General features: G+C 47.6%; 95 protein-coding genes, 4 tRNA genes and 2 rRNA genes (2 of these 101 cut by a window edge). 22 read left to right on the forward strand and 79 right to left on the reverse strand.

What is annotated here, in order from left to right; translation table 11 throughout:
• A protein-coding gene (locus C3V36_02090) for a pyridine nucleotide-disulfide oxidoreductase (protein AVM68149.1) crosses the window boundary here: on the reverse strand, positions 1-1,025 show its 5' portion. Its footprint begins 673 nt before the window's first position; only the first 1,025 of its 1,698 coding nucleotides appear in the window; the start codon lies at positions 1,023-1,025; its stop codon lies off the left edge, out of view.
• Between the two features lie 700 nt (positions 1,026-1,725).
• On the opposite strand from C3V36_02090, the gene C3V36_02095 reads away from it, so the two are divergent.
• On the forward strand, positions 1,726-2,859 hold the full coding sequence (locus C3V36_02095; protein AVM68150.1) for a hypothetical protein: 1,134 nt from the start codon (positions 1,726-1,728) through the stop codon (positions 2,857-2,859).
• A gap of 75 nt (positions 2,860-2,934) precedes the next feature.
• On the opposite strand, the gene C3V36_02100 is transcribed toward C3V36_02095, so the two are convergent.
• Genes C3V36_02100 through C3V36_02125 form a run of 6 tightly spaced genes read right to left on the reverse strand, consistent with a single transcriptional unit; the run spans position 2,935 to position 12,173 of the window.
• Positions 2,935-6,366 carry a hypothetical protein gene (locus tag C3V36_02100; GenBank protein ID AVM68151.1) on the reverse strand — a complete coding sequence of 1,144 codons (3,432 nt, stop codon included), beginning with the start codon at positions 6,364-6,366 and terminating at the stop codon, positions 2,935-2,937.
• A 27-nt stretch (positions 6,367-6,393) separates the two neighbouring features.
• On the reverse strand, positions 6,394-6,600 hold the full coding sequence (locus C3V36_02105) for a hypothetical protein (protein ID AVM68152.1): 207 nt from the start codon (positions 6,598-6,600) through the stop codon (positions 6,394-6,396).
• Positions 6,601-6,623: 23 nt separating this feature from the next.
• Positions 6,624-8,990, reverse strand: coding sequence for a hypothetical protein (locus tag C3V36_02110; GenBank protein ID AVM68153.1), 2,367 nt, complete (start codon positions 8,988-8,990; stop codon positions 6,624-6,626).
• Positions 8,987-10,087: a DNA repair exonuclease gene (locus C3V36_02115; GenBank protein ID AVM68154.1), complete on the reverse strand. Its 1,101-nt coding sequence runs from the start codon at positions 10,085-10,087 to the stop codon at positions 8,987-8,989. The genes C3V36_02110 and C3V36_02115 overlap by 4 nt, the downstream gene beginning before the upstream one ends.
• A gap of 9 nt (positions 10,088-10,096) precedes the next feature.
• Entirely contained in the window at positions 10,097-10,660 is a 564-nt protein-coding gene (locus C3V36_02120; GenBank protein AVM68155.1) for a histidine phosphatase family protein, read from the reverse strand.
• A gap of 40 nt (positions 10,661-10,700) precedes the next feature.
• Positions 10,701-12,173, reverse strand: coding sequence for a sulfatase (locus C3V36_02125; GenBank protein ID AVM68156.1), 1,473 nt, complete (start codon positions 12,171-12,173; stop codon positions 10,701-10,703).
• 370 nt (positions 12,174-12,543) lie between these two features.
• Here C3V36_02125 and C3V36_02130 point away from each other — a divergent pair, with 370 nt between their 5' ends.
• Positions 12,544-12,906, forward strand: coding sequence for a hypothetical protein (locus tag C3V36_02130; GenBank protein ID AVM68157.1), 363 nt, complete (start codon positions 12,544-12,546; stop codon positions 12,904-12,906).
• Positions 12,907-13,208: 302 nt separating this feature from the next.
• Positions 13,209-14,210, forward strand: coding sequence for an L-glyceraldehyde 3-phosphate reductase (locus C3V36_02135; GenBank protein ID AVM68158.1), 1,002 nt, complete (start codon positions 13,209-13,211; stop codon positions 14,208-14,210).
• A 327-nt stretch (positions 14,211-14,537) separates the two neighbouring features.
• Here the strand turns inward: C3V36_02135 and C3V36_02140 are convergent, their stop codons facing one another.
• The 17 genes from C3V36_02140 to hflX form a co-directional block, all read right to left on the reverse strand.
• The gene (locus tag C3V36_02140; GenBank protein AVM68159.1) at positions 14,538-15,377 is read right to left on the reverse strand and encodes a methyltransferase; all 840 of its coding nucleotides are present in this window, start codon (positions 15,375-15,377) and stop codon (positions 14,538-14,540) included.
• 539 nt (positions 15,378-15,916) lie between these two features.
• Positions 15,917-16,654 (reverse strand): MerR family transcriptional regulator, encoded by a 738-nt coding sequence (locus tag C3V36_02145; GenBank protein AVM68160.1) that lies wholly within the window; start codon positions 16,652-16,654, stop codon positions 15,917-15,919.
• Between the two features lie 247 nt (positions 16,655-16,901).
• Positions 16,902-19,085: a 1,4-alpha-glucan branching enzyme gene (locus C3V36_02150; protein AVM70407.1), complete on the reverse strand. Its 2,184-nt coding sequence runs from the start codon at positions 19,083-19,085 to the stop codon at positions 16,902-16,904.
• A 502-nt stretch (positions 19,086-19,587) separates the two neighbouring features.
• Positions 19,588-19,791, reverse strand: a complete 204-nt coding sequence (locus tag C3V36_02155; protein ID AVM68161.1) for a toxin HicA — start codon at positions 19,789-19,791, stop codon at positions 19,588-19,590.
• 228 nt (positions 19,792-20,019) lie between these two features.
• Positions 20,020-20,619, reverse strand: a complete 600-nt coding sequence (locus C3V36_02160; protein AVM68162.1) for a hypothetical protein — start codon at positions 20,617-20,619, stop codon at positions 20,020-20,022.
• A gap of 402 nt (positions 20,620-21,021) precedes the next feature.
• A tRNA-Met gene (locus tag C3V36_02165) sits at positions 21,022-21,098 on the reverse strand.
• Between the two features lie 100 nt (positions 21,099-21,198).
• Positions 21,199-21,271 (reverse strand) — tRNA-Val (locus C3V36_02170).
• 3 nt (positions 21,272-21,274) lie between these two features.
• Positions 21,275-21,348: transfer RNA gene (locus C3V36_02175), tRNA-Asp, on the reverse strand.
• 13 nt (positions 21,349-21,361) lie between these two features.
• Positions 21,362-21,434: transfer RNA gene (locus C3V36_02180), tRNA-Trp, on the reverse strand.
• A gap of 222 nt (positions 21,435-21,656) precedes the next feature.
• Positions 21,657-24,547, reverse strand: a 23S ribosomal RNA gene (locus C3V36_02185).
• A 549-nt stretch (positions 24,548-25,096) separates the two neighbouring features.
• Positions 25,097-26,634 (reverse strand): 16S ribosomal RNA (locus tag C3V36_02190).
• Together the 16S and 23S rRNA genes with 4 tRNA genes alongside form the textbook arrangement of a ribosomal RNA operon.
• Before the next feature lie 397 nt (positions 26,635-27,031).
• Positions 27,032-27,952 carry a hypothetical protein gene (locus C3V36_02195; GenBank protein AVM68163.1) on the reverse strand — a complete coding sequence of 307 codons (921 nt, stop codon included), beginning with the start codon at positions 27,950-27,952 and terminating at the stop codon, positions 27,032-27,034.
• 171 nt (positions 27,953-28,123) lie between these two features.
• Positions 28,124-29,077 carry a magnesium transporter gene (locus C3V36_02200; GenBank protein ID AVM68164.1) on the reverse strand — a complete coding sequence of 318 codons (954 nt, stop codon included), beginning with the start codon at positions 29,075-29,077 and terminating at the stop codon, positions 28,124-28,126.
• An 18-nt stretch (positions 29,078-29,095) separates the two neighbouring features.
• Positions 29,096-29,593, reverse strand: coding sequence for a diacylglycerol kinase (locus C3V36_02205; GenBank protein AVM68165.1), 498 nt, complete (start codon positions 29,591-29,593; stop codon positions 29,096-29,098).
• Between the two features lie 36 nt (positions 29,594-29,629).
• Complete coding sequence (locus C3V36_02210; GenBank protein ID AVM68166.1) at positions 29,630-29,848, reverse strand: aspartate dehydrogenase; 219 nt, start codon at positions 29,846-29,848, stop codon at positions 29,630-29,632.
• A gap of 92 nt (positions 29,849-29,940) precedes the next feature.
• A complete protein-coding gene (gene thyA, locus C3V36_02215) occupies positions 29,941-30,771 on the reverse strand; it encodes a thymidylate synthase (protein AVM68167.1) in 831 nt (276 codons plus the stop codon).
• On the reverse strand, positions 30,746-32,032 hold the full coding sequence (gene hflX, locus C3V36_02220) for a GTPase HflX (GenBank protein AVM68168.1): 1,287 nt from the start codon (positions 32,030-32,032) through the stop codon (positions 30,746-30,748). Before hflX ends, thyA begins: the two co-directional genes overlap by 26 nt.
• A gap of 192 nt (positions 32,033-32,224) precedes the next feature.
• Between hflX and C3V36_02225 the strand changes: the two genes are divergently transcribed.
• Positions 32,225-32,458 (forward strand): hypothetical protein, encoded by a 234-nt coding sequence (locus C3V36_02225; GenBank protein AVM68169.1) that lies wholly within the window; start codon positions 32,225-32,227, stop codon positions 32,456-32,458.
• A gap of 65 nt (positions 32,459-32,523) precedes the next feature.
• Here C3V36_02225 and C3V36_02230 read toward each other — a convergent pair whose 3' ends face one another.
• On the reverse strand, positions 32,524-33,849 hold the full coding sequence (locus C3V36_02230) for a replication-associated recombination protein RarA (protein AVM68170.1): 1,326 nt from the start codon (positions 33,847-33,849) through the stop codon (positions 32,524-32,526).
• A gap of 177 nt (positions 33,850-34,026) precedes the next feature.
• Positions 34,027-35,013: a hypothetical protein gene (locus C3V36_02235; protein AVM68171.1), complete on the reverse strand. Its 987-nt coding sequence runs from the start codon at positions 35,011-35,013 to the stop codon at positions 34,027-34,029.
• 379 nt (positions 35,014-35,392) lie between these two features.
• Here C3V36_02235 and C3V36_02240 point away from each other — a divergent pair, with 379 nt between their 5' ends.
• Both C3V36_02240 and C3V36_02245 read left to right on the forward strand, forming a co-directional pair.
• Positions 35,393-35,653 (forward strand): type II toxin-antitoxin system antitoxin, RelB/DinJ family, encoded by a 261-nt coding sequence (locus C3V36_02240; protein ID AVM68172.1) that lies wholly within the window; start codon positions 35,393-35,395, stop codon positions 35,651-35,653.
• A 10-nt stretch (positions 35,654-35,663) separates the two neighbouring features.
• Positions 35,664-36,743, forward strand: a complete 1,080-nt coding sequence (locus C3V36_02245) for a peptidase M24 family protein (GenBank protein ID AVM68173.1) — start codon at positions 35,664-35,666, stop codon at positions 36,741-36,743.
• A gap of 241 nt (positions 36,744-36,984) precedes the next feature.
• Here the strand turns inward: C3V36_02245 and C3V36_02250 are convergent, their stop codons facing one another.
• From C3V36_02250 to pyrH, 15 genes are all read right to left on the reverse strand, one after another.
• Positions 36,985-37,407, reverse strand: a complete 423-nt coding sequence (locus C3V36_02250; protein AVM68174.1) for an aspartate carbamoyltransferase regulatory subunit — start codon at positions 37,405-37,407, stop codon at positions 36,985-36,987.
• 168 nt (positions 37,408-37,575) lie between these two features.
• The gene (locus tag C3V36_02255; protein ID AVM68175.1) at positions 37,576-38,502 is read right to left on the reverse strand and encodes an aspartate carbamoyltransferase; all 927 of its coding nucleotides are present in this window, start codon (positions 38,500-38,502) and stop codon (positions 37,576-37,578) included.
• Between the two features lie 236 nt (positions 38,503-38,738).
• A complete protein-coding gene (locus tag C3V36_02260; GenBank protein ID AVM68176.1) occupies positions 38,739-40,751 on the reverse strand; it encodes a methyl-accepting chemotaxis protein in 2,013 nt (670 codons plus the stop codon).
• A gap of 144 nt (positions 40,752-40,895) precedes the next feature.
• The gene (locus tag C3V36_02265; GenBank protein ID AVM68177.1) at positions 40,896-41,495 is read right to left on the reverse strand and encodes a 30S ribosomal protein S4; all 600 of its coding nucleotides are present in this window, start codon (positions 41,493-41,495) and stop codon (positions 40,896-40,898) included.
• 284 nt (positions 41,496-41,779) lie between these two features.
• Positions 41,780-42,157: a 50S ribosomal protein L7/L12 gene (locus C3V36_02270; GenBank protein AVM68178.1), complete on the reverse strand. Its 378-nt coding sequence runs from the start codon at positions 42,155-42,157 to the stop codon at positions 41,780-41,782.
• Positions 42,158-42,217: 60 nt separating this feature from the next.
• Complete coding sequence (locus C3V36_02275; GenBank protein ID AVM68179.1) at positions 42,218-42,760, reverse strand: 50S ribosomal protein L10; 543 nt, start codon at positions 42,758-42,760, stop codon at positions 42,218-42,220.
• 234 nt (positions 42,761-42,994) lie between these two features.
• The gene (locus tag C3V36_02280) at positions 42,995-44,206 is read right to left on the reverse strand and encodes an ATPase (protein AVM68180.1); all 1,212 of its coding nucleotides are present in this window, start codon (positions 44,204-44,206) and stop codon (positions 42,995-42,997) included.
• Between the two features lie 385 nt (positions 44,207-44,591).
• A complete protein-coding gene (locus C3V36_02285; protein ID AVM68181.1) occupies positions 44,592-48,893 on the reverse strand; it encodes a PolC-type DNA polymerase III in 4,302 nt (1,433 codons plus the stop codon).
• Positions 48,886-49,176 (reverse strand): hypothetical protein, encoded by a 291-nt coding sequence (locus tag C3V36_02290; GenBank protein AVM68182.1) that lies wholly within the window; start codon positions 49,174-49,176, stop codon positions 48,886-48,888. Before C3V36_02290 ends, C3V36_02285 begins: the two co-directional genes overlap by 8 nt.
• Before the next feature lie 168 nt (positions 49,177-49,344).
• The gene (gene rseP, locus C3V36_02295) at positions 49,345-50,424 is read right to left on the reverse strand and encodes an RIP metalloprotease RseP (GenBank protein ID AVM68183.1); all 1,080 of its coding nucleotides are present in this window, start codon (positions 50,422-50,424) and stop codon (positions 49,345-49,347) included.
• Positions 50,425-50,620: 196 nt separating this feature from the next.
• Positions 50,621-51,529 carry a phosphatidate cytidylyltransferase gene (locus C3V36_02300; GenBank protein ID AVM68184.1) on the reverse strand — a complete coding sequence of 303 codons (909 nt, stop codon included), beginning with the start codon at positions 51,527-51,529 and terminating at the stop codon, positions 50,621-50,623.
• Positions 51,441-52,127 carry a di-trans,poly-cis-decaprenylcistransferase gene (uppS, locus tag C3V36_02305; GenBank protein ID AVM70408.1) on the reverse strand — a complete coding sequence of 229 codons (687 nt, stop codon included), beginning with the start codon at positions 52,125-52,127 and terminating at the stop codon, positions 51,441-51,443. Before uppS ends, C3V36_02300 begins: the two co-directional genes overlap by 89 nt.
• Before the next feature lie 47 nt (positions 52,128-52,174).
• The gene (locus C3V36_02310) at positions 52,175-52,729 is read right to left on the reverse strand and encodes a ribosome recycling factor (protein AVM68185.1); all 555 of its coding nucleotides are present in this window, start codon (positions 52,727-52,729) and stop codon (positions 52,175-52,177) included.
• Positions 52,722-52,913, reverse strand: a complete 192-nt coding sequence (locus tag C3V36_02315) for a hypothetical protein (GenBank protein AVM68186.1) — start codon at positions 52,911-52,913, stop codon at positions 52,722-52,724. The genes C3V36_02310 and C3V36_02315 overlap by 8 nt, the downstream gene beginning before the upstream one ends.
• The gene (pyrH, locus tag C3V36_02320) at positions 52,900-53,607 is read right to left on the reverse strand and encodes a UMP kinase (protein AVM68187.1); all 708 of its coding nucleotides are present in this window, start codon (positions 53,605-53,607) and stop codon (positions 52,900-52,902) included. The genes C3V36_02315 and pyrH overlap by 14 nt, the downstream gene beginning before the upstream one ends.
• Positions 53,608-54,165: 558 nt before the next feature.
• Between pyrH and C3V36_02325 the strand changes: the two genes are divergently transcribed.
• Positions 54,166-54,585 (forward strand): rhodanese-like domain-containing protein, encoded by a 420-nt coding sequence (locus C3V36_02325; GenBank protein ID AVM70409.1) that lies wholly within the window; start codon positions 54,166-54,168, stop codon positions 54,583-54,585.
• Positions 54,586-54,755: 170 nt separating this feature from the next.
• Here the strand turns inward: C3V36_02325 and C3V36_02330 are convergent, their stop codons facing one another.
• The 3 genes from C3V36_02330 to C3V36_02340 all read right to left on the reverse strand — a co-directional run bounded on the left by C3V36_02330 (position 54,756) and on the right by C3V36_02340 (position 58,316).
• A complete protein-coding gene (locus C3V36_02330; protein ID AVM68188.1) occupies positions 54,756-55,199 on the reverse strand; it encodes a tRNA (adenosine(37)-N6)-threonylcarbamoyltransferase complex ATPase subunit type 1 TsaE in 444 nt (147 codons plus the stop codon).
• Complete coding sequence (locus tag C3V36_02335) at positions 55,171-56,031, reverse strand: hypothetical protein (GenBank protein ID AVM68189.1); 861 nt, start codon at positions 56,029-56,031, stop codon at positions 55,171-55,173. Before C3V36_02335 ends, C3V36_02330 begins: the two co-directional genes overlap by 29 nt.
• 149 nt (positions 56,032-56,180) lie before the next feature.
• Positions 56,181-58,316 carry an RNA-binding transcriptional accessory protein gene (locus tag C3V36_02340; protein AVM68190.1) on the reverse strand — a complete coding sequence of 712 codons (2,136 nt, stop codon included), beginning with the start codon at positions 58,314-58,316 and terminating at the stop codon, positions 56,181-56,183.
• 710 nt (positions 58,317-59,026) lie between these two features.
• Here C3V36_02340 and C3V36_02345 point away from each other — a divergent pair.
• The 5 genes from C3V36_02345 (at position 59,027) to C3V36_02365 (ending at position 63,128) form a co-directional block, all read left to right on the forward strand.
• A complete protein-coding gene (locus C3V36_02345) occupies positions 59,027-59,215 on the forward strand; it encodes a hypothetical protein (protein AVM70410.1) in 189 nt (62 codons plus the stop codon).
• 878 nt (positions 59,216-60,093) lie between these two features.
• Positions 60,094-60,546, forward strand: coding sequence for a MarR family transcriptional regulator (locus C3V36_02350; protein ID AVM68191.1), 453 nt, complete (start codon positions 60,094-60,096; stop codon positions 60,544-60,546).
• 101 nt (positions 60,547-60,647) lie between these two features.
• Positions 60,648-61,001 (forward strand): type II toxin-antitoxin system RelE/ParE family toxin, encoded by a 354-nt coding sequence (locus tag C3V36_02355; GenBank protein AVM68192.1) that lies wholly within the window; start codon positions 60,648-60,650, stop codon positions 60,999-61,001.
• Positions 60,998-61,291, forward strand: a complete 294-nt coding sequence (locus C3V36_02360; GenBank protein AVM68193.1) for a transcriptional regulator — start codon at positions 60,998-61,000, stop codon at positions 61,289-61,291. The genes C3V36_02355 and C3V36_02360 overlap by 4 nt, the downstream gene beginning before the upstream one ends.
• Before the next feature lie 61 nt (positions 61,292-61,352).
• Positions 61,353-63,128 carry an oligoendopeptidase F gene (locus tag C3V36_02365; protein AVM68194.1) on the forward strand — a complete coding sequence of 592 codons (1,776 nt, stop codon included), beginning with the start codon at positions 61,353-61,355 and terminating at the stop codon, positions 63,126-63,128.
• Between the two features lie 211 nt (positions 63,129-63,339).
• On the opposite strand, the gene C3V36_02370 is transcribed toward C3V36_02365, so the two are convergent.
• The 16 genes from C3V36_02370 to C3V36_02445 form a co-directional block, all read right to left on the reverse strand.
• A complete protein-coding gene (locus C3V36_02370) occupies positions 63,340-64,902 on the reverse strand; it encodes a sulfatase YidJ (GenBank protein ID AVM68195.1) in 1,563 nt (520 codons plus the stop codon).
• 218 nt (positions 64,903-65,120) lie between these two features.
• Positions 65,121-66,782 (reverse strand): ABC transporter permease, encoded by a 1,662-nt coding sequence (locus C3V36_02375; protein ID AVM68196.1) that lies wholly within the window; start codon positions 66,780-66,782, stop codon positions 65,121-65,123.
• 281 nt (positions 66,783-67,063) lie between these two features.
• Positions 67,064-67,897: a carbohydrate ABC transporter permease gene (locus tag C3V36_02380; protein ID AVM70411.1), complete on the reverse strand. Its 834-nt coding sequence runs from the start codon at positions 67,895-67,897 to the stop codon at positions 67,064-67,066.
• A gap of 77 nt (positions 67,898-67,974) precedes the next feature.
• The gene (locus C3V36_02385; GenBank protein ID AVM68197.1) at positions 67,975-68,925 is read right to left on the reverse strand and encodes a sugar ABC transporter permease; all 951 of its coding nucleotides are present in this window, start codon (positions 68,923-68,925) and stop codon (positions 67,975-67,977) included.
• A 175-nt stretch (positions 68,926-69,100) separates the two neighbouring features.
• On the reverse strand, positions 69,101-71,236 hold the full coding sequence (locus tag C3V36_02390) for a hypothetical protein (protein AVM68198.1): 2,136 nt from the start codon (positions 71,234-71,236) through the stop codon (positions 69,101-69,103).
• A gap of 1 nt (position 71,237) precedes the next feature.
• Positions 71,238-72,392, reverse strand: a complete 1,155-nt coding sequence (locus tag C3V36_02395; GenBank protein AVM70412.1) for a glucoronyl hydrolase — start codon at positions 72,390-72,392, stop codon at positions 71,238-71,240.
• Positions 72,393-72,434: 42 nt separating this feature from the next.
• Positions 72,435-73,844: a sulfatase gene (locus tag C3V36_02400; GenBank protein AVM68199.1), complete on the reverse strand. Its 1,410-nt coding sequence runs from the start codon at positions 73,842-73,844 to the stop codon at positions 72,435-72,437.
• Positions 73,845-74,026: 182 nt separating this feature from the next.
• Positions 74,027-74,710: a hypothetical protein gene (locus C3V36_02405; GenBank protein AVM68200.1), complete on the reverse strand. Its 684-nt coding sequence runs from the start codon at positions 74,708-74,710 to the stop codon at positions 74,027-74,029.
• Positions 74,711-74,802: 92 nt separating this feature from the next.
• The gene (locus C3V36_02410) at positions 74,803-76,317 is read right to left on the reverse strand and encodes a hypothetical protein (GenBank protein AVM68201.1); all 1,515 of its coding nucleotides are present in this window, start codon (positions 76,315-76,317) and stop codon (positions 74,803-74,805) included.
• The gene (locus C3V36_02415) at positions 76,310-76,993 is read right to left on the reverse strand and encodes a DNA-binding response regulator (GenBank protein ID AVM68202.1); all 684 of its coding nucleotides are present in this window, start codon (positions 76,991-76,993) and stop codon (positions 76,310-76,312) included. Before C3V36_02415 ends, C3V36_02410 begins: the two co-directional genes overlap by 8 nt.
• A 118-nt stretch (positions 76,994-77,111) precedes the next feature.
• On the reverse strand, positions 77,112-77,684 hold the full coding sequence (locus C3V36_02420; GenBank protein AVM68203.1) for a hypothetical protein: 573 nt from the start codon (positions 77,682-77,684) through the stop codon (positions 77,112-77,114).
• Between the two features lie 122 nt (positions 77,685-77,806).
• A complete protein-coding gene (locus tag C3V36_02425) occupies positions 77,807-78,598 on the reverse strand; it encodes a hypothetical protein (GenBank protein ID AVM68204.1) in 792 nt (263 codons plus the stop codon).
• 44 nt (positions 78,599-78,642) lie between these two features.
• On the reverse strand, positions 78,643-79,416 hold the full coding sequence (locus C3V36_02430; GenBank protein AVM68205.1) for a hypothetical protein: 774 nt from the start codon (positions 79,414-79,416) through the stop codon (positions 78,643-78,645).
• A gap of 94 nt (positions 79,417-79,510) precedes the next feature.
• Positions 79,511-80,599, reverse strand: coding sequence for a DNA helicase PriA (locus tag C3V36_02435; protein AVM68206.1), 1,089 nt, complete (start codon positions 80,597-80,599; stop codon positions 79,511-79,513).
• A 212-nt stretch (positions 80,600-80,811) separates the two neighbouring features.
• Entirely contained in the window at positions 80,812-82,356 is a 1,545-nt protein-coding gene (locus tag C3V36_02440; GenBank protein ID AVM68207.1) for a hypothetical protein, read from the reverse strand.
• A 230-nt stretch (positions 82,357-82,586) separates the two neighbouring features.
• Complete coding sequence (locus C3V36_02445) at positions 82,587-83,654, reverse strand: endonuclease (GenBank protein AVM70413.1); 1,068 nt, start codon at positions 83,652-83,654, stop codon at positions 82,587-82,589.
• Between the two features lie 402 nt (positions 83,655-84,056).
• Between C3V36_02445 and C3V36_02450 the strand changes: the two genes are divergently transcribed.
• A complete protein-coding gene (locus C3V36_02450) occupies positions 84,057-85,250 on the forward strand; it encodes a hypothetical protein (GenBank protein ID AVM68208.1) in 1,194 nt (397 codons plus the stop codon).
• Between the two features lie 250 nt (positions 85,251-85,500).
• On the opposite strand, the gene C3V36_02455 is transcribed toward C3V36_02450, so the two are convergent.
• Both C3V36_02455 and C3V36_02460 read right to left on the reverse strand, forming a co-directional pair.
• Positions 85,501-86,418, reverse strand: a complete 918-nt coding sequence (locus C3V36_02455) for a hypothetical protein (GenBank protein AVM68209.1) — start codon at positions 86,416-86,418, stop codon at positions 85,501-85,503.
• 48 nt (positions 86,419-86,466) lie between these two features.
• Positions 86,467-87,120, reverse strand: coding sequence for a hypothetical protein (locus tag C3V36_02460; protein ID AVM68210.1), 654 nt, complete (start codon positions 87,118-87,120; stop codon positions 86,467-86,469).
• Positions 87,121-87,722: 602 nt separating this feature from the next.
• Between C3V36_02460 and pflB the strand changes: the two genes are divergently transcribed.
• From pflB to C3V36_02485, 5 genes are all read left to right on the forward strand, one after another.
• Complete coding sequence (gene pflB, locus C3V36_02465) at positions 87,723-89,786, forward strand: formate C-acetyltransferase (protein ID AVM68211.1); 2,064 nt, start codon at positions 87,723-87,725, stop codon at positions 89,784-89,786.
• A 2-nt stretch (positions 89,787-89,788) separates the two neighbouring features.
• The gene (locus tag C3V36_02470) at positions 89,789-90,007 is read left to right on the forward strand and encodes a hypothetical protein (protein ID AVM68212.1); all 219 of its coding nucleotides are present in this window, start codon (positions 89,789-89,791) and stop codon (positions 90,005-90,007) included.
• 255 nt (positions 90,008-90,262) lie between these two features.
• Positions 90,263-90,508 (forward strand): autonomous glycyl radical cofactor GrcA, encoded by a 246-nt coding sequence (locus C3V36_02475; GenBank protein ID AVM68213.1) that lies wholly within the window; start codon positions 90,263-90,265, stop codon positions 90,506-90,508.
• Positions 90,509-90,676: 168 nt separating this feature from the next.
• Positions 90,677-91,444 (forward strand): pyruvate formate lyase-activating protein, encoded by a 768-nt coding sequence (gene pflA, locus C3V36_02480; protein ID AVM68214.1) that lies wholly within the window; start codon positions 90,677-90,679, stop codon positions 91,442-91,444.
• Between the two features lie 315 nt (positions 91,445-91,759).
• Positions 91,760-91,930: a ferredoxin gene (locus C3V36_02485; protein AVM68215.1), complete on the forward strand. Its 171-nt coding sequence runs from the start codon at positions 91,760-91,762 to the stop codon at positions 91,928-91,930.
• A 184-nt stretch (positions 91,931-92,114) separates the two neighbouring features.
• Here C3V36_02485 and C3V36_02490 read toward each other — a convergent pair whose 3' ends face one another.
• The 17 genes from C3V36_02490 to C3V36_02570 form a co-directional block, all read right to left on the reverse strand.
• Complete coding sequence (locus tag C3V36_02490; GenBank protein AVM68216.1) at positions 92,115-94,985, reverse strand: hypothetical protein; 2,871 nt, start codon at positions 94,983-94,985, stop codon at positions 92,115-92,117.
• 247 nt (positions 94,986-95,232) lie between these two features.
• The gene (locus C3V36_02495; protein AVM68217.1) at positions 95,233-95,907 is read right to left on the reverse strand and encodes an ABC transporter; all 675 of its coding nucleotides are present in this window, start codon (positions 95,905-95,907) and stop codon (positions 95,233-95,235) included.
• 14 nt (positions 95,908-95,921) lie between these two features.
• Positions 95,922-97,127: an ABC transporter permease gene (locus tag C3V36_02500; protein AVM68218.1), complete on the reverse strand. Its 1,206-nt coding sequence runs from the start codon at positions 97,125-97,127 to the stop codon at positions 95,922-95,924.
• Positions 97,127-97,534 carry a DUF4418 domain-containing protein gene (locus C3V36_02505; protein ID AVM68219.1) on the reverse strand — a complete coding sequence of 136 codons (408 nt, stop codon included), beginning with the start codon at positions 97,532-97,534 and terminating at the stop codon, positions 97,127-97,129. Before C3V36_02505 ends, C3V36_02500 begins: the two co-directional genes overlap by 1 nt.
• A gap of 134 nt (positions 97,535-97,668) precedes the next feature.
• Positions 97,669-98,370: a succinate dehydrogenase gene (locus tag C3V36_02510; GenBank protein AVM68220.1), complete on the reverse strand. Its 702-nt coding sequence runs from the start codon at positions 98,368-98,370 to the stop codon at positions 97,669-97,671.
• A 91-nt stretch (positions 98,371-98,461) separates the two neighbouring features.
• On the reverse strand, positions 98,462-99,637 hold the full coding sequence (locus C3V36_02515; protein AVM68221.1) for a TlpA family protein disulfide reductase: 1,176 nt from the start codon (positions 99,635-99,637) through the stop codon (positions 98,462-98,464).
• A gap of 251 nt (positions 99,638-99,888) precedes the next feature.
• Positions 99,889-101,523, reverse strand: a complete 1,635-nt coding sequence (locus tag C3V36_02520) for an FAD-binding protein (GenBank protein ID AVM68222.1) — start codon at positions 101,521-101,523, stop codon at positions 99,889-99,891.
• Between the two features lie 70 nt (positions 101,524-101,593).
• A complete protein-coding gene (locus tag C3V36_02525) occupies positions 101,594-102,133 on the reverse strand; it encodes a pilus assembly protein PilX (GenBank protein AVM68223.1) in 540 nt (179 codons plus the stop codon).
• Positions 102,130-102,636, reverse strand: a complete 507-nt coding sequence (locus C3V36_02530; protein ID AVM68224.1) for a hypothetical protein — start codon at positions 102,634-102,636, stop codon at positions 102,130-102,132. Before C3V36_02530 ends, C3V36_02525 begins: the two co-directional genes overlap by 4 nt.
• Positions 102,637-102,855: 219 nt before the next feature.
• A complete protein-coding gene (locus C3V36_02535; GenBank protein AVM68225.1) occupies positions 102,856-103,302 on the reverse strand; it encodes an FMN-binding domain-containing protein in 447 nt (148 codons plus the stop codon).
• A 271-nt stretch (positions 103,303-103,573) separates the two neighbouring features.
• Positions 103,574-104,251: an ABC transporter ATP-binding protein gene (locus C3V36_02540; protein AVM68226.1), complete on the reverse strand. Its 678-nt coding sequence runs from the start codon at positions 104,249-104,251 to the stop codon at positions 103,574-103,576.
• A 101-nt stretch (positions 104,252-104,352) separates the two neighbouring features.
• Positions 104,353-105,510, reverse strand: a complete 1,158-nt coding sequence (locus C3V36_02545; GenBank protein AVM68227.1) for an ABC transporter permease — start codon at positions 105,508-105,510, stop codon at positions 104,353-104,355.
• Between the two features lie 53 nt (positions 105,511-105,563).
• A complete protein-coding gene (locus C3V36_02550) occupies positions 105,564-106,856 on the reverse strand; it encodes an ABC transporter permease (protein AVM68228.1) in 1,293 nt (430 codons plus the stop codon).
• Between the two features lie 9 nt (positions 106,857-106,865).
• The gene (locus C3V36_02555; protein AVM68229.1) at positions 106,866-108,173 is read right to left on the reverse strand and encodes a DUF2318 domain-containing protein; all 1,308 of its coding nucleotides are present in this window, start codon (positions 108,171-108,173) and stop codon (positions 106,866-106,868) included.
• A 362-nt stretch (positions 108,174-108,535) separates the two neighbouring features.
• Positions 108,536-109,225, reverse strand: a complete 690-nt coding sequence (locus tag C3V36_02560; protein ID AVM68230.1) for a hypothetical protein — start codon at positions 109,223-109,225, stop codon at positions 108,536-108,538.
• 159 nt (positions 109,226-109,384) lie between these two features.
• Positions 109,385-110,824, reverse strand: coding sequence for an iron permease (locus C3V36_02565; GenBank protein ID AVM68231.1), 1,440 nt, complete (start codon positions 110,822-110,824; stop codon positions 109,385-109,387).
• Positions 110,815-111,744 (reverse strand): hypothetical protein, encoded by a 930-nt coding sequence (locus C3V36_02570; GenBank protein AVM68232.1) that lies wholly within the window; start codon positions 111,742-111,744, stop codon positions 110,815-110,817. The genes C3V36_02565 and C3V36_02570 overlap by 10 nt, the downstream gene beginning before the upstream one ends.
• A gap of 551 nt (positions 111,745-112,295) precedes the next feature.
• Here C3V36_02570 and C3V36_02575 point away from each other — a divergent pair.
• From C3V36_02575 to C3V36_02590, 4 genes are all read left to right on the forward strand, one after another.
• Positions 112,296-113,291 carry a hypothetical protein gene (locus C3V36_02575; GenBank protein ID AVM68233.1) on the forward strand — a complete coding sequence of 332 codons (996 nt, stop codon included), beginning with the start codon at positions 112,296-112,298 and terminating at the stop codon, positions 113,289-113,291.
• A gap of 196 nt (positions 113,292-113,487) precedes the next feature.
• Positions 113,488-114,141: a fructose-6-phosphate aldolase gene (gene fsa, locus C3V36_02580; GenBank protein AVM68234.1), complete on the forward strand. Its 654-nt coding sequence runs from the start codon at positions 113,488-113,490 to the stop codon at positions 114,139-114,141.
• A gap of 230 nt (positions 114,142-114,371) precedes the next feature.
• Positions 114,372-114,851, forward strand: a complete 480-nt coding sequence (locus tag C3V36_02585) for a hypothetical protein (protein ID AVM68235.1) — start codon at positions 114,372-114,374, stop codon at positions 114,849-114,851.
• A 238-nt stretch (positions 114,852-115,089) separates the two neighbouring features.
• Positions 115,090-115,343, forward strand: the start of a protein-coding gene (locus tag C3V36_02590) for a threonine-phosphate decarboxylase (GenBank protein ID AVM68236.1). The gene runs 829 nt beyond the window's last position; 254 of the gene's 1,083 nt are visible here — the first part of the coding sequence; it begins with the start codon at positions 115,090-115,092; its stop codon lies beyond the right edge, outside the window.

Consider the following 115,343-nt stretch of genomic DNA (forward strand, 5'->3'; position numbering starts at 1 on the left):
AAGCCCGTGTTGGCTGCGTTCAGGCCAAACACCCGGATACAGGAAGAGCCAATCACGCCCTTGTTTTGGAAAGGCTTGCCAAACAAGCTGTCAGCAGCATTCCGAGCCTGCCTTTGCGCGGGGCCAGCCAGCGGCAGCCGAGTCTTTTGCTTGGTAATGGAGTTAAAGGTTTCAATCGCATCTCCCACCGCATAAACATCTTTTAAATTGGTCTGGAAATTATGATCTACCACAATACCGCCGGTTTCGCCGATCTTCACGCCTGATTCTCTGGCAAAGGCTACATCCGGCGTAACGCCGATAGCCATGATGACAACCTGCGCTTTTACCCGCCTGCCGCTCTTTAAAACAACCTCTTCCGGCGTAATCTCGGTCACCGAATCGGATAAAATCAATTCTACCTGATTGTCATACAGTTCCTTATGCAGCATCTGTACCATATCATAGTCAAACGGCGCCATAATTTGGTTCGCCGCTTCCACCAAAGTTACATTCTTGCCGGAATGCTTCAAACATTCGGCTGCTTCCACGCCGATAAAGCCGCCGCCAACCACGCAGATATCCTTTACTTCATTGGCTTCTAAGAAAGCATCCAAGTCGCGGATATCCTGCACATTCTTAATGACAAAAACATTCTTGGCATCAATGTTCTTAATTGATGCCGGCCGAATAGCTTCCGCACCGGGAGAAAGGATCAAATAGTCATAGGAGTCCTCAAACTCTTCGCCGGTTTTTACATTCCTGACCACTACTTTATGCTCATCCGCCAAAATCTTAACTACTTCATGATTGACCTTGGCGTCTAAATTGAAGGTCTTTTTAAAGGCCACCGGATCATACAGCACCAAGTCATCGCTGTGCTTGACTTCGCCGCTTAAATGGTTGGGCAGACAGCAGTTGGAAAACGATACATCCGGCCCCTTATCATAAATTTGAATATCGGCATTTTCATCGATCCGACGAATTCTGGCCGCTGCCGATGCTCCGCCCGCTACTCCGCCTACTACTACATATCTTTTGCTCATTTTTTCCTCCATTCTGGAATAAGATTGATTACTGTTCCCTCACCTTATATGTATATATTATACCATCCCTTTGTTAAAATTACAACTATCAGTCCTATTTTTTGAGCAATTCCCATAAATCTCAGTGTATTTTTTATCTAATTTGCCTATGCGTTTGATAGAATTCAATATGGAAAACTTCTAAATTTCGGATTATCCCGGTATTTTTTCGTTTTTTTCAGAAAAATTTATTTTTGTTTTACATTTTTTTAACGCAAATCTGTGTACCGCCGTCCCAGATAATCGAATATATTTTTTCCCCTTTAACTTTAATCCGCCAAACATCCTGCCCGTCTTTTCCTGCTTCTACTTCCACCGATACCGGCAGGAGTTCCGCCGTTTTCGGCTTAGCCTGAAATTTTTCCAGCTGCTTCTCATCTCATAAAATCCGTTCCCGACAAAATCACTTCCTGAATAAATACGCAAATCCCAATCTGTATTGCAAAACAAAAAATAAACATTCCATTAATTATACTATATTATTTTTTAAAAATAAGCTATGCGCAAAATCTTATAAAGATAGACAAATTATTGAAAAATGGGAATTAAAACAGAAATGCAAAAAAAAGACCTCAATCTCTCGGTTGACTCACCCGAAAACTTGGTCTATAATACCCTATGGAAAAATATTAAAAACAAAATAATCCATTGGGAGGAAATCATGGAAAAACAGATGTTTAAAACTGGAAAAGCCCTAACAATTCTCAGGGTCAGCTTTCTTGTGCTGATTATGGCGGCAGCAGGCGGCTTCAGCCTGTGGCTGATCAAACTGGCCATTAGCGGAGAAAATATTATCTCCGCCGATAGCTTCGGCGATTATGTTTATATCGATGCCAAATACGCCAGCCAGCCCTTCGGTGAAGACGATGAAGGCAATCAATATTTATTTTTAAGTACTGCCGAAAAAGATAGCGATATTCTTCATGATTATATGTTCCGTATCTCCAAAGAAGGCTTTGAGAAATCCGGTTTAAAAGACTTAATCGATGCCACCTATTCCGAAGGCAAGACCGTACCGCCGGTTCACCTCAACGGCTATCTTCAGGTCCCGTCCGATGATTTTATAGCGCTGGCCGGTGAATATTACAGCGCCTATGTCGGCGATGATGCAATCACCGATCCTTTTCAGTATCTGGGCAACGCCTACCTGGAGTATTCCACCGGCGAAAAGTTCTGGCAGCATTTGGATATCAAAAGCTGGCTGCTGCTGGCCGGTTTTTTGGCTTTTTTTGGAGCCGGGCTGTTTGAAGCAATCCGCATCCTTAAGCGTCAAGTCAAAAAAGACCGCAAAATCGCAATGTGCCGTCAGTTGTACGCCAATGACCCGGAATACGCCCGGGGCCTGGAAGAAATCAATTTGCCGGAAACCCTGTTTGTTAAGCAGTGCAAATGTTATATTACCCCCAATTACGTCGTCAGCTATCAGGAAGGGCTGGAAGTTTTTCGAATTGACCAGATTCAGGAACTGTACGGCTATGACCAAAGTTCCAGCAATCTGTCTATGGGACTTTTATTCGGCTTTTTTGCCAGCCATCAGACCTATCATTATCTGGTGGCAATTACCTCAGATAATGAAGCCCACATGTTTGCCTCTTTGATGAATGCCGGCAAGATTCATAATCAAATCGTTTCCCGCCTGCTGCCGCGAAATATGAATATGCTCTTAGGCCGCAACAGCATCCCCGGTTATACACTGGAACGGGAACTGGAAGCCCTGAACATGGTGCGTGTTCCCGGCTTTTACGGCAGTTCCGATGTCTGGAAAGGACGGGTAGGAGAAAGTTTTCTGTTGTAAAAATTATTCTTAATCCCATAATTAACTATCCAAAAATGCCAAGGCAATTTTTTTCCCTGCCTTGGCATTTTTTAATTACTTCCGCTCAAATAACTCCATAAACTCCTCAACCGACAGTTTTTTCAAAGCCTTGCCGTCGCCGTCAATAAACTGCTCGGCCAAGCTCCATTTTTTATTTTGCAGTTCAAAGATTCGCTCCTCAATCGAATCCGCCACAATCATCGAATAAACGCTGACCGACTGGCGCTGGCCAATCCGGTAGGCCCGGTCGGTCGCCTGATTCATCGCTGCCTTATTCCACCACGGGTCAAAATGAATCACCGCCTGCGCTTCGGTCAGATTTAAGCCCGTGCCGCCTGCTTTCAGCGAGATTAAAAACACACCGAAGCGGCCGGCCTGAAAGTCCTGCACCGCCTGATGCCGCTCTTCTTTGGGCGTTGACCCCCATAAAATCCGATAAGACAAATGCAGCCGATCCAGTTCCGCTGCCAAAAGCTCCAAAACCTTGGTAAAGGATGAAAAAATCAAAATCTGCTGGTTTTGACTCATCAGTTCCAGTACCAGCCGAATGCAGGCCTTGACCTTGCTGCCGGTCTGCAAAACCCCCGCTTCTGCCAAACTGCGGTCGCAGCACATCAGGCGCAGCCGGGTGAGCAGCGCCAACACCTCGACTCCAATCTCGCCGCCGTTTTCGCCCAGCATACTCCGAATCGTCCGCGACACCGAAGCCTCCAGCGCAGCGTAAACCCGCCGCTCTTCGGCCGATAGCTCCACGGTAAAGACCTTTTCCACCTTTTCCGGCAAATCCGTCAGCACATCCTTTTTCAGCCGCCGCAAAATAAAGGGCGAAGTCAAAGCCTTTAGCCGCGCAGCCGCCTCACTTTGCTCTCCCCGAACAATCGGCAGTTCCAATTTTTTGCGGAAACGGGCATAGGAATAAAGATAGCCCGGCATCAAAAAGTCAAAGACCGACCACAGCTCCGCTAGATTATTTTCAATCGGCGTACCGGATAGAGCCAGCCGGTGCTCGCTGGTCAGGAGTTTAGCCGCCTTGGCCGACTTGGTCTGCATATTCTTAATCCGCTGCGACTCATCCAAAATCACATAATAAAAGCTCATCACCCGCAGCTCCGGCAAATCTCGGAGCAAATAGTCATAGCCCGTCACCAAAAGCTGATATTCCCCGGCCGCCTGCCACAGGCGCTCGCGTTCCTCTTTCGTGCCCAGCACACAGGCCACCTTCATTTCCGGAAAAAAGCGAGCCGCTTCATCGCGCCAGTTATAGATCAAAGAAGCCGGACAAATCACCAGCGACGGCTTATCCTGCTGCTCGGCTAAAATCGTCAAAGTCTGTAAGGTCTTGCCCAGTCCCATATCATCCGCTAAAATGCCGTTTAAGTTCAGACTTTCCAGCAGCTTTAAAAACCGGACGCCCTCAACTTGATACGGCTTTAACAATTTTTGGGCCGCTGCCGGCAAAACAAAATCCGTCATCCGGTGAGCCTCAAACCTTTGACGAATAGCCTGCACATCCTCGTCAAAATGAACCGGCAGCTTTTCCGCCGCCAGCGAAAACAACTGCTGCATTGGCAGCTCAACCTCGCCCCCAGCCAGCTCCTCCGGCAAAATATTTTGATTTTCGGCAAAATCCGACAACTCCTGCCAGGACGGCAAATCCAGCTTAATAGTCTCCCCGCTTTTCAGCTTATGATATTCCCTTTTGCGGCGAAAGCTTCTCAGGATGGCGGCAATTTCCTTGGCATCCATATCGTTAAACTCAATATCCAGCTTTAAAACGCTTCCCTTCTGCCGGACATGCAGCGCCGGTGCAGCCCGGCATACTTTGTGATAGGCTTTCAGCTCCTCAGATACCCATACTTCGCCGTAATTCTCCAGTTCCCTGGTCAGTTCATTCAGCCACTGCTGGTCAACCCCGGAAAAATGATACGCACCGTTTTTCAGAAAGCAGCCGCTCAGCTCCAGTGCCTCTGTCAGCTGCCCCGCCAATTCGGAATGATGGTCGCCCTCAATTTCAATCCGGATACTGTCCTTGTCCAAATCCAGCTTAAAGGCCAAGGGTTCCGTTTCCGCTTCCTGCTCGCCGTTTGCTCTGTCCACCAAGGCCTGAACAGCCGGCCGGGACGCTTCATCAAAAATAATATGCGGATGCGCGCCGGTAATCAAATACAGCACCTCTTCCAGTGCCCGCATATCCGGAAAAACAATGCGCTCCCAAACCTGTCCGGTAATCCGGTAAGCGTACCGCTCCGCTAAAAACATCGGCTTTGTCAGCCCGCTGTCATCCAGCTGATAAAAACCATAGTCCAGCGGCAGAATCCGCAGTTCCGGATTCTGCTCGCTTTCGGTCAGCGTCGCATCATACAGCAAGCCGGGATTTTCACTAAAAAAATCAAATAATTCATCCAATGGTGCTTCGGCCAAGGGCAAAAAACCGAAAGAATACTCCGACAAATACCGGCAATGCCTTAAAATGCTAATCAAGCGCCAAGCCTCTTCGGTAAAAGCACTGCGTTTATGCGCAAAAGCTAATTTTTGCCCATAGCGATAAAACTCATCTTCCTCCACCCGATTTAAAAACTGAGACAAGTTCTTTATTTTATAGGCAAAATCGGTTCCTATCTTAAAGTACAGTGCCGGCTGCGAGACAGCGGCTTCATTGCTTTCATAGAATAAATAGGCCTGTAGTTCCACGCCGCTTTCCTCCGGCGGTTCGATCTGAAACAGCGGCGGTCGGTGGGACGACTCCACCAGATTTTCACAGTAAAAGGCCGTTTGATTGGCATAGTACTGATATCTTTGCCGGGTCAGGCGAACTTCTTTTTCGGCAGCCGTTTCCGCTGACGGCACCGGCAAAAGATGGCAATCCGGCAGGGGAAAGTCGCTTTTGAGCACAGGAATGTTTTTTAACAGCATATTTTTGCCATTCACCGCCGCAATCACAGCATTTAAATGCGGACAAAACTTTTGGGCAGCAAACATTTGCTCCTCATTGCAGGTGCATGAAAAATTATTGATACTAAGATCATTGTTCAGTAAAATTTCCTGAGATTCCTCCATATATCCCCATTCATTTCGAATCCGGTACATACCGTTCGGCAACTGCCTGACTTCAAAGTGCTGGGCATAGGTAAAATATTGATTTCGCTGATAGGCGGCTTTGGTGGTGAACCGCAAAATTTCCTTTTCCGGAACTTTAAGAATCGGCAGAACCACCGCCTCCGGCTTCTCTTTCCCCGGTTCCAGCGCATACAGCACTGCCGCCATATGCTTGCAGTACATGCCGGACTGAGCGTAAGGGCAGGAACAATCGGCCTGCCCCAGCCCATCTTGATCGAGGCGGACACTGACCCGGTAAGTGCTGCCGCTACCGTCAACGTAAGCGGAATATGTCTTTCCTTTTCTGGACAGACCAATCACCCGGCCTTCTTTAAAATAGCGCTCACCCCGCTTTAAAATATGCGGTAAAAATAAATCATTCCAATTCATGCCGCTCTCCTTGTCGTACTGCTTTTTTCAAAAGTTATTTCTAATTTCAGCTTTTCCATGTTCGCCGGAACTGCCTTTCCCCTGACACGAAAACTCTGCCCTTTTCACCTGACAAATTACTTCGGGGAAGCCGGTAAACATTTCCTGCCTTTGCAGCAAAAAATGAAAACTTTGGCCGGAACCGAGCAGGTGCGTTTGCATACCGATGCCCCGGAGAAACCCGTAAACAAGCAAGTAATTTCACCACAAAAGATCGGTTATTCTCCGGCGGCAAACGCCCGGCTTGGATGGCAGGTAAAATAGAGGATTTGATAATCACTGCTGATTTCCCGCAAAAATTGCAGCCCTTTTTCGATGCTGTCCTGATCCCAGTTGGCAAAAGGGTCATCCAGCAGAATAAATGGTTTCTCCTGCCGGTACATCACCTTGACCAGCGCCAGCCGCATACAAAAGCCAATCAAGTCCTGCCGGCCAGCACTGAAAAAGCCCGGCTCTCGCTGCAAACCCGCTTCCCGCACCGTCAAATGCAAATCGGCATCCAAAAAATATTCCTCCGCCGTCTGTCCGGTCAGCGTTTGATAATACTCCTGAAAGGCCGCCAGCAACGGGGCTCTGTATTTTTGAGTAAATAAACTCCGCGCCTGCTCCAAAAACTGCTTGGTTTTTTGCAGCGTATCATATTTTTTTTGACCGGCCTCATAATCGGCCTGCACCGCTAAGAGCTTACTTTCGGCCGATAATACCTCTTCTCTTTGTACCTGAAGCGCCAGCAGCTGCCGGTCTGCCTCTGCTAAAGCCGCGTCAATGGCCTCTGCTTCCGCGGCGCAGCGACGAATCTTTTCTTCCAAACTCAAAATTTGTTCCTCCGGTGCTGTATCCGCAACCGAGGCAGCGCCCTCTATTTCCGGCACCGGCGCTTCAACCGCCAAGTCATTGCCGGTTTCTGTGCTGCCATCGCTCTGCTCGCTGCGATGCGCGGCCGCCTGCCCGCTTTTTTGCTGCAGGCGCTCATATTCTTCGCATTCAGCCAGCAGCTGACGCAAGGCTTTTTCTCCGCCTTCACCGGTTGTCAAGTTTATGTTATAAGCCGCCAAAAGCTCGGCCCGCCGCTCCAACTTTTTTGACAGCTCAGCCCGAGCCGGCGAAGCCTCCGCCGCTTGCCGTTTGGTGGATAGCACATCGTATTCCCGGCGATACTGCGCCCACTCATATAAAAGCGCCGGCATTTTCTCCGCCTGATAGGGCATCCCATATTCGGCGAAAAAGTCGGCCGCTGCTTTTTCAGCACCGGCTATTTCCCTTTGGTCGTTTTCCGTCTGCTGTTTGGTTTGAAAGTACTCCTGTTCTTTGTCTTTCAGCCGGCAGCGGCTTCTTTTATACCAGCCAAAACACATGGCCGCCGCGGCAATGACCGCGAAAACAGCCGCCGCCAAAGGCTGCCAAAAAGCCACACCAATCATCGCCAAAAAAACTGCGCCCGCCAAAAACAGGCAGGCATCCGCTATTCTCCTTTGCCGCCGGAGCCCTTCTATTTGCTGCCCTAATTCTTCTGCTTTTAACCGGTTCGTCAACTGTTTTTGTTCTTTTGCCGCTTTTTGCTGCCAGCCCTCTATTTGCTGCTCAAGTTCCGGCTCGGTTGGCCAGCCTCTGGTAAAAATCTTTTCATATTTCAAAAGACGAGCCTGCTCGGCTTCGGTCATTTGCCGCAGCGCGAGCTCGCTTTGCAGCAAGGCAATTTCTCTTTCCGCAGCCAGCGCCCGCTCAATCTCGGCCCGCTCCGGCCGGCCGTCGGCAAACCGTAGCCGCAGTCTGGCTAAGTGCGCCGCTTCTTCCTCGGTCAGCTCATACGCCGTTTGTCTGGCCCTTCTTGCTGCCGCCTTGATCAACTGTTTTTCCTTTTCCGCCCGGTCAGCTTCCATTTCCTGCCGCAGCTGCACCCGGCGTTTTTTTTGTTCTGCCTGCGTCTGCAAAAGCGCCGTTTCCCGGCGTTCAAGTGCTGCTCCGCTCTTTATTTCTTCGGCCAATGCCGTCATTTGATTTTTCAGTGCCGGCAAAAGCGCCGCCGGGCTGCGGCCGTTTAATTCCGCCAGCTTTTTGGTCAGCTTTTCAATGGCGCTGTCATAACCGCCGAGATCAGCGGTATCTTCCGATATCCTGCCAATCTTGGCCTGAATCAGCGGCGTCGTTTCCATACTTTTGGCATCATTTTGCGCAATAAAAAGGGTGCGGGCAAAGGACCGGGCGTCAATTTGAAACAGTTCCTCGCCAATCCTGTCCGTAAAGTCCCGACTGATTTGATTACTTGCCAAATCCCGCAGTTCAAATACATCTTTGCCTTGATTGATGCCAAAGCTGCGGCTAATCCGATAACTTTTTCCCCGCGCCTGAAAACTCAGCTCCCCGCCATAGCCGCCGCCCTGCCAAGGCGCATAGCGTTTGCGCTCATTCGACAGCTCATCCTGCCGCCGCTCGCCGGCAAAGCCGTAAAACATCACCCGGATAAAAGCCGCCAAAGTGCTTTTTCCCCAACCATTGGCCGCGCAATATTGCCCGCTTTCGGTAAAGGAAAAACTCTGGCGGCTAAATTTCCCAAAGCCCTCTATATAACAGTCCAGCAGTTTCATTCCATCACCTCGCCGTTTAATGCGCTCAGGCCAAATTGAATTATCTCGGCTTTTTCTGCTTCGTCAAGATTCTCCTGCCGCTGCAAAAGCCGGACAAATTCGCCTTTTAGGGTCGGCTCCGTTTCATAGCACCGGTAATCAACCTGCCAGCCGGCCTGATCATAAATCTTAAAAAAATAAAACCTGTCCCGAAACTGCTGGGTCAGCATTTCCACGTCCTTTTCTGCTCCAATCTCCTGCCGGCCGGTTAAAATCAGCTTCATCATATCGCCGGGAGCAAAGGCCTGCGCCTGCAAAAGCCCCTCAATCCTGCCGGCAATCTCGCCGCTGCTGCGGCAGGCGCTGATATCAACAAAGATCTCATGAAAACGGCGTGCCGCCGCCGGCACAAAAGTATGCCGGTACTGCCTCGTCTGCCCGTCAATTTCCAGGAGCACAAAACCATGTTCGCCGCACTCGTCAAAGCCTCTGGCTTCCAAACAGCCGCTGTAACAATAACTGGCCCGGGCATCCAGTTTTTCCATTTGATACGAATGAATATGCCCCAGTGCCAAATAATCAATGCCCTTATTTTGCAGGCCTTTTAAATGGATGCTTTCCGCTTGTCCGCCGCTGCCGATCTGGCCGTGCAGAACCACGATATTAAAACACCGGCTGTCCAAAGTTAAATCCTCATACCGCCGGTGCAGATTTTGTTCGGTTAATTCCAGCCCGCTAATCACAATATTGCCTGCGCCGCCGGTATCAGCCGTATAATATGTCCATTCCTGACCGAATAATTTCAGGTTCGGCGGAATGTCCGTCAATTCATTTAAGAAAGAGGAGGCGTCATGATTGCCCCGCAAATAATAAAAATCTATATACGGATAGGCGGTAATACCCTCATAAACCGTGTTCTTAGCCAGTGCCGAAATCCGGTCGCCGTCAAACAAATCACCGGCAATAATCACCGCCGCCACTTCATTTTGGGCGGCAAACTCGAGCATCCGGCGAAAGGTATGGAGCAGTTCGCGCCGCCGCTGCCCGGCTTTCTCCGGCGGCAAATGCGCCGTCATTTTTGAATCCAAATGCACATCGGCGCAGTGAATTATCTTCATATCGCCCTCCTAAGTCAAGTCCCATTCCTCTTGCCCTAAGTATGTCTGCTTTTCAAAGTACAGGCAGACAACCCACGGCATTTTCGGCAAAATCCGCTGAAAATCAGCATAGCCAAACTCCGGCTGATAATAGCACAGAATCGTACTCAGCGCCGTTCCATGCGTGCCGATGGCAATGTTCTTCCCTTCATACAGGGTCAACGCTTCTCCCACCGCTCTGATATTGCGCTCCTGGACCTGGCGTAGGCTCTCTCCGCCGGGCAGCTTATAATCAAAATCCTGCCATTGTCGGGCCGAAAAAGCCTCAAAATCTTCAATCCATTCATTTTCGATTTTTCTTTCCCGCCAGTCTTCACACAGCTGAAACGTCAAGCTGTTTTCCTCGGCAAAAGGCCGCAGCGTATCCATGCTCCGCCGGTAAGGGCTGGACAGCAGGACGGAAATATTTTTATCCCGCAAAAACCGAGTAACCAGCTCCCGGTCTTTTAAGCCTTGCTCGCTTAACGGGCGGCTGCGTTCATCATGATTGGTATAATCAGACTGAGCATGCCGGACAAAATAAAGTTTCGTCATATTGACACCTCCGGTTCATTTAAGAGTTCCCGCAGCCGCTTTAATTCTGCTGCGGATTTAGTCCGAAGCGTTCCCACTGGTCGCCCGGCGCTTCGCATGCGGTTAAATGCTCTATCAACTGCTGCTCCAGTTCTTGCCGCACGCTCTCATCTTCTATCTCCGCCTGTTGCTTCGGATCAGCTACTAGGTCAAACAGCCGGTCGCGCTGCAGGCACTCCGGCAACCCCACCTTGGCCGGCAGCTTCATCAGCTGGATTCCGTCCGTGAAAGCAAACTCGCCGGTAATTTGAATATTGCTCAATTCCTCTTTTTTAAAACGCCAATTCATATGATTGGGGATTAAAGTATAGTTAAATAAGGGCTGATTTTCCGAATGAACCGGCGCCTTCATATAAACATAACGGCCGTCGGTAATATTCAGCATACCACCGAACACACCAAACACCGCCGAAGTTCTATTCGCCTCACCGGTTTCGACCATTTGGCTTAAATCCTCTCCAACCGCGTATTTGGGCGGCCGGATGCCAAAATAACCAGCCAAAGTAACCGGAATATCAATCGTTTGCGCCAAAGCGCTGCAGCGTTCGCCCTGTTTACCGTTTCTGGGATCATACATAAAAAACGGTAAATGCGACAGTTCCTCGTACAGCGGCATAATATTTTTGCCGATATAGCCATGCTCGCCCAGCAAAAAGCCATGGTCGGTATTGACAATCAGCATCGTATCCCGCCACAAATCATACTGATCCATCGTATCCAAGAGTTTGCCCAAATAAGCATCGCACATACTGAGCAAAGCCGCATATTCATAGCGGATATGCCGGATCTTTTCCTTGTCCTCAATCCAGCCGTAATCCGGCCAGTCAAAATGCTTGCCCGTATATTCATGCGGGTACAGCTGCTGAAAAGCGGGCTGCGCAAAAAACGGCTCATGCGGATCAAAGCACTCGATCTGCAAAAACCAGTTATCCTGGTCATGTGAGCGATGAATAAAATCAAGACCTCTTTCCATGGTCAAATACTGCGGCATTTTTTCTTCCTTGTCTAAGTAGCCGCGGTTGACCCAATCCTGCCGCCAGCGGGGATTGCCGGTCCTTTTCGAGTCATTGGCCGGAATAGCCGGAGCAGCTACCTGTCCAATCCACGGGTCGCCCTGCTGCCCCCTGATCATTTCAAAGCTGCTGTATCTTTGCAGATAAGAATTGCCGCCATCTTCCCAATAATGAAAATGATCGGTCACAATATGGCTGTATATCCCGTTTTGTGTCATTTCCTCAAACAAAGAAAAATCTTGGGGCTGCAAACAGCTCCAATCCGAATGCAAAAAATGCGGCCGCCCGGTATGGAGTTCACGCCGCGCCGGCATACAGGGGAGGCTTCCCGCATAAAAAGTGTCAAAAGTTACTGTCTTTTGTGCCAGCCGCTCAAAATTGGGCAGTTTTGTCCAGTCGCAGCCGTAATTCGGCAGATAGTGACGGTTTAATGAGTCAAACATCAGCATAATTGCTTTCATTTTTTTCTTTTCCTTTTTTATCAGTAAATCAATTACTCAACTTCCCATCTTCCATAAAGTTTTTAGCAGAATGCCCGCCCGGGCAAAAGTGCGCAGCACTCCAATCAGGGGCAGGTCGCCCACAAATGGCTTTCCTAAACTGTAACTTTTATTTTAAGGACTTTTACCGGCTTTGTCAATTAAGATTTTCATTCAGCGAGCTGTTAAGATTTTAAAAATGCAGCCGATATTTAAGATGCAGAGCAATATGTTTGATTTCGCTTTATTATCTTTTTACTTGATTCCTAACTCAAATATATTTCTTTTGTGTTCTGTTCGGCGCGGTGTTTCGCTCCGAGTCAACCTGTTTGTTTAAGAAAGGAATCATGTCATGCGTCAAACCTTTGATCCCCCTGATTCATACACCGAAAAAGTGCCTCCCTTTTCTTCTTTCACTTTTTTGTCGATGCGGGAATCCGATCAGGACATTCCTGTTTCCGAAAAGAAAAAGTTTACTTTTCTGATTTTTGATTTTGAATTTTGCCTGCCGTTCGACATTTCTTTTTCTGCCTCCATGCTGGCTAATATTCCCGTTTCGGTTAATTCCATTGATTATATTCCTTTTCATTTTACCTGCAACAAAGCGCCCGACGGAGTCCGCTCCTATCAAAGAAAGTTTTTCGGCGCATTATGGTACAAGGTACCCCGCAGCTGGGAAGATATTCATGTGGCCGTTCCGCTGGCACAGGCATGATAACTTAAAAAAATAAAAAAGCCTATATGAACGCTGATGCGGAGAGAACTGTAACCAAATCCGTAAGGATTTTCTCGCACTCACGCCAAATCTATGTTATAATGCTGCGCAATAAAAGCGTGAGTGCAGGATGTGAGCCAAAAATACAGGCACGCTTGCGGGCATAAGCATTTTTGGCGAACAGCCTATATGAGTGCTGATGCGGAGAGAAAATCCGCAGGATTTTCTCGCACTCACGCTTGATTTATGATATAATAAATCCAATCAGCAACTAAATAAATGTACCGGAAGGAGGACTTTCTATGTATCAGGCAAATGAAAAGCGTTATGAACAAATGCCTTATCATCGCTGCGGCAACAGCGGCTTAAAGCTGTCGGCACTGGCGCTCGGCCTATGGCAGAACTTCGGCCATGAAAGCAATATTGCTCAAATGGAGCAAATCTGCCGGACTGCTTTTGACCACGGCATCACTTATTTTGATTTAGCCAATAATTACGGTTATCCCTATAACGGCACGGCCGAGCTGAACTTCGGCACCATTTTGAAAAAAGGCCTGGGACAGTACCGGAACGAGCTTTGTATTGCTACCAAAGCCGGATATGATATGTGGCCCGGCCCTTACGGTACCAAAAACGGCTGCCGCAAATATCTGATTACTTCTTTAGAGGACAGCTTAAAACGAATGGACCTTGACTATGTTGATATCTTCTATCATCATGTTTACGATCCGGAAACGCCGCTGGAAGAAACCGCGCTGGCACTGGATCAGGTCGTCCGTCAGGGCAAAGCCCTTTATGTTGGAATTTCCAATTACAATCAGGAGCAAACCAAAAAAATCTCCAAGATTTTCAAAGAACTGAAAACACCATTTATTCTTAATCAGCCTTCTTACTCCATCTTAAACCGTTGGATTGAGGACGATGGTTTGAAAAACTTTGCCGCGCAAAACGGTATCGGTTTGGCCGTTTATTCGCCGCTGTCACAGGGGCTTCTGACCAGCCGCTACTTAGACGGTGTACCGGAGGATTCGCGCTACCACAAAGCCAACACCGGGCTTAAACAAAAACTGACCCAAGAAATGAAAGTGCGCTTGATCGAGCTGAACTTCTTAGCCCAAAAGCGGGGACAAACTCTGTCGCAGATGGCAATTGCTTGGCTGTTGCAGGATAAGGCCATTACTTCCGTCATTATCGGTGCCAGCCGGCCAGAGCAGGTGGAGGAAAATGTAAAAGCCTTAGAAAACTTACAGTTCAGCGCTCAGGAATTAAAAGAAATCTATATTTTGGCTACCCAGAAGATTTAACATATTTGAGCAACCAAAGCGATAACAATTCATTTTACTTTCCCTGCCGTCTTTTATAGGCTGCCGCCGGACAAAAGGCAAAGCCCTTGGCAGAGAAAGCCATAATAAAGAAAAAGCTGCTGACAGTGATGGCATCGTCACTGCCGGCAGCTCTGTTTTTTATTTGGGATGCAAGACAAGTATTTGCCACTTTTTCTTTGCCTGTTTCCCCTCAATCTATTCTAATTCTATTCACTCAACTTTCCCCTGATCGAAATGCTGCGCACTTCTGCCCGGGTGGATGGCCTCTCTAAAAAAGACTGTTTTATCAAATATGGGAAAATCGAGTTATTCAAACTCCATTTTGTTGATGGCCATTTTCATCATCCTGTCGCCTATTCGCGCCAGAAAACGATGAGAGCAGCGAATATTAGGGCTTTTCATGTCATAATATCCTAACATATAGCCTTTTGAAGTCACTTTTATTTTTTCTGACCAGCTTAGTTCTCTTATCGGATTGTTGACATAAAAGAATCCCTCGACATCACGAATCCCCATATTCTTCAGCGCTTTTGACATCATCAGCTTCAAACCGAGCTTACCTACACTATCAAACACCAAGCAGCCGCCTTTATATCTTTGGGCAAGCTCTAATACCAATGCCTTTACTTCCGCCATCTTAAAATAATGAAATACTCCCGCCGCAAAGAAAATGGCACCCTCCGTGCTATCAATCTGATCCATCCACGAATAATCTTTCAAGTCGCAGGCAATACTCTTTTCTCTCTCCTGGTCAGCAATCAGCGCTTTACGAACTGCTATCACATCGGGAAAATCCACATTTACGATATGGCAAAGCCCATTATCGCAAGCCTTTCCCGTTTCATCTAAACCGCAGCCAAGATTTACAATCGTTGCTTTTGGATGCTTTTTCAGATACTCTTTAATCTCCCAGATAATATCCAGCTGCCTCATTGCCGCTTCAAGCGAACCGAATTCATACAAGAATGAATGATTCTTTTTTTCTAATTCTGTAAAATCATAATCTAATCTGGCACATAATTTTTCGGCAAAACTATCGGTATAGAGTTCAGGAAACTTTTCAGAACACATTTTTCTTCCATATAGCGGAACCATCAGCGTTTCTTGAACCGTATTTTTTTCTATCCTAACTTTTTCCATCGTCATCGCACCCCCTATATTTTCCGCAATTTTCCTATCCTTCCCGCCCGCCGCCGAAAGTCATAGCCTTTCCGACAGCAGTTTTTTACATTCCTGTACTGCAAACCATGTTCCGTGCGTTTCCTTTCCACTGGCGCACCAATCTTAAGTTTTATTTCCCGGCCAGCAGCCACTTCCACATCGGAACAACGTGAATCGGGATTCCATTCTGCTCCATCTCTGCTTCCTCACTATTGGTAAGCAGCAGGCATTCAGCGTCTGGAATAAAATTCTATAGTTTATCACTGTCTGTTTGCCGATCGATAACCCTGCACTTTTATATATCATTTTCGTCTTTTAGACAAGACATTTATTGATTTTTTTGTCTTATACTCAAGACAAAATTAATATTTTTTTGTTCTATAGGCAAGACAGCCTTATTTTTTTTCTCTATTTGTTTGCTTTACTATTCTAAACCAAGGCTCATAATTCGTCAACTTTAACGAATTATGAGCCCCTTGCCTGAATGGAAATCTTTTCTCTTTAGCGCTTTCCGATTCGGTCTTTTACTTTTTTTCACTTACATACCGCTGAATAGCATCGCACACATACTGCGCCGTTCCTGCGCCAAATTGATCTATGTTTTTCTTAAACTCTGGATCTTGGGCGTAACCATAACCAATGCTGGAAAATACTTTATTAGAACAGTCAAAACAATATTTGCACAGATGTTCCTGTAAGTTCTTGGCTAATTCTACATTTTCTTTGGCCACAGCTTTTAATCCGTTGCCCATATTTTCCGAAAAAGCAAAGAAAATTTGATTAAACCCATCTGTAATTTCCTGCTCTTTTCCTTTTTGCCTTTCCAGCGCTTTCTCCACAACTTCCTTGCCGTACTTATCCATTGCGGCTTGCTTATATCTCTGATTGTCCTGATAGGTAAAGCCGTTAAACTTTTCTTTGGTCGACATAGTAGTTCTCCTTTCCTCCGACTCAATTGTTTTTTCTAAAGTGGCTATCAGGATTAGAAGTCTTTGCTTTTCCGTTTGCATTAAGGTCAGCTGCTTTCTTAAATGAGGCAGCAGCTCATCATCCCCTGTTTTCAGCAATTCTTTTATCCGCTTCAAAGAAAACCCCAAATATTTATAGAATAATATCGTCTGCAAAATTGACATATCCTCTTCTGAATAATATCTGTATCCATTTTTCTGTTTGCGGGGGGATAATAATCCAATCTCATCATAATGATGTAAAGTGCGCACCGATACACCACTGATTTCACTGACCTTTTTAATCAAATACATCGAATCACCTCCTGACAATTTTAGTATAAACTATTCCGTTATGTTATAGTCAAGCCCTTTTAGGGAATTTTTTTTGAAAAAATTTCAAAATTTCCCCTACAAAAAGCCGGCAGGAACACCCCACCGGCTAAAAACTTATTTTTTATCAACGATCCGACCTAAGCAAAAATCATTTCTTGCACCGCCAAAGCGTCAATCCTCAAAAACCGCGCACTAATCCGGGATATACGGAACCGTGCTTTTGCCTTTAAAACTGGCTGTACTTAAACACAATCGTTGCCAGCGGCGAAACCTTCAGGCCAATCGAGTACTCCTTGCCGTCATACGGAATCATTTCGCTGTGAATCGGCTTTTCATTGCAGATACCGCTGCCGCCGTATTTGACATCATCGCTGTTTAAAATTTCGGTGTATACGCCTTCATACGGCACACCGATCCGGTGCAAAGTCTTAGGCACCGGCGTAAAATTACTAACCACCACGATACAGTCATTCGGATTATCGGCCTTGCGGACAAAGGAAACGATGCTTTCTTCCGAGTCCTGACAATTAATCCATTCAAAGCCCAGATAATTATAATCCATTTGCCACAGCGCCGGTTCTTTCCGGTACAATACGTTCAAATCCCGAACATACTCCTTCAACTGCCGGTGCTTATCGTATTCCAGCAGATTCCAATCCAAACTCTTATTCTCGCTCCATTCATCAAACTGTCCAAACTCACCGCCCATAAACAGCAGCTTTTTGCCGGGATGACCGTACATAAAGCCGTAAGCACAGCGGAGATTGGCAAACTTTTGCCAGTAATCGCCCGGCATTTTACCAATCATGGAACCCTTGCCATGCACTACCTCATCATGGCTCAGCACCAAAATAAAGTTTTCCGTATAAGCATAAATCATGCTGAAAGTCAAATCGTGATGATGGTATTTGCGATGAATCGGCTCTTTTTCAATATAGCGCAGGAAATCATTCATCCAGCCCATATTCCATTTAAAGCCGAAGCCCAAACCGCCCATATCCGTCGGCCGGGACACACCGTGCCAGGAGGTTGATTCCTCGGCGATCATCATAACCTGCGGGTTCCTTTGATAAATAATTGAGTTTAAATGCTTAAAAAACTCGATTGCATCCAGATTTTCCTTGCCGCCGTGCGGATTGGGAATCCACTCGCCGCTTTCCTTGCCGTAATCCAAATACAGCATCGAAGCGACCGCGTCGACCCGCAGGCCGTCAACATGATATTTCTCGACCCAGTACAGGGCATTGGCAATCAGGAAGTTTTTCACCTCATTGCGGCCATAGTTATATATCAAAGTGCCCCAGTGCGGATGCTCGCCCTGCCGGCGGTCGGCATGCTCATACAGCGCCGTTCCGTCAAAGCGGATCAAGCCATGCGCGTCTTTCGGGAAATGCGCCGGCACCCAGTCCAAAATGACGCCAATCCCATGCTGGTGCAGATAATCGACAAAATACATGAAATCCTCCGGCGTGCCAAACCGCGACGTCGGCGCGTAATAGCCCGTCACCTGATAGCCCCAGGAAGCGTCCAGCGGATGCTCGGTGATCGGCATCAACTCGACATGCGTATAATTCATGTCCTTGACATATTCGGTTAATTCCTCGGCGATCTGCCGGTAATTTAAAAAGCCGTTTTCGCCACTTCGCCGCCATGAGCCCAAATGCAGCTCATAAATCGCCAGCGGCGCATTTAAGGCATCTTTCTTTTCCTTGGCCTTGCGCCATTCCTCGTCCTGCCACTGATAGCGATTGATATCAAAGGTGATGGACGCTGTTTCCGGCCGTTTTTCGGCATAAACGCCATAGGGGTCATATTTTTCAAAAACATAGCCCTCGTGCGTCCGAATTTCATACTTATAATGCTCATTTTCTCCCAAACGCGGAATAAAGAGCTCAAAAATACCACACTCGGGGAGCCGCCGCATCGGGAAAATCCGGCCGTCCCAGCCGCAGAAATTGCCGACTACCGACACCCGAACGGCATTGGGCGCCCAAACGGCGAACAGTACGCCCTTCACCCCGTTTACTTCCATAATATGCGCGCCCAGCTTTTCATAAATCTGATAATGATTGCCCTGCGCAAACAGATATTTATCCAAATCACTAATCACCGGCGCAAAGCTGTACGGGTCTTCTCTGACCCAGGCATTATCCTGATAATCGGTATAATGCAGTTCATAATCGATTTTCTCCGACAACTCGACAGTAAAAAAGCCGTTCTCTCTTACTTTTTCCAGTGGAAACGTCTGTCCGGTCTTTTTGTCCACTGCCGAAATTGTTTTGGCAAAAGGCTGATAGGCGTTAATATAATATTTTCCCTCCCACGGATGAATACCTAAAATATGATGAGGATCGGCATGTCTGGCTCCAGTCAGCTCATTCATTTCTTCAATATTAATATACTCTTTCATAAATACATCCTCCCTAATTCCTTTCACAGCCATATAGAAACCATAGCCTTTGCCTGAATGCAGAGCAAACCAAACCCGCCATTCGGCCACCGGAAAATCCCGCATACCGTTTTCCTTTGAAACCCGAATATCCGAATGCGGAAAGCATTTTTCTCAAAACCCCAAAACAGTTTTGACGAACCGGTCTGTTTTAACAAAAATATCATTAAAATATGGCTTTTTCTCTGCAATACTTACAAGAATCATTATAACATAAATTTTTTATTTTTACTACTGTCTCTGAAAAATATTTAAACTGCGAAAGGCACATCATGCTGCACTTATGCAGACAAGCTGCTCATTCCCCGTTATCCGGCTGTTTAAATGATTTTATGCAGCAATGCTTCCTGTAAGGTCTGGGAAAAATTAATTCCCTGCTTCTCAGCCCGTTCATTCAGCCACTGGGGCAGGGTAAGTGTTTTTTTCACAGAGCGGTCTTTTTTCTTCGGGTTTACATTGGCACTTACCAGCGTAACAAAAGAATTATCATTCTCCTTTCCTCTGATGATTTTAATCCATTCCTGTCAATTATTTTTCGTGCTAAAACAGGATTCATTTCCTTGTTATGTATGGCAATCGTTTCTCTTTTTCCGTCTTTATAAAAATGATGATGACCACCCTTTATTCTTCTTAATTCCCAGCCATTTTTCAGGAATAAATCTAACAGTTCTTATCTTTCATATCCCATCCTTTTTATTTCATTCTAATATGTGCACACGTATCGGTCAAGCGTTTCTTTGCTTCATTTTAGGTAAATGGTAAGTAATTCAAATGAGCCTATCTTTTGAAAGAAAGCAAAAAGAGCCTGCAATTTCTGCAAACTCTTTTATACTGATAAAAACTAAGCATGACAATATATCAAATGTAAGCGTCGTTCTCACCGCATTACCGCTTCTTAAAATTCCAAGTTCCCTTTCACATCCTTCAGCAATTCAACATAGGCTTCGCGGCCGCCCTCGCCAAACTCAATTTCTGTAAAATCTTCTTTTTTCAAATCTTTAACCGCATATTTTCCCTGATAACAGCCGGTAATCGAAAATGCGCTTTCATAAATGCCCTCACCATTTTCTTTTAGGAATAAATAATATTTTTCCCCCACTGTCATCGGCCGATAACCCTCGGTTGTAATATAATATTCCTGTCCCTGCTTATTTTTTGTTAAAAAATAATCTTCCCACACATAAATTTTATCACCTACTGCCACTTCCTTTTCATTTTTCAGAATTTTCATTACCTTAACCATTGTTTTGGTCACGCCATAACTGGTAGTCCCATCTGACACGGCAACCGGCGTATCTTCTTTTTCATCTAAAACCAAAACCTCAGCCAATACCTGCGTTTCTCTCAATAAATCTTGATAACTGCCCGCCAAAATTTTCAGTTCCGCCTGCCCCTCAGCAAACCAGCGGGTATTCTCTTGCTTTGACCCCGCTGACTGACAGGCCGTCAGAACAACAACCGCAACCCCTAAAGCAAATAAATTTTTCTTTTTCATATCTGCTCCTCACTTCCTAATCAGCAATTCTTGTTTTCAATTTTATTTTATTACTGTTTTTATAAATAATCTATTCGCAATATAACTATATATTCTTCTATTTTTTTTTATTTTCTTATTTTTAAATAAAAGTGTTATTATTTCGTTTCATAATCGAAAATAAATATTTTTTTATTTTTGGCTATTTTTCTAAACAAAATAAAGCAAACATAATCTAAAAATATATGAATTGTTTTAATAAAAATGATTCTCTTTCAATAAATATTGGCTGTCTACTCTATTTTAAATTTAACACCCCGGCGTTAAACAAACAAAAATACTAATTTATTGACTCTATTATCCTTATCCAATTTTTTCGCCATCACAAAAAAGCTTACCAGTTTTAATCCCGATAAGCTTTTTTCGTAGCGATGAGAGGACTTGAACCTCCGACACTGCGGGTATGAACCGCATGCTCTAGCCAGCTGAGCTACATCGCCGTATTAAATTGATTCCGGTTCAGACAAACCGATATTTAAGCTTGATTCCAAACCTTTTTTCTAAAAAATACCCGCGCCGCAAGACAACGAATATTTTGAATGGGCGCTACAGGGCTCGAACCTGTGACCCCCTGCTTGTAAGGCAGGTGCTCTCCCAGCTGAGCTAAGCGCCCATACGACCCAAAGGGGACTCGAACCCCTGACCTCCGCCGTGACAGGGCGGCGTTCTAACCGACTGAACCATTGGGCCAAAAAGTCACTAACAGGGGTAGTAGGACTCGAACCCACGACATCCGGTTTTGGAGACCGACGTTCTACCAACTGAACTATACCCCTAAAACGTTCAATGTGTTTAAAACGATAATACCGGATTGCTCCTGCAATCCTGACAAAATCACTCGTAATTCGCTCGTTTTTACCAAAACGACTTCTTACTCATGCTTTTATCTCTTGACACTTGTTATTATCAAATAAGAAAAACTGATGCTCAGACTTCAAATGTCAGGCGCTTTGCATTCATATACAATCTTGATTCCCAGGAAAGTCCGCTCGGACTTTCTTAGTTCAAGGCCTCGACCGATTAGTACTCCTCAGCTGAGTGCATTACTGCACTTACACCCAGAGCCTATCAACCTGGTCGTCTTCCAGGGGTCTTACTTCTTTCGAATGGGATATCTTATCTTGAGGGGGGCTTCACGCTTAGATGCCTTCAGCGTTTATCCCTTCCCAACTTGGCTACTCTGCTATGCTCTTGGTAAAACAACAGATTCACCAGAGGTCAGTCCATCCCGGTCCTCTCGTACTAAGGACAGCTCCTCTCAAATATCCTGCGCCCACGACGGATAGGGACCGAACTGTCTCACGACGTTCTGAACCCAGCTCGCGTACCGCTTTAATGGGCGAACAGCCCAACCCTTGGGACCGAATTCAGCCCCAGGATGCGATGAGCCGACATCGAGGTGCCAAACCACTCCGTCGATGTGAACTCTTGGGAGTGATTAGCCTGTTATCCCCAGGGTAGCTTTTATCCGTTGAGCGATGGCAATCCCACTTTCTTACCACCGGATCACTAAGTCCTACTTTCGTACCTGCTCCACTTGTTGGTGTCACAGTCAAGCCATCTTCTGCCTTTACACTCTGCGAATGATTCCTAACCATTCTGAGATGACCTTTGAGCGCCTCCGATACCCTTTCGGAGGCGACCGCCCCAGTCAAACTCCCCACCTGACACTGTCCCTGTACCGGTTTACGGCACGAGGTTAGAAACCTAATACTACAAGGGAGGTATCCCAACAGCGACTCCACCAACCCTGACGGGCTAGTTTCTCAGTCTCCCTCCTATCCTGTACATGCAGTATCAAGTCCCAATATCAAGCTAGAGTAAAGCTCCATGGGGTCTTTCCGTCCTGTCGCGGGTAACTGGCATCTTTACCAGTACTTCAACTTCACCGGGCGCGTTGTTGAGACAGTGCCCAAATCGTTACGCCTTTCGTGCGGGTCGGAACTTACCCGACAAGGAATTTCGCTACCTTAGGACCGTTATAGTTACGGCCGCCGTTTACTGGGGCTTAAGTTCCTAGCTTCGACTCGCGTCTAACCATTCCCCTTAACCTTCCAGCACCGGGCAGGCGTCAGCCCCTATACTTCACCTTTCGGTTTCGCAGAGACCTGTGTTTTTGCTAAACAGTCGCTTGGGCCTTTTTTCTGTGGCCGGTTTCTCTCCGGCACCCCTTTTCCCGAAGTTACGGGGTCATTTTGCCGAGTTCCTTAACAACGCTTCTCCCGTCGGCCTTAGGATTCTCTCCTCATCCACCTGTGTCGGTTTGCGGTACGGGCTTGTAACAATCTATAGTGGCTTTTCTTGGCAGTTTAGATTCAGAAGCTTCGCTACTTCCCTTCGCTCCTTATCACGCTTCAGCTTTCTCGCGGTATCTCCCCCGCTCCGCCTTTGCGCTTATACCGGTCTTTCCTTTCCCGGCTCTTCTTATCTTCCTGCGTCCCCACAGTTCTGTTCCTACAAGGTACTGGAATTATCACCAGTTCTCCATCGACTACGGCTTTCGCCCTCGCCTTAGGCCCCGACTTACCCAGAGCAGATCAGCTTTACTCTGGAAACCTTGGATATTCGGCCTGAAAGATTCTCACTTCCATCTCGCTACTCATTCCGGCATTCTCTCTTGTGCATCCTCCACGGTGCCTTCCGATCCCGCTTCTTCATCTGCACAATGCTCCTCTACCGATGTATTTCTACATCCCACAGCTTCGGTGTCATGTTTTAGCCCCGGACATTTTCGGCGCAAAATCTCTCGACTAGTGAGCTATTACGCACTCTTTGAATGTATGGCTGCTTCTAAGCCAACATCCTAGTTGTCTTTGAAATCTCACATCCTTTTCCACTTAACATGTACTTTGGGACCTTAGCTGGTGGTCTGGGCTCTTTCCCTTTCGACAATCGAACTTATCTCCGACTGTCTGACTCCTGTACATCCTTCCTATGGCATTCGTAGTTTGATATCTTTTGGTAAGCGGTGAGGCCCCCTCCAGAAGTCAGTGCTCTACCTCCATGGAAGTAATACAAGGCTAGCCCTAAAGCTATTTCGAGGAGAACCAGCTATCTCCGGGTTCGATTGAAATTTCTCCGCTATCCACAAGTCATCCCCGCCTTTTTCAACAGACGTGGGTCCGGTCCTCCATTCCCTGTTACGGAAACTTCAACCTGCTCATGGATAGGTCACCCGGTTTCGGGTCTACTGCATCAGACTCTTTCGCCCTATTAAGACTTGGTTTCCCTTCGGCTCCGTGCCTTTCGCACTTAACCTCGCCTGATACACGTAACTCGCCGGACCGTTCTACAAAAAGTACGACGTCGCTCGCGCTTCGTCTGCTTGTAAACATAGGGTTTCAGGTTCTTTTTCACTCCCCTCCCGGGGTTCTTTTCACCTTTCCTTCACAGTACTGCTTCTCTATCGGTCACTAGGTAGTATTTAGGCTTACGGGGTGGTCCCCGCTCGTTCACGCAAGGTTTCTCGTGTCTTACGCTACTCTGGATCCTGCCGGCTATCTTTCGCTTTCCCCTACAAGACTTTCACTTTCTTTGGTAGGCTTTCCCAAAACCTTTCGGGTAGCTATCTTTCGCTTCCTGCAGTCCGAACCCCATCAGGCTTTCGCCCCATGGTTTGGCCTCTTTCCCTTTCGCTCGCCACTACTCAGGAAATCGATGTTTCTTTCTCTTCCTCCGGGTACTTAGATGTTTCAGTTCCCCGGGTTCCCTTACTGACGCTATTTGATTTACGTCAGCATGACATGTCTTCCACATGCCGGGTTTCCCCATTCGGTAATCCGTGGATCTCGGGATATTTGCTCCTCCCCACAGCTTTTCGCAGCTTATCACGACCTTCTTCGGCTCCTAGTGCCAAGGCATTCCCCCTATGCTCTTACTTCCTTGAACTTTGTCCTTTCGTTTCACTGATTAAGTAAAACGTTGTAGCTTGACTTTCCTGAGAATCAACATTGTATATGTTGTTCTTTCAAGTTTAATTTAGTAAAATTTGAAGTTGCTTTTCTTTATTGCCTTCCAAAATCCAGCTGCTATCGCAGCTGCCACGCTTCGTGTTCATTGATTTTGTCAGTATTGCATCGGTAAATGCAAATGTCTGCTTCGCAGTCGCTTTCATTTCCCTTGCATGCAATAAATTAAAGTTTTTTACCCTGACATTTTCTTAGATTGGAAACTTCAAAGTTCTTCTTCTCCGTTTCCAGGATAACAAAAACATTTTCATGTTTTTCTCTCTTGTCTAATCATCAGTTTATTTTTCTTATTTAATTGTTAAGTTTACAGATTTCTCTGTCCGCGCGTTCACGCTTAAAACTTCCAACTTCAAGAAGAAACCAAGCAACACCCTCGATAATTGCTTCGGTCTTTGCGACTATTTTGGTTCCCCAAGGCCATCGCTTCGCCTATTCTTTCAGGTTCATGAGTACCCTCACTCCCCCTACTCTTCCTTAGAAAGGAGGTGATCCAGCCGCACCTTCCGATACGGCTACCTTGTTACGACTTCACCCCAGTCATCGGTCTTGCCTTAGACAGCTTCCTCCTTGCGGTTGGACCACTGCTTTTGGGCACTCCCAACTCCCATGGTGTGACGGGCGGTGTGTACAAGGCCCGGGAACGTATTCACCGCAGCATGCTGATCTGCGATTACTAGCGATTCCAACTTCATGTAGTCGAGTTGCAGACTACAATCCGAACTGGGACGGACTTTCTCGGATTCGCTCCAGGTCTCCCCTTCGCTTCCCTTTGTATCCGCCATTGTAGCACGTGTGTAGCCCAGATCATAAGGGGCATGATGATTTGACGTCATCCCCGCCTTCCTCCGTGTTCTCCACGGCAGTCTGTTCAGAGTGCCCGGCCTAACCCGCTGGCTACTAAACATAAGGGTTGCGCTCGTTACAGGACTTAACCTAACATCTCACGACACGAGCTGACGACAACCATGCACCACCTGTCATTCCTGTCCCGAAGGACATATCCATTTTATAGAATACTTCAGGAAGATGTCAAGATCTGGTAAGGTTCTTCGCGTTGCTTCGAATTAAACCACATGCTCCACCGCTTGTGCGGGCCCCCGTCAATTCCTTTGAGTTTCAGCCTTGCGGCCGTACTCCCCAGGTGGAGTGCTTATTGCGTTAACTTCGGCACCGACCCTCTATAGGCCAGCACCTAGCACTCATCGTTTACAGCGTGGACTACCAGGGTATCTAATCCTGTTTGCTCCCCACGCTTTCGTGCCTCAGCGTCAGTTTCAGTCCAGAAAGCCGCCTTCGCCACCGGTGTTCCTCCTAATATCTACGCATTTCACCGCTACACTAGGAATTCCGCTTTCCTCTCCTGTACTCTAGTAACATAGTTTCCAATGCACCCCTGGAGTTGAGCCCCAGTCTTTCACATCAGACTTACCTTACCGCCTACGCACCCTTTACACCCAGTCATTCCGGATAACGCTTGCCCCCTATGTATTACCGCGGCTGCTGGCACATAGTTAGCCGGGGCTTCTTAGTCAGGTACCGTCATTTTCTTCCCTGCTGATAGAAGTTTACAATCCGAAAACCTTCTTCCTTCACGCGGCATTGCTGCATCAGAGTTCCCTCCATTGTGCAATATCCCCCACTGCTGCCTCCCGTAGGAGTTTGGGCCGTGTCTCAGTCCCAATGTGGCCGATCACCCTCTCAGGTCGGCTACTGATCGTCGCCTTGGTGAGCCTTTACCTCACCAACTAGCTAATCAGACGCGGGCCCGTCTTACACCACCGGAGTTTTTCACACCGTACCATGCGGTACTGTGCGCTTATGCGGTATTAGCACAAATTTCTCTGTGTTATCCCCCTGTGTAAGGTTGGTTGCCCACGCGTTACTCACCCGTTCGCTACTTTCTGTTCCTTCCCTTGTCCGAAGACTTGTTCCAGAACTTCTCGTTCAACTTGCATGTGTTAGGCATGCCGCCAGCGTTCATCCTGAGCCAGGATCAAACTCTTAAAAATAATTTTCTCCTTCGCTCTTATCTGCCTGCTTCTTTATTAAAAAGCTGCTGGCTTGACTGTTACTCATCGCCTCGCTTGCGCTCGGCGTTTGAATTAACTTGGTATTACTTGGTTTTTCTTCTTTTGAAATTGTTAAGTTTTAGGCTTTTCAAAAGCCCTGCGGCGTTTGCCGCTTCATTGCTTCCTTGCGGAGCAACGAAAGTTATTATAGCAAAGATATCATGGTCTGTCAACACCTTTTTCAAAGTTTTTTCAAAAAGTTGTAATCAGTTCTCATAATTCATTGAAACCCTAATGAATCAAGGGTATGGCCGATAAGTAAATAGATATTTATACTTCTTTTGCCGCTAAAGTCTCCCTTTTCTGCCATGTTTTGAAGGCTGAACCAGTGTATTGTTACTTCTTTCTGCTTGCCGGATATTGCAAAATCCGCTCCAATTCCCAATTACTTGTTTTGTCACTGATGGAAAAGCGTTTTAATTTGCGCAGGCTTTCAGGCGAGCCTTTTTTAATGATATTCATACCCCGCTCTACGATTAAGGTTACTTTGATGCCATCTTCCGTCAACAGCCGCTCCGTCAAATCATCATGCTGTCCCAGCGGATAGGAATAAGCCAGCCATTCCTCGCCGAAGTCTTCCGTAATCTGCTTTCTCGACTGCTGGGTATCTTGATGAAAATGCTGAATATATTCGGTTTCCGTGTCGAAGTCTTTCATTACGGCAGATGTTCTGATTTTCTGATTGTTCAGATATTCTTCATATGCCGCAACCTGGTGCATATCCATACTATGACTTTGAATTGAAATCAGTCCGGAAGCAATCATTTCCTTTGCCTGCTCCAAAGTAATATAGGGCGGCACTATCGCACCGGTATTCTTATAACTCTTTGCCCCCAGCGCATGCCCAATCATAAATATGGTCGCCTTGAGGTCATATTCTTTCAGCACTTCATAAGCAATGGTGTAATTGCTTTCATAGCCGTCGTCTATTGTAATCAGGACCGGTTTTTCCGGCAGAGCCGCTCCCTTTTCTACAAAATCCACCAATTCCCGAAAGGAAATGGTATGATAGCCATTGTCCTTCAAACATTTCATTTGCCTTTTAAAGTTCTCTCTCCCGACTACCAACGGGCTGTCATTTTTCTTCTCTTCCGAAAAGTGATGGTAAATTAAAACCGGCAATTTAATTTCATCCGCTTCCAGTTTTGTATCCGGAATGAGATAAGATAAAATAATTCTATAATGATATCTTCCAAAAATGAGTGCTCCCACCGCTAAAATAAAGGCAAGAGCAATCATAACATATTTCTTTTTCATACTTTCTTCCTTATTAAATACACTCCTGATAAAAAAACTCCATGCTTAAATACCATCTTGCAATTCCTTTCATTTCCGCATCGCCGGCATGACATGGCCGGCCGCCGCTTTCTGAAGATCGGGAAAGTCTGCTCGATCCTTTGGAGATTCTTCTCATCAATCAAACCGCTTTTAAAACATATCCTTCCTATATAAATACCACGCCACCGCGCCGGTCACGCCGACAGTAACCGCCCCGACTATCCAAAAACCGACAGCATTTTCCTGAAACGGCACCGGCACATTCATCCCCCACAGCCCCGACATAATCGTCGGCACCGAAAAAACAATGGTAATCGCCGCCAGCCATTTCATGACGATATTTAAGTTATTGGAAATAACCGAAGAAAAGGCGCCAATCGTTCCCTCTAAAATATTGTTGTAGAGATTGGCCATTTCCATCGCCTGCCGGTTTTCAATAATTACGTCCTCCAGCAGTTCTTCATCCTCAGGATAGGTTTTCAGCGGCTTTTGCCGGAGCAGCTTTTCCAGCACCAACTCATTGCTTTTTAAAGAAGTGGAAAAATACACTAGCGATTTGCTGATACCCAGCAGTTGAACCAGCTCGCTGTTGCGATAGCTCCGGTGCAGCTCTTTCTCGACCTGCGTAGTAATCCGGTCAATCTGGCGGAGATAGCGCAAATACAGAGCCGATGTCCGATAAAGGATTTGATACAAAAAACGGGTTCTTTTATTGGTAGTAAAATCCTTAATCCGCCCGGAAATAAAATCCTGCACGATTAGATTTTCCCGCAGGCAAACCGTGACAATATGATCCGGGCTGATAATAATACCCATCGGCAGCGTTGAGTGGGTGCCCCGGTATTTTTCATTCCGGTCAAAGTTTTCATAGGGAATATCAATCACCAAAAGTGCCGTCCCGTTCTCCGCATCCAGCCGCACACTTTCTTCCTCATCCAGCGCCGCCCGCAGATAGTCATCGGGAATCATCAGCTTTTCTTCCAGTTCCGCAATTTCCTCCCGTGTCGGGGCAACAACATTGACCCAAACATTTTTTTCCAAAGTATTTAATTGTTTTAAGCTGCGGCTGGCGCCCTCGCCATGAGTTCGATAGACCTGATACATGTTTACGCTCCTTTTTCCTTATTCCTTGCGCCGATAGGTAATCCATTCATAGGCATAGCCGTTTTCTTCCTGCCGCGGGCTGCGGTAGGTTTCCTGCCAGTGGGCATCCTGCTCCATATTTTCAATATGCCGGTCGGCACCAAATCGATGATAAATTTTCGTCAAATAACCGACTTGGCAATACTCCATAAACAGCCGGTAAATCTCGGCGCCGCCGGAGACAAAAACCTGTTCCTCCGGGATTTGCCGCTCCTTTAGCCAGGTCAGCACTTCCCCAGCCGAATGAAGCACGACTGCATTTTCACAAGTATACTCCGGCGAGCGGCTAAGTATCAGCGTTGTCCGCCCCGGCAAAGGCTTTTTCCCTGGCAGGCTTTCCAGCGTCTTGCGCCCCATAATGACCACATTGCCCAGTGTCTTTTCTTTAAAAAATTGTAAATCCTTCGGCAGTCTGGCCAGTAAATCACCGTTTTTAGCGATACCGTAATCCAAATCAGCTGCTACGATAAAGTTCATTGCTCCCTCCGTGACCGTCGGCGTTTGGTTATTAACTCAATATATCTTGTCTATGTCTCCTGTAATCCCGTACTGGTTTTTAAAGTCTTCCAAGTCCTCCCGGCCACGGATCAGCCGCACATCTTCAAAACTGCCGGTATGAATATTTTGAAATCCTGCTACCTGCTCACCCGTACAGATACTGCATTTAATCACCGGCTTCTGATTGGCCTGATCATAAGACTTTTTCTCCTGCTTTTTTCCGAACAGTCCCATTGTTTCCTCCCTGCCTGTCATCCCGGCCGGTGCTTCTGGTCAAACTTTCATTCCCGTATATTACCGAAACGGCTTCTCCCGGCTTACTGCCGCTATACCGCCACCGGAATTCCTTTAATTTGCTCGTTTTTCTGATAATTTTCCAGTTCAAAATCCTCGACCCGAAAATCATAAAAGTTTTTAACCGCCGGGTTCATCTTAAAGACCGGCGCCGGAAAACTCGGTCGCAGTAACATTTCCTCAACCAGCGGAATATGCCGGTCATAAATATGGGCATCGGCGATAACATGAACCAGCTCGCCCGCTTCCAAATCCGACACCTGCGCCAGCATATGCAAAAGAACCGCATACTGCACCACATTCCAGTTATTGGCAACTAAGACGTCATTGGAACGCTGGTTTAAAATCGCATTCAGCTTGCGGCCGGTCACATTAAAGGTCATACCGTAGGCGCAAGGGTACAGATTCATTTCCGCCAAATCCTGATGAACATACAGATTGGTCATAATCCTCCGGGAATAGGGATTGTTTTTTAAGTCAAACAGCACCCGGTCAACCTGATCAAACATACCTTCCCTGTAACGATGCTTTATTCCCAGCTGATAACCATAAGCCTTGCCGATGCTGCCGCTTTCATCCGCCCAACTGTCCCAAATCCGACTGTTTAAGTCATGAATATTATTTGATTTTTTCTGCCAAATCCACAAAATCTCATCAATTGCACTTTTAAAGGCGGTCGGCCGCAAAGTCAAAATCGGAAACTCCTCCGCTAAATCATAGCGGTTGACCACAGCAAAACACTTGACGGTATGTGCCGGCGTACCGTCCGCCCAATGCGGCCGGACTTTTTCGCCTTCCGAAGAATAGCCGTGATCTATAATATCCCGGCACATTTGTTTAAAAATCCGATCCGCTTTGCTCATACTTTTCCTCCTTTAAGCCCAGTTTGCGAATATAGGCTTCTTCCAAATACGCTTCCAAATAAGTTCCGTTTTCGGTGTATTCCTCTTTGACCACCTGCCCGTAACGCCGGATAAAGTCAACCTTTTGTCCGTCCGCATACGGGATGGTCGTGCGGATATAAGGCTTCAGGCGCCGGATCATTTCCTCGATTTCAGCCAGCAGTTCCTCCAGTCCGTCGCCGGTCCGGACAGATACCGAAGCTGTCATTTCCGCCCTCTCGTCCCTAAGTACAATCTCCTCCGGCCAAATGTCTTTTTTATTAAAAACAGTAATCACCGGAATCTGATCGGCTCCGATTTGCGCCAGCGTTTCATACACTACCTGCCGGTGCTTTTCCTCAAAGGGATTGGCCCCGTCAACCACATGCAGAATCAGGTCGGCCACCGCCGCTTCTTCCAAAGTGGAACGAAACGCTTCCACCAAATGATGCGGCAGTTTGCGAATAAATCCAACCGTATCGGTCAACATCACCGTTTGCTTGCTGCTTAAGGCCAGCGCCCGGGTAGTGGTGTCTAAGGTCGCAAATAATTTATCCTCCGCCAGCACGTCCGCCTCCGTCAGTTTGTTTAAGAGCGAGGATTTGCCGGCATTGGTATAACCGACAATCGCAATCAAAGGATACCCCTGCTTGCGGCGTACCTCGCGGTTCATCTCCCGCTGGGCTTCCAGCTCTTTTAATTCTTTGCGCAAAATCCCCAGCCGCAGGCGGATGTGCCGCCGGTCGGTTTCCAGCTTCTTCTCGCCGGCCCCGCGTGTGCCGATGCCGCCGCCCTGCCGGGAAAGTGCATGACCTTCACCAATCAGCCGGGTCAGGCTGTCCGCTAGCTGCGCCGCTTCCACCTGTAAAATTCCCTCTCTGGTCGCTGCCCGCTGGGCAAAAATATCCAAAATCAACAGCGCCCGGTCCAGCACCTTAACGCCCAGCGCCTCCTCCAGATTGCGAATTTGACTGGGCGCCAGTTCATCATCAGCAATCACCGCCTGCGCGCCGACTGCCTCAACCAGCGCCTTTAATTCTTCCACCTTGCCTTTGCCCAGATAAGTCCTCTTATTAACCGCCTCCAGCGGCTGAATCATTTGACCAACCACCTCGCCGCCGGCCGTCTGCGTCAGTTCCGCCAGTTCAATCAGCGAATCCTCGGCCTTTTTGACTTCTCCCTTTTCCGTTACGGCAAACAATACCACTTTTTCCGGCTTTTGCCACTGTTTTTGTTCTTGCATTCGATATCTGCTCCTATCCCTTGCTTTTTTTCATCGTATCCATTAAAATAATAATAAACTTTCCCATGTTCCGCAAAAAATATTTCCCATTCGCATAACCGCTCATAACCCGTAAATCTGCCGAAGTGGTAACCACTTTTAAGGAAGCCCATTTGGACAAAACACTGCTCTCATTGATTATAAGGAGAATTTATGAATAAAAAGCAAATTTTATATTTCATTCTCACCGTCATTTTTATTTTACTGAACGTTTCCGTTCTGTTTTTGGCAGTCAGCGGCGCACCGCCGCTTTTCACCATTTTAACACTGGCCCTTAGCTTTGTCCTGGGCGTGTTTCTTTATTTTATCCTGCGCTTTCACAAAAAAGAAGTCGAGCGGCGCAGGCTGCTGGAAGAAATGTCCGAAAAGGACGAAACCGGCAAATAAGTTCCCGTTCCGGCAATATTCACAATCCGCCCGGACACGAAATCAGTCCGCACCGCCATCAGGCCTCAGTTCTGCTGTTCCTCTTTTTTTAAATATTCCAGCCATTCGCTGATTTTTCTTTCGTAGCCCTGCTGCGTCGGCTGATAATACCGGCGGCCGGCCAGCTCATCCGGCAAATACTGCTGCCGGACATAGTGATGCGGATAGTCATGCGCATAAAGGTAGCCGCTATGCCCCAAATCCTTAGCACCGGCGTAATGCGCATCCTTCAAATAAATGGGAATTGACGATATCGTTACATTTTTCACATCCTGTAAAGCCTGATCCACCGCCAAATAAGCGGCGTTGCTTTTGGGTGCGGCCGCCACATAGCAAACGGCTTGGCTCAAAATGATCCTTGCTTCCGGCATACCGACAAACTCGACCGCCCGAGCGGCAGCCACTGCCACCTCCAGCGCTCTGGGGTCGGCATTGCCCACATCCTCGGCCGCACAGATAATCACCCGCCGGACAATAAACTTCGGATCTTCTCCGGCATAGAGCATTCTGGCCAAATAATAAACCGCCGCGTCGGCATCTGAACCGCGCATCGACTTAATAAAGGCCGAAATAATATCATAATGCTCGTCGCCGTCCTTGTCATAGCGAATTGCCCGTCTTTGAATGCATTCCTCGGCCACCGCCAAATCAATTATAATCCGACCGTGGTCATCGGCCGCCGTCGTCATTGCTCCCAGTTCCAGTGCATTTAAAGCCGTTCGGGCATCGCCGTCCGCCATTTCCGCCAAAAACCTGGCCGCTTCGTCCGTCAGCATCACCTTCTGCTCCGCCAGCCTTGCATCCTCTGACACCGCCCGGCACAGGAGTTTTTCAATATCCGGTGCTTTCAGCTTTTCCAGCAAAAAAATCTGCGACCGGGAAACCAATGCTTTATTCACTTCAAAATAAGGGTTTTCCGTAGTCGCACCAATTAAAATAACCGTTCCGTCCTCAACATAGGGTAAAAGCGCATCCTGCTGCGCTTTGTTAAAGCGATGAATTTCATCAATAAACAAAATCGTTCGCCGACCGGAAAAGGACAGCTCATGCTTGGCCTGATCAACGACTTCCATAATATCCTTTTTCCCGGCAACCGTCGCATTCATCTGCAAAAAACCGGAACGAGTCGTCCCGGCAATTACCATGGCAAGAGTTGTCTTGCCTGTTCCCGGCGGCCCGTAAAAAATAATCGAGCGGATCCGGTCGGCTTTAATCGCCCTGTAAAGCAGCTTATCCTTAGCCAAAATATGCTCCTGCCCGACCACATCCTCAAGAGTTTTCGGCCGCATCCGGACAGCCAAGGGCGCTTCTTTTTCCAGGGCTGCCGCTTTCATATAATCGAATAAGTCCATATTGCTTCCTTTCCCGGTCAACTGCTTTCTTGCTTTTGCTGCCTTACTTCTCTCCGCTTGTTATTCTCAATCTCCCCGCGTCGCGCCGAAACCAAAGCTTTCCATCTTTGCCATGCAAAAGTTCTATCTTTTCGCTTGGTTTTCTGCGGATACATCAAATGACTGCCCGCCAAAAGTTTATTTTATCACAATCTCTTCCGGCTGCTTGCCTTGCTGCAAGGCCAAAAACTCCTCATAACAAAGCCCGGTCTGATACAGATATGTTGCCAGCGGCACGCCCAAATAGCGGATATGCCACGGCTCATAACTATAGCCGGTAATATTGTCCTTACCCTCGGGGTAACGAATGACAAAACCGTAGAGATGCGAGTTTTCCGCCAGCCATTTGCCCTCTTTGGTCTGTCCGTATTTCTCCACCAAATCAAAGCCGACGCTGGCCGAACTGACGTCCATGCACAATCCGGTGTGATGCTCGCTGTGTCCGGGCTTGGAGCTGTAACGATTGGCCAGTTCCAGTCCCTGCCGCTCGACATTGCTCTTATATAAGATTTTCTGATAAGCAATCGTCCGGTAGCCGGAAACGGTTTGAATATCCAGACCCTCGTTTTTAGCGGCCGCAATCAATTCGTCAATCGCATCCGCCGCCACTTTCCGGAGCTTTCTGCGGGTTTGGTTGCCGGCATGCTTAGACTGCGGGTCAATCAGCTCAATCGGTTCAAAATCTTCCGGGAAATAATTTGCTTTATTGGCCAGCACAAACAAGCTGTTCACGTCTTCAATCTGCTTGGGCTCATTGACATCAAAATGAAATGCCGAAAAGTCAACCTCTTTCAAGGCTTCTTCCAATTCCTCCGGCCAAGCCGCTTTGGTATATTCCAGCATTTCCTTGGACTGGCGGCTGAGTGCTGCCGGCGGCTCGTTCTGTCCTTCTTTCGGTGCAGGTTCCGGTTGTTCTTCTTTTCCCTGCCCATTTGGCTGCCCGTTTTTTTCCGATCCCGCTTCGGTATTCGGGTTCGGCTCGGTCACTTGCTTTTCCTCCGGCTGATTGCTTTCCGCCGTTACATTGCTTTCCGCTTTTTTCTCGGAATCCCCCAGCTGGCAGGCTGTCAGCAAAAGACAAGCTGCCAAGGCCAAAATATATGTTTTTCTTCCTGCTTTTTTCATTTGATCCCTCTTTTCCGGTATTAATTTTTCCGCTTTGTTGCAATCTGCAGTGCTCAAAGATGATACGCCGTTTGCAAGCTGCTCGGGTTTTCATGTGTTTGGCACTTGTATTATTCTCAACTTCCCCCTTCCCCCTGATCGAAAGCTTTGCTTTCTGCCCGGGCGGGCATTCTGCCTAAAAAAGACTGTTTTAGTTTTGCAGAACACAGGAAAGTCGAGTATTATTATAATGTTTTTGGAGGAGAAAGTCAACGCAACAGTTGATATAGCTACTCGTAATTCGTCGAAATGTCAACAACTGTCCAAATAAAATTGCAAACAAATTTGTTGACAATGTATTTAAATTTGTTTATAATCTTGTTGGAAAGGAGTTGATATTATGGCACAGACCAGCATAAATATCCGCATGGATGAGGAACTAAAGAAGCAGTTTGACGCATTTTGTACCGAAATCGGAATGAACATGACCACTGCATTTTGTATATTTGCAAAAAAAGCAGTAAGGGAAAGAAGAATACCGTTTGAAATCTCTGCCGACCCTTTTTATTCCGAAACAAATATGGCAAGATTAAAAGAGTCTATCAGACAAGTTGAAGCCGGTGAAAAATCTTTAACCGAACATGAATTGATTGATGTATAAGGAGCATAATATGTATAAACAACGAATGAATCATGTATTAACCAAAATGCAGGAGCAAGGGCTGACTCAGCTGTTAATCAGCGAACCGTCCTCGGTCTTTTATTTAACCGGTGTTCGGATTGAACCGGGCGAACGCTTTATGGGGCTTTTGCTGCGCAGTGAAAAAGCGCCTGTCTTTTTTATCCACCGCCTGTTTCCAGTTACGCCGCAGGGGATTGCTGTTGTCGGCTTTGCCGATGCCGATGATTACTTATCCTTAGTTGCTGCGGAAACCGACCGGCAAAAGCCGCTGGGAATTGATAAGCATTTGTTTGCCGGATTTTTAATCGGTCTGATGGAACGAAAAGCCGCTTCCGCTTATGTCAACGGCTCGCCCTGCGTTGACCTGGTTCGGGCGGTAAAAACAGCCGATGAACTGCAAAAGCTGCGGATCGCCTCGGAGCTGAACGATAAAACCATCGAAATCGCCAAAAACTCGCTGCGCATCGGCATGACCGAAAAGGAATTGGAGCAGATTATCCTGCAAACCTACAAGGACTTAGGTGCGGACGACATCAGTTTTCCGCCGATTGTGGCTTTCCATGAAAATGCCGCCGACCCGCACCACGAAAACAGTAATCGCCGCCTGAAAGCCGGCGATATGGTGCTGCTGGATATCGGCTGCAAAAAAGATGAATACTGTTCGGATATGACCCGAACTTTCTTTACCCAAGAACCAACCGCTGACGAAAGGCGGGTCTATGAACTGGTGCGGCAGGCTAACGCCGCGGCTGAAAATTATATCCGGCCGGGTATGCGGCTGTGCGATATTGACGAAGCAGCGCGCTCGGTTATCCGCGCCGGCGGACATGACCGGGAGTTTACTCACCGGCTCGGCCATTTTATCGGCATGGATACGCATGAATACGGTGATGTTTCCGCCGCTTATGATTGGCCGGTTCAGCCCGGCATGGTCTTTTCGATCGAGCCCGGTATTTACCTAGCCGGTCAATTCGGTGTGCGGATTGAAGATTTGATTATTGTAACCGAAACCGGCTGCGAAGTCATCAACCATGTACCCAAAGAAATTACGGTAGTCAGCTTAAATTAAATTATAAAAACGCGACCTCCTATCATTTTGCCCGCCGATTGAGTATTGGTAACAGGCCGCCTTTGGAAGTGAAACTGCCGCCAGATGAAGCCAAGCGAAAAGTCGCCGCCGGCATCAAAGTCTTTTTCTCTTTGATGCCGGCGGCGCTGTTTTTTTCTCCGGCGGGAATCGGCTTGCAGACAAACAGCTTTGAGCCGCTTGAAGTTCAATCGAACTAAATCCCTTTTCCTACCGCACCGCCTTACCGTCCGGTATACTCGGCGTCACAATAAGCGCAGCGATAAACTTTTTTCTCCCGATCGGCCAGCCAAAAGGTCTGGACAATCTCCTGCTCAACCGAAGTAATGCAGCGCGGGTTTTTACAGGAAATCACATTTTTCAGCTGCGCCGGCAAGGACAAATGCACCTTGCTCTCAAGCTGCCCGTTTTTAATCCGGTTAACAGTAATATTGCTGTCGATATAACCGAGGATATCAAAATCCAAGGGAATATCCTCATCAATCTTAATAATATCCTTCTTTCCGTATTTGGTGCTGCTGACATGCTGAATGACCGCCACTGTGCAGGTCAGCTTATCCAGTCCCAAGAGTTTATAAATCCGCATACTTAATCCCGCTTTGATATGATCGAGCACAATCCCGTTATTTACGCCATCTACGTTCATCATTTCCTCCTAATCTTTTGTTTTTCTATTTACTCAACTTTCCCATATTCGTCAAAACAGTCTTTTTTAGGTAGACCGCCCACCCGGGCAGACAGTCTGCCCCAGTCAAAAGCTTCGCTTTTTACCCGGGCGGTCTGCTCCCCTACTCTTTTGGTTTTGGCAAATTGCTTATTCTGCTTTTATCCCCAAAAGCAGCAATATCAGTGCCATTCGGATGTGTTTGCCACATAATGCCTGGAAGAAATAGCAGGCCCGTTCATCGTCGTCCACTTCTACCGAAATCTCATTAACCCTTGGCAGCGGGTGCATAATCGTCAAATCCTGTTTAGCCGTTTCCAGCTTGGCTAAGTCTAAAATATAGCTGTCTTTTAACCGGATGTAGTCCGCTTCATTGAAAAATCTTTCCCGCTGTACCCTTGTCATATACAGCACATCTAGCTGCGGCATGGCCTCCTCTAATTTTTCCACTTCCTGCCATGAAACGCCGGCTTTATTCATGGCGTCCTTGATATAATCCGGCACCTGCAGCTCGACCGGCGAAATCAGCACAAAACGAATATTCTCATAGCGGAGCATGGCCTCAATCAGCGAATGAACTGTCCGGCCAAACTTAAGGTCACCGCAGACACCGATTGTCATATCGCTTAATCTTCCCTTTTTCCGCTTAATTGTCAAAAGATCAGTCAGGGTTTGAGTCGGGTGAAAATGCCCGCCGTCGCCGGCATTGATAATCGGCACCGTTGTCCTTTGCGCCCCCACAATCGGCGCGCCTTCTTTGGGATGGCGCATGGCAATGATATCGGCGTAACAGCCCACGGTTCGAATCGTATCACTGACACTCTCGCCCTTGGCCGCCGAGCTCGAATTGGCAGAAGAAAAGCCAATCACATTACCGCCAAGCTCAAGCATTGCTGCTTCAAAGCTGAGGCGAGTTCTGGTACTGGCTTCGAAAAAAAGAGTCGCTAATTTTTTGTGTGCACATAAATTTTGATATTTTTGGGGATTTTGGACGATGTCATCAGCGGTGACAATAAGATCATCGATTTCTTGCGTTGACAGGTCGGTGATATTGATGAGGTTCCTGACTTTTTCCATTCTTTTTCTCCTCTTAGTCGGTTATCTTACCGTAAATTTATCTTTTTAAGCCTTGATGGCCCTAGGTCGATAGCTGCGAAAGCGCATAAGAAGGAAACGCTGCCGCACCGGCCATGTGCCGGGCTTCAAAAGTCAAATGAAGTGACTGGCAAAAAATTGAGATAATACCTAAAGGCATTATCTCAATTATAAGGATATCTTTTTAATTGTCAATAAAAATTTTTTCAAATTTTTACTTACAGCTTAAACTCGCTGCTAATCCGCTCTAAATCTTCACCCAACTCCAACAAGGCTTCGCTTTCGGTTGCAATCATCAGGAAGGTATCGTTTTGTTCCTGCATGGACGCCGAAATTTCTTGGGTACTGGCCGCATTTTCTTCGGTCAGCGCAGCAATATTACTCATCGAGCTGGACACCTTTTCTCTGGCCTCATTGATCCTTTCGTTGGCAGTAAAGATTTTTTCAATCGTATTCCTTAAATGCTCCAGCGCGTCAGAAATTCCTTCAAACTTCTCCGACATGCCGGCAACATTGACCGATTGTTCTTCCACCACCCGGTTTGACTCAATAATCTGGGAAACCGCATACTGAGTTCTCTCGGCCAGCGTCACCACTGACTTACGAATCTGCTCGGTCGATAAATTAGAGCTTTCCGCCAATTTTCGAATTTCCTCAGCTACCACCGCGAAACCGCGACCGCTTTCGCCGGCCCGGGCAGCCTCAATGGCTGCATTTAAAGCCAGCAAATTAATCTGATCGGAAATCGACTTAATCGTATCACCCGCCAAATTGATTTCATCAACACTCTGCTCCGTATTTTTAATGGCTTCCTGAATTTTCGCCGAAATTTCAGTATTTTGTTTGGTTGAATCAATCAGCGACTGAAGCTGGCTCTTACCCTCGACCTGTAAGAGATCGACCCGGTCAGAGGCACCAATCATTTCTTTCATCTGCACGGTATTGTTTTCCATTTGCTCGCCCATATGGCTAAGCTCAGCTACACCGTCCTGAACGTCGCTGGCCTGAGCAGTTGCACCCTGCGCAATTTCATCCACCGTCCGGGTAATATCCGTTGCCATTGCACTGGCGGAATTGCAGCTCTGGCTGAAGTCCTTGGACGAAGATGTCAGCTTATCAATCGAGGAATGAATCTGCTGCACCAAGCCGGTAATATTCTGACGGAGCGACTGAATCGCCCGATAAATATCACCAAACTCATTTTGCCGGTTCGAATAATCATGCGGCAGTTCTTTGCCGATTTCCAGCCGAGCCAACTGCTCAATATTTGCTCTGGCATCATTCAGCGCTTTTATCAGCGGCCGGGTCAAAACGAAATGCAGCAGAATGCTCAACAGTACGATAACAACTAAAGCAAACAAAGCCATAAGCAAGGCCAAATCAGTTTGCGGCTTCATAATTTCAGAACTATTGACTGAAATCAGCACTGTCCAGTCTTTAACTTTCATATTGTAAAAACCGGCCAGCTTATTATTACCTAAAAAAGAGTATTCTCCGGCCCCTGTTGTTTGGGTTAGGATTTTTGTTGTATAAAAATCCGCCAATTTCTGATAGCTGGAGTCTTGCGCCGCTTTTTCCAGAATATTCAACTTTTCTTCCACTAATTTCGCATTGGTGTGCCCGATGACTTGACCGCTCTTATCATAAATGGAAGCAATTCCGCTCTCGCCCCAGGAAAACTCCGCACAGATATTGCTGATAAAATCAGCGCTTTTTACTGCCCCAAAGATGCCGACCATTTTATCATTTTGATAAATCGGAGTAGATATAACAATAATGTTTCTCCCGGTCATCTTATCAACCAAAATATCCGACATAAAAGTTTTACCGGTCATGCTTTCTTTAAAATACTCCCTGTCCGAAGCGTCAAAATCTTCCTGACCCTTGGTAAATTTTTTGCCCTCACCTTTAAGCGTTGAGATAAAAAACTCAACATAGCCTAAACGACTGGCCTGTTTTTGCATATACTCCGATTTCTCCGTAAAAGAATAGTTTGATTGCGTCAGAATCGGGTTAGCCGCCAATGTCTCCACAATTTTTCCTTCGGCTGTCAGTTTATCATCAACTGCCCGGGCAACTTCCTTCGTTAGACTTAAAACTTCATCTTCAACCATTTTTTTCAAGATTCGGGACCCAAAAATACTACTTAATGCCACCAGCAAGCCGCAAGCGATCACAATCCCTGCAACCATTCCAAACGCTACCCGTATGCCTATTGATTTGTTTTTCATTTTTTCCCTTTCCGATGACTCCTGTCATTCTTATTTGGTTGAACCGGTTTCTTCTTTGTTTATAAAAAGCTACCTTACCGCCGGTAAAATGAACAGAAAAAGGCATTCCCCATCTTTGGTGAGAATGCCTTAGCCTTTGCTGTCTTATACGAACTTGGAATAATACTCGACGATCAGGTGATCGGCAATCTCAATCGGAATCTCTTCTCTTTCCGGATTGCGAATCAGCGTCGTTGCATAATTTTCCTCATCCTTAGATAAGTACGGATACGATCCAGCCGTGCCTAAGAAATTATCCTTAAACAACTGGATGCTTTGCGACTTTTCCGTTAAAGCAATGACATCACCCGGCAGTACCGCATAAGACGGAATATTAATTCTCTTGCCATTAACCAGAATATGGCCATGTCCGACCATTTGTCTGGCCTGACGAATACTGGTTGCATAACCGCTCCGATATACTAAGTTATCGAGGCGTGTTTCCAGCATCCGAACCAGTGCCGTACCGGTGATTTGTTCATCCTTCATCGCTCTTAAAAAGTAACGATAGAACTGTTTTTCCATAACTTCGTAATAACCGCGAAGTCTTTGCTTTTCCAATAATTGAATCCCGTATTCGGAGAGCTTCTTGCGATCTCTCGCCTGACCGGCTTTTTCTGCACGCTTCATCGCTTTCGGATGACCACATACATTTAAGTTCAGTCTACGACATTTCTTAAATCTTGGTTCTCTCATTCTTGCCATCTTTATTTTCTCCTCACATAAATTGCGTAACAGTCCAGGTAAGCGGATATTTATAATTGATATACTTTTGGAGAGTTCGCTCTTCAGATGTATATCAATTATAAATATCCATTTACTTAACGCCCACACTCATAATTCGTTGGTATTTCAACGAATTATGAGTGACTTACCTGAACTGGAACTAAATTGTAGCCATTTCGGCGTATCTATCGAAACAAAAGACAGTGCCGAAACGCTCCTTCTGTGCCGCGATAATTTATGCCTAATAGTCCTTAGCAGGCTGATTATTTCAAAGTTACCTTCGCGCCGACTGCTTCCAGCTTCGTCTTGATCTCTTCCGCTTCTTCCTTGGTAGCGCCTTCCTTAACCATCTTCGGAGCACCGTCAACTAATTCTTTTGCTTCCTTAAGGCCCAAACCGGTGATACCGCGAACTTCTTTGATAACCTTAATCTTTTCTGCGCCGGCATCGGTCAATTCAACGTCAAACTCGGTCTTTTCTTCAGCGGCCGGAGCAGCTGCGCCAGCACCGGCTGCTACTACAACACCAGCTGCTGCCGATACGCCGAACTCTTTCTCGGCTGCTTCTACCAATTCATTCAATTCCAATACAGACAATTCCTTTACTGCCTCTAAAATCTCTGCTACTGTTAATTTAGCCATTCTTATTTCCTCCGATTAAACTTTTACTTTCTGATTTCTTTGGTTTCTTTGTTTTTGTTCTTATTCCGCTTCTGCCGGTGCTGCCACAGCTAATTCGCCGGCCGTAGCCACTCCCTGCTCCGCTGCCTTGTCGGCAACTGCTTTGACCACCCGGGCAAAGCTTGCCATCGGTGACTGGAAGCTACCCAAGAGTTTGGACAGTAATTCGTTCTTGCCCGGAATCGATGCAATCTTAGTAATTCCGGCTGCATCATAATAGGTTCCGTCGACAACGCCCGCTTTAAATTCGAGTTTCGGCATGGTCTTGGTTGCTTCTTTCAGAATACGCGCTCCCGCGGTTGCATCCTCATAGCTGATAGCAACAGCGCTCGGACCTTCCAAATGAGAGTCCAGTTGAGCGAAATCGGTTCCTTCAAAGGCAAAACGCATCATTGTATTTTTAAATACCCGGTACGTTACATTTGCTTCTCTCAGGTTTTTCCGAAGCTGCGTATCCTGTGCAACGGTCAAGCCGCGATAATCAACCAGAACGACCGAAGACGCACCCTGCAGATGCTCTTTAATGCCATTGATCACTGCTTGCTTTTGTTCTACTTTTGGCACAGTACTACCTCCTTATAATAAAAAACTCTTTGCCAAAAACAAAGAGATTACACGTCTTAACAAGAGAGAGCTTACTCTCCCGCCTTTCTATGTAGCCTCGGCAGGTTGATTTACGTTGTGCTCACGCACCTGCTGTCTTTGGTCAATTTTTTCACGGCTATTATCATAACAAAGGATTGATGGTTTGTCAAGGGGAGAATAAAAATTTGTAGAAATTGTTTGGCGCGGGTTATTTTACCCCTCCAGCAAAAACTCCATAATATTCTGCTGGCGGATGCCGCTTCGATTGACGCGCAGGAGCGTATCAGCCGAGAGCACCAGCTTTTCATAATTATCCGCAATCGCCTCCAGCGGCGCAAACTCCCGATCGATATTCTCCGGCGTCAGGATATAGCAAACCTGAATATAAAGGCGTTCGTCCGACCGGTCAGCTACAAAGTCCACTTCCGCCGCATCCTGTTTTCCGATTTTGACCGAAAAGCCCCGGCGCAGAAGCTCCATAAAGACGATATTTTCCAGCACACCCGCTATATCATTATCCCGATAGCCCATGACGGCATGGCGCAGCCCAATGTCAGCCAGATAATATTTTTCCTGCGTTTCTAATATCCGCTTGCCCTTAATGTCAAAGCGTGCTGCCTTATGGATCAAAAAGGCACTTTCCAAAGCCTTCAAATAATTATAAACCGTTTCCGTACTGAGCTTTCGCCCCTGGCTTTTCAAAAAATCAGAAATTGTCTTGGCCGAAAAAGTATTGCCGATATTGTCCATCAGATAAAATACAATTCTTTCCAGCAGCTCCGTATCCCTGATTTTATGGCGAGCAACCACATCTTTAAGCAGCACCGAATTGTAAATATCGTTGAGATACTGCATAATCCGGCTTTCTTCCCATTTAATCTGATGAATCCCGGGCAGCCCGCCAAAGTGCACGAAATGAGAAAATTGCTCCTGCCGTGTCAGTTTGGCCTCGACCTCGTTCCCAGCGGCAAAATCCAAATATTCTTTAAAGTCCAGCGGATAGACTCGAATTTCCACATAACGCCCCGCCAGCAAAGTAGCCAGCTCCCCGGAAAGCAACCGGGCATTGGAACCAGTCACATAAATATCACAGTCAAAATCAACCCGCAAGGAGTTCACTACCCGTTCCCAGCCATCTACTTCCTGTATTTCATCGAGCAAAATATAAAGCCGGCCTTGGGCCTGCTCCGCTCTATCCGCAATTTCCGCATACAGTGCCTGATAGTTTCTCAGCGCTTCATAGCGCAAAGATTCAAAGTTGATAAAAATTATGTTTTGGTCATTTACGCTGCGTGCCAAAAGTTCCTGCCGTGTCAGTTCCAACAGACTGCTCTTGCCGCTGCGCCGCATACCCGTAATAATTTTGACCACCGGTTTATCCATAAAATCTCGAACCGGCTGCATATATCGTTCCCGTACAATCATAAGCATTTCCTCCCTTTGTTTTAAAAAATTTGCTATGTCAATATTCCGGTCTTTTCCGACTTGCTTCCTTCTCCCTGTTCTTGAACGTTTTTATCTCCTGATTTTCCAAAGCTTCGCTTACAGACCCATTCCGCCTTATAGAAAACACGCCATATTCACACTTTTTCTCAGTAATAGTATAACACAAAAATAAAAAAACAACAAATAGTTTCTCTTATAAAAGAAACTATTTGTTGTTTAGGGTTTTGTTTCCTGTATAAAAGAAACTATTTTGATGCCATCGCTTTTATTCTTCTATAAAAGAAACTTTTTTATTTACGGCTTTCTTTTCTGCTGAAAACTTTAACGGTGCAAATATCGATTCCGATATCCACACCGTTATCCGCTAAAATAAGCTAATTTGGTTGGTTTCCGACAAGCCTTCCAGTATGCCGTTGACTCTTAGGATTTCCACCAGCGTCTTGGACAGCTTCGTCCGACTGATTAAATCCTCAATCGACAAAAACGGCGCGTCCTTGCGGGCTTCAACAATTGACAGCGCCGCTTTTTCGCCCATGCCGTTAATGCTGCAAAAGCTGGGCATTATCTTGCCGTCAATAATCTTAAACCGAGTTGCCTCCGCCTGATACAGGTCAATCCGGTGAAAACCGAAGCCGCGGGCGTACATCTCGCGAACAGTCTGCATTTCCTTTTCCATGTCCTGCTCTTTTTTGGTCAGCTTATCCGCCCGGTTTTTCAAATCCTGCGCCGCTTCCTCCAGCACCTCCCGCCCCTTGCCCATGACCACATAATCAAAAGTACTGGCTCTGACGCTGAAATACGCCGCATAATACTCCAAGGGATAATAAACCTTAAAATACGCAATCCGAAAGGCCATCATCACATAGGCCGCCGCATGCGCCTTAGGGAACATATACTTAATCCGGCGGCAGGACTCAATGTACCATTCCGGCACGTCCGAAGCTGTCATCGCTGTAACCCATTCGTCCTTTAAACCCTTGCCCTTACGGACAGATTCCATGATAGTAAAGGCCAGCCCCTTTTCCATGCCTTTGTTGATCAAATACGACATGATACCGTCGCGGGTGGAAATGACGGTAGTAATTGTCGCTAAACCATTGCGAATCATTTCCTGACCGTTATTAATCCAAACATCGGTGCCATGCGACAAGCCGGAAATACGAATTAAATCGGAAAAAGCCTTTGGCTTCGTGTCTTTCAACATTTGGATAACAAAGTCCGTACCGAACTCGGGAATTCCGAGCGAGCCCATTTCCACGCCGCCGATATCGGCCGGCTGAATCCCGAGCGCTTCGGTTGACTGAAACAGCGACATTACTTTCGGGTCATCGAGCGGAATTTTCTGGGCATTGACTCCGGTCAAATCCTCCAGGAAACGAATCATGGTCGGGTCATCATGCCCTAAAATATCAAGTTTGAGCAAATTGTGGTCAATACTGTGATAATCAAAGTGAGTGGTGATGATATTGCTCTCCCGGTCATTGGCCGGCCGCTGAATCGGTGTAAACTTATAAATTTCCTGATCTCTGGGTACGACCACAATGCCGCCGGGGTGCTGACCTGTCGTCCGGCGCACGCCGACGCAGCCCTGCACATAGCGATTGATATCGCCCTCGGACATCGCAATTTGTCTTTCCTCAAAATAATTTTTCACAAAGCCGTAAGCCGTCTTGTCGGCCAGCGTACCGATCGTTCCCGCCCGGAAAACATGACCCTTGCCGAAGATTTCCTCGGTGTATTCATGCGCCCGGCTTTGATATTCGCCCGAAAAGTTCAGGTCGATATCCGGCTCTTTATCACCGTAAAACCCAAGGAAAGTTTCAAACGGAATATCATGCCCGTCTTTACTCAGCGGTGCACCACACTTAGGGCAGCTTCTGTCCGGCAAGTCGGCACCCGACATTTCCGGGTCATCTTTTAACTCCGGCGGCGCAAAATCAGAATATTGACAATTCGGGCAAACATAGTGAGCCGACAGCGGATTAACCTCGGTAATCCCGGACATGGTGGCCACAAAGGACGAACCGACCGAGCCCCGTGAGCCGACCAAATAGCCGTCCTCATTGGACTTTTTAACTAACTTTTGGGCAATCATATACATAACGGCAAAACCATTGCTGATAATGGAATGGAGCTCTCTTTCCAGCCGCTCGGACACAATCTCCGGCAGAGGATCGCCGTAAATCTGATGTGCCCGGCCATAGCACAGGCTTTTCAATTCCTCATCGGAATTGGGAATCTCCGGCGGATATTTATCCCGCTCCACCGGCTCAATCTCATCCAGCGAATCAACAATCTCGCGCGGTGCGGTAATTACCATTTCTCTGGCTTCGGCCTGTCCGAAATAGGCAAAGTCACGAAGCATTTCACCGGTCGTCCGAAAATAGCAATAATCCGGCACATCGGCGTTGCGCACCGTTTTTTTGCCGACCAGCAAAATCCGGCGCAAAATCTCGTCCTCCGGATTTAAAATCTTGACATTGGCGCTGGCAATTACTTTCTTGCCAAGGCTTTTCACAAAGCGGTACAGCTCTACCTGCAAAGCGCCCAGTGCCTGATCTTCGGCAATCATATCCGTCCCGACATAGGTTCTGGCTACCGGAATCGGATAGAGTTCAAAATAATCATAAAACTCCGCCGTCCGGTCGATTAATTCCTGACAGCGCCCCTCGATAAAGGCCTGATAAAAATCATTATCGCCCCCGGTCGCGCCGTATAAAAGTCCCTCCCGCATCCGGTGCAGATACGACTTTTTCAGCCGAGGCACGCCGGCAAAGGTATTGATATGCGACTCCGACACCATTTTATAAAGGTTTAGGAGGCCGGCTCTGGTTTTGGTTAAAATCATAATCTGGGTCGGTCTTTGCTTTTCCCAGTTGATTGGATTTTGCTGCGCCCAAGTTAATACATCGTTCAAATCATGAACGCCGATTTCTTCCAGGCGCTGAAACATCTTCAGCAGCACGCCAGCCGTTGCTTCCGCATCATAAACCGCCCGGTGGTGCTGACTGAGCGATACTTCCAATTCCTTACTTAAATAATCCAGTCCATACCGCTTAAACTCAGGAAATAAGTGGCGCGCCAGCTCTAAAGTATCCATATAGGTAAAATCAACCGGCAAATCCAGTTTCTGGCACTCTTTTTTTATAAAGCTGATATCAAAATCCGAGTTATGCGCCACCAGCACCGCTCCAGCAGAAAAGTCCATAAAGCGCGGCAACACCTCCTCAATTCGCGGTGCGTCCCGAACAATATCATCGGTGATATGGGTCAGCTCCTGAATCCTTCGGGGAATCGGCCGGCCGGGATTGATAAACTCACTGAAGCGCTCAATAATCTTACCGTCTTTGATTTTAACCGCACCGATTTCGGTCAGGCTGTCACAGCTGGTAATCAAACCCGTGGTTTCAATATCAAAGACCACATAGGTATCGCGCAGGCTTTGTCCCCGCCCGAACCAGAGCACCGGCCGCTCATCGTCCACCATAAAGGCGGTCATGCCATAAATCAATTTTAAGCTGCCGGCAAAGGCCTTACCAGCGGAAAAAGCATCGGGAAAAGCCTGAACCACGGCAGTATCGGTAATTGCCAGCGCCGGATGTCCCCATTTGGCGGCCTGCTTAACCGCCGTCTTGACCGGAATAATGCCATCCATATCACTCATTTGCGTATGGCAGTGCAGTTCAATCCGTTTTTCTTCAGCTTCGTCCACCCGCTCCTGCTTAATGCTGCCGCTCAGCGGCTGAATGGTTTGAATCATAAATGCCGGCTGCATATCAAAGCTGTCAAAGCTGTATTTGCCGCTGACTCTGAGGGCTTTGGCTTCTTTCAATCCCTTAACCAACTCCTCGGTCGTTTCTTTATCATCCGCAAAGAGCTTGCCGCTGACGGTTTTTTGATAATCGGTCAGGAACATCTTAACCATTCGCTTGCCGGAGCGGAGCTCGCGCACATCAATCTCGCCGACGATTTCGACATCAATATTATAAAATGATCGGCTTTCCTCCAAATCCGCCACCGGCGTAATCTCGCCTTTAATTTCCTTCTTGCCGTAAAGAATGCCTTCCGGTTTTTCCATCACTTTTTTCACCGGCGCAGCCATCTCCTGACCGACCGGAACCGTTGCCAGCATCCGGCTCTCCATATCGCGGTTTTGAATAAACTCCTGCAGGATTTGATTTTTTTCATCCTTTTTATAAAAGGAAATCACCACTTCTCTTTGCAGTTTCTCGGCAAACAGGCGCTCAATTTTTTTTCCCGGTTCCAAGGGCATAATATATTCATACCCGACCGCCGGTACTTGATACTGGATTTGGTCCCCGCTGATTTTGGCCTGCGACAAACGCAGCGTATTGGCCAAAAACGGGTCGCCTTTTTCCAGATAATAAAATAAGCTGTCCGCCCACTGCGGATAAATCCGGCTCAAATCCCCGTCCAGCCGGTATGTTTCCCACAGCCGAACCGAATAGCCCAAGTGCGCGGTCAGGCTTTTCGCCAGCTGCTCAATGTATGAGGGGCGAATCACCCGGCTTAACTCCAAATAAATATCCAGTCTCAATTTCTGCCGGTCAAAAACAATGCGAGAAACCTCTGCTTCCGCAAAAATCTCTCGCAAATCAGCCGGAAAAGTAAATTGCACAAATGTTTCCGTCAATTTCTTAGTCATACCGACTCCCTTTCTCTCTTATTTTCCACTCAGGTATCATCATACCGATCGTCTGTTTCTCCTGCTGTTTCGCACTCCGCCGGCTATTTGCTTTCTGCCGGAGCAGGCATTTGCCTAAACCCGGAAGCTCTGCCCGCCGGAGCAACCTACTCGCCCGCCAAGCAAAACGCCTTATGCCGGAGTATGTGTCAATAACATAACTTTCCCCTAATCGAAGTGCTACCTGCTTTCTTCCCGGGCGGGCAGTCTGCATCGAATCCTCTTTCCGCGATTTGCCTATCATTCCCGCCCATCGCCGAAAGGCGCAGCCTTTCTGGAAGCAACGAGCCCTGGTCGAAACGCTATGCGTTTCTGCCCGGGTGGGCGACCTACCTGATCGAAAGCTTCGCTTTCTGCCCGGGCGGACAGTCTGCCTAAAAAGACTGTTCTAGTTTTGCAGAACATGGGAAAGTTAAGTCAATAACTTAACAATATCGGAATAAAAGATGACCGCCATCAAGAGCATCAACAAAACAAAGCCAGCCATATGAATATAGCCCTCTTTTTTCTGATCAATCGGCTTGCCGCGAAGTCCCTCCAAGAACAGAAAGACCAGCCGGCCGCCGTCCAGCGCCGGAATCGGCAAAAGGTTCATCACACCAAGGTTGGCGCTGAGCAGAACCACCTGGCTGCTGAAAATAGCAATATACTGGCGAATTGCCATACCGCCGTCATAGCTCTTACTCAAAGAATTAACAATTCCGACCGGCCCGGACAGCATATTTAAGGATACCTTACCGGTAATTAGAGCAAACAAGCTGAAAGCCGTAATTTTAATCATACTCAGCAGCTTAATCAAAGCATAATAAAACACTTCCAAAAAATTAGGCTGGATATAAGCATAGCCGATGCCAATCATATAAACCGTCTGTCCGCCCCGGTCAACCGGCTTGGGCGTAAGGGTAAACCTCAGCTTCTCCGCCCCCCGCAAAACATCGACCTCAACCGGCTGGCCGCCCTCGACGACAAGATAGGTCGAAGCTTCCATCGGATCTAAAATCCGATGGCCGTTAATCGCCAGCAACTTATCGCCAACCTGAATTCCCGCCTGATAAGCCGGATACTCCGGATCAACCTTGCTGATTTCGGTGGTCGTCACCGCCCCGGCGGCGAGCAGTAAAATCACGGCAAAAATAAAGGCCAAAATAAAATTAAAGACCGGACCGGCTAAAACCGCCAAAATCCTGGCTTTTAGCGGCCGATTATTAAACGCTCTGGGGTCGCTTGCAATAGTAGCCGCTGCTGTTCCGCTTAATCCGCTGCCAGCCGAATCCTCACCCAGCATAGCACAAAAGCCACCAATCGGCAGCAGCCGGATACTATACAGCGTATCACCCTTTTTTTTGCCCCACAATTTCGGCCCCATGCCGATGGCAAACTCCTCCACGCCGATTCCGCCCCGGCGAGCCAAGAGAAAATGCCCCCATTCATGAAAAAATACAATAAAACTAAATACCAAAAAGGCAATCACAATGCCCACTGCCTGATTCATAAAATTCCTTCTTTCTCTTTACAAAATTTCTTTTTAAAAACTTAACTTTCTGCGCTAAGTAATTTTCCGCAAGCCATTTTCTTCGCATATCGCGCAGCAAGCCGAAAATATCACCAATCAAATCTTACCGCACCGAAGATAATACTGTGCTTATGCCCGCAGCCCTGTTTTACCAAGACTTTCACCGGCAGGCCATTTAATTCCAACGGTGCAAAAGCAGCATAAAATAATAGACAAAGGGCGCGACAAACAAAATGCTGTCGAGCCGATCGAGTATCCCGCCATGCCCCGGAATCAGCCGGCCAAAGTCCTTGATGCCCGTTTCCCGCTTAATCGCCGAGCCAACCAAATCGCCGATTTGAGAAAAAACCGAACCCAGCACGCCCAACAGCGCCAGGCTGGCATAGGCCGCAAGTGGCAGAGTAAAATAACCGCGCCATTCCAAAAAAAGACCATAGGAAAGGCAAATCAGCGTACTGCCTAAAATACCGCCCAGTGCTCCCTCTATTGTTTTTTTCGGACTTAAAATCGGTGCCAGTTTATGCCGTCCCAGCGTCACCCCGGTAAAGTAAGCAAAGGTGTCGCTGCCAAAGGCAATTAAAATAACCAGCCAAACCACAACCTTACCATGCACCAGACTTTGACGCATCAGCAAGACATGGGTCAGCATATAGGGAATATACAAAAAACCGACAATATTAATAAACACCTGCCGCAGCTGTAACTTCGGATACAACAGGACATACGCCGCCAGTTCCGTCATCAGCATAAAGCCGAAAACCGTCTGCGCCATCCCAATCTTATTAATATAGAACAAAAAAATATAAACTGCCGCCGCCAGCATGGTCATGCTCAGCAGCAGCTTTTTATCCTCATAGCCAAAGGCCCGATTAAACTCAAAAATACCGACCATCACCGCTGCGCCCAGCAATAAAAATAAAGAAAGCCCCCCGAAATAAATCGCCGCCACCACCAGCGGCAGCGCTACCACAGACGACAGCACTCTCTGTTTCATTTTATTCTCCTCCGAACCGGCGGTTTCTGGTCTGATAATAACCAATTGCCTGATCCAGCTCTGTTTCTCCGAAGTCCGGCCAAAAAACATCGGTCACATAAATTTCACTATAAGCGGCCTGCCACAGTAAATAATTACTGAGCCGGCTTTCCCCGCCCGTCCGGATCAGCAATTCCGGATCCGGAATCCCGGCCGTGTCTAAATAACCGGCAAAGGCTTCTTCTGTCAGATTTTCCGCTGTCCCGCCGGCCTGCCAGAACTTCTCCGCGGCCCGGATGATCTCATCCCGGCCGCCGTAGTTTAAAGCAATCTGCAAATTCAAACCGGTAAAACCGGCCGTCGCCTGTTCCAATTCCTCAATTTGTGCCTGAATATCCTCGGCCAAACCTTTTTTATTGCCGATTACCCTGACCCGCATATTGTTTTGAGTCGCATCGCGAATGCTGGTCTTTAAAAACTTCCGGGCCAAGTCCATGATATACTCCACTTCCTTGGCCGAGCGCTTCCAGTTTTCGGTGGAAAAAGCATAAACCGTCAGATAGCGAATTCCCTTGTCCCACACCAGCCGGCTGACTTTTTCCAAGGTTTCCGCTCCCTTTTGATGACCAAGTGTCTGCGGCATGAGCCTTTTCCTTGCCCAGCGCCGGTTTCCGTCCATAATAATTGCAATATGCTGCAGGTCTTCCATTTTTATACCCTTCATTGACTGAATCATTTTATTCTTATTGACTGCGCTTAAACTGTCATGATCTCCTTGGTTTTTTCTTCCACCGCTTTGTCAATCTCTTTCACAAACTTATCCGTCAACTCCTGAATCTCGGTTTCCAAATCTTTCAGGTCATCCTCAGTCAAAAGCTTGTCCTGTTCCTGCTTTTTAAAATCCTGCACCGCATCACGGCGGATATTGCGAACGGCGACCTTCGCCTCCTCGCCTAAATGCTTCACCTTTTTGGTCAGTTCCTTTCTCTTTTCTTCGGTCAGTTCCGGAAATACCAAGCGAATAACTTTGCCGTCGCTGGAGGGCGTAATGCCGATATCTGACATATTGAGCGCCTTTTCAATCGCTTTGATGACGCTGGCATCCCACGGCTGGATTTGAATCATTCTTGCCTCCGGCACGGTAATATTGCCGACCTGCTGGAGCGGAGTTGCCTGTCCGTAATAATCAACCGTAATCTTATCCAAAATATGCGGATTGGCTCTCCCGGCCCGAACCGCATTAAATTCATCTTTTAAAACACTCACTGTCTTGGTCATCTTTTCCTGATAAACTTTTACTGAACTATCCATTTTTCTCCTCCGTTATTATTATCTTGTCGTTGGCTCTGTTTCCTTTAAAGGATTCGGCTTCTGACTGCCAGTCAAACCCGCAGCCGAAAATTATTGTCTGCCGCCGTTTTTCATCATTTGGATTTTGCCTGCCGCTCATAATTGGCTGCTTCGGCTCAATCACAAGCTCGCTACTCAGCCGCAATAAAAGTTCCGTCTCCGCTGCCACTGACCGCCTTTAAAATCGCGTTCTCCCCGCCGAAGAAAAAGACCGACATCGGCATTTTATTTTCCAGACAAAGCTGCGCCGCTGTGATATCCATTACTTTTAAGCCTTTTTTTACTACCTCCGAAACCGTCAGCCGGTCATAGCGAACCGCATCCGGGTACTGATTGGGGTCTTTGTCATACACACCGTCAATATTTTTAGCCAGTAAAATCATATCCGCATTCATTTGAATTGCCCGCAGAGCCGCTGCCGTATCGGTCGAAAAATAGGAATGACCGGTGCCGCCGGCAAAGAAAATGATTTTTCCTTTATTTAAATAATCCAGCATCGCATCCTTCGAGTAAACTTCCGTAAACGTGCCGACCGGAAATGGCGTCATGACTACGCTCTCTAAGCCTGCCATCTGAAATACCGCCGCTGCGTACAGGCAATTCATCACCGTTGCCATCATCCCGATCGCATCCGCCTTGCACCGATCCATGTTTTCACTGCTGCGTCCCCGCCAAAAATTGCCGCCGCCAATGACAATCCCTATCTGCAGGCCCTCATCGGCCGCCTTTTTGACCTGCTCAGCCACCTTTAAAGCCGCCGCCTCGTCAAACTTACCGGTATTTCCGCCGGACAGGGTTTCGCCGCTCAGCTTGAGCAGCACTCTTTTATATTTTGACATAAGCCCTCCTTATGATGTTATCAAGGTCCCGTTATTTTGCATTTCAGCGAATTACAAATAATCCGCCGGAATCGTAACACTTTCTCCCTTATGATACCAGATTCCAACCGATTTATCAACTTAAAGAATTCTTATATATTTTTCCTTCCGCAAATTTTATATAAAAATTTTGATATAATCACTCAACTTTCCCATAGTCTTTTTTGGCTCTATCCCGCTCAGAGAGCGGGTGCATGGACTCCACTTTCGGCAATTTGCTCCGCAATTTGCCTATCGTTCCCGCCATGCAACGAGCCTAAAAGAGACTGTTCTGACGAACATGGGAAAGTTGAGTAATCATTAAACTTGCATAAAAAGATTGCTTTTTCTTCCCATCCTGGTATACTATAGACTCAGCTTTCTTCGACTGAGGAAGGTTAAAGTTTCCATGTTTTCCTGTGAAAAATCATAGGCTGACACGAATAAATCACCCCTATCGCAGACCGTGCCTTTTCATGAAAAATATGCTCTGTCTGTGGAAAGAAAGGAATCATCATGAAAAAAAATATTTTACTGCTGATGGCCGTGTTGCTGTTCAGCGCCTGCCAGTCCGCTCAGGATAGTAACTCCGGCAACAATTCCGCGGCAAATGAGTCCGCCCCGGCAAGCAGCGATCAGACTGCCAAAACCGCCGAATACCATAAAATTTCGGCTGAGGAAGCCAAAAAAATGATGGATGAACAGGATGTCGTAATCGTCGATGTCCGCACTGCGGCGGAATACGCTGAAGGCCATATTGCTGATGCCGTTTTAGTTCCGAATGAAACTATCGGCGACGAAGCACCGGCCGAACTGCCGAATAAAGATGCCGTTTTGCTGATTTACTGCCGCAGCGGCAACAGAAGCAGAACCGCCGCTAATAAGCTGCTCAAGCTGGGCTATCAAAACATTTATGATTTTGGCGGTATTAACACCTGGCCTTATGAAATTGTTAAATAACAGACGATTCATTTTTCCATTTTCCGCTAAAAGTAAACTTTCAGCCGGCAGTTAATGGAAAAATCAAACATTCTTTCCGGCGTAAGATTGATTTACGCCGGATTTTTTATCCCGATTTTCCAGCCGGAAAGGCCCTTTAGCCGCACCTGTTTCCAAACTTTTCCTCCCAATCACGCGCGATCCGGCACCGTCTGGTCAATCGTTATCCGGCGATAGTCCTCGCCCTGGGCGTAGTCCTTTTCTATCCTGATCCATACCGTCTGCGCCGGCAGCAATTCGGGAAAACGATCCGCCCATTCAATCAGGGTTACGCCCTGGCCATAAACATATTCCTCAAAACCAATTGCCTCCAGCTCCTCCGGTTCTTCCAGCCGGTAGACATCAAAATGAAAAAACGGCAGCCGCCCCTGATGATATTCATTGACCAGCGTAAAGGTCGGCGACGACACCGGCTCCTCAATCCCCAAGCCTTCGGCAAAACCCTGGCTGAAAACCGTTTTGCCCACACCCAAATCTCCGGCCAAGGCAAATACCGCCCCTTTAGGGGCGCTTTCCGCCAGCCTGCGGCCTAAATCCCGCGTTTCTTTACTTGTTTTTGTTTCGATTATTTGCATTTTTCTTTTTCGGCTCGCTTTTCTTTTTAATATCGACCGGACGACCGGCTTCTTTGCTGCTTTCCGGCGGCAGGGTCTTGGCTTTCTCACTTGCTTCGGCCGCTGCACTGTCCTCTTCCTGATTTGTGCTTTGACCGGTTCGAATCAATATTTCTTTTATTTCCGGCAGTTCCCGGCCGGTCACCGGTTTCTCCGCTTCCTGTTTTGTCTGCTTTTGCGCTTCGGCTTTCTCCGTCTTTTTATCTTTTTGATCTTGTTGAACTTGCTGGGCTTTTTTGTCTTTTGGTTCCGGCTTAATCTTTTGCCGGTCGCCGCCGGTTTCCTCCGGTCGGCGCGTTCCCATCTCTACCTGTTTTTCTTTTAATAATTGCTCCAGATCAGCCGCATCTTCTTCTGCGATACAGCGTTTCGGCAAAATAAAGGCTTGCTTGCTGTTAACATACAGCAAATAGGATTTGCCGTTTAAATCCATCGCTTCCAGCTGATGCCAAAACAACTTGGCTTCGCCGGTATATTGCTTGATTTGCAGCATTTCCGAATCAATGGTAAAAATAATTTTATTCTTAAACACCGAGTTGGAAATCATCTGCCGCTTGGCATTGGTGTACAGCGACAGCGGTGATATCACCAAATAAATAAGCGCCACCAGCAAAAAAATGATTGCCGTAAAAGCATCTTTCCATACGGCTGCCACTACCGGCGCGCCAATCAGCGCGGCCACTCCCAGCCCCCAGGTCAGCTTGCCCTGCCAGGTCGAAAAGCTGTGACGCAGCAAAAAAAAGAAAATATCTTCGACCGTCAGTTTTACTTCTATTTTCCATTCCTGATTCATTTTTCTAATCGCCTTTCTGCCAAAAGGCAACAACCCTGTTGCTGCCTTTCGTGCTTTTTCTCAATCCCTGCCTGCCCGTGGCCGCCGAAAACCGTACTTGCACGGGCAGCCGCTTTTCAGCCGCAACCAGCGCAGGATTGATAAACTCTTTAGTTAATCAGCATACTCAGCCCGATGCGTTTGGTTTTCGGATCAGCCGACAAAACCTTAACTTCAACCACATCGCCGACCGCTACTACCTCCAAAGGATGTTTTATAAACTTCTTTGACATCTGCGAAATATGCACCAAACCGTCCTGATGGACACCGATATCGACAAAGGCTCCAAAATCAATGACATTGCGCACCGTTCCCTTTAAGACCATGCCCTCCTGCAAGTCTGAAATTTCCAGTACATCCTGCCTTAAAACCGGTGCCGGCATATCTTCACGCGGGTCGCGCCCCGGCTTTTCCAGTTCCTTGCAAATATCCTCCAGCGTCATCTCACCCACGCCCAATTCGCCGGCCAAGGCCTTCATATCCTTAATCTTTTTCCGTTTTTCCCGAAAGGCCTGAAATTCCTGACGGATATCGCCAATTTGCAAATGTTCAAGCAAACGGCGGGCCGCCTGATAACTTTCCGGGTGAACACCGGTATTATCCAGCGCTTCCGTGCCGTCCGGCACCCGTAAAAAACCGGCCGCCTGTTCAAAGCTTTTATTCCCCAGACCACTGACTTTTAAGAGTTCTTTCCGATTTTGATATTTACCGTTTTCTTCGCGGTAAGCCACAATATTTTTGGCCACCTTGCCGGAAATCCCGGCAATATAGGAAAGAAGCGGAGCAGAGGCGGTATTGACATTCACTCCCACCCGGTTGACAGTATCTTCCACCACACCAAACAAGGCTTCACCCAAGGTTTTTTGATTCATATCATGTTGATATTGACCGACGCCAATTGCTTTCGGCTCAATCTTCACCAGCTCCGCCAGCGGGTCTTGCAGTCTCCGGCCAATTGATACCGCACTGCGCAGCGCCACATCGTATTCGGGAAATTCTTCACTCCCTAACTTCGAAGCGGAATACACCGAAGCACCGGCCTCATTAACAATCACATACTGTAATTTTTGCGGCATTTCGCCAATCAACTCCACCACGAAGCTTTCCGTTTCCCGGGAAGCCGTGCCGTTGCCGATGGCAATTAAATCGGCACCATGCTTTTCAATCAGCTTTTTCAGCACGGCCTTAGCTTCTTTGACTTTGGACTGCGGCGGTGTCGGATAAATGACGGCCGTATCAAGAACCTTGCCAAACTCATCAATCACCGCTGTTTTGACACCGGTACGAAAGGCCGGGTCAAGCGCTACAACGGCATGTCCGGCAATCGGCGCCTGCATCAGAAGCTGCTGCAAGTTCTTTGCAAAAACTTTAATTGCCCCTTCTTCGGCTTTCTCGGTAAAACTCGTCCGAATTTCCCGCTCAATCGAGGGGAAGAGCAGCCGTTTATAACTGTCCTCAATTGCCGCCTGCAGCTCGGCTGCACAACTCGGTTCCTCAGTTTTAATCCACAGCTTGGCCAAATATTTAATCATCTGCTCATGCTCGCCGTCAATTTTAACACTTAATATTTTTTCCTTTTCCCCTCGGTTAATGGCTAAAATCCGGTGTCCGGCCACTCCTGATAAATACTCGCTGTAATCGGCATAATTTTGATATACGCCCGCATCCTCGACTTTGGCTTTCGATACCACCTTGCCGAAGCGGCTGAAATACCCGCGAATATATTTGCGGGCAGCCGAATCTTCCGAAACCATTTCAGCAATGATATCTCTGGCGCCCTGTAATGCTTCCGCCGCCGTTTCTACTCCCGCCTCGGCATTGATATAGGCCTCGGCCAATACTTCGGCTCTGCCGGTGCCTGCCATAATTGCCTGTGCCAGCGGCTCCAAACCTTTTTCTCTGGCAATAGTCGCCTTGGTTCGGCGTTTTTGTTTATAAGGCAAATAAAGGTCTTCCACTTCAACCAAGGTTTCCGCTTTTAAAATCTCCGCTTTTAATTCCTCGGTCAGCTTCCCCTGCTCCTCAATCAAGCCCAGCACCTGCTCTTTTCTTTCTTCCAAACCCTGCAAATAGGTCAGCCGCTGATGCAAATCCCGCAGCACGTCATCCGACAAGGCTCCTGTCAGCTCTTTCCGATAGCGGGCAATAAACGGAATCGTATTGCCTTCTTCGATTAATTTCAAGGTGTTCTCCACCTGCCAGGCCTTTAATTGAAATTCGGCAACTAATTTTTCCTGGATATTCATATCTTCCTCTTTCTTCCTTTATTTTCGGCGACATTCCGCCGTTTCTGATATTTTCCGGCTCTGATATTTCCCATTTCTAATATTTTCTCGTTCTGATATTTTCCGGCTCTGATATCTTCCGGCTCTGATATTTTCCTGTTTATTATATCTTTGCGCCACTTATTTCGTCAAGGATTATTTTGCCAACAGTTCAGGCAAATGGATAGTTATATATGATACTGCCGGGGAAAGCTTGCTTTCACAAGCAGTAGCATATATAACTATCCATTTGCGGAACGCATTCACCCAGAATTCGCGCCAGCGAATTCTGGGTGGCTTGCCTGAACTGTTAAATTTAGAGCAAACTGATATTTATACCCGATATGCCGGGGCGCTTGCTCACCAAAGGCATATCAAGTGTAACTATCCATTTGCGGAACATGCTGATAATTTCCTTACGGCGAATTATCGGTGGCTTGCCTGAACGAAAATTTATTTCGCTGAATTGCAAATGGCTTGCCTGAACTTTGTAAAATTTAGTCCTTTTAATTTTCCATATTTGTATTTTGACATAAAATTATCTCTTCTCATTTCCCTTTTCCAAAATGTTTTTTAGAAAATATTGTTTTTCCTGCGAAGTATAGTATAATAGGAAAAAAGAAGTTAGCTCAATGGACAAGACAAAGCAAGAAAATACATTCAATCTTTACAATCAAAGTGAGGTGCTTATCATGAGCAGACAACAACTGCATACCTTGATTGATACTATTGACGAAAAAGACATTGATTTACTGCAGGCATTACTTTTAAAATTTATTCCTTCCGATATTCCACTTCCCGACGAAATCGAAGCAATCAAACAAGGGGAAACAGACTTTAAAAATAAGGATATCTATACTCACGATGAAGTATGGGGCTAAAAAGCGCATACACAAGGGCTGCTGCAAAATACAGATGTTTCACAAGATATTGCGATAAATCGCAAAGATTTTTCCTAAATCTTGCGCAGCAATCTTAAAATGCAACAGCCCTCTTTTCTTAGCACTTCAAAGGGAGTTTCCCATTATCGAAAAGCGCCGGGACTGCGATGATACCTCTCCCTTTTACAATTTTCTTTTACAGTTCCTTTGGCAGCCTCTTTTACAGCTTCTCATACAGGTGATACAACATTTCCGCCGCCTGCCTGCGGGTGATGGCCTGCCCGCCGTCATACAGACCATTTGCCGTCTTGAGCATTTTGCCACATCTAAAAACGTACTGTTGGCACTGCCGTCATACGTATACGACATCCTGACCAAAATCGTTAAAATCTCGCTTCTTTGAATGGGAGCATCCGGGCTGAACTGACCGGACACATTGCCCTGCAAAATTTCCTAACTCAACTTCCCCTGATCGAAGTGCTGCGCACTTCTGCCCGCGTGGGCGACCTACCTAAAAAAGACTGTTCTGACAAACATAGGAAAGTTGAGTAATGATATTTTAATACTGCTTGAAAAGCTATATAGTGTACAACTTATTTCCGCTTCTATACAAGCGGAAATGTGGGAAAGACTAAAATCCACTTCTACCCTTTCCGTGTGGAAATTACTTTTACACTTTACCCCCCTAATCTTTTTCCGGAAAATTGGAAGTTAAGACTTTTAAAGTTTATATAAATATGGTATATTAAGTACTGGGAATTGGCCCTTTATGGGCAGAAAGCAATTCCAAACCCACACCCGGAACTTGCGCCCCTTGCTTTTTTCTGTGCGGCCAGGGAAAACAGGTTCAAATCCCGCATTATCGAAAGGAGATTGCCATGTTAGAACCGCTTTTTGTCGATGTTTATGATAAATTCAAGCTCAATTTTTATAAAAATATCTTTAAGGGTTTTGACCGGCAAAAGAATCCTCTGACCATCACCGAATCCTTTTGTTTGGAAGTGATTTATTCTTTAAAAACTCCCACTATTTCTGAGCTCTCCCGGTATCTTGGCATTTCCCAGCCCAATACCACCTATAAGGTCAATGAGCTGATTCAAAAGGGTTATATTGAAAAGAAAAAAGATCCCCTTGATAAGCGGCGGGTTTTGCTTTATCCGACCGAAAAGTTCACTAAGTATTATTCCCTCAAAAATCAATATGTCAGCACCGTCTGCGATCGGATGCGGGCTACTTTTTCGGCTAAGGATTTGCAAAAGCTGGAATCCATGCTGGCGACTATATCCAATGAATTGATGCCGGAAGTCAGCATCAAAAAAGAGGTTGAATGATAATCCTATATTGTAATTCTGAAAAACTTGTGAAAGAGCATTAAAGAGTTGACAAATGTTCTTTCAAGATATATGCTATATATAGCATAGAGGAGGGTGAATTGTTCAGTGTAAATTTTTACCGTGAAGAAGACGGCAGTAAACCAGTTGGAGAGTTTATCCGAAGTCTGGATGTAAAAATGAAGGCAAAAGTAGTATCTGATCTGCATCGATTAGAAATGCTGGGAAATGAAGCGAGAGCTCCATTGAGCAAGTACCTTGGTGAAGATATTTTTGAACTTCGCACTATTCTGGGAACTAATATAGTCCGGATTTTATACTTCTTTGATGAAGATGAAATCATTATTGCAACAAATGGATTTGTCAAAAAACAACAGAAAACTCCACAGAGCGAGATACTGCTTGCCAAACAGAGAAGAACGATTTACCTGAAAAGAAAGGAGTGTGAGCGATGAGTGATTTACAAGAACTGACGAATGAACTCATGCAGGATACTGCGTTCAAAAAAGAATATGAAGCACTTCAGCCGGAGCGGGACATTACCATGTCTATTATTCGTGCAAGGAAAGCAGCAGGCCTGACACAGGCCGAGTTGTCTCAAAAGACGGGGATAAGCCAAGCAGATATCAGCCGATTGGAAAATGGATCAAGAAATCCAAGTCTTGCATTGTTGAATCGTATTGCAGAAGCAATGAACTCAACGCTAAAAATCGAATTTGTTCCCAATAAGCATTTAGCAAAATAAGATGTTAAGTTAGAATACAATATTTTATTTTCGAAAAAATCAGAAAGGAAATGAAACAATTATGGACAAAACAAAAGAAACGAAACCGGAAGTTTTTTGGGATTTAACCCCGCTTTATACTTCGTTTGCCGACCCGAAGCTGGAAGCCGACAAAAAAACCTTAGTCGAGTTCTGCGATCACCTTTTGGCGCAGGCTTCCGCTCTGGCTGCGGCCGATTCGCCGGTCGATGCCTGCAACCGGTATTTAACCACCTATAATCAAGCCCTGCTGCTGTTGGATAAACTCTATAATTACGGTAGTTTGACCTATGCGGTCAATACCGCTGACAGTGCGGCTTTAAATCTGGTAGAAGTGCTGGAGGGCTATTTCCCCAAACTGTCATTAGCCGAAGCGCATTTTAAAATGTGGCTGAAAGAGCTCCCTGACTTTAATGCTTTGCTGACAGCTAAAGAACTTCAGGCTTTTCACTTTTATCTGAACTCCGCCCGGCAAAGCGCCGCTCATACGCTCAGCACCGCCGAGGAGGAACTCTTTGCCCTGCTGCAAAACACCGGCGGAAATGCTTGGAGTAAGCTGCAGGATCAAACCGTTGCCAGCTTAACCGGCCATTTTCGCGGGGAAGACTTGGTTTTATCGGCTCTCCGGGCAAAAGCTTATGATCAGGATCCGGCTGTTCGGCGCGAGGCCTATGAGGCGGAACTGGCCTGCTATCCAAAAATGGATACCGTTTCGGCGGCCTGTCTGAACGCAATTAAGGGCGAAGCCATTACCGCCGCCGCCAAGCGCGGTTATGATTCGGTGCTGGATATGACCCTGCAAAAATCGCATATGGATAAAGAAACCCTGCAAGCCATGCTGACCGCCATGGAAGAAAGCCTGCCGGCTTTCCGCAAATATTTCCGCAAAAAAGCCGAACTGCTCGGCCATAAAAACGGGCTGCCTTTTTATGATTTGTTTGCTCCGGTCGGTGAAGTGTCGATGGAATACAGCTACGAGCAGGCCAAGCAATATGTGATTGACAATTTCAGTCAATTTTCACCGGAACTGGGCGAGTTCGCCGCTCATGCTTTCGCTCATGACTGGATTGACGTTTACCCGCGCAAAGGCAAGGTTTCCGGTGCTTTTTGCAGTGAAATCAAGTCATTGGAAGAAAGCCGGATTATGACCAATTTTGACGGCAGTTTAAGTGATGTTTACACCTTGGCTCATGAGCTGGGACATGGTTTTCACAATTACTGCATGAAGGGTGTGGCACCGGTTAATTCCGATTCGCCGATGCAGTTGGCGGAAACGGCTTCCATTTTCTGCGAAACCATTGTCGCCAATGCCAGTTTAAAGGAAGCTTCCCCGCAGGAAAAGGTTGTGATTTTGGAAAATGACATCATGTCTACCGCCCAGGTGATTGTTGATATTTTAAGCCGCTATTATTTTGAAAGCGAATTGATTGAAAAGCGGCAAAACGGTTCACTGTCGGTTGACGAACTGAAAGCTGCCATGATTCGTGCCCAAAAAAGAACCTATGGCGACGGTTTGGATGAAAATTACCTGCATCCCTATATGTGGATGTGTAAGCCGCATTATTATTCGTCTAATCTTAATTTTTACAACTTCCCCTATGCCTTCGGCGAGCTGTTCGCCAAAGGTCTGTATGCCTTATACGCCAAAGAAGGGGCTGGCTTTGTGCCGAAATACAAAGAACTGCTGCGCTCAACCGGCAGCCGCAGTACGCATGATGTGTTGGCGATTGTCGGCATGGACTCGCACAGCCCCGAATTTTTCCGCGGTTCTCTGGCACTGACGATTGCTAAAATCGAGGAATGGCTGAAGCTGGTTTAAAACTCGCAAAAAGCCTGCGGCTTTTCGCTCTTCTTGTCCGCAAAAAGCCTGCGGCTTTTCGCTCTAAAGTAACGTTTTATAATATGAAACCCGCATTGGTTTGCGCGAGGCTGACCAATGCGGGTTTTTGTATTTTGCGATAAAAACATCAAGTTTCTTTATCGATTTTCTTTATTGAATTAATTTATCAGATTTCTTGATTGGTTTTCGACTAAACCTGAGCTTGGGCAGCTTGTTTAGCTTGATTTACCCGCTGTTGATACTCCAGCACCGCATTCGGCCCGCTGTGTCTGCCAACCGGATGCTGACGGTACTTGTCCGAATAATCGGCTTTCAGCTGAAAGAAAGGATCGCCGCTAACCACGCAGTATGACTGTAAATCCTGCCGGTAATGATCCAGCAGTAAGCGATATTCCGGCAGAGCGGCCAGATTTTTCTGCTCCAGCCGGTCAGTGGACATATCATAAAGTTCCTCCTCCAGACCGTTTTTATCCTGATAAGCCAGATATTTATAGCTTTCGGTCAGGTACATTCTGGCCGGCACAAAATAGCCCTCAAACTCATCATGCCATTGACTGACAACATAACTTTCCGTTGGATAGTCCGGCCAGCTGCCTTCTGCTCCTTCCGGTTTCCGGTCGCATCCAACGGCTGGCTGCCCCTGCTTTTCCGGTGATTGCCCGTTATCAAACTCTGCCGCTTTTCGATCCGTCTGCCCTGACTTCAACTCTGCCAGCAGCGTCGGCCAATGCGATACTCCGGCGGCGCTTGCCGGTATCGGCAAACCGGCATAATCAGCCAAAGTCGGCAAAAGATCTATCAGCGAAAACAAGCAGTCATAGCGCTGCGGCTGCCGCCCCGGCACTTGCAGAACGAACGGTACCCTGACCGTTTCCTCATAAAAGGTGCCGGACTTGGTTACAATCTGATGTGCAGCCATGCCTTCGCCGTGATCGGCCATGAAAACAATCAGAGTATCCTCGGCTTTACCTGACTGTTTCAGCGCCGACAATACCCCGCCGATCTGGCGGTCAACCTTCTGCAAATAATAATAGTAGGCATGCAGATAATGCTGAAAATCCTGCTCTGACCAATCCGCTGTTTGGCTCTGCCGCCGGTGCCCGCAGCAAAGATATTGCAAGAAAGAAGCACGGGAATGGGTATCACTGTCACGGAAATTGTCCGGAAGCGGCGGCAGCTCCTCCGGCGGCACATGATTTGCCCCGCTCTCCGCGTGGGCGCCAATATAGGCACAAATATTGTGGGGATTTTGCAAGTCAACCGCCATAAGGAGAGGCTTATCTATATTTGGCGCAGTCTGCTGCAAATAACGAACGGCTTTTTCGGTGGTATCAATATCAAAATAAGTTTCATAGTCATAAGGCAGCGCCGGATTTTCCGGCTCTGTTTTTTTCTGCTCGTTTACCACCTTGGTAAAGCCCCGCAGTGCCCCATAATCATGCTCTTTGCCAAAATGAATACACTCGTAGCCGCCCTTTTGAAAGACTTCTCCCAAAGTTGTAATACTATCTGGAAAATCTGCCTGCTTTTGCTTGGGCAGATTACTGATCACGCCGTTTTGATGCGGATAACTGCTGCTCCAAAAGGAGGCTCTGGCCGGTTGGCACAGCGGGCAGGGCGTATACGCCCGTTCAAATACAATGCCGCGGTCTGCCAACGCATCGATTGCCCGTGTTTCCGAATCAGTATTGCCATAGGCTTTTAAGGCCTTGGCGCTTAATTGATCACAAATCAAAATTAAAATATTTTTCATGTCTGCTCCTTTAAAAACTTCTCTTTTCTTTTTCAGTATGCCCTTTGTATTCCCTTTTCGATTGTCAGAACATTTTCTGTTGCTGGCAAGGGTTAAGAAATGAAGAATAAAAAAGTTTCGCAAAAAGTTATGAAAAATGCAACCCCGTTTTTAATAGGATTGCATTTTTCATTTTTCTTATCGCTTTTTGAATATCCCTGAAACGGACAGGCCATCCACTATCTCTTCAAGAAAGTTTCATAAGCGGCCTGGTTGATTTCGGTTGCCCGCTCAATCTTACGATTTTTCAGTTCTTTGACAAACTCATCGTAGGTAGCTTCCACGTCCTTGGTACCCAAAATCCATTCCTGCAGCATCTGATTGACATACGGTTTCACATTGGACATAATGTTCTGGTACTCGGTTTCATCTTCCGGTGTATATTTTAAGTTCAATGCTCCGTCAAAATACGGCGGCAACTTTTCCGGGAACCATTCCGGATGCGATTCATAATACGCTGCTGCTTCCTTAGCGGCCGGTTGAGCAAAGGCGGCCTCATATGCCGGATTTTGCACCATACCGATCCGGTATTGAATGCCCTGCGAGCGCAGATAGTTCAGCGGCGTAAAGTCCGGATTTTCCATAACCAGCGGCGTAAATGCCTTGGTACCGTCTGCTTCTTTGGTGTAGGTGACACCCTCGATACCGAAGTTCATCATATCCGAACCCTTTTCGGTAAAGAAGAAGTTAAAGAACTTAATCAAAGTCACCGGATCCTGGCACTGGGCAGAAATTCCCCAGCCGGCTACCGGATAACGGGTTGTTCTTTCAATGATCTGACCGTTTTGATTTTTCATCGGAGCGATTGCTACGTTGTTAAAGCCCGGTACACTGTCTGCCAGCTTAACATTGTAGTCGCCGGTGCTCGGCCAGTCATGCGTAAAACCAGCCTGATTGGCTGCATACAAAGTATCTCGGCTCTTTGCACCGCGGGTGAAGATTTCCGGATCAATCAAGCCTTCCTTGTACCATTTAGCCAAGGTCTTAACACCCAATACAAAATTATCTTTCATCAGCGGTTCATATACTATTTTGCCGTCATGCGGATAAAATTCCGTACTGGTATCAAACATGTACAAATACTCATCCTGCATCTTGGGAGCTGCCCGGTCAAACAGCGGAATTTCGTCCTTCTCGCCATTGCCGTTCGGGTCATTGTTGCGGAACGCAGTCAATACTTCATATAATTCATCAATCGTGGTCGGCGCCTGCAAGTTCAGCTTATCCAACCAGTCCTGACGAATCCACCAGAACTCAGCTGATTTTAAAGTCAAATTCTTGGGAATGAAATAAATATTTCCATCTAAAGAAGTAGCAAAGGAACGGAACTTCGCATCATTGTCCAAAACCTTCTGTAAATCCGGTGCATGTTCCTTAATCAAATCGTTCAGCGGAATCAAACCACCGTCACGACCCAATTTTTCCAAATCGGCCGGGTTCTTGTAACCGATAATATCGGCTAACTTACCGCTGGCCAGCATCATGCTGAAAGCCTCTTCTTCATTAGCGTTGGACTGAGAAATTACGCCTTCCAGGCTGACATTGGTTTCTTTGGCAATTTCTTTCCAAATCATCCAGTCAGAGTTAAACGGCATATTGTTAAAGTTTAAGAAAATAGAGAAAGTTTTCGGGGTATCAGAAACCAGGCTGCTGGCTGCTTCTTCCTGCTTGCTGTCTTCTTTTCCGCTTTCCGTTTTCGCATCCTCTTTTGCATCCGTTTTGTTTTCAGCAGTCGTTTCCTGCTTTTTGTCATCGGTCTTGGGTGCTTCTGTCTTGCCGCAGCCGGCAAACAGAGAAACTACCAACACCAGCGCCAACATTAGGCTCAGTTTTTTCTTCATCATCTGTCTCCTTCTTTTTGTTACAGCTTAGGCAAACGCCAGATTAGGCGCGGCTTGCTTAAGCTATAAACCATTTTGATAAATTATTATGTTTCTAAGTAAGACCGGATCTTACCCCTATAATAGAAAATTCTCCAAACTCGGCAGTGGCTGCCCTTCTCTTGCATTTCAAGCGCAGCCGGCCTTTAGGAACATCTCTATTTTTCACGGCAAAACCGTTCTCTTTATATCAAATGAATCCTCATTTTGATATCTGTTTTTAGCATACGGTCACGCCAGAATCAGCCCTTAACCGCACCGATGGTCGCGCCGCTCTTAAAATATTTCTGCACGAACGGATAGACAATCAACATCGGAATAATAGAAATTACAATTGTCGCATAAATCACCGTGGTCGGCGAAGATAGGGATGCCGCCGTTAAAATGGCCGAATCCGTTTCATTCGATACCTTATCGACAATCATTTTCTTCAAAAATACCTGCAGCGGTACTTTGGTATCGCTGGTCAGCAGGCTCATTGCCCAGAAATAACCGTTCCAGCGGGTAACCGCATAAAACATGCCCACAGTCGCCAGCGCCGGCTTAGACAGCGGCAAATAGATTCGCCAAAAAATACTTAAGTTTCTGGCACCGTCAATAATGGCCGCTTCTTCAATCGACTCCGGAAGCTGTTCAAAAAAGCTTTTTAAAATGATTAAATTATAAGTGTTAATGGCAAAGCCGAATAAAATTGCCGCTCTGGTATCAATCAGATTGAAATCGACAAAATTGACATAGGTCGGAATGATACCGGCGTTAAACCACAGGGTAAAGACTGTCAGCAGTGTGAAGAACTTTTTAAAAATCAGCTGCTTCTTTGACAAAGCGTAAGCCATGGTCGCCGTAAAGAACATATTGACCAGTACCCCGGCCGCCGTATAAAAAATAGTATTGGCATATGCCGTCCAAATTCCCGGTTTTTTTGCTGCCGCCACATAACTGGCAATGGTCGGCGATTTCAGCCAAAACATCACCTCGCCGCCGTCAACATAAAGCGGCCGGCTGAGGGAAGCAATCACAACATAGTAAATCGGATAAAGCGATAAAATCGTAATGATAATACCGACTGCAACCATTACCATGTTAAATATTTTTTCATTCCTTGTCATAAAGGCAGTTTCGGATATTCTTTTTTTCTCGTCCATAATCCCTCCTACCAGATTGAAGTCTGTGATACTTTTTTGCTGAGTTTATTGGCAATCACTACCAAAACAAGGGCAACTATCGCTTCAAATAAGCCGGCCGCCGTCGCCAGCCCGTAATTGCGGTTGCTCAGACCCGTCCGGTAAACATAGGTCGCAATAACATCGGCGGTAGAGAATGTTGACGGCAGGTAAAGCAAAATGATCGCCTCAAATCCAACCTTAACCATTTTACCGATATTTAAGACCAGCATAACCAAAACAATCGGACTAATCCCCGGCAGAGTGACATTCCAAATCTGCTGGAGCTTAGTTGCGCCGTCTACCTTGGCAGCTTCATACAGTGCCGGGTCAATCCCCATAATTGCGGCAATATAAACAATCGAGCTAAAGCCCGCTGTCTGCCACAAAGTCATCAGCGTATAAATCGGCCGAAAATACTCGGGCTTCGTCATAAAATAAGTTGCCTCGCCGCCTAATTTTTTAATGAAGAAATTAATAATACCGGTACTCGGCGACAGGAAATTGATAACCATACCGCAAACGACCACTACCGAAATAAAATACGGCAGAAAAGTCGCCGTCTGGGTCAGGCGGCTGACCCATTTGTTTTTCATTTCCGTGATGGCAATTGCCAGCAAAATCGGCAGCGGAAAAACAATCACTAACTGCCACAGGGCAATCATCAGTGTATTGACCACGGTTCGCGAAAAATCCGGACCGCTCAAAAATTGAACAAAGTTAGCCAGGCCGACAAAACGACTGCCGCCTATGCCCCGAAAAATATTATACTCATAAAACGCAATCCGTAGCCCCGCCATCGGCCGATAAGCAAACAATAGGTACCAAAGCAAACCTGGCAACAGCAAAATCAGGAGATCGCCATCTCTTTTAAACTGCTTCCACAGAGAAAGCTCTCTTTTCCTGATTTTTTTTACTTTTTGATTTTTCTGCTTTTCCATGTACTCCTCTTACTCCGTTTCTTCGGTGGTTTTGTGTTTCCGTTGATTTTATACTATCATAAGTTTTGCCAAAAAGATATCGCCATTTTTCCAACGATTGTCATTTTTCCATAAACAAAATCGGAAGTCGCCCATTTTCAAGGGAAAAAGTCACAGTCAAGGCAATAGCATAATCCTACTCCCTCTCCGCAAATGCCTTCGGGGTCAAACCGACATGCTTGGAAAACACCCGAATAAAAGTATTGGCACTGTTAAAGCCAACTCGCTCGGCCACCTCACTGATTTTGGCATCCGGCTGTGCCCGCAGGATTTCCTTGGCTCTTTCAATCCGGAAATTATTCAGGTAAGTTTTGAAGTTTTCCCCAACCGACTGCTTAAACAGCATGGAGCAATATTTTTCCGAAGCGTTGATCTTTTCTGCCAAATCCACCAGCATAATATCTTCATGATAATGCTCCTCAATATAGGTTAAAAGTGTCTTGGCCAAATCGTCGTCCTCCTGCTTTTCCTTGGAGGCGACAAAGTTTAAAATATCACTGATATCCTGGCGGATTCTGGCAAAAATCTCCGGATTCTGCCATTCCTCGTCCAATTCGTGCAAATCGTACTTCAGCGGAATCTCCATATAAAACTCGCGCAAAATCCGGTGCAGCGTGCCGGTCAGCATCAGAACAAAACGACGCTGAGTCTGGGGAGCGGAAGCCATAATTTTTTCGTTCTGGCTGATAATCCGGTCAAACAGTTTCAAACTTTCCGGATTGCCTCTCAGTACCGCCTGAATCAGACTGTTTTCCGCCGCCAAAGGATACGAGTAATTCTCATCCGCCTTCAGCGGAATCAGGTCGGCGCTTAAAAATCTCTGCTGCCGGTACAAATATTTATATTGCAGCAGTAAAGAGCATTGCAAATATAAGGTTTTAATACTCTCCATGCCAAAACCCGGGTCGCTCAGGGCAATCTGCACCTCAGCGTCAGCCGGACTGTCCTCTAATTTTTCACTGATAAAGCGTCTGGCCGCCTCCAGTGATTCCGCTTCTAAAATCAAAGTGCAGGAGATATCCTCGGTATTGATATACCGAACTCCGGCGCTGCTTTCTAATTTTTCCTGTAAATACTGTTTAAATAAATAGCATTTTTCTTCACTTGCCAGATTATGCAGACTAAAAACCGCCACCACATAGAGCTGCCCCTCTTTTCGGTCAGCTTCCGGCGGCAGGATGCCAAACAGCAAATCCCGGTTTTGTTTGTAATGTAACAGTCTTTCCTTTTCCGACAGCGTTTCCCTCAAATCCTTTGATAACTGGTGCGCCTGCGCCGCCCCCTGCTTTAAAAGCTTAATCTCGTCGTGCTCATTATCCGCCGGAACAATACTTTTCGTTTCCGTCACCAGCTCCTTAATCGGCCGGTACAGGCTTCGGGTAATCAATGAACTGACCGCCGCAATCAGCGCCGCCAGCGCCAAAAAAGGCAGTAAAAAATAAAAGAAGAAGAACGCCATATCCGGTTTTTTCTTCTCATAGGAGGCTGTCAGAATCCAGTCCAGTCCATCCAGCCAGCGGGCAAACACAACTTCTTTCCGCGATTCGATTAACTCCCGGCCATCACTTACTATCGCCTGCATTTGTTCATAGCTGATATTTTTTCGACCGGCAAAAATCGTCTGATGATCCGCTAAGTTCCACGATACCGCCGGAGCAAAATCAATCAGTTCGGCCAGCGGAACCTGCAAAAAGATGAGGTACGGCCGATCCTGCAGCCGGTCATATTTCATATAATGCAGCACTCTCTCCCGCTCAAAAGAAAAGCTGGCACCGTTTCCTCGTGCCGTCAGTTTCTCCGACTGCTCCGCCAGTGCTCCGGCATCGCCGAAAAACTCCTCCGCAAAGCTCTCCTTACCGGTCGTGCCATAAGGAGTAATCACCGATGCGCTTTTTTCCGGAATGGTAATCGACAGCACGAACGCTGCGTTTAAATAGCGGGAAGATACCCTCGTCAGTCGGTCTTTGAGCCGGGAACTATACAAATAGTACTCGCCGCGGGTGGACGCGCTCAAAAAGCTTTGCAGTTCCTGACTTTTTTCAATTGTGTGCAAAGCCTCGGCAATGATCTCGCTCTTGAGCGAGGCATTGCCGAGCGTTTTTTCAACCGATTCGTCCATCGCCGTCCGGTAATCGCGGGCATTCATCTGAAATACCAGCCCGAAAATGACCGGTACCAAAATGGATGTCAGAATCAGGGAAAGCATCAAATTCATAATGTACATTTTCTTTTGATATTTCCCATAGCGTTGAAAAATGACTTTGCTTTTCATTTTACCAATATAACTCCCAATCTTTGCTGCATCTTACCAATGCTTCCAAGTAAAAATAATCTCCCCAGGTGTTGCATTCGTCGACATTGCGGTTGACGCCGGCGTTAAACGGGCTTTTTCTGACATATACGCCATGCAGCAGGAGGCCGTTGGATTCCGCCGGGCTCTTAACAGCATAATTCTCAATCAGCGATCTTAAAATCCGCATCGCAATATTGGTATAGTATTCTGCCTTATCCGCCGGTAAATATTTGGCCATTTCCAGCATACCGCAAACTGCAATCGCCGCTGCCGAACTGTCCCGCGGCTCATCGGAACCGTCGGTAAACTCAAAGTCCCAATACGGCACCAGATCTTTCGGCAAATGCTCAATAAAGAAATCCGTCATCTTATAAAAAGTATCCAGGTATTCCGGACGTTTCACATAGCGGTAACTGAGCGCCGTACCGTAAATCCCCCAAGCCTGTCCCCGCGACCAGGCCGAGGTATTGCTGTAACCCTGATGCGTTACACCGTACATCGGCTCGCCGGTTTCTTTATTGAAATAATAAGTATGATGAGTGGAGTTGTCTTCCCGCAATACTACTTTTAAAGCGGTATGGATATGCTTGGTCGCAATCTCTTCATATTTCTTATCACCGGTCACCTCGCTCGCCCAGTACAGCAGCGGCAAGTTCAGCAGACAGTCAATGATCAGCCGATAATTATCATCCGCTCCCATTTGTCCCCAAGCCTGAATAAAATCACCCTTGGGCTGATAGCGGGAAATCAAATTGTCCGCTGCTAACACAGCCGCCTGCTTGCCTTCTTCGCTGCCGGTCAGCTTATAAGCCGCAACGCAGGAAAGGCTGTATAAAAAGCCCATATCATGATGATCCACATCAATCCGCTCCTTGATTCGATTTAAAAAGCTGTGAACATGCTTTTGGCCAATCTCCTTAAACCGTTCATCGCCGGTCATTTCATAGGCCAGCCACAACTGTCCCGTCCAAAAGCCGGAGGTCCAGGTCGTGTTATCCGATGGTGCATAAAAATTATCAGTCGTTCCATCCACCTTAAAATTGTCCGTAAACTTATCCAAATCGGCGCGAATCACGGTTACTGCGGTATCCACCGCCTGTTTGATTTCTTCTTTGTTTGCTGCTTGATAGTCCATGTAGTTCATGCTTCTTTCCCTTTCTTATATAGGTTGAAAATCTTAAAAAATTGACTGCATTAAAAACGGATCCTGAATTAGCTGCAAATGCTCTTCCAGAACCGGATCCCATTTCCGGCAAAACTCATCGTGCGGTGACAACACGACCGGTGAAAGCTGATAGGGGTCTTTTGTCAGGTCGTAATAATAGCGCTTCTGCTTTTTCCCCGGCTCGATACCGTTGTCAATCACATAGGTAAAATCTTTCCCCCTAAGCCCCCGCCAGCCGAAGGCTTTGTTATTTAGGCCCAGCTGCCGGTAAGGTGCAATCAGCTCCGGCATTCCCGGAATCATAGATAAAAATACGGCTTCCGTTTCCGTCTGTCTCCGGTAGGCCTGATTCGTCAAATCCTGCGCCGCTCCGGCCGGGTCAATCAGCGGGAGAAAGCTTTTGCCCTGCACCGTATCCGGAATCGGCAGCCCCGCCAGATCCAATAAAGTCGGCATATGATCCATGCTGGCAAAAAGCGTATCCGTCCGTCCCGGCGCAATCCCCTTGCCCCTGACCATGAAGGGAATCCGAATCGACTCCTCGTACCAGATATTTTTGCCCATCAAACCCTGCGAACCCATCATATCGCCGTGGTCAGCACTTAAAATAACAATCGTGTCCTCCTTTAATCCGGCTGCTTCCAAATAATCCAACAACCGGCCGAAGTTCTCATCCAGCCCCCGAATGGCTGCGTAGTATTCCCGGTATTTTTTCAAATATGCCGGATCCTCTCGCCACTCGGCCGGGACATTCGGTGAAAAATCGGCGGCTTCCGGCTGAGCTGCCAAATATTTGTCCGGCACCTGCTCATACGGCGGATGCGGCGGATTCCACGAGATAACCATGCAAAACGGCTTCGTCTGATCGCGGTTCTGCAAAAAGCCAAGTGCTCGATTCGTTTCCACCTCCACCGACCAGCTGCCCGGATAAATCGGCTGCTGTGAAGACTGCCAATAGTGCGGGTTTAAATGCTCGTCCATTGCTCCATAGGAAAACCAGTAGTCAAAACCATGCCGCCGTTCCCCATCCGGAGTATACGCATCCCATTCCTTGGCGGTCGAGGCCGGCTCCTTAAAAAAGTTCTTTTCACTGGCATCCAAATGCCACTTGCCGATATAGGCCGTTTGATAGCCATGCTCTTTAAATACCTCACCAAAGGTTACTTCCTGCGGTTTCAGGCAAACCACTTCATCTAAGCCAATCTTACAGTTTGTCCACATACCGCAGGCATAGGGATATTTCCCGGTTAACAGCGCCGCCCGGTGCGGCGAACACAAAGGGTAACTGCTGATCGCCTGATCAAAGACCAAGCTTTCGGCCGCAAACTCATCCATCCGCGGTGTCTGCACCGGCTCGCCCTCAAATCCCAGCGCCGTTTTTCGCCATTGATCGGCAAAGACATATAAAATATTTTTCATCATAACCTCATTTCTATCTTTTGATTGTGTACCAACAGTTTAGGTAAGCAGATACTTATGCCTAACGCCCACACTCGTAATTCGTTGAAATATGAGCGAATTACGACCAGCTTACCTGAACTGAACCATTGCAACATACGAAAAAATCCTGCTTCTCTCTTTGCGCAGCCTCTTTATTTCCCCGGCTATAACACTTGCACACACAGCCATAACAACAACAAATGCGCCGGATAAAAAGCATAAAAAAAGTATTTCAGGGCCGGGCCTTTTTTCCCGTTAAACAGCAGCAAGGCCGGAAAGCTTAATGCCGCAAGACATTCAATGTATTGCCCCCAGAAAAACCGACCGGAAAGAAACGTATACATCATGCCATAACCTATCAGCAGCAAAACAGCCATAGCATACTTTCGTACTGGCTGATTTCGGTAATAATAAAAACTCATCACCCAAATCACGCCCCAGGCGCCGTAATCCGTCTGTAAATAAGAAGCCGCACAGGCAAACAGCAGCGTAAGTCCCCAGAAAACAAACAAATTCTGCCGCTCCGCCGGAAGCTTCCTGTAAAAGTAAAGCACCGCCAGCGCCAGGCTGAATGTCCACATCACATTTTGATGCGCCAAGTGCACTGTTTCGCCCCAAAACGCCAAATCAAACGGCAGTTCCGATATCACGGCAAAAAGCAGCATCCGGCCCAGATATTTCTCCAAACTCTTTGTCCGGGTCATTCCTTCCACTAAAAGAAAAGCAAAGATCGGAAAAGCAATCCGGCCAATCATCCGCAAAATTATATACTGCGGGAAAAAAATCGCTCCGATATGATCAATTGCCATTGTTATAATCGCAATCATTTTCAGCCAAAATGTTGACATTGGCCGCTCCTTTCTGCTGCCGCCTTAGCGGCAATATACTGCCATCGATAGTTCTGCCCGAATGCCTTTTCGGCCTGACTTGCCTGCATCCGTCAAACTCCGGGATGCTCGCCGCCCTCAGCCGCACCGGACGGAATCAAACACTGCTCCTTGGAAAAGCACATGGCAAACTCACTACCACTGCCCTTTTTCGAGCGCGCTCTGATTTGGCCGCCCTGGCCCGTGACCAGCGCCTTGGCAATCGCCAGTCCCAGTCCATGTCCGCCCGTTTCTCTGGCTCTGGACTCATCCAGGCGATAAAAGCGCTCAAACAAACGCGGCAGTTCTCCGGGCTCAACTCCAATTCCCTGGTCGCGCACCCCGGCGTAAACAAAGCGGTCATCGGCATAGCAAAAAGCCGTAATCTGTTTGCCCGAATCCGTGTATTTAATGGCATTATCCATAAAAATCCGCAGTACCTGCTTGACTTTGACCATATCCAAATTACACCACAACTCCGAAGCAGCCTCGGCCTGAATGATCTGCTTTTTCGCATCGACCAGCTTCGCCTGCTCGGCTATCTGCCGGGTCAGCGCCGACAAATCAAAAATCTCATATTCAAACGACAGCGTTTGATTGTCCGACCGAGCTAAGGTCAGCAAGTTTTCAACCAATCCCTGCATATTCTGCGCCTCGTCCAAAATAGCGTCCAGTGCCTCATGCAAAATTTTTTCATCCGTCTTGCCCCAACGGCTGACCATCTTGCCGTAGCCGCCGATAATGGCAATCGGCGTCCGCAACTCATGCGATACATCCGATACGAATTGCTTCTGCCGAATATAGTCCTGACTCAGCCGGTCAAGCATATCGTTGATGGTAACTGCCAAATCCCGCAGTTCATACTTGGTCACCGAAACATCCAGCCGCTCCTCCATATTTTTACCGGAAATCTGACCCGCTGTCCGGGTCATTTTATCAATCGGGCTTAATACCGCTTTCACCCGGCCGCCGCCAATCACGCTCAAAAAGAAAAAGCTGATACTGCCGGCCAAAGCCATCAAAATCACTAAAATCGCCGTATGCCGGGAATGTCTGCTGAAGCTGTGGAGTTGATAAATCACATAATCGTTCTTACCGACGCCATCCGAATACAAATTAAAATAATAGGGCTTTTTCACAATATAATTATATTTCAGCAGATAATACAGCCGCCGGTACAGAGAAGTCGGGACCGAACCCGCCACGAAATGCTCTGTTCGGATTTGCTCCTGTGACTGACTGCCGATAATATCAATCGCCAGTTCAATCGCGCTGCCTTCGCTTAAACTATCCAGTCTTTTTTTCAGCGCCTGCTGATTATAGGTGCCCCGGTCATAAGCAAGCAAAGCCTTGTTTACATTGACATTGATCTCTACTCCCAGATTATCGACGCTGTAATAGGTAAACAGGAGCGATACCACCACAATCGACAGCAGCGTCAGTACCACATATAAGGTTAAAAAGTCAAAGGTAATTTTGCGCCGGATTGAAAAATGAATCCCCCAAAAGGCCGAGCGAAAAAAATCGGCAATCCCTCCGAAAAAACGCCCGATCAATCGGACGCTCTCCCTGCCTGTTCTTCTAATCATAAATAATATATCCCACTCCCCGAACCGTTCTGATCATCTCAATCCCATACTTCTGATCAATCTTGGAGCGCAAATAACGGACATAAACATCTATCACATTAGTATCGCCGTAATAGTCATAGCCCCAGACCCGCTCCAGTATCTTTTCCCGCTCAAGGGCAATGTTCTTGTTGGAAATCAGATATTTGAGCAGTTCATACTCTTTCTTGGTCAGGGCAACCATTTCTTCCTTATATTTGACCTGACGCTTCATATCGTCCAGCACCAGGTCACCGTAATGGTAAATACTGCCGTTTTCCTTAATGTCATCTGATTTTTCCCGTTTCAGGGCAACCCGAATTCTGGCCAAAAGCTCCTCAATGGCAAAAGGCTTGGTCATATAATCGTTCGCTCCCATATCCAGCCCCATAACCTTATCCGACACGTCATCTTTGGCCGTCAACATAATGATGGCAATATTGCGGTCTGTTTGCCGGATCCGGCGGCACACCTCAATTCCGCTCATCACCGGCAGCATCAGATCCAAAATAATCAAATCGACCGCTTCCGACAGCGCCCGCGTCAGCCCCGTTCGGCCATCCGCCGCCGTAATCACCTCATAACCCTCATACGTCAACTCCAGCTCTAAAAAACGGGAAATCTTGGCCTCATCTTCAATAATCAATATCTTGCTCAATTGCTTCACTCCTAAATCATTTTTACTTCACTGCCCGCATTTTTCGGGCATTGTTTTCTTTCGCTTAGACCAATCCTCTGTCCGGCAGCAATCAGCCGAACATCTATCGCCGATTTTTTTATTTAATCACAATCTCCGAATATTCCTGCCAGCCCTGCTCCGCCGCAGTTCCCGATGTTTCCTCCGCCGGCTGTGCATTTATCTCTGCCTTAGCCGGTGCGGAAAATCCGGTTTCCGCCGGAAAAACACTCCGGCCGGCCGGGGGCACAGCCTCTGCCGCCTTTTTCCGCTCCGCCTCCAGATAACGGCTGACCGGCATTGTCATTTTATCCGCTTCCGGTCTGGTTAAGCTCATTTCCGAACCGGACAGCATCACCAAACCAACCATAATCAACAAAAGCAGCAAAAACGTAATTCCAGTCATGCTGACTGTCAATATCAAGAAAAAGAAAATATAAAAAGGAATATTGATAAACATTCGATCCGCCCGGCAAATTACAATCCGGTACTGCCAAAAAGCCGTGATTCTGTCTTTCAGCACCCGGCCAAACTTATAACACCAGGAATTCTTCCGTTTGTAAACCAAATAAATCGCCCGGTCAAGGTCGCCTCCGGCTTTTTTCAGATAATACTGAGCCTCTTCAAAAGAAAGCTCCTCCCGTTCCTGCAAATCTCTAATCAATTCATCCATGCCTTAAACTTCCTTATCTCATCCCGGAACTGATCCGGCTCTTTTAAAAAACGAGCGCTGTTTTACTCCGGCTTTGCTATCCCCGCTGAAACTGTGTTCAGGTGTATCGCCCGCTGCCGGCGCTAAAAACTTCTGGTGCCGCCGCTGCTTCGGCTGGTGCTGCCGCTGGCGTGACTGCTGCCGCCGCCCGAACCGCTGGAACGCTCAATTTTCCGGCTGGTAACATGTTTATGCGAAAAAGTATCCGCTCTCTGCTGAAGCCTAAAACTGCCGCCGACCTCAAACTCCGACGATCTCGGTTTGCCGTTTTGATTATGCCCGGCCCGGATCCCCAGCGTGATCAGAGCCGCACCGATTAAGGCTACTGCCAGCGCCTTAAAGGAAAACAGCATACTTATAACTTTTTCTAAAAAAGTCTGATTGTACCGCTGGTACAAGCGGTAGGATTCGCGTACAAAAACATCGACCGCACCGGCATAATCCTCATCTCTAAGTTTTTCCCCGACTTTTTCCGATACCCTGTCAATATTGGCATCACTGTCAAACACCGGATACATCGCATCGCCAAAGGCTCTGAGCGAAATCTTGCGGTTGGCCATATCAACCAGCATCACTGCGCCAAGCCGGCCATCCCCCAGGCCATAGTTATTTTCATCATAAAAGTTTTCAATATACCTAGTATAAACCGACTCTTCCGGCTCGGAAAAGGGTTCTGAAAAAATAATCAAATAATCAATCTGCTTTTCTGCACTGAACTCCGCTAACTTGGCATTGACTTCAGCTGCTTCTTCATCCGAAAAAACACCGTAATCATCAATTAAGTTCGGTCTTTCCGCTGCCACCGGCCGCCATACTAAAAACAGAAACGCAAAAAAGAACAACAATCCCAACTTTCTTTTATTTATCTTGGCCATACTCCCTTCCTCCCAAAAATTCTATCTTTTTTTGTCATCAAAGACTAAAAGCTTCTGGTGCCGCCGCTGCTGCTGCCGCCGCTGCTGCCGCCTGAACTGTCGGAACTCTCAATCTTCCGACTGGTAACGGTATTATGCGTAAAAGCATCCTGTTTCGTATAAAGATTAAAACTGCCCCTAACCTCAAACTCCGATGATTTCGGTTTGCCGTTTTGATTGTGATCGCCCCAAACTATCAGCATAACCAATCCCCCGCCAATTAACGCCGCCGCCAGACCCCTAAGGGAAAACATCATGTCAAACACGCTTTCCATAAAAGTCCGGTTATAGCGCCGGTATAGGCGATAAGATTCGCTCATAAAAACATCAACCGCACCGGCATAATTCTCATCCCGAAGTTCTTCCCCGACTTTTTCGGCTACAGTATCAATATTGGCATCACTGGCAAACACCGGGTACATCGCACTTCCAAGACCCCTGACCGAAATCTTGCGGTTCGCCATATCGACCAGCATCACCGCGCCAATCCGATCCTTCCCCCAGCCATAGCCATTTTTATAATAAAAGTTTTCGATATAATCGGTATAAACTGACTCTTTCGGATTAGAAAAAGGTTCCGAAAAAATAATCAAATAATCAATCTGCTTTTCTGCGCTGAACTCCGCCAGCTTGGCACTGACTTCGACCGCTTCTTCATCCGAAAAAACACCATAATCATCAATTAAGTTGGGTTTTTCCGCCGTTATCGGCTGCCCCGCCGACAACAGGAAAATGAAAAAAAGCAGCCCGAGCAAGCGCAATTTATATATTTTTTTCATGCTCTTCCCTCTGAGAAATACTATCCTTCCCGCCGACAGTTTGGACGTGAAGTTGAATTTCCTAATATTTACGCCGTCAGACTAAAGTTCGTCTCTACCAACCCAAGATGCCGCCGCCGATGAATCCCGCCAGCAACCAGACTATCATAAATGCCGTGCCGAATACCGCTGCCAGCTTGGCCTTACTGACCGGCACCTCGCCGTATATCTTGCCGGTCTGGCCATTAACCACATACTGCATGGCTTTCCCCTGATAAATATTTGTCAGCAAATAAACCGGAAACAGGGTATAATCTGCACTTATATTTTGAAAATCAATTTGCTCCGCCTGCGAGTTATAGCTGGAATAGCTGATCGTTCCGCGCACCTTGCTTCTGGCGTAGTCACGCATCCGGCCTTTGGCTCGCTCCTGCAATTCCTCTTTGCCCTGATCAAAACGTTCGGCAAAAAAGCCGGTCATATAATCCATCGAAAAATCAGTCATTTCTTCAAACCGGAACGGTTCAATCGCATTCATGGCCGTATCGTCCATCTTGGTGGAAGCGTCAACCGGTACATTCTTATAAGAAATCGTTCCATCCCGAACTACATTGTAATAAGATGTTTCCGTGTACTCCATATTACCGCTCTGCCATGTTCTGGTAGTTGTACCGACGCCCGCCATATAAACCCGGACATTATCCGAGCCATACAGCCAAAACGGCGCGTATACACCCCGGATTTTTTCAATCTCCTCATCCTGCTTAAATGCTCCGGGCGCCAGAAAATGGCTTTTAATCCATTTGGCGTAAAGTGCTTTCGCCTGCTTTTGGTCAAATTTAAACGGTATGACATAACGCGGCGAAAACTCGCCCTGCATTCTGGCTCTGATAATCGTCGGCGACTTACAGTACAAACAGAAAGTGGCAATCGTGCCGGCATCGCCGACAATTTCGGCGCCGCAGTTCTTGCAGTGATACGAATCCAGTTCCACCGTTGGGGCGTTCTGGGGAACCGGCCGACCGGCCGCCGCTGCCCGCTGCTGTTCTCTGGCTTCTCTTTGAGCAAAAAACTGATCCAACTGCTGCTTGGTAAAAATGCTCTGGCAATAATCACATTTCCAGTTCTGTATCACCGGATCAAAGCGCAGCCCGGCTCCGCAAGATAAACATTTATAATCCCTGACGTTTTCCATGCTTTCCATCTCTCCCTTTTTCCTGTTTTTCTTTTGTCGTTTTTAATTCAGCTCTCCTCCCTCCGGCGTAACTTCCGGTCTCATCACGAGAGGCTTTTACAGTTTCCCGGTATCGGCGAGCCAATCCTGTATTTTTAACTCTATCCTGTTCTAAGAGCAGAGCAAACTTTTTCGTCTGCTCTGCTCCTATTCTCTCCTTAACTTTACTTAATTGTTTTTCTCTATTGCTGTTCCGGCTGTTGCGGATAACCTGCGCCTTGCTGCGGATAGCCTTGCTGCCCGTTCTGCTGTGGGTAACCCTGACCACCCTGCGGGTAGCCTTGTTGGCCCTGCTGCGGGTAACCTTGTTGACCGTTCTGCTGCGGATAACCCTGCGGCTGACCTTGCTGCGGATAGCCCTGTTGACCGTTCTGCTGCGGGTAACCTTGCGGCTGACCTTGCTGCGGATAGCCTTGTTGACCGTTCTGCTGCGGATAGCCCTGCTGCGGATACCCTTGCGGCTGACCACCCTGCGGGTAACCTTGCTGCGGATAGCCCTGTTGCGGATAGCCTCCTTGCGGCGGGTAATAACCACCCTGCGGCGGATAGCCTCCTTGCGGCGGATAATAACCACCCTGCGGCGGATAGCCTCCTTGTGGCGGGTAATAACCACCCTGCGGCGGATAACCACCTTGTTGCGGATTCATCACCTGACCCATGCCCGCGCCCATACCGGTTGCATTCATGCCCATACCGATTCCGGCAAAGCCCATCATCGCTCCGCCCTCATTGCTGCCGGCCGCTTCAATTCCGGCTGCTACGCCGCGCGTCATCCGGGCAGCCCGGCGGTTCGGATCCATCAGGATCGAATCGGCATTCATGCTCTCAAGTACTTCATTGGTCTTATCATCCAGACCGATGGAAGCAATACCGACCGAAGCAATGTAGAACCCACGCTTAGCCTGCCATTCATCATCGAGGACATCCGCCATTTCGTTGCCGATCCGGCTGGTGCTGATCTGAATCTCAACAACGCTCATGCCTTCTTTAGCCAGAGAAGCCAAAGCAGTTTGCAGCGCCATCAAATATTCATTGGTATACTGTTCGGCCATATCCTCGGTCGTCAGCGTTTCCTTACCGGTCTTGCTGCATACTTCCCGATAAAACAGCATCGGGTCGCTGACCTTAATCGAATAGGTACCAAAAGATGTTACCTTAGCCGTCAAAAGTGTTCCGTTTAAAGTCGCCCGGTCGGCAAACAAAATCGGCTGCTTGGTGCCAAAGCGAAAATCCGGAATCTCCTGTTGGTTGATGTAAACAACTGTTTGCTTCAGCGGTGTAGTTCCGCCAAACTTAAAACGCTCCCAGGAATCGAGCAGCGTATTTTTCAGTCCGCCCGGTCTTTGAATCGCGTTCCGGTTAGTATTGTTGTACCCCGGAATCACGGTCTCCTGCGCCGAACGGAAGAAAATCGACGGCGCTCTGGAATTATCCACCTGATAGTAACCTGCCTCATCAGTCGCCGACACGATTTTACCGCCGTCAACCAGAAGCATATATGTGTTTTCAGGCACATGAATTATCGAACCATTGGTAATAACATCTGCCGTTCCTTTTGTGTTCACGCTCCGTCTGTCGTTTGCTCTGAGTCTGACACCATAAGTTGCAATCACCTGATTGTTCATTTCCGCCGGTTCAATGGTCTCCGCCCACTGATCCGCCAGCGATCCGCCGATTGCTCCGCCCGCAGCGCCTACTACGCCGCCTACAAGTTGAATCAAGCCCATACTCTTACCTCCATCATTGGTCAACCATATCTGTATAATGTTTGAGTATTTAACTCATTCCGTTTCCCCCTCCGCCTACGCGCGACGAATACAGAAAAGTTATATCTCGGAAGTCATAAAACTCCTCAGTTAATTATAGCACAGATTTTATACAAGTGCCAGAAAAAAATAGGGTAAATTCATTACTAAAGTGAAAAAGTAATTTAAAAATACAAAAAATCTAAACCTTCTTATTTTAATCGAAAAATTAGTTCGACTGGCTCATGATCCGAATAAAGAAAACCGGTTGTAAGCACCGTCAGTTTTTCGACTTCAATATTATCCGACACGATAAAGCCGTCCACCATAAAAGTTTGTGATACCCCCGGCGTATAGGCGATATCGGCATTTCGGGCGCTGTCAACCAGTTCCGCCTGCTCTTTGGGGCTAAGCGCATCAACTGCCAGCTGAAAGTTTTGGGGCAAAAGTTCGCGCGGAAAAGGCTGTGTCCACGAAAAGTCCGCTCCCTTTGGCTCCGGTTTTAACTCATGATTAAAGTCACCTGCCACAATCACATAATTGCCCTGCGCATATTCCGCCTCTAAATCTTGTGTCAAAACTTCCATCTGGCGGGTTCGGATGGCTTCATCAGCGCCATAAGCCGATAGATGTGCATTGATAAACACCAAATATTTGCCGTTGGCCGTTTTCATCCGAGCCACCGTATAAGCTCTGTCCAAATCCAAAAACTTAGAAAAGGAATCCGCAATCGGCAGACTCCGGCGCACGGCTTTCTCCACCGGCACCCGCGAATAGCTGGCAATCCCACTCTTATTTTTGCCATGCGGCTGATGAAACGGATAAATCAAAAACACCGAATCATAGGTCAAACCGAAAATATGAGAAAAGTTCGGCAGCGTTTCCGATAACAATTGATACTGGTTGACATGATAACTTCTGGTACCGTCAATATCCACTTCCTGAAAAGCAACCAAATCCGGCTGCCGGCCGGCAATCAAGGCAGCCGCTCCCGCAACCGTTTTTTTCACACTTTCCTTACTTTCAGCCCACGAGGATGTACCTCCGTCCATAAAGAAGCTAAAATCCGGGGTATATGCTCCAAAACCAATATTGTAGGTAATCGCCTTATAGGAAACACCAGTTTCATAAGGTGCTGCCGCCTCCGGTGCGGCTGTCGCTTTTAGTTCCAGATAATCCGGCAGCCGGGCGTAAGACAAAATGGCATAGCCCGCATATCCCCCAGCCAGTAACAAAATAATTCCAATGAAAAGCGCCAGCTTTTTTAAAATTTTTTTCATATCTTGCCTTTCCGTCAGCAAAAGATTCCTCTCCGGCAAATGGACAAATACAGCCCACCTGTCTGCACCGGATTCGCACCGCGGCGGAGTATCGGCTCTACGTTTCTCAAATTTAGCCCGGCGCATATATAATTACTCAAAGAAATATCTAACGCCCATACTCGCAATTCCGCTTTCGGCAAATTACGAGCGGGCCATCTGAATTGTAACCTAATTGGCAGGAGTTTGTCAAATTTCAAAGATGAAGTTCCTTGACATCGTTTTATCTTTTGCGTATAATTTTATATAAGCTAGTTAAACCGTCTGTTTACAGAGAAATTTGCTCTGTCGCCAAGGAGATTGTTGTGCCAAACATTTCTTTGCCGGCAAAACTTCAAGGAAAATCGACCTTAAGGAGTTTTTATGATCCAAATTGATTTTTACAGTCAGGATATGATCAGTCTGCTGACGCCGATTTATTCCCTGCGGCCGAAGACGGTTTATTTGTTAATGGATCCGACCGAAGCATCCGCTCCCGGCATCGCATCAATCAGAGAAACCATCCTGTCCTGGGGTTTTGTCCGCCGGCTGTATTTTCAACCGGTTAATCGGCATGATATTCATGCTATTCTCCATTGCCTGCAAGAAATCATCACCGCCAATTCCGGTCAAATTTATCTTGACCTGACCGGCGGCGGGGAGCTGTTTGCGGCTGCCGGCTATCATGTTTGTCAAGAGACTGCCGTTACACCGGTTTATATGGATTTGGACAGAGAAATCATTTATCAGATCGACAGCGGTGCCGTCGTTGCCAAAGTCCGCCATATCGGTGCGGGCGATTTTATCTCGGCTATCGGTGCCAAACGCCTGGAAGATTCACACTTTCTGCCGGCCAAAGCGGATTATCCTTCTATTTTGGCCATGGCAGAAGCTATCTTTACTCATTTGCCGGAGTGGCACGCCCTGCACACTTACATTTCCGACCGGCTCAAGTTCACCAAGGGCAAGCACAGCGATGCCGCGCCGGAACAGGAAAAGCGAATCAGCATCGCCATTCCGCCTTATATCCGACATCACGGCATTTCCTATCCAACCGGCTTCTTAGTCCGCCGTTTTGTCCGGCACGGCTTTTTAACGGTCAAAGAAAATCGCCGCTATCGCTTTGCCTCCGCCGAAGCCATGCAGTACCTCCGCACTTTCGGCATTTGGCTGGAACTTTATGTTTATATCAAAGCTCAGGCCTTTTTTGACGAAGCCGCTCTGGGTGTCGTGATTGACTGGGAAAAGGGCGATGATCTCGACACAAAAGACAATGAAATTGATGTCTTAGTCATGTATCATTCCACACCGGTTTTTATTTCCTGTAAGATGCGGGAAATAAAAGCCGGCGATATTTATGAGGTCGGCTATCTGGCTGCCCGCTTAGGCGGCAGTCAGGCCAAAAGCATCATTGCCACTACCGCCCCCGTCCGGGAGGAAAGCGCTAATCCAACCGGTATTTTCAAACGTCTGGAAAAAATGAAAATCGGCTTGATTGAAACCGGCGATTTTACCCGGCTGCCAGTCAAAGAAGTGTTTGCCCGCGCTCTAAAAATGACTGACTCAACTTTCCCATAGTCTTTTTTGGCTCTGTCCCGCTCAGAGAGCGGGTGCCCTGTCGAAACGCTTCGCGTTTCTGTGCGGGTGCACAACCTACATGGACCCACTCTCGCGATTTGCTTTGCAAATCGCATTCCGTTCCTGCCCATGCAACGAGCCTAAAAAAGACTGTTCTGTCGAACATGGGAAAGTTGAGTGACTAATTAAAAGGCGGCTGTCAACACCCGGCTGACATTCCGCCTTTACCTTTCTTTCTAATCCGCCGTTTCTACATCAACCCGCCGTGCAACCAAGCTTCGCCTTTAAAACGCATACCGACGGTCGGCAGTCCGACCAAATCTTCCCGGCCGATATAAATATTGACATGAATCCCCATGGCTTCTACATCAAGGCAATAAAAAGATTTATTGGTCAGAACATTGGTTAAAATTTTCACTTCTTTAATTTCGCCCAAAATAGAATACAAATCTTCCGTCTCACTTAAGGGATAAAAATATTCCCTCAAAACGGTCAGCATCTCTTCTTTTTGAATTCTTTCATATAAATAACGCGTCAGTTCTCTGGCATTCGTGGACAGTTCATCCGCCGCCGACTCATCCCCATTTCGGGCCCGCTCCAAGAGACCGGCATTGCCGACCGCCTCCTTCAGTGCTTTCTCCCGCCGATCCTGCTGATCCGCCACCGGAAAAATCACCATACCCTCAATCGAAAAGCCCGCCACCGACACACCGGTATAGTCCTCTTTATCCTCGTCATGCAAAGCATACCAATCGCTTAAGTTCTGTAAGTAAAAGGAAAAAAGAGTCCCGCTGTGCTGCTCTTCACACAAAGCACTGCCGGTTTCGCCTTCTTCATCAAGCATTTCGATCTCATAGCCCTCAACCATCGCGCCGCCCTGCGCATAGGGGCTCATTGAAAAAATATTCAGCCAGTTATCCTTATCCTTTTCTCCGCGGATCACCAGCCCGAAGCCTTCGCCGAATTCCTTGTAATATTCTACCTTTTTAAAATCATCTTCGTCCTCAAACTCATGATACTGCGTCGGCGCTTTAATGATATCGCGCGCTATTTTTTTGATATCCAAGTTTTCTTCGCCGAAGCCAATCGCTTTTAAATATCGAAACACCTGATTCACCCCTCTTTCCTCCTGTTGGGTTGATTGCAGCTTTCCACCAATCTTTTCCATCCGCCGCCAAACGCTGACGGAATTTCACTGTAAATGAAGCCTATCATATCATTGTTTTTGTTTTTTGTCAAATACCGCCATAATCTCGGCATAATTTTCAAACGGACGAATCCGGCCGCTCGTATCATCTTGATAATACCTGCGTAAGGCTGCTTTGGCAAAAACCACATCCGCTTCCTCAGCCGCTGAAACATCCGGCAGCGAATCACCGGCAAAATAAATCCTGTCGTATTCTGACCGCAGCCAGCGAATTACTTTCCCCTTATCAATACCGTACTGCTCGGAAAAAAACGGCGAGGCCTTGTCATGCTGCAAACGGATATAACCGTCCGCCAGCACACCTTGATTGGAAATAATCCGCTGCGGCGGCAAACCGCGCAGTGCAATCGCATCCTTAATATAAAGCTCGGTACCGGCGCTCAAAATCAAATGGTCAATCCCCTTTTCCGCCAGTAGCTTTAAAAATTCCGGAAAATTCTCATCCCAGCGAATCGCCGCCACCAGTTCCCGATATTCATCCACCGTAATCCGGTGCATCGCAAAGACATCATTTAAAAACTGATAACTGGGGTTATTCATCTGCCGGTAATCCGATAAATACCGCCGACCTTCCTCCCCTAAAAAGCGATCTATAAACAGCAAAAAGAAGTCCCTTTGCGTGATGGTTGCGTCAAAATCCGATACAAAAATTGTTTTGCCCATGATAAGTCCTTTCTATTATAGATACATTATACCACAGGTTGAGCGTGAGTGCGAGAAAATCCTGACGGATTTTCTCTCCGCATCATCGCTCATATAGTCTGGAGTCAAAAATGCTTTCGCACGCCAGCGCACTTCCCATTTTTGACTCCAGACTGCACTCACGCTTTTAGTGCGCAACATTATACCACAGGTTGAGCGTGAGTGCGAGAAAATCCTGTGATCTTTCAATCCTTAAAATTCCGTTAAAAATATATCATATTTTCGGTTTCGACTGAAAAAATATTTATTTTTTAACAATTATTTTTGTTGAAATTTTACATGCATCATTTTATGATAAAAGCACAGGATAAAAAAATATCCAAACCTACGGAATGTCATAATTTTAACTTGACTTGTATACAGTATACATGATATACTTTTCCTAACAAAAGGCGATAGCCTTTAACTCTTGCCATAGCAAAAGACACTCCGCGCAATTTGCGCTTGTCACATTCAGATGTGACAAAGCCTTTTGAAACAAGAGTTTACCAGTAAACAAGGGCTTCTTTTTCAGGCAGAAATCGAAACCATAGGAACAAGTCCCATCGAGGAACAGGAGGAAAATTATGAGTAATCAAAACGCATGGCGCGGCTTTCAAGGCGGAGCCTGGAAGAAAAATATTGATGTTCGCGACTTTATTGTTCACAATTACACACTTTACACCGGTGACGATGCTTTCTTAGCCGGACCGACCGATGCCACCAAAAAGCTGTGGGCCGAAATTATGGAATTAACCAAAAAGGAAAAAGAAGCCGGCGGCACCTTGGATATGGATACCTCAGTTGTTTCTTCCATCGTTTCGCACGGCCCGGGTTATCTGGATAAGGACTTGGAAAAGATTGTCGGCTTCCAGACCGATAAGCCTTTCAAACGGTCACTGCAGCCTTACGGCGGTATCCGCATGGCCGAAAATGCCTGCGAAGCCTATGGCTACAAGGTTGACGACGAAGTAGTCAAAATCTTCACCGATTACCGCAAGACCCATAATCAGGGCGTATTTGACGCTTATACCCCGGAAATGAGAATGGCTCGTAAGACCGGTATTATCACCGGACTTCCCGATGCTTACGGCCGCGGCCGGATTATCGGCGATTACCGCCGGGTGGCCTTATACGGTATCGACCGGTTGGTAGCCGATAAGAAAGCACAGTTTGCCAGCACTGAAGGCACAATGGAGCCGGAACGGATCCAGTTAAGAGAAGAAATCTCCGAACAGATTCGGGCTTTGGGCGAATTGAAGACCTTGGGTGAGATTTACGGCTTTGATATTTCCCAGCCGGCAAGCACCGCCCAGGAAGCAATTCAATGGCTGTATCTTGGCTATCTGGCTGCTGTTAAAGAACAAAACGGCGCTGCCATGAGCTTGGGCCGGACCTCTACTTTCCTTGATATTTATATTCAAAGAGATTTGGAAGAAGGCACATTGACCGAAGAGCAGGCGCAGGAATTGATTGACCACTTCATTATGAAGCTGCGTTTAATCAAGTTTGCCCGGACTCCGGAATACAACGAACTGTTCTCCGGCGACCCGACTTGGGTAACCGAATCCATTGCCGGTATCGGCTTAGACGGCCGGCCGATGGTCACGAAGAACTCCTTCCGTTACCTGCACACCCTGGTTAATTTAGGACCTGCACCGGAACCGAATATGACCGTCCTGTGGTCAACCAAGCTCCCGGAAAACTTCAAGCGTTTCTGCGCGAAGATGTCGATTGAAACTTCTTCCCTGCAATATGAAAATGACGACTTGATGCGGCCGGTTCACGGTGATGACTACGCCATTGCCTGCTGCGTATCCTCGATGCGCTTGGGTAAGGAAATGCAGTTCTTCGGTGCCAGAGCTAATCTGGCAAAATGTCTGCTGTATGCCATCAACGGCGGTGTCGATGAAAAAACCAAGACACAGGTTGGTCCGAAATATCGGCCGGTTGAAGGCGATGTCCTTAACTTTGACGATGTCATGGCTAAGTACGATGATATGATGGAATGGCTGGCAGAACTTTATGTCAATACCTTAAACATCATTCACTACATGCATGATAAATATTGCTACGAAAGAATCCAAATGGCGCTGCATGACCGCGATGTCAAACGTTACTTTGCAACCGGTATTGCCGGACTCTCCGTTGTAGCCGATTCTTTAAGCGCTATCAAATATGCAACGGTTAAGCCGATTCGCGATGAGAACGGCGTAGTGGTAGACTTTGAGACCACCGGCGATTTCCCGAAATACGGCAACAATGATGACCGGGTTGATGAATTGGCTGTTAATTTGGTTCATACCTTTATGGAAAAGATCCGGAAACATTACACCTACCGCCACGGCGTACCGACCATGTCAATCCTGACGATCACCTCCAATGTGGTCTATGGTAAAAAGACCGGAAATACACCGGACGGACGGCGTTTGGGCGAGCCTTTGGCTCCGGGTGCCAACCCGATGCACCGCCGCGATACGCACGGCGCTTTGGCTTCGCTGGCCTCGGTTGCTAAGCTGCCGTTTAACGATTCGCAGGATGGCATCAGCAATACTTTCTCCATCATTCCCAACGCTTTAGGTAAAGGCGAGCGGGTCTTTATGGGCGAGCTGGACTTTGATAAATTGCTGGAAGAAGCAGGAGAATAATTATGGCAGATACTAATAAAGTCGATGATTTAGTGGCCTTGCTGGATCAGTTTATGACCGGCGGCGGCGGCCATCTGAATGTCCGGACGGAAAGCGGCGCTTCCGCCGATGACACTCCGGCAGTCAGTACCAGTCGGAGCAACGACTGTCAGCCCAATATGGCCTGCAGCGTTCCGACTCTGCACCAGGGCATTGACGATGAGGATGAGCCGACCATCTGACAGTAGGGCAAATGCCAAAATAGAACAATAACTCAACTTTCTCATGTTCGTCAGAACCGTCTTTTTTAGGTAGGTCGCCCACCCGGGCAGAAAGCGGAGCTTTCGACCAGGGTAGGTCGCCCACCCGGGCAGAAGTGCGAAGCACTTCGAGCAGGGGAAAGTTGAGTCAATGATCCACACTCAGCCTGTCAAGCCAAAACAGGCTGAATAAATAAAGATACTCTCACTGACCAATATAAATAAGGAGATTTTATTATGAACGAACAAAAGAATCAACAAATAGATAACTTAGTTTCCATGCTGGACGGCTATGCCGAAAAGGGCGGCCATCACTTAAATGTCAATGTTTTCAGCAAAGAAACCCTGCTGGACGCACAGGCACATCCGGAATTATATCCGCAGCTGACCGTTCGTGTTTCCGGCTATGCCGTAAACTTTGTTAAGTTGACCAAAGAACAGCAAGATGACGTTATTTCCCGGACTTTCCACGACGGAATGTAAGACAGCAAGCTAAAAATTAGCACAAATATTGTTTCAAGGGGTATGCCCCTACCGAGAAAATACCCCGACTGGGGTATTTTTCTATTCCCTTTTTATTCATGGCCTATCTTCCGGCAAAAAGAAAAAGCTAAAATACAAGGGATTTACTTTGAGAGAGAGGAAATTAAAATGAAAGGCTATGTTCATTCTATCGAAACTTTCGGTACCGTTGACGGCCCCGGGATTCGCTATGTCGTTTTTATGCAGGGTTGTCCGATGCGCTGTTTATATTGTCATAATCCCGATACCTGGGCCCTTAAAACCGGACCGGAAAAGACGGTGACAGAAATCCTGACCGATTACGAAGCCTACCGTCCTTTTCTCAAAAATGGCGGTCTGACCGTTACCGGCGGGGAACCTTTAATGCAGCTTCCATTTATCACTGATCTTTTTCAGCGGGCCAAGCAGCGGAATATTCATACCTGTCTGGATACTTCGGGTATCACCTTCCGGCGTACTCCCGACTATCTGCCGAAGATTGACGCATTGCTGGCCAATGTCGATCTGGTTTTGCTGGACATCAAGCATATCGATCCGGACCGCCATAAAGTTCTGACCTCGATGCCGAATGAGCCGATTCTGGATTTTGCCCGTTATTTAAAGGAAAAGAAAATTCCCGTCTGGATTCGGCATGTCGTCATTCCGATGGTAACCGACAAGCCGGAGTATCTGGAACGGCTCGGCTATTTTCTGGGTGAACTGGACAATATCAAGGCACTGGACGTCCTGCCCTATCATACTATGGGAAAAGATAAATACCGGCAGCTGAATATGATGTATCCTTTAGACGGTGTTCCGCCTATGTCAACCAAAGGTGCGGTCGAGGCCAAACAAATCATTTTAAACGGTATTAAAAAACGGCTGCTTGAGCGCAAGCACGAACATGAGCTGGCGTAAAATCATGCAGCAAAGCAAAACAGAATGAATATTTATACATTTTGATGATAATGAGAATATTTTTCAATCTCACTCTAGGATTGCCTTTCTTGATTTTTTTCAAGAAAAAGTCTTGCATTTTTTATGGAAATATTGTATAATAAGCCCAGAAGTAAATATTCCGGCACTGGTTATGCTGAATATTTGCTTGATTCTATCAAGGTTACGCTTTTGAAGTTGTTCTTTCGGGGTTTGACGGAGCCGCCCTATAAAAGGAGAAATCAGAAGCAAATAAGGTTGTAAAAGGTGATAATAAGGATTTAAGGAGGTTTCATCATGGCATATGTAATTTCAAATGAATGTATTGCGTGTGGAGCTTGCGAGCCGGAGTGCCCGGCTGAAGCAATTTCGGCCGGAGATATCTATTCCATTGATGCGGACAAATGCATCGATTGCGGCGCTTGCGCAGAAGTTTGCCCGGTAGGTGCACCGGCACCGAAAGCGTAATCTTCGGTTCAAAATCAAGAATGAAAAATCAAACAAAAAGCAGATGTTAAATAGCATCTGCTTTTTGTTTTGATAAACAGTTCCACACCGCAAAGAGCTTATTTATGAAATATATTAAAAAGACTGTGAAAAAACGGAATCCCGTTTTTTCACAGTCCCTGCTTTTATTTTAGGCGTTTATTATTTAATTCTGAGGCTTCTGCTCACCCCATGCGTTTGCAGTCGGATAACCGCCGTCCGGATTCTGCGGATTGGGATTTTGTCCCGGATAGCCGCTAAATCCTTGATTCGGCTGATTATAGGCCGGATAGCCCTGACCGTAGCCCGGCTGCTGATAGCCTTGATAGCCTTGACCATATCCCTGATTATTATTGGAATAAGGCTGACCATAACCCGGCATCGGCTGCGCCTGACCAAAATCCTGCCCATAAGGTGCGGCCGAAGTCTGCGGATACGGCTGATTTTGAAGCGGAGTATCTGTCGGTGCCGCATTCCATCCTCCCGAGGCATTGCCGGAATAACCCGTATTATCCGGCCACGCCGGTGTCTGGCTATAACCCATATAGCCGCCGGTACTGGCAGCGGTTTCGTGGCTTTCGGCTTGAGCCGCTGTATTTTCGCTTACCGGCTGCTCAATATTCTTTTCAGCTATTCCGGCTGCTTCAGCCTCATTTCCGTCCATTTTTTCCGTACTGGTATCTAAGCTATCTACCTGCACCGGCCTTTCAACACCATCCGAAATACCGGTATTATCCATCGGAGCCGGTGCTCCGCCAAAGCCTACACCGTTATCCATCGGAGCCGGTGCTCCGCCAAAGCCTGCTCCGTTATCCATCGGAGCCGGTGCTCCGCCAAAGCCTGCGCCGTTATCCATCGGAGCCGGTGCTCCGCCAAAGCCTGCTCCATTATCCATCGGAGCCGGTGCTCCGCCAAAGCCTGCTCCATTATCCATCGGAGCTGGTGCTCCGCCAAAGCCTGCTCCATTATTCATTGAAGCCGGCGCTCCGATATAACCGGTATTGCCGGCCGGCGCCGAATAGTTGTTATTAGCCGGACCTGCCGGATAACCGCCGGGCTGCATCCCCGGATAACCGGCCGGACGCGGACCAGTCGGCTGAGCCGGTGCTTTCTTTTTCCGGCCAGCTACAAGCGCAATCACAATCAACAGTACCAAAAGAATAACTACTCCGGCGACAACGATAATCAGCATATTATTGCCCGTTGACTTCACCGGCTTTTTACCATCTTTTTGATCATTTTTTTCGTCTTTGGCCGACGTGTCCTTTTTATCCGGCTTGTTCTCCGAACTGCCCTCGTTTTTCATTACCGGAACTACTTTCGTTTTCAACTGGCTGAGAAATTCCTCGGCCGTAGCATCCGCCGAATTGGCTAAAAAGAAATCCATAATCTCCGGCTTCATTTTATCAAAAACCGCTGCTGCCACTTCCTTTTGTCCGAAATACATCAAATCCAGCTCTTCCGTCTCGGACTGGTACAGGAAGACAACCATGTTATCCGCCAACCCTGCCTTTTTCATCAGGTCTTTATACCATTTCAAATATGCCTTACCGTCGGCATAAGCTGATACATCGTTTTTCGAGATAAGAACTGGCGTCAGACCCGCTTTCTCCAGTTCTTGTATCTGCTTTGGCAGCTTATCACTGATAAAAGCATAGGTTGTGTCCAAAATATTTGGCTCGGTCGTTTCCCTTTGCCGTAAATAGGTCAAAAGTTCCAGCATCCCGGCCTGATAATCAAAGATTGCGTCGGCCTCATATCCGTCCCGCTCTAACTCCTTTTCCAAGGCCTTCTGCACCGGCTCAATCACCTTGGCGTTCTTTTTCCAAAAACTCTCGGTACTGCCCGCGGCATACCAGACCACCTTCTGGGTCCGGACATCAAACAAAGTCAGCATTCCATCTTCGACATCATGATATTCGAACTCATTTTGCGCCATTTCTTTCAAATCGGCTTCTTTTAAATCAGCTTCTCCATCCGGCAGGATAATAGTCTGATACAACTTTTCCGAGAATTGATCCATGTAATGGAAACTTAGGGCTTCTAAATGACCCGCTTGTTCGTCTTTTAAGATCTCCCACCTATCATTGATAAACATCGGCTGTTCTGTTCGATCTATAGCCCCTTCCGCCAGCGGAATGTCCGCCTCCGGATCAATAAAGCGCTCAATTCGGTAAACCGCTGCCAAAACATCATGTTCTAGGCTTAAAATCCCCAGCAGTTCATTTGCCAGATTGTCCATATCAGCCTGCGGATAATCCTTATAGGCTTCTCCGTAAAAATTAACCGCCAACTGGTCCAGGCTCGGGCTGTACAGGACAAAAGTACCCGACTGCTCTTCGCCGATGCCGTATCCCTGCGATAAAAAATAATCATCGGCATACTGATTAAACTCAGCAGCATTCAAACTATCATTCAGCAAGATAAGAATATCCTGGTTGGCATATTCCCGCCAGGCAACGATCTCCTTGCTCGCCTCTCCGACATCTACTATCGAGTCATCGGTTAATTCATTGATAACCGGATAATAATAAATCCTGACCAAATTGATAAACCGGTCGATCAACAGTTCCATGGATGGATTTTCCCGATAATACCCTTCCAAAACCTTAACTATATGAGCTGTTTGATAGCTGGTATAATTATACATCTCGCGACCGGTCGGAACCACCGCCGTCGTTACCACACCGCCGGAAGACCTGTTGACAAACAAAAATACAGACCCGCTTTCTTCCTCATTAATTGCTCCGTATCCGTTTTTCGCAGTTAAATCGGCAGCCATCTGCTCCAACTGTTCCGGCGCAAAAAGTGTTTCCCCAGTTAAAAATACCGTGACAATTTCTGTTTCTTCCTGCATATCGGTCAGCACTGCATCTATCGCCTGATATTCCTCATCCGTCAAAACATTGGCCGGATCAATAATAAACTTGCTGTCCCTCGCCGCCAGCACCGGTATTTTCACCAGCGAAAGCAGCAGGGCAAAAGCCAGCACCAGCCCGATACTGCCTTTAAAACTTCTTTGCTTTACTTTTAACATATTCCTCTCCTCCTTTACGTTTCACCCTTGTCCTTTGATCGACTGCCATGCGGCTGCCGTTCGTGTTTTTTCACCTGTTAATAAAAACTTTTAACAAAATTTAACGCAAACTTATTATATCATTTTTAATTTTTTTTTCAAGCAAAAACTGTAAAATAGCCGGCTCAAGCTGTAAATTTTGTTGCCGTTCAGGCAGTGAATTTCTCCACAAAAAAATCCCCTAAAGGGGATTTTTTTGAATCGTTCTTTACTTCTCTTTTGTGAGCACACCGCCGTCCATTCGGTAGAGGTGGTCGGCATAGCCGGCGGCCTCGGTTTCATGCGTCACCAGCAGCACCGCCGCCCCTTGGTCAGCCGCCTCCCGCAAAAGTCCGAGAACAATATGCGTATTTTCATCATCCAAATCACCGGTCGGTTCATCCGCCAACAGAACTGCCGGTCTGCAAATCAAAGCCCGGGCAATCGCCAGCCGGCGCATTTCGCCTCCTGACAGCTCATCGGGATAAACGCCTTGCAGATGGGCAATGCCGAGGCGCTCCGTCAGGGCAGCCGCCTCGCCGGTCTTATCCTCGTCCGCATACATGCGGCTGGGCAGCAAAATATTTTCTAGCACCGTCAAGCTCTGCAAACCCGTCTGTCCCTGCGGAATCAAACCAATCTTCTGATTGCGGAAAACCGAGCGTTTGGCATCGTCCAAGGAATAGATATCAGTCTCATCATAATGCACCTGTCCGCCGGTCGGCTGCAAAATGCCGGCCAGCATATTGAGCAAAGTGCTTTTACCGCTGCCGGAACGCCCGATAATCACCGCCAGTTCTCCGCTTGCCAGGGAGAAATCCGTTTCGGCAACCGCATAAAATACATTGCTGCCTTTTGACCGCCGAAAATATTGGCGGCTAATCTTGTCTGCTTTTACTTTCATGCTTTCCTCCCTTATCAAACACTATCCCTAAGTACCACACCCGGTTCCTGACGCAGTATTTTTCCGGCGGAAAAAAGCGCCGCCAGCCAACCGGCCAGTATCGAAAAGACAATCGCCGCCAACAGCAGCGGCAAAATCTTGCCTATTCCGGGCAAAAGATAAGGCAAACCAAGCCGGCTCCGAATTAAGCCGCTGAACGGAAATACCACTAAAGCCGCCAGTGCCGTACCGGCCACTGCACCGCTCAGGCCAATCATCACCGATTCCAGTGTCAGGAGCCAAAACAGAAAACGCTGCGAAGCGCCGATTACCCGCAGCACGGCAAACTCCTTGGTGCGCTCATTGGCAATCATGGCAAAGACAACGATTAAGACCACCATCGCCAACAGCCAAATCATGGCGACTAAGCCCCCTATCATCTGTGACACATTGGCCAGCCCGCCGGCAATACCGGAAATCATACTTTTGGCCGGCGTTGCCTTAATCCGGCGAACATGCAGATTGATGTCATTGGTGACATCCTCGATATTGTAACCGTCCTTGACCTTAATCATCAGCGAAGAAATCACCTGATCGGCTTTGATATTCTTAAAGTTTTGAAAGCCGAGCGCCTGTGCATTTGCCATCATCATGCGAATGGTATTTTGATTGGTATAAACCGCACTGTCAAGCCCGGTGCCGGTTTCTTCCAGCTGCGCAATGACCCGGCATTCGGTATTATAAAACTTCAACTTATAGTTCGTCGGTACGGCAATCCGGCCGCCGACAATCACATCGCCGTCACCGATACTGCCGGCATAGTTTTCCCGAATCCAAGGCTGAATCGAAAAATCGGTTTCCGGCTCAAAACCGATCAACTGCACCGGCACCGAACAGCAGCCGGCACTGGCCGAAGCCAGAAAGAACTGGGGTGACACCTGATCCACGCCCTCAATCGCCCGAACCTTATCAATATAAGACCGGTCCATGTAAAAATAACCCGGAATCCCCTGCAGCAGAATCGACTCCAATGACGCCTTGGTTCTGGCTTCATACGGCACGACCACAATATCGGCTCCCAGCCGCGACTGATAACTTTTCAGGCCACTTTGCAGGCTCATCACAATCACTCCCCCGCCAAATACCGAAAACGCCAAAAAGGCGGTCAGCAAAATCAATGCCGCCGTCCGAATCGGTTTCCGTTTTAGGTTTTTTCGGGCTATCTCCCGCTCCAGTTTCATCACTCACCTCGTTTGTATTGCACAAAAATATCCGCCGCATAGACTGCTGCCAGCACGATCACCGATACCGCCACCCCGGGTGCCATCACCGTATGGCAGCGCATACTCGGCATCATGCAAAGCGGATGGAGCTTACCCGGAAGTAAATAGGCCAATACCGCCACCGGAAGCGAGGCCATCGCCAGCCCCAGTTTCGTCTTAGCACTTGGCATCAGCAAATGCAGCACCGCCAGCAAAACCAGCACCGCTGCAATTCCCGTCACCGCCGTCCCGGCATGATGACATATCATCCAGCTGCCGTCCTCCTTCGGCCCGCAGGGCGTAAACACAAAAAGGCTGCCCAGCAGAAAGCAGACGCCGGCCAGCAACATAATAATATCCATTATTCCGATTTTTAATTTTTTCATTTTATTTTCCTTTCCAAGTAATATACTCTGTCATCCGTTTCCGCCTTGGAACGGCTAAAAATCGCTTTCCTGACAAAGCCGGTTCCAGACATCAACTATTCCGTAACAACTGCGTCCTTGTAACCATAGGCTTGCTACCTGAAATACTTTTTCCAGACGGCCGCATTGGAGCGAAGCAATAGCCGCTCCACCGCAATTCCGGCCGGACAAATCGTATGACAGGCCAGTGACTTGCCGCAGCCCTGATAAAAGTGTCTTTCGTATCCGGCCGCCGCTTTTTTGTACTGCTCTCCGCCGGTCTCCTCCAAAACCCGGGCAAAAGGCACCGCCGCTGCCATACCGGTAAACGTACCGCCATCGTAATTGGGGCATACTTCCAAGCAGCACCCGCATTGCAGACAGCGGGCGGCTTCATACAAGTCCTCGGACCGGCTTCCTTCTCCCCGGGCTTCGGTCTCCAGCCATGTCCGCAGCCGTTTCAGGTTTTCCTGCATAATGCTGCGGTCAACCACCAAATCCGCAATCAGCGGAAACTTTTTCAGCGGCTCCAGCCGCAGCCCTTTGCCGGCATCCGCCAGCCTGACCGCGCAGGCCAGCGCTGGCCGGCCGTTAATCACCATGGCGCAGGCGCCGCATTTTTTTTGCAGACAATTACACTCCCAGCGAATCGGCTCGACCGGATGCCCTTCGGCATCGATGAGCTGCGGCTGTTCATTCAGCCTGGTTAAAGCCGCCGCTACGGTTTCGGCCGGATTTTCCGTTTCGTACCAAAAAGACTGCCAAAAAGCCGGTGATCCTGCCTCAAGGCAACGCAGTATCTCAATTTTAATGTTCAAGCCTGCTCCCTCCTTTTGCCGGAACCGGTTTTTTCGCTAACCGCCGTATGCGCCGCAACCTTACAGAATATTGAAAAGGAAAGTCTGATGTTTAATTGCCCTTGACGTTTTTCAATTCCGTTTCTACAATCTCCCGCCAGTCCTTTAAGCTGCGGGCACCGGCATAGGTTTTACCGACAATATTGCCATTCTTATCCACGAAAAAGGTTTCCGGAAAAGCCATGATATTTTTGATTCGGCCGTTAAGACCGCTTTTATCCGGCATCAGGAACGGATAGGAAGCGCCGGTTTTTTCCATAATCGTCTTGGCCAAATCAATGGCTTCCTGATTTTCGCCGTTATCGTCTACCGTATCGGTCACAATACCGACAACATTGACGCCTTTTTCCTTCATTTCCTGATGCAGCTTTTCTAAATCCGGAATTTCCTCCACACAGGCCGTACACCATGTTGCAAACACATTGACCATGGTCAGTTCATACTTAGCCAAATCTTTCTCACTGAATTCCTTACCATCTACCGTTTTGGTGGCAAACGGCGCAATCGAGTCCGTCTGACCGGCTGCAATCTCATCCTTTTCTAAAAAAGAATACGTTCCCGCCGGCAGTTCCAGCCTTTCTCCCAACACCGTTTTAATCTGCTTGACTTCATCCGTCAGTTCCTGCCCGGCCGCCGGTTCGGTACTAAGGTAATAAAAATACTTGCCGTCACTGGTTTGGCCAATCTTTTCATGCTGGCTGCATCTGGTCAGTTCCGACAGCTTCTCCTCGGCTATATCCGCCGGATACATCCCCAGCGCGCCAATCCGGGATAAGCTTTTTTCCCATTCGACATAATCATTGCCTACTTTTTTCAGCTTGGCATTTTTTTGCTCCTCTGTCAGCGTGCTCCAGTTTAAAAGGGCATATTTCAATACGCCGTCTTTGGCCTGAAAATCCTCGCTCAGCATCGCTACCTGATAATCATTCATTTTTTGACGCAGCGTCTCAGGCAAAGTCACTTCCATTCCCAAATAAGAAAACTGATAGTTTTCCTTGGCCTTCATCACAACATCCTTGGCATCAAAAGTGCCTTCCAGCATCTTCGGATCGATCGTATTGGGATCCATTTTACCGGCGTCCGGCGCTTTTTGGTCGGATGCCATGCCGGTATCCGGTTTATTTTCAGCCTTTCCCGTCTCCGGCTTTGCGCCGCATGCGCCCAGTCCGATGCACAAAGCCAGTGCTACTCCCGCCGTTATTACTTTCCATACTTTCTTTTTCATCATTTTCTCCTATCTTTTGTTCATTTTCACTGCTCTCAGCCAAGCCGCCGCTTTTTTAAGCTACTCGCAAGCCGGCCTGATCACTGTCAATAAGTGAACTCCTCAGCCTTCCGCCCTTTTTGCGAGCCGCAGCGGCTCCGGCAAATGGAAAGCCAAGGTTTCCATCAAACAGGAAGATTATACTATGCAGCTTGTAAAGTTCTTGTTAAGATAGGAAAAAATTAGATAGAAAAATTTAGATACGGAAAATTTATTTACTCCTGCACCGGCGGAATATCTTGCCAGCCAATCGCTATCTCCGGCGACCGATAACGAGCCACAGTCATCCGCTGATAAGCCTCATCCCGGGCCGGATAATCCTCACGCCAGTGCGCTCCCCGGCTTTCCCGGCGCTCAAGCGCCGAGGCCAGCATGGCCTGTCCCAGCCGAATCCGGTCTGCTTCCGCCGCCGATAAGCCCTCTTCCGCCAGCCAGACCTCCGTCTGCCGAAGCGCTTCCAAAAGTCCGGCCTCGGTTCGAATCATGCCCAGTCCCGCGCTCAGCAGTTCGCCCAGCCGCCGGGCTGCTGCCGGTGAAACGCCAGCCGCCGCCATTTCTGCCGCGGTCATCTGCCTTGGCGGTGAAAAATCCGGCTCCGGCCAAGCGCCGTCCAAATTGCCAGTTATTCCGGGCAAATCAGCCAGCGCGCCGGCTGCCGCCTGCCGGCCGCCGTAAATCGCAGCCAGCAGTGAATTTCCTCCCAAGCGGTTAGCACCATGATACTGACAGGCACATTCCCCGGCGGCATAAAGTCCGGCCGTATCAGTGCGATGGCTTTTATCGACCCAAATACCGCCCATAAAAAAATGAATCCCCGGGCTGACCGCAATCGGCCAAGCCGCCGGGTCAAAAAATAAATATTCCTGAATCTGACTGCGCAAATCCGGCAGCTTAGACCGCCACACTTCCGGATTGAGAGCCGTTAGATCCAAATAAACCGGCCCCTCGCAGTCCTTCCGGGCGCAGACCTTAACCATTTCCCGGGAAATCACATCCCGCGCCGCCAAGTTCCCCAGCTCCGGATAAAGCTCCTCCATAAAGTGCCATGGCTGACCGCCGCGACGGATAAATAAACGCCCGCCCTCGCCCCGGGCTGCTTCACTGATTAACAGCCGCTTGCCGGCAATCGCCGCCGTCGTCGGGTGATACTGAATCATTTCCAAATTACTGAAAGTAACGCCCCGGACAAACAGCCGGGCTGCCAAATTACCGGTATTATACACCGTCCCAGTTGTCTGCCCCGGGAAAAAACCGTTTAAGCCGCCGACTGCCAAAATAACCGGCCCCGGACAAAGCCAAACCTGATTGCTATAAAGATCGCGCAGCTTTACGCCAAGACAGCGCCGCGACTCTTTTTCCTCCTGAAAAGCCAAATCCAGTGCTTCATGGTGGGAATAGCGATGAATCCGGCCGGCCGCTTCCCATTTCCGGGCCTCGTCAACCAGCGCTGACATCAGCATCTTACCGGTACTGCTCCTTGCATAAGCCGTCCGCTTTTTTTTCTGGCCGCCGAAATTGCGGAGCAGCACTCGGCCATCCTCTTTTTGCAGTGGTGCGCCTAACTTTAAAAGCCAGTTCACAATCTCCGGCGCGCCCGCCGTCATGGCACGAACCGCATTCGGGTCAGCCAGGTCGCCGCCGCCGCGCATCGTATCCTGAAAATGCTCATCCGCCGTATCGCCCTCGCCCATCGTATCCAAAGCGGCATTGATACCGCCCTCGGCCAGTACCGACTGCGCCCGCTCGGACGGCTGCCGGGAAATCAAATTGCAGACGGCACCGCGCTCCGCCAGCCAAATGGCTGCCGACAGCCCTGCCAACCCCGCTCCGACAATATTGATCTGTTTCATCGTCCACCTCTAAATAGCTGCGCTCAGGCAGCATCCATCATTCGACTTTACCCCTGACCGCTGTCCTCAGCTAAAATACATTCCAGCGCAGATAATACACCACAAAGGCAGCCGCCATAAACAGCAGCAAAACCGACAAAATAACCAGCATATCAATCAGCCAGCTGCGCAGGCCTTTGACGCCGAAAGCAATCAGCAAGGGTTTCACATTAGTGATGATATGAACTCCGACCGCTGCCAGCAAAAAAAGCTGAACCGTCAGCCGCCCCGCCGTAAACCAATGCAGCCGGTATGCTCCGTCCCTGGTATAGCTAAATGCCGTCAAATGGCAAAACAGCAAGAGCATGACAGCCAAACCGCTGATTCTTCTTGCCCAAAAAAGCTTGTTTTCCCGCCAATAGAAAACGCCGGTTTGCCTTTGGACTTTCAGCGTTTCCAAGGTTAATTTCAGTCCAATCAAAGTATGCACCGTAATCAGACCCACTGCCGCCCAGGATAATCCTTTCAGCGCCGTATTACCCACGCCCAGCATTTGCAGGCTGCCAAAAACGGCATGCAGCAAAAACAAAATAAAAATCAGTAATGTTAAAACCGCATTCCATTTTCTCATCGGGGCTCCCCCTTCACCGAAAAAAATAAAATATCCGGCTGCTCAGACAGGGTTGACACTTGATAATGGTCAGCCATTTCTTTAGACATCACAATGGCATCAAATAATCCGACCTCGGCTTTGGAAATCAGGAGCAGGCCGTTTTCAGGCTTCAGCTGCATCTGGTTTTCAGGCAAACGCAGCTGATAGCGGCGCGCTAACTGCATGGCCGCAGCATCGGCCGCCGCCACCCGGCAATCGACATCACTCATGATCACCCCGGCATCGCCGTCGCTGAAAAAAAGCTGCCATTGCGAAATGGTATCCATATGTTTTTGGCGATTGAGCAAAACCACAAACTCACCTGACGGCTGCTCCGGCAGCGGCAGAGAAGCACTGGCCACAGCATCGACCTTTTCTTCCGCCTGAAACAATGCCGGAATATCAACATACATCGCCGCCGGCAGCCCCAGGATCAGAAAGAGTGCCGTTATTATGACTGCGATATGCCTGACTGCTTTCATCTGCTCTCCTCCTTGAATGAAATCGGTTTCTCGTCATTCTCTCTGTGATTCTTTCCTGCCTACATTCGTAATTCACTTAACTTTTCCCTGATCGAAGTGCTGCGCACTTCTGCCCGGGCGGGCGGTCTGCCATAGTCTTTTTTGGCTCTGTCCCGCTCGAAGATCGGGTGCCCTGATCGAAAGCTCCGCTTTCTGTCCGGGCGGGCAGTCTGCGTGGATTTACTCTTTGGCCTGGTTTAAAGCATCCTCAACCGCTTCTTGAAACTCATTATAGGAAATCGTCGCTCCGGATATGGCGTCGACCTTCGATAAATCGCCGGTTTCCGCATACCCGGCGGCATATTTGGCGCAAGCCAGCACCGCCTTTTGCGCCTTATTGTAAAAGTCGGCATTGGCGATCTCGCCGTTTTTCTTGCCGTAGTCCTCGTCTTTAAGCGTTCCGTCGGTTTGATAGGTCAAATACTGACAGTCCGTGACCTGATTATCCTTAATCGTGACAGTGGCAACACCGTAGCCGTCGCCATTGCCGTCCTCGTCACCCTCATAGACCTGACTTTTGCCTTCATAGGTTCCGTCCTTATACTTGGCAGCCGAACCGCCGCAGGCAGTTAAACCCGCTGCCAAAACCGCCGCACAAAACAGCGCTGTATATTTCTTTTTGCTCATTTTTCTTCCTTTCTAAATATTAACTCCATTTCCCCATATTCGTCAAAACTGCTTTTTAGGCAGACGTTCATCCCAAAACCAAGAACATTCGTTCAGGCAGATTGCCCACCCGGCAGAAGTGCGAAGCACTTCGATTAGGGTAGATTGCCCGCCGGACAGAAGTGTGAAGTGCTTCAATCAAGGGAAACTCCCGGGCAGAACAGGATAAGCTGCCGATTCGTGCAGAAAGCTCTTTCCTGTCCGTAAAAAGACTCTTTATTTAACAAAAAACTTAATATTTGCCAAAGTTCTCATTTTGGACATCGCTCTTAATCTTGCCGTAATCCAGCGTAATTGTCCGCTGGGCCGATTCGGCCACTTCCAAATCATGCGTAACCACAATCAGCGTCGAACCCTGACTATGCAGCTGGCGAAAAATATCAAGGACAATATTTTCATTGGCTTCATCCAAATTACCGGTCGGCTCATCCGCTAAAATCAGCTCCGCGTGATTAATCAGCGCCCGGGCAATGCAGACCCGCTGCTGTTCGCCGCCAGATAACTGACTGGGCAGATGCTTGGCCCGGTCGGCCAGCCCGACCCGTTCCAGCGCTTCCAGCGCTTCCTTTTCATCCGGCAGGGAATGATAATACTGGGCAACCATCACATTTTCCACCGCCGTCAAATAATTAATTAAATGAAACTGCTGGAAAATCAAACCAATCTTATCGCGCCGAATCGCGGTCAGTCCCTTGGCACTTTCCTTTGAAATATCAATCCCGTCAATAAAGACCTCGCCCAGCGAAGGCTTATCCATACAGCCGATAATATTCATCAGCGTGCTTTTGCCCGAACCCGACGGCCCCATAATCGCCGTCCATTCACCTTTATTGACCGTCAGGCTGACATCGTCCAATGCTTTCAGACTGCCGTAAATCTTTGAAATATTTTTAAGCTGCAATAAACTCATAATCAAATCTCCTTTTATCGCCAATCCAGCCCTTTCTCTCCGGCAATCAGCCCGATTAGCAGATGCCCGATACAGCCGTCAAACCGGCTGATAAAATGTTTTTACTCACCCTTTAAGACCAGCGCCGGGTCAACATCAATTGCATTTCTAACCGGCAGCAGACAGGCCAGTCCCGTAATTACGACCGATACCGCCATCGTCACCGGCAGCAGCAGCGGCTGAAAGGTAATGGAACTGCTAAACACATTCATACTGACAAATTGGGCAAAGCCAAACCCGAAAAACGAACCCAGCAGGCCGCCGATTCCGCCGAGCAAGAGGCCTTCGCCCATAAAACCCCAGATAATATCGCTGTCAGCCGCGCCAAGCGCTTTGCGCAGACCGATTTCCTTGCGCCGCTCGGTCACTACCGCCGTCATGGTGGTCGCCACGCAAATCATCGTCAGCGCCAGCACCACCACCGTCACGATAAAGACCAGCGCCTGTAACTTGGTCAGAACAGCACTCTCGGATTGAGTAACCCGCTTGACCAGCTGCGGCGTAATGGCACTGACTTCGGCAGCAATTTTTTCTTTATAGCTTTCTAATTTATCGCGCGTGGCAGAAATGCTCAATTCCGCAATATCCAGCCGCTCCCCGCCGCCGGTAATTGCCTTTAAATCCGCCATCGCCATATAAATATATTCTTCCTCCGAGCCGCCGGTTTCCAAAATACCGGCAACGGTCAGCCTGACCTCCGAACCGGGAGCTGCTTTTTTTTCTTTTTTATCCTCATTGGCAAAGGCCGCTACTTCAAAGGAATCACCGATTTTCAGCCCCAGCAGATTTGCCGCTTCCTTGCCGGCCAGCACCTCAGCCGGCTTTTCCGGCCAGGCCCCTTCCACATGCCAATAGGGACTGGTAATCCGAGCCCCCGCTAAATCGGTGCCGGCAGCCACTACCGGCTGTTCATGAATCTTTAACGTTTCATAGCGGTAGGGCGTTACCCCCAAAAGTTCTTTGCCCTCAATATAGGAAATGCCCTTTTCCACTGCCGCCATGCTAAATTCGTCCGTATTTTCCGCCGCCATAAAAATCATATTAGCACCGTAGTTTCTGAATTGCGCCCCCATCTGTCGCGGCACATCATAATAAATCGTCACCAGCCCCGACAAAATCGTGGCCCCCACGGCAATCGCCAGCAGCGCTACCAGCATCCGTGACCGCCGCCTGACCAGCGAAGCGGTAATCATCTTTAAAAACATCTTTTGTTTGGTCATGTTATGCTCCCTCTAAGCCCATACCAGCTCTATCTTTCCACTTCGGCGCTTCCTTATCGGCCATGCAAAACCTCCGCCGGCCGAAGCCGGAGCAGCATTCGAATCGCCGGAATACTGCCGGCTAAAATAACGGTCAGCACCAAAACACCAATCAGCGGAATGACAAATAATTTCATTTCAATCGGCGACCCGAAAACGGTCTGACCAATGATTTGAGCAAAGCCGAAACCGATCAAATAGCCGACCGCCGCCCCGATCACACCGGTGACTGCAATCTCCGTCAAAAAGAGCGCCGAAATTGCGCCGTCCTTGGCTCCGATCGCCTTTAACAGACCAATCTCGCTGCTTCGTTCCATCACACTGGCCGTTACCAGGTTGGTAATGCCCAGCGCCGAACCGGCTAAACTAAGAATCGTAATCAGCACCATCAAAAGTTGAATCTTTTCCAAAATCGCTCCTTCCGAATCGGCTACCTGCCGCACCGGTGAAGCAACAGAATCAGTGATCACATCCTGAATCTGATAACAAATCGAACTGACATAAGCCGTACAGTACCACAGCTCATACTGCTTAATCGTCAGGGAACTCGGATCTTTGGCCGCCTTGACCGCCAACTCGTTATCCGGCGTTGTCAGCGCACTGACCTCAATACTGGTCAAATAGCCTTTTTTGTCGGCCAAGGTCTGAACCATGGCCATCGGTGCAAAAATCTGCTCCTCGGCACTGTCGCCGGAGTTAAAAATGCCCCGCACCGTCACTTCTTCCTGACCAAAGGGCGTTGACAGGCGAATGATATCGCCGCTGTGAATATTTTCCCGCTTGGCCAAAGTTTCTCCCACCATAACTGCTTTTTCGGTCTGAGCAGCGCTTTGCTCATCCAGCCACTCGCCCTCGCGCAAGTCCCACCAGGTTCTGAGATTGCGCAAACCGGTATTTAGCGTTTCACCGGTCGGTAGTTCCAAATGATGATTAAACCAAGTGCCGACTATCGTGGCTTGCTCCCCGCTCTCCAAGGTGACAGCCGTATCTAAAAACGGCGTAAAATCAACGATATTAAAGGCCCAGAAAATGGTTTTAATATTTCCCAGCTCCGATTCCAAGAGATACGCTCCCTTCGCCGAACCGCCTTCAATTTCATACAAATTGCTGACTACCGAAGCCGACTTGGGCACGACCATGATATTGGCGCCATAGGTTTTCAGCTCCTGATTCACTTTGTCGCCGACATCCATCATTACATTGAGCATGGCTGTTGCCAGAGATGCCCCCAAAGCAATGGTCATGGCAATCATCAGCATTTTTTTCCACTGGCGCCCGAATGCGCCCTTTATCATTCTGAAAAACATTCTATGTCCTCATTTCTTAAAGGTCTTTTCATGCTTAATCAAGGTTTCAATCGGCACGATAATATAGCCGTCGGAAATACTGTAGTCAATCACAATCGGATTGCAGCCGCCTTTAAAACCGATGGTATTGATGTTCATAACCACATCACACAAATTACAGACGACTTGGCCATTGCGTTCATAATAGCCGGTTTCGCCGCAAATATCACAAGCGTCCAGCCCAATGCCGTAAGCGGATGAGTTCGGCTTTTTAATTACAATAAAACGAATCGCCACCCCGTTTTCCGTCGTATAGGCAAAGCGGTGGAGCCTCCCGTCCTCCACCTGAGTCAAAGAAATATACATATTATTATCCCGCTGTTCACATTCCTCAATCGGGGAAAGCGCCACTACCTTATTATCCCACATCCGGAAAAAAGTCAGCGTCAGAATCACCAGCGCAAAGCAAAGCGTCAGCGTAGTGGACCAGCGCCGGATATTCAGCCATTTGGCTCGAATTTTGCGATGCTCGGCCGGATTGGTATAAGGCTCCTGCACGCTGAAGCTCCGCAGCCATAAAAGCAGCGGTACCACAAAAGCAACGGCCATCACCGCATAAAGGAACCAATCACTTAAATTGGCCGTATATCTGGCCAGCAGAAAAAACACCCGCCCCTTAATCAGCCTTTTCGCATGCAGCACCTGCACCGCTTTGCCGATCTGCTGAAAACCGTTGATAAACAAGGCTATATTTAAGAGCCTAGCCATCAGCCGAAACTCCAGCCGCTTGACCGTATGCCCGGCCGCCAGTGCCGCGATGAGCGACAGCACCAGTCCTAAAAAATAGCCAATCAGCCGGTAAAAAAAGGCGGTGGACAAAACAGATTCACCGTTCAGATTAAAATTAAAGGGATATGCCAAAACCTCCGGCAACGCGTAAAAGACCAGGCAAAAAGTCCAGACCGAAGCCAGCACCGGCGTCAGCCATTCACCCGCTATCCCCATTTTTTGCCGTATTTTTCGGCTGCCGAAAATATAATAAAGCAGCAACGCAACCGTAGAAACAGCAAATATACGGACATTCCACATACCGGCTCCGCCGGTGTTATCAATCACTTTTGTTGTATTTTTTAATATTGCCCGGATAATCGCTGCGAGGAGCCCTGCTCCGGCTCCGAGCGTGACAATACGCCGCCCCTTTTGCTTAAACTCGGCAAAAATATAGGCATAAAGCAGCCCCAGCAAAATCGCCGGCAGAGCGGTATTTTCTGTAACTAAGATTAAATATTTCAGCATATTGCCAACTCCCGTCTTCTGATTACAGCCCCTATTCGTCATCCGTTTTCAACAAATGGCTTGTCTGAACTGCAACATTTTTTATTAACTCAACTTTCCCCATCCCTTCAAAGCCGGCTTTTCCGGCAATGCAAACCCGAAAAGTACCGGTTCCTCTCAGGGAAAACGAAATATCCATATTCCGTACAGATATATATGACGCCTGTAATACTCAGAATCAAAAACCGCTGTCAGAGCCGTTTTCTTTCTTCCGGGCATTACACACAGCATATCATGTTTTTTAACACGACAAGCCAATGCCGCCAAACGGCACTGGCTTATCTTCTTATCGGCCGGCTTGCAGCCGACCTCCTCAACCAATTAACCTTTGCCCGCGATAGGACGATCTCGCCAAGCTCCGGTTTTTACCACTCTTGCGGAGTATATTCCCAGCCCTCATGCGTAATTTGCAGATTGCCGTCTTTGAAATAGTCGTCAAACGAACCTCCCGGGCCGGTTTCGGCATCGGTGTGCAGCAAATATCCGTTTTCTTCCGGATTGTGGAAAGTAAAGGTGACAGCATAGGTATCTGCCTTATCCAGCTTAATGTTAGCACCGTAGTGCGGGCCATCGGAAGCACTCATAACCATGAAAGTACCTTCGGCAGCAACATCACCCTTGCCGTTATCGCCGACAACCTTGTAATCAACGGTCAGATACGGCACCCAATCGCCCAAGCCGTAGCCCAGCTTATTTTCGAGCGCTTTGATATCACATTCCAAATGAATGTTAAAGCCTTCGATATTTTCGTTACCGTTAGACATCGGCACCGGTTGGAAATAAACAGCCGATACGCTCATAAAACCAACTTCTTCGTCTTCAAAAATCGGATATTCGGTAAATCCGGCTTCATTACCGGTAGCAGCCTGATCGGTTTCTACCTTGGCAGTATTTTCCTTGGTATCTTCTTTTGTCTGCTCGGTTTGTTGCCCTTTTTCCGGTTCCTTCGGCTGTTCCGTAGTCTTACCGCAGCCGGCCAGCGCCAGAACCATTGCCAGCGCTAAAAGCATTGCACCATATTTTTTCATTTTAAGTATCTCCTTCCAGAAAAACATATTTACCGGTTATTTCCTTTTCGCCAAATAATCGATAAAAGTAACTAAAGTTATCTCTTGCCCAGTCTGAATGAATCGTCCCATCATCCTCCCCTTTTGGCATTTATCATTACCCCGCGCCGGCCGAAACAGGCGCCGGAATAACTTCATCATTATTCTTTACTCAACTTTGGCAGAAGCCGCGGCACTGCCCGCCTTCGCTTCCAACTCCAGCCGCATTTTCTTATTTTTGCGAACCTGCAGGCCAAAGGTAACCACCGTAATCACCAACAGAATAAACTGCGGAATCAAAGTTTCATACAGCGGATAAATCCCTAAGATATCCAGCACTTCGGTAACCGTAAACCAATTTTGATAAGCCGCTTCAATCACGCCGCCCTCAATAAACTCTTTGATGCCGGCACCCAAAAAGCAAATCGCCATCACCGCCATCAAAATACTGGTTGCCAGGAAAAAGGGCTTGAGCGGCAGACGAATACTGAGAAAGCGAATCAGCAAAAAGACCACCACCAAAATCGCGCAGCCCGAAAGAAAACCAAGCCACACCATATTAGCATTGCTTTCCTGCATCAGCGGCTGATAAAACAAAATAACTTCCGCTCCTTCACGAAAAACTGCTAACCATGCCGTAAAACCAAGAGCAATCGCACTTCCCCGCTCCAGTGAACCGGCTACCTTGCTTTCAATATACTGCGACCACAGCGCCGATTCGGATTTTGACACCATCCAGTTGCTGACATAAAACAAAACCGCCACCGCCAAGAGCGCCGCCGCTCCTTCAATAATCTCCTGTGACATGGCGTTTTCCGGATTGATCTTTTTCAGATAATCAATAAAATAAGCCATAATAAAACTGCACACCACCGCAAAAGCCGCTCCGAAGTAAACCGGAGCAACACCGCGCTTGTTGCCGGATTTAATCAAATAAGCAATAATCGCTCCGACAATCAGAATAGCCTCTAAACCTTCCCGCAAAATAATCGCCAAACTCCCGATAAAAGCCGCTACCGCTCCGCCGGCCGGATTTTTCGGCGTTTGACTTTGATTTTCAGAAGACGGCGCTTCTGTATTTTCCGCATTTTCGGCTGCCTTTTGATCGCCCGGCCGGCCGTCCGGCTGCAAAACATCGGCGTCTTCATGCAGCATATCGCTTAACTTTTGACCTTCCGCTTTAACCGCTTCCAGACTGGCGCCGTCTTTTTTAACCGCCTTGCGGAAAGCCACAAACTGCAGTTCAACCGCACTGACCCGGCTGCCGGAAATATAAGTCATAACATTACGCTCAAAGCCGGTCGTTTCATAATAGCCCCAGTAGGTTGCTTTTGCATATTCATAGGCCTCTTTTTGATTGCCCGCTTCGTATAATTCCTCTACCCGGCCGATCAAAACATCAATCGCATCGGCGACTTCATGCCAGTTGCGGGCTTCCAGGCCATTGGCGGTCGAATACTCTTCCCAGGTTTTGTAATATTTTGCTTCTTCGGCCAACACCGCCCCCGGCAGCATGAACAAAAGACTTAGCACTAATACCGCACTAAACAAATTCCGTAATCTTTGTAGCTTCTGCTTTTTCTTCATCTTGCTCCCTCTTAATGACATCTCTGCTCCGCTGCCGGAGCATAGTCCTGTTCTGCAATTTTATATTGCCCGGCAAACTCGTCCGCTGCAAATGCTTCATTTAATATATGATCCGAAAAACCGGCCGCCCCCTTTAAAAAATAGGAATAATGTTCCTGCTGTGCATCCCAGGTTGCGTCCAAATGATAATACTTGCCGTCTAATTCCACGATATTCCAGGCATGCAGTTGTTCCGCATTTTTACCGGTCACCGAGCCGGTTACAATCCTGACGTTAATTCCCGCCTGCCGCAGCAGTCGGTACAGGGCAACGCAGTAGCCCTGGCAGGTCGCATTTTCCTGCACCAGCGCCGCATAAGCGGTGGAACGCATGAAATAATAGGGGTTCTTGCGATGCACCCGGTCATATTTGACATGCCGGCAAACATAATCATAAGCGGCTTTGACCTTGTCATAATCCGGCATCTCCCCATCCCGGGCCATCTCTGCCCAAATCTCCGCCAGCTTCCCAGCCACTTCCTCTTCCTGAAATAAATACAAATAATATTTCGGAATAATCTCAACTGTGTAAAAATACCCGCCGTCAGAAGCGCGCCGGCTGCATTTCTGCTCATAGCCGCCATACTGATAGCGAATATAATCGCCCTCATCCGGCCGCTCGGTTTCTTGCAGCGCCGCTTCCACCCAAGCATCAACCATAGCCGTCATCTCTGCCAAAACATCCCGTTCCTGCTCAAAAGAAATCACAATTCGCTGGGAATGCAGCCGCAATGCCCGGCGAATTTCAGTGATGACCTCGCTTTCATTGGCAATCACCACCGGTGGTCCTTCTCCGCCCGAACCTTTACTTTTCCCCGGCAACGCCAATGCTGCACTTAAAATCAGAAAAGCCGCAATCCCGCCGACTATCAAAAGCCTTTTCTGCCCTATCACCCTGCGCACCTTTCTTTCCGCCACTGCTGCCCGTGTCCGCTATGTTTTAGTTAGCCGGGACTAACCCTGCCCGCAAAAAAGAATGCTGAAACACATATCGTTCTCTGTTTGAAAATTTCAGCATCGCCCCGTCTTTTTCCTTCGCTGCTGTTTTTTTAATATCGCTAATGATAATCATTCTTATCAAAGCTTATTGAAAACATAAATATTATGCCATAGGAAAATCGGCTTGTCAATATATAAATTTTGTTTTTCCATACCGAAAACAGCATTCTCGGCGGTTTTCCAAGTATTTTTCCAAATTCTCGAAGCTGTTTTGATAAAAATTGAATCAACTTTTCATAAAGTCTAAAAAATATCCAACGTTATTAAATTTACTTACCGGACGCTTGTTTTTTGTTTTCGCTCAATTTTTCATAAAGCCCCAAAATATCCCAACGTTATTAAATTTACTTGCCGGATGCTTGTTTTTTGTTTTCGCTTTTGTTATACTAAACTTAGCTTCCCTCATTAAATGGAAGCAGACACTATAGATAACAAATTTTTAAGGAGGAGAGAGAATGATGAAAAAAAAGTTTTATTTGCCCCTGCTTTGCCTGCTGCTGATATTGGCGGCCGCGCTGCCGGCTGAGGCGGCAGTAAATGCAGTACCTTCGAGCGTTAAGGTAAAGGTTGACCAAAAAAAGGTCGCCGTCCGCGCCTATAATATTGACGGTGCCAATTATTTTAAGCTGCGGGATGTAGCTATGGCCTTAAAAAACAGTACCAAGTCATTTAATGTCAGCTGGAACAACACCACCAAAAGTATCGCCCTAACCAAAGGCCAAAAATACCGGCCGGTCGGCGGCGAGTTGTCTCCGGATTTGCCGGCCATTACTTCCATCGCCCCCAGCGAAGCCGGTTTAATCTTGGATGAAGTCCCGGTCGAGCTAACCGCCTATACAATTAACGGCAATAATTATTTTAAGCTCCGCGACCTGTGCGCCTTACTGGAAATCGGTGTCACTTATTCCGCCGAGGAAAACCAAATTCAGCTGCGGACCGATATGGACTACATCCGTTCGGCTTTCCTGGAGTTAGCCGATAAAGACCCTAATGAATACCAATTCGTCCAAGTCCATAATTCCAAATATTTGTACAGCGTTGAGCTGCCCGCTATTTTGGCCGGTCTGCCTTTAAATCACGCCGGTGACGGCCTGACCGTGTATGATGACAGCGATAAAGACCACACTTCTTACAGCAACTTAAGTGTTTTTGCCGGCTATAATGTGCTTGACCAAACATTGGAGGAAGCGGCGCAAGGACTGCTCAGCTACATTCCGAATATCGATAAGGAGCTGCTTTCCATAACTCCGATTTCGGTCAAAGGTGCGCAAGCCGCTTACAAATTGAACTATGTCGGTGAATATTATATTCAAGCCGTCATCGCCAAAAAAAATGATGCCTTTTACTATCTCACTTATCATTGCGGCAACTTTAATCTGATTGACAGCCGCTTTTTGCCGGTATTATCTGATTTGTACTCCCGTATGGAAGAAAGCTTGACTATCTATTAACTTCTAAACTTTCCCATGTTCGGCAGAACAGTCTTTTTTAGGCTCGTTGCATGGGCAGGAACGGAATGCGATTTGCAAAGCAAATCGCGAGAGTGAGTCCATGCACCCGCTCTCTGAGCGGGACAGAGCCAAAAAAGACTATGGGAAAGTTGAGTTAACTTTTTAACCCTATCATCACTTTTTTAGGAGGTATGCCATGAAGTTTTTCTTAGACACCGCTAATGTTGAGGATATCCGGAAAGCCGCCGCTATGGGCGTGATTTGCGGCGTAACCACCAATCCCTCACTGATTGCCCGTGAGGGTCGCGACTTTAAAGAAGTTTTACAGGAAATCAGCAGTATTGTCGACGGCCCAATCAGCGGCGAGGTTAAAGCTACGACCACTGAGGCCGAAGCAATGATTGAAGAAGCCAGAGAAATCGCCCAGCTTCACCCCAATATGGTGGTTAAAATTCCCATGACCGTCGAAGGCTTAAAAGCGGTTAAGGTACTGGCCAAAGAAAAGATTAAAACCAATGTTACCTTGATTTTCAGTGCCAATCAGGCCTTGCTGGCGGCCCGGGCCGGTGCCAATTATGTTTCGCCTTTCTTAGGGCGCCTGGATGATATTTCCACCGACGGCGTCGAACTCGTCAGAACGATTGCCGAGATTTTTGCAATTTATGATCTGCCGACCGAAATCATCGCCGCCAGTGTCCGTCACCCAATGCATGTCACCCAGTGCGCTTTGGCCGGCGCGGATATCGCGACCGTTCCCTATGCGGTGATTGAAGCCATGACCAAGCATCCCTTAACCGATGCCGGGATTGAAAAGTTTAAGCAGGATTACTTAAAGGTCTTTGGAAAATAGGATTTGACACTTGATTTTTTTGTAAATCATTGTTAAAATAGGGAATGTTGAATTTAAAATGCTTGAAAAAAGCTATCTGTTGTTTCTGATTGCTGCCGCAAAATATAATTATTGATTCGGCAGCCGGCAAATGCCGCAAAACACCGGTACTCCGGCACATAACCGGTCAGCACCCGTAAATTTTGTAAAACAAATAACAGCAGCTTGGCTTGGGTTTTAGGAGGGTATTTATGCCGCAGTGGTTACTAATTTTACTGATCGTGCTTGCCGTGACAGCCGTTGTTTTGTTTGTGCTGTATTATTTCGGCAACAAAATGCAAAAAAAGGCAAACGACAGTCAGGAGATGATTGAGCAAAGCAAAGTCGTAACGTCCGCGCTGATCATCGATAAAAAGAAGCTGAAAGCTCAGGATTCTTCTTTACCGCAGATGGTGCAGGAACAAATTCCGTTTTATCTGCGTTGGCGCAAGCTCCCGATGGTCAAGGCCAAAATCGGACCCAAAATCGCAACGCTGTTATGTGATGAAAGCGTCTATCAGCAATTACCAATCAAAAAAATGGTGAAAATTGAGTTAGCCGGTCTTTATATTGTCAGCATCAAAAGCGGCAAGTTAGAGACTCCGGCAAAACCGGGCTGGCGCCAGCGTTTGGCGCTGTGGGTCAAAAATGCCCAAGCCAAAACAAACGCGCAAAGCAGCGCTAAAAAATAACTCAGCTTTTCCTGCAAACAGGCAGCTTGCAATGTGGCGAAGCATTTCGCAACAAGTTCAGGAAATGTTTCTCGTTCCCGCAATGCCGCCCGACCCGCCTAAAAAATTACGGCTCTGACCAGCATGGAAAAGTTGAATGCAACAATAGCAAAATCTTTTAGTAAAGAGCGGCTGCACAGGGCGATTTCCGGCAGTCGCTTTCTTTATTAACCATAGCGGCACTATCCGCAAGGAGGAAATGATGTCTAATTTTCATGGCAGTGATGTTGAAAAAATTGCTGGTCTCTATCAGGTTCAGCCTCAGGATTTAATTAACTTCGGCGTAAATGCCAACCCTTTGGGTCTGCCCGCTAAAGCAAAGCAGGCCTTAGCCGAACAAATCGAGCTTTTCAGCCGCTATCCCGACCCGGAGTATGCTCAGCTGAAAAATGCACTCAGCCGCTATTTGGCGGTGGATTTTGCCCGTATCCTGCCAGCCAGCGGCACCAGCGA

This window comes from Lachnospiraceae bacterium oral taxon 500 (assembly GCA_002999035.1).
GTDB lineage: Bacteria > Bacillota > Clostridia > Lachnospirales > Vallitaleaceae > W11650.

What these genes read in the sequence shown, in the direction of transcription:
- C3V36_02095 (AVM68150.1), top strand. Translation starts at nt 1,726, where the DNA reads ATGGAAAAACAGATGTTTAAAACTGGAAAAGCCCTAACAATTCTCAGG.
- C3V36_02100 (AVM68151.1), bottom strand. Translation starts at nt 6,366, where the DNA reads ATGAATTGGAATGATTTATTTTTACCGCATATTTTAAAGCGGGGTGAG.
- C3V36_02110 (AVM68153.1), bottom strand. Translation starts at nt 8,990, where the DNA reads ATGAAACTGCTGGACTGTTATATAGAGGGCTTTGGGAAATTTAGCCGC.
- C3V36_02115 (AVM68154.1), bottom strand. Translation starts at nt 10,087, where the DNA reads ATGAAGATAATTCACTGCGCCGATGTGCATTTGGATTCAAAAATGACG.
- C3V36_02120 (AVM68155.1), bottom strand. Translation starts at nt 10,660, where the DNA reads ATGACGAAACTTTATTTTGTCCGGCATGCTCAGTCTGATTATACCAAT.
- C3V36_02125 (AVM68156.1), bottom strand. Translation starts at nt 12,173, where the DNA reads ATGAAAGCAATTATGCTGATGTTTGACTCATTAAACCGTCACTATCTG.
- C3V36_02130 (AVM68157.1), top strand. Translation starts at nt 12,544, where the DNA reads ATGCGTCAAACCTTTGATCCCCCTGATTCATACACCGAAAAAGTGCCT.
- C3V36_02135 (AVM68158.1), top strand. Translation starts at nt 13,209, where the DNA reads ATGTATCAGGCAAATGAAAAGCGTTATGAACAAATGCCTTATCATCGC.
- C3V36_02140 (AVM68159.1), bottom strand. Translation starts at nt 15,377, where the DNA reads ATGACGATGGAAAAAGTTAGGATAGAAAAAAATACGGTTCAAGAAACG.
- C3V36_02145 (AVM68160.1), bottom strand. Translation starts at nt 16,654, where the DNA reads ATGTATTTGATTAAAAAGGTCAGTGAAATCAGTGGTGTATCGGTGCGC.
- C3V36_02150 (AVM70407.1), bottom strand. Translation starts at nt 19,085, where the DNA reads ATGAAAGAGTATATTAATATTGAAGAAATGAATGAGCTGACTGGAGCC.
- C3V36_02160 (AVM68162.1), bottom strand. Translation starts at nt 20,619, where the DNA reads ATGAAAAAGAAAAATTTATTTGCTTTAGGGGTTGCGGTTGTTGTTCTG.
- C3V36_02195 (AVM68163.1), bottom strand. Translation starts at nt 27,952, where the DNA reads ATGAAAAAGAAATATGTTATGATTGCTCTTGCCTTTATTTTAGCGGTG.
- C3V36_02200 (AVM68164.1), bottom strand. Translation starts at nt 29,077, where the DNA reads ATGTATCAGGTCTATCGAACTCATGGCGAGGGCGCCAGCCGCAGCTTA.
- C3V36_02205 (AVM68165.1), bottom strand. Translation starts at nt 29,593, where the DNA reads ATGAACTTTATCGTAGCAGCTGATTTGGATTACGGTATCGCTAAAAAC.
- C3V36_02210 (AVM68166.1), bottom strand. Translation starts at nt 29,848, where the DNA reads ATGGGACTGTTCGGAAAAAAGCAGGAGAAAAAGTCTTATGATCAGGCC.
- thyA (AVM68167.1), bottom strand. Translation starts at nt 30,771, where the DNA reads ATGAGCAAAGCGGATCGGATTTTTAAACAAATGTGCCGGGATATTATA.
- hflX (AVM68168.1), bottom strand. Translation starts at nt 32,032, where the DNA reads ATGCAAGAACAAAAACAGTGGCAAAAGCCGGAAAAAGTGGTATTGTTT.
- C3V36_02225 (AVM68169.1), top strand. Translation starts at nt 32,225, where the DNA reads ATGAATAAAAAGCAAATTTTATATTTCATTCTCACCGTCATTTTTATT.
- C3V36_02230 (AVM68170.1), bottom strand. Translation starts at nt 33,849, where the DNA reads ATGGACTTATTCGATTATATGAAAGCGGCAGCCCTGGAAAAAGAAGCG.
- C3V36_02235 (AVM68171.1), bottom strand. Translation starts at nt 35,013, where the DNA reads ATGAAAAAAGCAGGAAGAAAAACATATATTTTGGCCTTGGCAGCTTGT.
- C3V36_02240 (AVM68172.1), top strand. Translation starts at nt 35,393, where the DNA reads ATGGCACAGACCAGCATAAATATCCGCATGGATGAGGAACTAAAGAAG.
- C3V36_02245 (AVM68173.1), top strand. Translation starts at nt 35,664, where the DNA reads ATGTATAAACAACGAATGAATCATGTATTAACCAAAATGCAGGAGCAA.
- C3V36_02250 (AVM68174.1), bottom strand. Translation starts at nt 37,407, where the DNA reads ATGAACGTAGATGGCGTAAATAACGGGATTGTGCTCGATCATATCAAA.
- C3V36_02255 (AVM68175.1), bottom strand. Translation starts at nt 38,502, where the DNA reads ATGGAAAAAGTCAGGAACCTCATCAATATCACCGACCTGTCAACGCAA.
- C3V36_02260 (AVM68176.1), bottom strand. Translation starts at nt 40,751, where the DNA reads ATGAAAAACAAATCAATAGGCATACGGGTAGCGTTTGGAATGGTTGCA.
- C3V36_02265 (AVM68177.1), bottom strand. Translation starts at nt 41,495, where the DNA reads ATGGCAAGAATGAGAGAACCAAGATTTAAGAAATGTCGTAGACTGAAC.
- C3V36_02270 (AVM68178.1), bottom strand. Translation starts at nt 42,157, where the DNA reads ATGGCTAAATTAACAGTAGCAGAGATTTTAGAGGCAGTAAAGGAATTG.
- C3V36_02280 (AVM68180.1), bottom strand. Translation starts at nt 44,206, where the DNA reads ATGATTGTACGGGAACGATATATGCAGCCGGTTCGAGATTTTATGGAT.
- C3V36_02285 (AVM68181.1), bottom strand. Translation starts at nt 48,893, where the DNA reads ATGACTAAGAAATTGACGGAAACATTTGTGCAATTTACTTTTCCGGCT.
- C3V36_02290 (AVM68182.1), bottom strand. Translation starts at nt 49,176, where the DNA reads ATGATAGGCAAATCGCGGAAAGAGGATTCGATGCAGACTGCCCGCCCG.
- rseP (AVM68183.1), bottom strand. Translation starts at nt 50,424, where the DNA reads ATGAATCAGGCAGTGGGCATTGTGATTGCCTTTTTGGTATTTAGTTTT.
- C3V36_02300 (AVM68184.1), bottom strand. Translation starts at nt 51,529, where the DNA reads ATGTTTTTTGGCCGGACTTCGGAGAAACAGAGCTGGATCAGGCAATTG.
- uppS (AVM70408.1), bottom strand. Translation starts at nt 52,127, where the DNA reads ATGGAAGACCTGCAGCATATTGCAATTATTATGGACGGAAACCGGCGC.
- C3V36_02310 (AVM68185.1), bottom strand. Translation starts at nt 52,729, where the DNA reads ATGGATAGTTCAGTAAAAGTTTATCAGGAAAAGATGACCAAGACAGTG.
- pyrH (AVM68187.1), bottom strand. Translation starts at nt 53,607, where the DNA reads ATGTCAAAATATAAAAGAGTGCTGCTCAAGCTGAGCGGCGAAACCCTG.
- C3V36_02325 (AVM70409.1), top strand. Translation starts at nt 54,166, where the DNA reads ATGGCCGTGTTGCTGTTCAGCGCCTGCCAGTCCGCTCAGGATAGTAAC.
- C3V36_02330 (AVM68188.1), bottom strand. Translation starts at nt 55,199, where the DNA reads ATGCAAATAATCGAAACAAAAACAAGTAAAGAAACGCGGGATTTAGGC.
- C3V36_02335 (AVM68189.1), bottom strand. Translation starts at nt 56,031, where the DNA reads ATGAATCAGGAATGGAAAATAGAAGTAAAACTGACGGTCGAAGATATT.
- C3V36_02340 (AVM68190.1), bottom strand. Translation starts at nt 58,316, where the DNA reads ATGAATATCCAGGAAAAATTAGTTGCCGAATTTCAATTAAAGGCCTGG.
- C3V36_02345 (AVM70410.1), top strand. Translation starts at nt 59,027, where the DNA reads ATGAGCAGACAACAACTGCATACCTTGATTGATACTATTGACGAAAAA.
- C3V36_02350 (AVM68191.1), top strand. Translation starts at nt 60,094, where the DNA reads ATGTTAGAACCGCTTTTTGTCGATGTTTATGATAAATTCAAGCTCAAT.
- C3V36_02360 (AVM68193.1), top strand. Translation starts at nt 60,998, where the DNA reads ATGAGTGATTTACAAGAACTGACGAATGAACTCATGCAGGATACTGCG.
- C3V36_02365 (AVM68194.1), top strand. Translation starts at nt 61,353, where the DNA reads ATGGACAAAACAAAAGAAACGAAACCGGAAGTTTTTTGGGATTTAACC.
- C3V36_02370 (AVM68195.1), bottom strand. Translation starts at nt 64,902, where the DNA reads ATGAAAAATATTTTAATTTTGATTTGTGATCAATTAAGCGCCAAGGCC.
- C3V36_02375 (AVM68196.1), bottom strand. Translation starts at nt 66,782, where the DNA reads ATGAAGAAAAAACTGAGCCTAATGTTGGCGCTGGTGTTGGTAGTTTCT.
- C3V36_02380 (AVM70411.1), bottom strand. Translation starts at nt 67,897, where the DNA reads ATGGTTGCAGTCGGTATTATCATTACGATTTTATCGCTTTATCCGATT.
- C3V36_02385 (AVM68197.1), bottom strand. Translation starts at nt 68,925, where the DNA reads ATGGAAAAGCAGAAAAATCAAAAAGTAAAAAAAATCAGGAAAAGAGAG.
- C3V36_02390 (AVM68198.1), bottom strand. Translation starts at nt 71,236, where the DNA reads ATGAAAAGCAAAGTCATTTTTCAACGCTATGGGAAATATCAAAAGAAA.
- C3V36_02395 (AVM70412.1), bottom strand. Translation starts at nt 72,392, where the DNA reads ATGGACTATCAAGCAGCAAACAAAGAAGAAATCAAACAGGCGGTGGAT.
- C3V36_02400 (AVM68199.1), bottom strand. Translation starts at nt 73,844, where the DNA reads ATGATGAAAAATATTTTATATGTCTTTGCCGATCAATGGCGAAAAACG.
- C3V36_02405 (AVM68200.1), bottom strand. Translation starts at nt 74,710, where the DNA reads ATGTCAACATTTTGGCTGAAAATGATTGCGATTATAACAATGGCAATT.
- C3V36_02410 (AVM68201.1), bottom strand. Translation starts at nt 76,317, where the DNA reads ATGATTAGAAGAACAGGCAGGGAGAGCGTCCGATTGATCGGGCGTTTT.
- C3V36_02420 (AVM68203.1), bottom strand. Translation starts at nt 77,684, where the DNA reads ATGGATGAATTGATTAGAGATTTGCAGGAACGGGAGGAGCTTTCTTTT.
- C3V36_02425 (AVM68204.1), bottom strand. Translation starts at nt 78,598, where the DNA reads ATGGCCAAGATAAATAAAAGAAAGTTGGGATTGTTGTTCTTTTTTGCG.
- C3V36_02430 (AVM68205.1), bottom strand. Translation starts at nt 79,416, where the DNA reads ATGAAAAAAATATATAAATTGCGCTTGCTCGGGCTGCTTTTTTTCATT.
- C3V36_02435 (AVM68206.1), bottom strand. Translation starts at nt 80,599, where the DNA reads ATGGAAAGCATGGAAAACGTCAGGGATTATAAATGTTTATCTTGCGGA.
- C3V36_02440 (AVM68207.1), bottom strand. Translation starts at nt 82,356, where the DNA reads ATGGGCTTGATTCAACTTGTAGGCGGCGTAGTAGGCGCTGCGGGCGGA.
- C3V36_02445 (AVM70413.1), bottom strand. Translation starts at nt 83,654, where the DNA reads ATGAAAAAAATTTTAAAAAAGCTGGCGCTTTTCATTGGAATTATTTTG.
- C3V36_02450 (AVM68208.1), top strand. Translation starts at nt 84,057, where the DNA reads ATGATCCAAATTGATTTTTACAGTCAGGATATGATCAGTCTGCTGACG.
- C3V36_02455 (AVM68209.1), bottom strand. Translation starts at nt 86,418, where the DNA reads ATGGAAAAGATTGGTGGAAAGCTGCAATCAACCCAACAGGAGGAAAGA.
- C3V36_02460 (AVM68210.1), bottom strand. Translation starts at nt 87,120, where the DNA reads ATGGGCAAAACAATTTTTGTATCGGATTTTGACGCAACCATCACGCAA.
- C3V36_02470 (AVM68212.1), top strand. Translation starts at nt 89,789, where the DNA reads ATGGCAGATACTAATAAAGTCGATGATTTAGTGGCCTTGCTGGATCAG.
- C3V36_02475 (AVM68213.1), top strand. Translation starts at nt 90,263, where the DNA reads ATGAACGAACAAAAGAATCAACAAATAGATAACTTAGTTTCCATGCTG.
- pflA (AVM68214.1), top strand. Translation starts at nt 90,677, where the DNA reads ATGAAAGGCTATGTTCATTCTATCGAAACTTTCGGTACCGTTGACGGC.
- C3V36_02485 (AVM68215.1), top strand. Translation starts at nt 91,760, where the DNA reads ATGGCATATGTAATTTCAAATGAATGTATTGCGTGTGGAGCTTGCGAG.
- C3V36_02490 (AVM68216.1), bottom strand. Translation starts at nt 94,985, where the DNA reads ATGTTAAAAGTAAAGCAAAGAAGTTTTAAAGGCAGTATCGGGCTGGTG.
- C3V36_02495 (AVM68217.1), bottom strand. Translation starts at nt 95,907, where the DNA reads ATGAAAGTAAAAGCAGACAAGATTAGCCGCCAATATTTTCGGCGGTCA.
- C3V36_02500 (AVM68218.1), bottom strand. Translation starts at nt 97,127, where the DNA reads ATGAAACTGGAGCGGGAGATAGCCCGAAAAAACCTAAAACGGAAACCG.
- C3V36_02505 (AVM68219.1), bottom strand. Translation starts at nt 97,534, where the DNA reads ATGAAAAAATTAAAAATCGGAATAATGGATATTATTATGTTGCTGGCC.
- C3V36_02515 (AVM68221.1), bottom strand. Translation starts at nt 99,637, where the DNA reads ATGATGAAAAAGAAAGTATGGAAAGTAATAACGGCGGGAGTAGCACTG.
- C3V36_02520 (AVM68222.1), bottom strand. Translation starts at nt 101,523, where the DNA reads ATGAAACAGATCAATATTGTCGGAGCGGGGTTGGCAGGGCTGTCGGCA.
- C3V36_02525 (AVM68223.1), bottom strand. Translation starts at nt 102,133, where the DNA reads ATGAGAAAATGGAATGCGGTTTTAACATTACTGATTTTTATTTTGTTT.
- C3V36_02530 (AVM68224.1), bottom strand. Translation starts at nt 102,636, where the DNA reads ATGAAAGCAGTCAGGCATATCGCAGTCATAATAACGGCACTCTTTCTG.
- C3V36_02535 (AVM68225.1), bottom strand. Translation starts at nt 103,302, where the DNA reads ATGAGCAAAAAGAAATATACAGCGCTGTTTTGTGCGGCGGTTTTGGCA.
- C3V36_02540 (AVM68226.1), bottom strand. Translation starts at nt 104,251, where the DNA reads ATGAGTTTATTGCAGCTTAAAAATATTTCAAAGATTTACGGCAGTCTG.
- C3V36_02545 (AVM68227.1), bottom strand. Translation starts at nt 105,510, where the DNA reads ATGACCAAACAAAAGATGTTTTTAAAGATGATTACCGCTTCGCTGGTC.
- C3V36_02550 (AVM68228.1), bottom strand. Translation starts at nt 106,856, where the DNA reads ATGTTTTTCAGAATGATAAAGGGCGCATTCGGGCGCCAGTGGAAAAAA.
- C3V36_02555 (AVM68229.1), bottom strand. Translation starts at nt 108,173, where the DNA reads ATGACGAATAGGGGCTGTAATCAGAAGACGGGAGTTGGCAATATGCTG.
- C3V36_02560 (AVM68230.1), bottom strand. Translation starts at nt 109,225, where the DNA reads ATGTTTTTCTGGAAGGAGATACTTAAAATGAAAAAATATGGTGCAATG.
- C3V36_02565 (AVM68231.1), bottom strand. Translation starts at nt 110,824, where the DNA reads ATGTCATTAAGAGGGAGCAAGATGAAGAAAAAGCAGAAGCTACAAAGA.
- C3V36_02575 (AVM68233.1), top strand. Translation starts at nt 112,296, where the DNA reads ATGATGAAAAAAAAGTTTTATTTGCCCCTGCTTTGCCTGCTGCTGATA.
- fsa (AVM68234.1), top strand. Translation starts at nt 113,488, where the DNA reads ATGAAGTTTTTCTTAGACACCGCTAATGTTGAGGATATCCGGAAAGCC.
- C3V36_02585 (AVM68235.1), top strand. Translation starts at nt 114,372, where the DNA reads ATGCCGCAGTGGTTACTAATTTTACTGATCGTGCTTGCCGTGACAGCC.